We start from the raw sequence: 114,347 nt of genomic DNA on the forward strand, positions 1-114,347 counted from the left end.
GCTCACCGTTCGCGTCTGCTGTTGCCTCTTCCTTTGCCGCTTCTTCTTTCTTGGCCGGCTTGGGCATCAGCTTGTCACGCACCGCCGCTTCGATCTCATTGGCGATCTCAAGGTTCTCTTCCAAAAACTTGCAGGCATTGGCCTTGCCCTGGCCGATCTTGTCGCCCTTGTAGGCGTACCAGGCGCCGGACTTGTCCACGAAGCCTTCCTTCACACCCATATCGAGCACTTCGGCCATGTGGTAGATGCCCTTGCCGTACATGATCTGGAACTCGGCCTGCTTGAACGGCGGAGATACCTTGTTCTTGACCACTTTCACTCGGGTTTCGTTGCCCACCACTTCATCGCCATCTTTAACAGCACCGATGCGGCGAATGTCCAGGCGAACGGATGAGTAGAATTTCAGGGCGTTGCCGCCGGTGGTGGTTTCGGGGCTGCCGAACATCACACCAATTTTCATGCGGATCTGGTTGATAAAGATCAGCAGGCAGTTGGCATGCTTGACGTTACCCGTCAGCTTACGCAGCGCCTGGGACATCAGGCGGGCCTGGAGACCAACATGGCTGTCCCCCATCTCACCTTCAATTTCGGCCTTGGGCGTCAGCGCTGCCACGGAGTCCACGATGATGACGTCAACAGCGTTGGAGCGTACCAGCATGTCAGAGATTTCCAGCGCCTGCTCACCGGTGTCCGGCTGGGATACCAGGAGTTCATCCACGTTCACGCCCAGTTTTTCGGCATAGACCGGGTCCAGGGCATGCTCCGCATCCACAAACGCACAGGTTTTTCCAGCCTTCTGGGCCTCGGCAATCACCTGCAGGGTCAGCGTGGTTTTACCAGAGCTTTCCGGGCCGTAGATCTCACAGATACGACCATAAGGCAGACCGCCTATTCCCAGCGCCACATCCAGGCCCAGGGAACCGGTGGATACCGCAGGGATCGCTTCCCTGGGCTGGTCGCCCATCTTCATGACAGCGCCCTTGCCGAACTGGCGTTCGATCTGGCTCAGTGCTGCGCCCAGTGCTTTCTTGCGGTTGTCTTCCATCGTTGCAAACCCTCTGTCGCCAATGCCGTTATCGGGACGGGAGCCCGGCGGCCAAAATCATGGACTGCGGAACCCGGAAAACCAGACTCCTGTATATTTGAACAGTATTAAAACACAACACGAAGGCAAGACCAACCCCTCCGTTTCAGGCCTTTTCCAGAAAGCCCCTAACTCCCTGTAACACATAAAGAACCGCCTGGCGCCGAACCTGATCACGGTCGCCCTGGAACTGCTCAACCACCGCTTCGGTGTCAGCCGGAGAGCGCCCCCAGGCAAACCACACCGTGCCTACCGGCTTGTCGTCACTGCCGCCACCAGGGCCCGCCACGCCACTGATCGCAACAGCCACATCCGCACCCGTGGCCGCCAGGGCACCAGCAACCATTTCCCGTACCACCGGTTCGCTAACTGCGCCGTGCTCCCCCAGCGACGGTTCAGTCACACCCAGCAAGCCCCTTTTTGCATCGTTGCTGTAGGTCACCAGTCCCGCCAGAACGTAGGAAGAAGAGCCCGCGCGGTCGGTCAGCACCTTGGCAACCCAGCCGCCAGTGCAACTTTCGGCAGTGGCTATCGTAAGCTCGCGTTGCATTAATACGTCAGCCAATTGCGTGCCGGCTTCCGCCAATGCCTCGTCAGTCAGTGGCATAATGATCTCCTTCGTTTCATCATGGCGGTTATTTTCTTACAATCCCTGCCTTCACATAAAGCCAATGGATCCGGAACCGTTCATGTCAGCAGCCCAGACCGATCTGTCCCACCACACCCCGATGATGAGGCAATACCTCAAGATCAAGGGTGAACACCCCAATGAACTGGTGTTCTACCGCATGGGGGACTTTTACGAGCTGTTCTACGAGGATGCCAAGAAAGCTGCCGAGCTGATGGATATCACCCTGACAGCCCGGGGGCAGTCGGGGGGCAGCCCGATTCCCATGGCGGGCATTCCTTACCATTCCGCTGAAGGCTACATTGCACGTCTGGTTCGTGCTGGTCAATCCATCGCCATTTGCGAGCAGATTGGCGACCCGGCGACCAGCAAGGGGCCGGTAGAGCGCAAGGTGGTTCGCATTGTGACGCCGGGCACGCTGAGCGACGATGCGTTCCTTGAGGACCGCCGGGATAACCTTCTGGTCGCCATCTACAGCCACCGGGAGCAGTTTGGTTTTGCCTCCCTCGACATCTCCAGCGGACGGTTTACCGTGTCTGAACTGGACGATCTCGAGGGCCTGCAAGGGGAGCTCCAGCGCCTGCGCCCAGCGGAGATCCTGATCAGTGAGGACTTTCCTTATCAGGACGTACTGGACGGCTATACCGGTATCCGTCGCCAGGGCCCATGGCTGTTTGAGTCCGACACCGCCCGCCGCGTGATTACCCAGCAACTGCAGGTCCGCGACCTGACCGGTTTTGGCTGCGAAGACCTCACGCTGGCCATCTGTGCCGCCGGATGCCTGCTGCAGTACGCCAAAGAAACCCAGCGCACCGCCCTGCCCCACATTCGCAAACTCAGCCGTGAACGGCGCGAGGAAGCGGTAATCCTGGACGCCACCAGCCGCCGTAACCTGGAAATCGACACTAACCTCATGGGCGGCACCCAGCACACCCTGGCCTGGGTGATGGACCGGACGGCGACCGCCATGGGTGGGCGCCAGCTAAGACGATGGCTTAACCGGCCCTTACGGGACATTACCGTGGTGGAACAACGCCAGCAGGCGGTTTCAGCACTTCTGGACGGCTTTCACTATGAGCCGGTTCATGACCTGTTGAAAAGCATCGGTGATATCGAGCGGATTTTGGCCCGCGTGGCGCTGCGTTCAGCGCGCCCAAGGGATCTGGCACGGCTGCGGGATGCTTTTCTAAGCCTGCCGGATTTACAGAACGCACTGACACCGGTCAATTCCCACCACGTCGTCAGACTCGCCACAACGATCAGCGAGTACCCCGAACTATCGGACCTGCTGGAACGAGCCATCATCGACAACCCGCCGGTGGTCATCCGGGATGGTGGTGTTATCCGCGAAGGCTTTGACGAAGAGCTCGACGAGCTGCGTAACATCAGCGAGAACGCAGGCCAGTTCCTCCTGGACGTTGAGACTCGTGAGCGCGAGCGTACCGGGATCAGCACGCTGAAAGTGGGTTATAACCGGGTACACGGCTACTACATCGAAATTACCCGCGCCCAGTCCGGGCAGGCGCCAGTGGATTACATCCGCCGCCAGACCCTGAAAAACGCCGAACGCTTTATCACCCCGGAACTGAAAGAATTCGAAGACAAGGCCCTTAGCGCCAAGAGCCGCTCGCTGGCACGGGAGAAAGCCCTGTACGACGAGGTGCTGGAAACTGTCGCCGCCGAACTCGCGCCCCTGCAGGACGCGGCTCAGGCCCTGGCGGAGCTGGATGTGCTCAGCAACTTTGCCGAGCGGGCCACCAGCCTTCGCTTCAATGCCCCGGAATTCAGTGACACGCCCGGCTTCGATATCGAAGAAGGCCGCCACCCGGTGGTGGAACAACTGCTGAGCGATCCCTACGTGCCCAATGATCTGCTGATGGACCAGCAACGGCGCATGCTGGTGATCACCGGCCCCAACATGGGCGGTAAGTCCACCTACATGCGCCAGGCAGCACTGATTGCCCTGCTGGCTTACACCGGCAGCTATGTGCCCGCCAACCGCGTGGTCATCGGGCCACTGGATCGTATTTTCACCCGCATGGGGTCGTCAGACGACATCGCCGGCGGCCGCTCAACCTTTATGGTGGAAATGACTGAGACCGCCAATATCCTTCACAACGCCACGGAATACAGCCTGGTGCTGATGGACGAGGTTGGGCGCGGCACCAGCACCTTCGACGGCCTGTCCCTGGCGTGGGCGACAGCGGAACACCTGGCCAAACACATTCGCTGCTACACCCTGTTTGCCACTCACTATTTCGAGCTCACGCAACTGGCCGACGATCTTGAGCACGCCGTTAATGTTCACCTGACAGCCACCGAGCACGACGACACCATCGTGTTCCTGCACAACGTTCATGACGGCCCGGCGAGCCAGAGCTATGGTTTGCAGGTGGCGAAGCTGGCTGGCGTGCCCCAGGACGTGATTCGCAATGCCAAGGAGCAGTTGTCCCACCTTGAAGGCGGTGCGGCACCAGCCAGGCCGGCAGCCGATCATACCGCCGTGGCGCCGGCTGAACCTGAAAAACAGCCACGCACCGCCCGCGTTAGCGAGCCGGTTATGCAGGCAGACATGTTCGCCAGCCTGGAGCCCAGCAAAGTGGAAGAATGCCTGGCCGACCTGGACGTGGACGGACTGACTCCGCGGGATGCCCTTAACCGACTGTACGAATTGAAAGAACTGCTGGGGAAATAGCGGAACTCAGCGGCAGAATTGATCTGTGTAATAACGATAGTGCGCCTCAGCGCTTGCGACAGGGCAGGCCGCTCAATACAATATCGCGCAATTATTATTACACTGATGAGATTGACTACTGGACCAGGAAACTGACTATGACGTTTGTCGTTACTGATAACTGCATCAAGTGCAAATACACGGACTGCGTGGAAGTATGCCCGGTTGACTGCTTCTACGAAGGCCCGAACTTTCTGGTAATCGATCCGGACGAATGCATCGATTGCGCCCTGTGTGAGCCGGAGTGCCCCGCTGAGGCCATTTTCTCGGAAGACGAGCTGCCGGCGGATCAGGTCCAGTTTGTGGAGCTCAACGCCGACCTGGCAGGCAAGTGGCCCAACATCACCGAAAAGAAAGACCCGCTGCCAGAAGCCGAAGAGTGGGACGGCAAGCCGGACAAGCTGCAGTACCTCGAAAAGTAATAGCTGCGTTCAGCGTATTACCATCAAAAAGGGGAGCCTCGGCTCCCCTTTTTCATACATCACCACTTCACTGCGTCGCCAGTTTTGCCCCGATAGCGACGAAGAAGCCACCAGTCAGCGCGTTCAGCATGCGCTTTACGCCCTGCCCCACGCCAAGCCTTCTTGATTTGACCACCACCAACGCCAGCCCACATTGCCAGGCCATCGCCAGCACAAAGTGAACCGCCGCAAGGAACAGCGATTGCTGGAATGCATTCCCGGCGGGATCGATAAACTGAGGAAGCAACGCCATATAGAACAGCGCCGTTTTCGGATTCAGCACGTTGGACAGCAGGCCTTCTCGAAACGCCACCCAGATTGATACCGGTTTCATCAATGGCGGTTCGGCGCTCGATATCGAGGATTCATCGGCGTTTGCGGGGCCCCGGGCCATGGCCTGACGCAACGAACTCAGCCCCAGCCAGATCAGGTAGCAGGCACCTGCCCATTTGACCGCGGTAAACGCCCAGGCCGTCTCTACCAGCAGCACCGAAATACCCAGAGCGGACAGGGTGGCGTGAATAAACAACCCACAGCAGATGCCCACGCTGGTGACACAGCCATCCCGCAAACCATGTTTCAATCCACCGCGCCCGGCGTTCCGCATCACCAGCAGGGTGTCCACCCCTGGCGTGACAGTCAGTAGCGAGATGGCCACCAGATAGGCCCAGAACAGCTCCGTTGGTACCAGCATTGCCAAACATCCCACGCGAACGCAGGAGTGCTCAGCTCTCCTGCTGCAGAAGTTTTTTCGCCGCGGCCGACTTATAGAATGGCGCAAGACGACGACGGGTCAGGGCCTCAAGATACCCCTCCTCCCGCAGCACGTCTATCACAGGAAGTGCGTAGGCATCCACCTCCGCCATGACTACATCGCGATCGACCCCAACGGCAGCCAACAGCTCAATTACCGGCTTGTCGCCATACAGGGTAAACAGGTGCTCCACCACGGCCCTGGCACACCCCTCAAAATAGGCCGTCTGTCGGAACTGCAGCCAGAACTCATACCCCAGAACCACAAACTCCTGGAGCTGTATGTCTCCAAGCCCCTCGTGCAACTCTTCGATGGTGCGGTCTTCCAGTGACACCCATACGGCCATCACGCTGTCGCGCAGCTCCTCGTCGCTCAGCGCCTTGTTCAGGAACTGTTCACTCCGGCTGATCAACCCCGGCAGGCTGTCGGACAACCAGGCCTTGAAACGGCGCTCAAAGGTCTCGTCCAGGCCCGGAACCGCCCTGTTGGCCATGCGCTTGCCAAACTTCATCATCGAACCGACACCAGGAACACTCTTGGTAATCAGGTTGTCCTCATAGAGGTAGTTCACCACGCCCTGATACACCACGTTTGAAACCAGCTCCTGATAGACCGGGTGAGCCATGATCTCGCTGATCACCCGCTCACGCTGCTGACGTAGTTCAAGGGCCTCTTCGAGGAACCCGGTGGCCTGCTCTCGGGTGATAATATCCCGTAACCGGGACGTGCGCTGGACCGGCGCGTTCAATACCTCCGTAGCCATTTCGGCCGCCAGTTCCGGGATACCGGCATCCAGTTCCATGTTGATCACAATGCGCTGGATCACGCCCATAACCTGTTCCGCCGAGGTCAGCCGGTTCAGGGTGATGGCCCCGGCGTAGTCAAACAGTTCATCCACTTCGGTTTCGAGAAAGCGCCGCAACTTGGCCCCTTTCAGGGAAGCCAGTTCGTGTTTTACGTGTTGCTCGAGCAACGCATTGGCGAGATCCGTTTTACCTTTGGTCATAATCGGGGTCCGGTGCTGTCTGGAAGTGGGCTTCTGAATTGAGAACGATATGAGGCTAACACGAAGCCCGACCGGCTGCGTTTGCCGAAGATACAGCCTTTGGTGTGCGAGTGAGCCAAGAAACGGGAGGTGGTGCCTGGGCGCCCGATAGTCCCGGCTACTGGAAATCGCTGAATTCGTGGGGTTCTGCGGCAAGCGCCAGGCACAGGCTGCCGGGGCCGATGTAGATGCTGCTGGTAATGCCCATCTGGGAGAGCAACAGCTCAACACCGTTTTTCTCACAGGCGTCACGCAGGCGATTCAATCCTGGAAGGTCCTCGATTTCAGTCCAGGTCAGGCCGCAGGAAAGGCTGACATAGGGCGTCAACAGTCCTGCCTCGACCCTCGCGGTGGCATAGTTCATCACTTTTTCCACTGCCACGTCGAAACTCCGGGTTTTGGCAACCGGTTGTCCTTCAGCGCCCTGACCAAAAATGACCGGGGTGATGTTCAGTGCCTTGCCGAGAAACGCCACCAGTGCCGACACGCTCTTGTCTCCACGCCGACGGGCCCGTTCGCGGATATAGTGCAAATCCCGGGGAATCACGCAGGTGTAGATTCTGTCGGTGAACGTGTCGACTTCATTGCGTAAGGCGTTTTTCGAAAGCTTCTGCTCAATCAGGCGAAGGGTGTGAGCCGCCAGCAGCCCCTGGCCGGCAAAGATCTGTTTGCTGTCGATCACCCGCATGGAGAATTTGCCCTCCCGCCCGGCGGCGTGGCGGGCCTCATGATAGTGCCCCATCACACTGTTCATGGCTTCCGTGGCATTCTGGAAAATCAGGCTGCGAGACCGGGTGACCGTTTCGCAGATGGCAACGTCAAATTCCGTGACAATTTTTTCCATGAACAGGTCGTGGATCTGTTCGGCGGAGAAGGCGTGCGTTTCGGCGTGGTGGCCCTTCTGTAATAGGCCGCTCTGGTAGAATTCCTGGGTCCTGACCGGGTCGTGCTCGTCGATGTAGGTCTGGCCATCAATAACGGCCGTGACCGGCAGAACAAACAGATCGTGCTTGCGACTGAACTCATAGGGCAGATCGCAGGCGGAATCAACGATAAGACCAACGCGCATGGGGCCTCCAGCTATGGGAAGCTATTCCAGCCGGTTGCTTCCCTTTATTGTCATTGTTTTTGGCAGGCCCAGTCTTACACAAAGCGGTCAATATTTCAGCACCCTGCTAGCGAGCGGATGGCTTCAGTTCAAGTTCATTGAGGTTTTTCTCGATCAGTTCACGGTTATCCTGTTGCCACGGATGAAACCCCTTGCGGAAATAGGCCAGGAAGTCCGGCATGCACTTGCGCAACACCCCCGGTTTACCCCATAGAAAGTTAATACCACCGATCCACGTGCCGAGGCTCCACAACTTGCCGTCGGTTTTCAACAGACTGCAGGTGTTCAGGAAGGTGTACTTGAAGAAATTCCAGGTCACAAACAGGAATACAATCCGGCGAAGACGCTCATTGCCAACGCAGTGTCGATAGACGTCGAAAGCCACCGATTTGTGCTCAGTTTCCTCGATGGCGTGCCAGCGCCACAGCTTTTCCATGTCCGGTGTGGCCCCTTCCATCCATTCCGGGTGACGGAGAATGGCATTCGCCAGCACCGCGGTATAATGCTCGGCGCCGCAGGTTCCGGCCAGTTGGCGACTGGGCGGCAGGTTGCCTACCCACGCCATATGCCTGCGGAATCGCTCATCAATGGCATCGATGTTGTACCCACGAGCCTTCAACGCTTCGTTGTAGTGCTTGTGCTCCCGGCTATGCAGCGCCTCCTGGCCAATAAACCCGCGAATCTCTTCCTTAAGCTTGGAATCGTCCACCTTGTCCCGGTAGAGCCGAACCGCATTGATAAACTGCTGCTCGCCATCGGGGAACTGGAGCGAAAGCGCATTGAAGAACGCCGTGCGGAAGGTGTCATTGCCGTGCCACAGGGTTTTGAGGTCGTCGGCAATATCGAAGTGCATGTGTCGGGGTGCAACCGAAACGCCTTCGGGCGTGGAGCTGATGGTCATGACTGCCTCCGGGTTATTGTGATTATGAAGCGGCATTCACCGTACAGCGGCAACGTCGCGTACGAAAATTGATCAGAAACTTCAGTTTAAACCCGAATTCAACACGGAAGGAAGGCGACAACTACAAAAAAGCGACAAGTTGTCACTATATGACAACTTGTCAAACAAAAAAGGAGGCATGGCCAAGCCGATGCCTCCAAGGACACATAAGGGTAAAGTGCGTTCAAGCAGATCAGACGCTGCTGGCTTAATGTTCTTCAGTTGCCTTAACACCCGGCGCTTCCGGGTCGGCGGTAAATCCAAGCAGCTTGGTGCGCTCGATAAGAAAATACAGCACGGCACCGGTGGCCAGTCCCCAACCCGCTCCATAGACTGCCAGAACCACCCCCATGGTACCGGCGATACCACGTTCAGTGTTGTTCTCCAATTGCTCAAGCCCCACCATTAGGCAGATGTAGCCAGTCAGAAGCAGAGTCAACGACAAGGCAATCGGCAATACTGGCTGGAAGAAGCTCACCAACGGCAACACAAACAAGGCAATGAAACCAGTAACCCAGAACGTACCACCACCGCTGTAGATGGAATCCATGGCGTTACGGCCATATTTATAACGCTCAGCCATGGTAGCGGTAACCGCCGTCCAGATAGGGCCGGCAAGACCGGGGTATGGCGCAAAGAAAGCGTGCCCACCGTTGCGGATAGCCGTCACGAGATGTACACGATCAATGCTGTTATCAATCTCCTCATCCTTTCGCAGGTGATCCACCCGGTTCATCAACGACTGCCCAACTACGATGTCACCAAAGGCAATGACATAGGCGATCACCGCTGTCGGAATGGCGTACATGAACACTTCGGCATCGGGAAACCCGACAGCAAACGGCAGATAGTTCCACAGCTCGTCAAACGCCGGCTTGGTAATGCCCCACTCCACGTCTGGAACGGCATACTCACCAGTGGCAAAACCCACCAGGATGGCGACGACCATTCCCGGGACCATTCCGTAGTTCGCAATCTTGCGGGCAATGTTGCTGGTGTCGACGAACCCTTTGAAAGATACCGAAAACATCAGATACAGACAGACCAGACCGCCCACAATCAGGGAAATGGGGGTTTCAGCCAGTCGTCCACCTGCTTCGATTTCGCCCATCAATGCGGCAATACCGGCACCAATAATAATGCCGCCCTTCATGGAACGGGGAATCAGCTCCACCAGCTTGCTCCCCAAGCGGGTAACCCCCAGCACCAGGAAAATAATGAACACCAGGAACTGTAGCGCAAACAACGCTTTAATTGCCTCCGGACCCGGCTCGTAGTCACCCAGGAAGAGAAGCACCACAGGGATGCCCGGCGTGATCCAGCCCGGTATCAGTGGAACACCGAGTAACGCTGGCAACATGAAACCGATGCCGCAAATCACCACGTAGGCAAGCGCAACGTCGTAGGGCACACCGAGGTACTTCTCCAGAAGCGGAATCATCGCAAGGCTGACCACGAACATGATCAGCGCCTGCACCATTTCGGCAAACTCCCAACGGTAGTGAACAAACGGCAGTCGAATCTTGAATGGACCAGCCGGCCAATATGGCTGCTCTTCCCCATTTTTACGGTGGTAAACTTGCATAAAAAGTCTCCTGGTGCGGAATCATCCGCACCTCATGTTGTTTTTGTGTTAACGGTTTCCAAACCCGGTCGCCGGGCTATAACACCACCAGATCAATCCAGTTCTTTTGCCTGGTCTCGCAGCACGAATTTCTGGATCTTGCCGGTTGAGGTTTTTGGCAGGTCACTAAATACGATCGTCTTGGGCACCTTGAAGCGAGCCAATCGTTCACGGCAGAAGTCGATCAGATCCTCCTCGCTCACTTCGCTGGCTTCCGGCTTCAAGGTGATAAACGCACAAGGGGTCTCGCCCCATTTGGCGTCTGGACGCGCAACCACCGCTGCCTCCAATACCGACGGATGGCGATACAGAGCGTCTTCCACCTCAATGGTAGAAATATTTTCGCCCCCCGAAATGATGATGTCCTTCAGACGATCCTTGATCTCCATATAACCGTCCTCGTGCCACACAGCCAGATCGCCGGTGTGGAACCAACCGCCGCGAAAGGCTTCCTCAGTGGCCTTGGGGTTTTTCAGATAGCCCTTCATTACGGTGTTACCGCGCAGGAATATCTCGCCAATGGTTTTACCGTCTTTAGGTACTGGCTCCATGGTGCTTGGCTCGCCCACCATCGTGCCTGCCAGCGTCTGATAACGAACGCCCTGACGTGCTTTGATCGTGGCCCGTTCATCCAGCGTTTTCTCATCCCACTCGGATTTCCACGCACACACTGTCACTGGGCCGTATACCTCGGTGAGACCATATACATGGGTAATCGCAATCCCCATTTCCTCAATGGCACCGATAACCTGTGCAGGAGGGGCTGCACCGGCTGTCATCGCCTTCACCTCGTGATCAATTCCGGCTTTTGCAGACTCTGGCACATTCAACAGAGCGTTGAGCACAATTGGCGCACCGCACATGTGAGTCACCTGATGATCGCGAATCAGCTGGAGGATTTTCTCCGGGTCCACCCGCCGTAGACACACATGGGTGCCTGCCATCGCCGTGACGGTCCAGGGGAAACACCAGCCGTTGCAGTGGAACATGGGAAGCGTCCACAGGTAGACGGGGTGCTGGCCCATTGACCACACGGCCTGATTGCCAAGACTGTTCAGATAAGCGCCACGATGGTGGTAAACCACACCTTTCGGGTTCCCGGTGGTACCTGATGTATAGTTCAGTGAAATTGCATCCCATTCGTTTTCAGGCAGGTTCCACTGGAACTCCGGGTCGCCTTCCTGAAGGAACGCTTCGTAATCCAGATCGCTCACCTGGATACCCTCACCGTATTCGGGATCGTCAATGTCAATGACCAATGGCTTTGAGTCCAGACGACTGATTGCATCGCGAACCACACTACCGAACTCCCGATCGGCCACCACCACTTTGGCTTCAGCGTGCTCAAGCATAAAAGCAATGGCCTCAGCATCCAGTCGCACGTTAAGAGTGTTGAGCACAGCCCCAATCATCGGAACGCCAAAGTGACATTCCACCATCGCCGGAATATTGGGCAGTATCGCCGCCACCGTGTCGCCACGACCGATGCCCCTGCTGGAAAGCGCAGAGGCCAGTCGGCGACACCGTTCATAGGTCTGTCCCCAGGTATAGCGAATGGCTCCGTGTATGACTGCCGGATAGTCCGGGTAGACACTGGCGGTACGCTCAATAAAGTCGATGGGGGAAAGGACAGAGTGATTGGCGCTGACTGGCTCGAGGCCCTGATCAAAAATTGATGTCATTGTATGGTCCTGTAAGCGTCATTATTCTTATGGTGCATTAAAGAAGTCTACCAAAAGGGCTACAATATCTGGTATAGAGATACTATTTTATAGCAACACTACTAGAAATTACACCAATGTATTATAGTGTATTTACTATATTAAAATGAAAAATAACCAAGGAAGCACTATCACAACCTTCCAGCTGCCAAGTTCCGACCCTGAAGCAGGGCTTATACTCGATTCCGACGGCCAGCTGCTAGGCTTGAATCAGGCAGCGAAAGATCTGTGTGCGGAGACCGGAACCGACAACCCGATCAGACTGCTACCAGTCAATTTCTCAGCTCTGATCAATGCCTGCCTTACCCAGGGGCGCGCTATTGAAGGCGTGGAGAGTCGTCTGCATTCGGCCACCCTGTCGTGGACGTTCATTCCCGACCAGGACTCTCGCCAGATTCTGGCACGGGGACGGGATGTCACAGACAACATTCGGAAACTGGACGAGGCAACCCGATCCAGCCGGCTTTACCGATTGATTACCGAAAACACTACAGACCTTATTTCCCGGCATGCACCGGATGGCAGGTTCATTGATGCCACGCCGGCATCCTGGAGGCTGCTGGGGTACTGGCCTGAGGAACTTAGGGGCAAACCTCTTGAAGAGGTATTCCGAAGCAATGCCTTCAGCGCCGAAATGGAGGAAGCCCGTAACCGGCTTCGGGACGAAGGCTACGCCACCATGACCATAGAGATCACCCACCGGGACGGCAGCAAGCGATGGTTTGAAATCGCCAGCCGGGCGATCAGGGAAACCTACACCGGAGCAGTGATCGAGGCCGTCAGCGTCTCACGAGACATTACCGCAAGGGTAAAGTCGGAAGAAAACAACCGCCGACTGGCCGAAGAACTCGCCCACACTGCCCGCTTGGCGACACTGGGCGAACTGGCATCCAGTATCGCCCACGAGATGAACCAGCCACTGGCGTCGATCGTTAACTTTGCCAGTGCAAGCCAGCGTTATCTGAAACTGGCCCTGGAGTACCCGGAGAACCTCGAGCGGGTGGACGATGGTCTGCAGCGAATCACTCATCACGCCAACCGCGCCTCGGAAGTCATCAAGCGACTGCGGGCCTTTCTACGTAAGGGGCAGCAACGCACAGCGCCGGTTAACATCAATGACGCGGTAACCAACGTCAAGCGACTATGCCAATGGGATGCAGACAAACATAATGTTGTCATCCAGGAGAACCTAACGCCGCTCAACCCCGTACTCACTGCCGACCCGGTCTTACTCGAGCAGGTGTTGATCAACCTGATTCGCAACGGTATCGACGCCAATACCGAAGCCCGGCAGGATAACAACGCCCCATCTCACATTAAGATTGAAACCTGCATAACACCGGCGCAGGAGACCCTGATCAAGGTGACTGACCACGGAACGGGCCTTGACGAGGAAGGCCTGCGACACATGTTCACGCCCTTCTATACCAGCAAACCTCAAGGACTTGGCCTTGGACTTTCCATGAGCCGCTCCATTATTGAGGGATATGGCGGCTTTCTGGACGCACAACCAGCCGACGGTGGCGGCCTGACACTGATATGCCGCTTCCCTCCTCCCCACTGCAAAAAGAATGAATCCGGCAACCCTAGGGAGACAGACCAGGATGAGTGATTCAGCCCATACCGTTTATGTTGTAGACGATGATGCCGGCATGCTGGAGTCCACCCAGTGGCTGCTGGAGTCCGTTGGCCTACACGTGCAGCCTTATGCAGATGGCCGGCAATTTCTGAACGCCGTTAATCCGGAGCATACCGGCTGCGTGGTCCTCGACATACGGATGCCTGGCCTCGGCGGCCTGAACGTTCAGGAAGAGCTTCAAAAACGGGGCTCGCAACTTCCCATCATCTTTCTCTCTGGACACGCGGATGTGCCCATCGTGGTCCGCGCCTTCAAATCCGGGGCTTTTGATTTCATCGAGAAGCCATTCAACGAACAACTTCTTCTGGATAGCGTCCAGCAGGCCCTTCAGGAACATCAGAAAACCAATAGTCAACAACGTGGAGACCAGCACACTGACACGCTTGTCGCTTCTCTCACACGGCGGGAACGGGATGTATTCATGCCATTGGCACAAGGATACACCAGCAGGGAAATAGCGGAGCAACTGGGCATCGGCGTGAAGACAATTGACTTGTACAGGGCGCGCGTAATGAAACGGCTAGGTGTGGAGCGCGTGCCGGATGTTACGGGCATTGCGGTTGCCATCGGCCTGCTGGATCCGATGAGCCTGCGGAAAAAATAGGCCCGAGTCAGGCCCGGGACTCAGCCGCCACAGCCGTTACGATGGCACCGAGGCGCGCAATGGCCTGCTCAACCCGCTCACTCCAGGGATTGGCACCATTCAATCGCAGGCAGTTTTCGTACTTGTCGGTGGTGGAGAACATCAGGCCCGGAGCCACGTTGATATTCTCCTCCCGCGCCCGGCGAAACACCTCTGTACCGGACACTGTGCCCGGAAGCTGAACCCACAGCACGAAACCGCCCTGGGGACGGCTGACAGCCGTACCTTCCGGGAAGGAGCGTCCTACTGCCGCACGCATACGGTCCGTTGCCTCGCGGTAACGCTGCCGGGCTGAACGCAGGTATCGGTCGTAACCGCCCTGCTCCAGGAAATGCGCTACGGCAATCTGGGGCACACTCGCCGTACCCAGATTACTGAAATACTTCTGCTGCCGTGCTTCGGCGAGGTATTTTCCCGGCATCATCCATCCCAGCCGTAAACCCGGAGAAATGGTCTTGGAGAAGGAGTTGCAATAGATAACATTGCCGGTGCGATCAAAGACCTTTGCCGGTCTGGGTCGATTCATGCCGTAATAGAGATCGCCGTAGATGTCGTCCTCAATCAAAGGAACGCCCACCGCTTCCAGCATCCTTACCATCTGCTGCTTGCGAAGATCAGACATCGTCGCGCCCATGGGATTGCTGTGATTGGGGACCACCACGCATGCCTTCACCGGCCACTGTTCCAGCGCCAGCTCCAATCCCTCCAGGCTCAGCCCTTCCGAAGGATGCGTCGGCACTTCAATGACCCGGAGCCCAACCACGTCCAGCGCCTGGAGGATGCCCGGGAACGATGGTGACTCGACAACCACGATATCCCCAGGCGAAGTGACCGCCTGCAGGGCAAGAATAATGGCTTCCTGGGCGCCGTTGGTGGCAAGAATGTCGTCGGGCGTGGTAATAATCCCCAACGCGGCCATTCGCTGGGCCACCTGACGGCGATACTCGATCTTGCCGGGAAAGGCATAGTCTAATGTTTCCAGCCCACGCCGCGCAGCCCAGAGGGTGGCATGCTGGATCTGCCGCACGGGCAAAAAATCGGGATGTGGCACAGCAGCGGCCAGAGGCACCATGCGCTTCTCTTCGTCAGCACAAAGATCAAGCGCCATGTCACGGGCACTCACCGGCACCGGCTTGGCTTTGTGCTTCTGCATCACCGGTTCTGGTGTATCCCGCCTGGGCAGATGCACAAAATAGCCGCTGCGCTCTCGCGCTTCGAGGTAGCCTCGGGCCTCCAGCGTCTGGTGTGCTTGAAGCACCGTTGACACGCTCACGCCAAACTGGCGACTGAGCGCCCGAACACCAGGCAACCGCTCACCTTCGCGATAAACCCCATCACGAATCAATGCGTGTAACTGGTCTGCTACCTGATTATAGAGAATGCCCATCGCTTCATCCTGCCAGATCAATCCAGAATGGCTGCAGTACAGATCGAACAGATTCTCACCAGTACAGATGTCACATAGAAAGGCCTGTACCGGTCCAAAATCACAATATCTGAATCTGTTATGGTTGTCTGCATAAACGGAGAATGGTGACTCTGGCTATCATCCATCGAATCTCGCGAAAGGAAAGGGAATGAAAACACTACCGATATATCAGGTCGACGCCTTCGCCAGTCAGGTTTTTAGCGGCAATCCCGCGGCCGTCATGCCGCTTGAAGAGTGGCTGCCGGACGACGCCATGCAGAAACTGGCACTGGAAAATAACCTCTCGGAAACAGCCTTTCTGGTGCCCTTACCCAAGGAAGCGGACGAAGACTTCCACATACGCTGGTTCACCCCAGGCATTGAAGTGCCGCTATGCGGTCACGCCACCCTCGCCAGCGCCTGGGTCCTATTCAACAAGCTCGACTGGAAAAAGGGGCAAATCCGATTCCAGTCCAAAAGCGGGCCCCTGGGAGTGAAACAGACCGACGACGGCTGGCTGGAGCTGGATTTCCCCAATCTGGGCTTTGAGGAACGCCCGACACCCAGCCTGATTCTGGAAGCCCTGGAAGGCTGCCCGAACACTTCGTTCTTTGTCCCCAAAGACACCAATTACCTCATCGTCCTCGGAGACGAAGCGGCAGTAAAAACTGCGCAGCCGGACATCCGCAAGCTCAAGGAACTTGGTAATCTGGGCGTCATCATCACTGCGCCTGGCAATGACTGCGACTTCGTCAGCCGTTACTTCGCCCCCGGCGGCGGCATTGATGAAGACCCGGTCACCGGCTCAATCCACAGTATTCTGGTGCCCTATTGGGCCGAAAAACTCGGCAAGAATCATCTGTTGGCACACCAGGTGTCTGCAAGGGGCGGCGTTCTGCGATGTGAACTGAAGGGCGACCGCGTCGCCATTGGGGGCCAGGCGGCGTTTTATATGGAAGGTTCCGTGCAACTGCCCTAACGTCTCCGCAAAAATGTATACTGCGCCCAACTAATACATGCGGGGCGGTACAAGCACAGATGTTTGGCAAGGCGCGGGTTGAGAGCTGTCAGGGATCGTCAAAAACAGGGATGTTTTTGTCGAGCGTACAGGGACGCATTCACCGCGTATCCCTGACCGCCCTCAACCCGTGCCGGAACTCCGTAGGCCTGCAGCGGGACAACATCAGATGAACACGGCGAGCTACGACGTCATCATCATAGGCGCCGGCGCCGCAGGCCTGATGTGCGCTCTAACTGCAGGCTACCGCGGCCGTAGCGTGCTGGTGATCGACCACGCCAACAAACCCGGCAAGAAGATCCTTATGTCCGGCGGTGGCCGTTGCAACTTCACCAACCTCAACAGCACGCCGGCGAACTTCCTCTCGGACAATCCCCACTACTGCATCTCCGCCCTGAAACGCTACACCCCCCAGCATTTCCTGGATCTGGTGGAACGCCACGGCATCGAGCACGAGGAGAAGGCCGCCGGGCAGCTATTCTGCAAGGACAGCAGCAAGGAAATACTCAATATGCTGCTCACCGAATGCGAATGGGCTGGCGCGGAAGTGCGGCTCAAGACAAGCGTTAAAACAATCAGCGGTGTCGATCACGGCTATCAGCTACAAACCAGCAGCGGTACCCTGACCTGCGAATCCCTGGTCATCGCCTGCGGTGGGCTGTCCATCCCCACCATGGGCGCAACCGGCTTTGGCTACGATATTGCGAAACAGTTCGGGCTTGCCGTACTGCCCACCCGGGCAGGGTTGGTGCCCTTCACCCTGCACCCGGAGCTGAAGGAACAGTTGGCGCCCCTATCCGGCGTCAGTTGCCCTGTGGATGTGCATTGCAACAACGAACATTTCCGCGAACCGATGCTGGTCACCCACCGCGGGCTCAGTGGCCCTTCGATGCTGCAGATTTCCAGCTTCTGGCACCCCGGCGACAGCCTGAGCGTCAACATGCTGCCCGCCACCAACGTAGAACAGGACCTGCACGACCTACGGAAATCAAAACCGCAATCCACGGTGGCCCAGTACCTTGCGCAACACCTGCCCAAACGCTTCGCCCAGGCCCTGAACGACGTTCACGGCTGGGCCGGCCCACTGCAGGGCTATAAGAACAGCGACATAGAACAGGTGGCCCGCGCCCTGGATCAATGGACCATCAAACCTGCCGGCACCGAAGGCTATCGAACGGCCGAAGTAACCCTGGGTGGCGTGGATACCCGCCAGCTGTCATCAAAAACCATGGCGGTAATGGACAGACCAGACCTGTATTTTATTGGCGAAGTGGTGGATGTGACGGGCCATCTTGGTGGGCATAATTTTCAATGGGCCTGGGCGTCGGGCGTGGCAGCAGGGAGCGCTGCCTGACACCCCGGGCAAAGCCCAGACTAAAGGTACTTCTCGATAGGCAACCACGACAAGAACCCGGACTTCGCCCGGCGCCACCAATGGACGGTCGGCTCACTGCCATATACCGCCTCACCGCTGCGCCACTGGAGATCTCCGTCCTCGTCCAGAGCCACCTCCCAGCTATTGCCGGGCGCCATGGTCAGCCGTACATCCTCCGCCACACGCTCTGCCAGGTCGGCACTGTGGATAATCAATACGGTTTCACCGTTGAGGTAGATGGAGCGGAGGTTAACGTTGAAGGACCCCACCACCAGGGTGCTGCGATCAAAAACCACTGATTTGGAGTGCAGGCTGACCTCGCCCGTGGCGCAGAAGGCGTCGTCACTCAGCCATTGCCGGCAGGCCTCGGCATCGGGCTTGAGTTCGTAGATGTCTATGCCCTGCTCCAGCATGTAGGGACGCCAGCGGGCATAACCGGCATGGTTGGTGACCAGATCATTGGAAGCCAGTGAGTTGGTCAGCGCGGCAACCTCCAGTTGCGGGCGCTCGCTGGCCCCCAGGGCCTGCAACTGTTCCCTGGCAAGAATGAGGTAGGCGGACTCGATCAGGATTTCCCGGGTGGCTGTCTGCGCCAGGCGTTGCAACGCCAGTGCGCTGCGTTTGGGTGTCTCGGATGGCGCGTCCATATGTTCAGGGGGAGGGTCAAACACCAGTTCCCCCTGAGCAATCGTCATTCGGCTGAACACGCTGGTCAGTTCAGACCTGCCCTGTTCCGCCCCGGTGGGGGCAGAGATGGGAAGTCGGGGTTGTGCGATGGCCTGCTGCCGAAGCCCCTCCAGCGTCTCGGCCAACTCCGCGCCAGTAGGCATGGATGTGTATAGATCGGATGCGGGGTAAGCCCAGGGGCTGCTCCAGTACGCCTGGAAATTATCCGCCATACCCTCAACCACCGGCCCCAGGGCAAGGACATCGCGATCCCTGAAATAGCGGCTCTCATCGAAGCCGAAATATTCATCACCAATGTTGCGACCACCGACAATGCCCGCAGTCCCGTCCACCACAAATGTCTTGTTGTGCATTCGGCGGTTTATTCGCTGGAAATCCATCAGGAACGATACCCATCGGCCCCAGCCACTGCGGTTTCTGGCTGGGTTGAAGATGCGAATATGAATATTCGGGTGGGTATCCAGGGAAGCAAACAATTCGCCGATCCCCTCGGCGTTAAAGTCATCCAGCAGCAGCCGGACCTGAACACCACGGTCCGCTGCGAGTAACAGCCGGCCGGCCAGGTGCAGTCCGGAGTCATCACGATTCCAGATGTAGTACTGGGCATCAATACGGTGTTCAGCCGCCTCAATCATAGCGGCTCGGTACAGGAAGGCGTCCTGACCAGAATCCAGCAGGTAATAACCGGATTGACCGTTCGCATCAGCCAGCCGTTGCCGGGACTGGCTGGAAAGGAAACTGTCGTCAGTCAGCACGGCGGTTTCGGCTCCGGAATGAGTGGCCGGCGGTAAACTGCCGGCACAGCCTGTCAGCAACACTAGCAGCACTAGCAGCACTAGCAGCCCTGACAGAGAGTAGCGTGCCGACATCAGCCCGGCAACAGAGCGCCGCTGGTTCAGCATTAGCGCAGGATCACCAGCGGCTTTTTCGCGGTTTTCAGCATGGTGGTTGTGGTGCTTCCCACCAGGAACTGCCGAATTCGTGAATGACCATAGGCACCCATTACCAGGATGTCGATGTCGTGTTCTTCCTGGTAGGCGTGAAGGGTTGGCTCTACATCCCCGCCACGGATCGCGATGGTGATGTCGGAGCCAAGGTCACCCAGCATCTTCTCTGCTTTCTTGAGCTGTTCCCAGCGGTCATTGGTGTCCGCTCCAATCATCACCAGATGAATCGGCATGCTTTTCAGTACCGGGCTACCCGCCAGAAGTTCCACGCCCTTGAACGCCGTGGCGCTGCCGTCAAAAGCCAGCATGGCGCTCTTTGGCTGCTCGTACTCGTCCGGAACCAGAAGAATCGGGCGGTGGACACTACGAATCACCGTTTCCAGTTGGCTGCCCACATGTACGTCACGGTCTGAACTGCTCTCACCGTGCAGCCCCATGACCAGCAGACGGGTCTGGTTTTCCAGGGCCAGCAGGGATTCCGTCAGATCCCCATGGCGCTGGCGCTTGATCACGTCGTCAATGCCCTGTTCCTTCACCCGGTGTTCAGCCTCATCGAGCATGTGATGGCCGTGTTCCAGGGCCAGCTTGGAACGCTTGCGGTCAAGCTCGGCAAGCTCATCCATCAGCTGTTCACGGCTTCCCAAGCCGATGCTGCCAGCCAGGTCCGGCTCTGTTGGATAGCGTTCCTCATCGAGGACGTGCAGCAGAGTCATCGGGGTTTCCATGTGCTTGCTGGCCCAGGCAGCGTAATCACACACCGCCGGTGCAGCCCGGGAGCCGTCGATACAGGCAACTACTCGTAGCATTTCAACCTCGCCTTGGTGATCCTTGTGGTTGTTATTCTGACCGGTTACGTCGTTGAATTCCTTGGCTTGTGTCATATCAGTGCGCCATCAACTGGTCAACGGCGTCGGGTTTATCGTGCACTCCAAAGCGGTCAACAATGGTGGCACTGGCTTCATTCAGGCCGATGATCTCCACCTCCGCACCTTCGCGACGGAACTTGATAACGGCCTTGTCCAGAGCGCCCACTGCCGTAATGTCCCAGAAGTGCGCCCGGGTCAGGTCAATCACCACATTATCCACTGCTTCCTTGAAATCAAAGGATTCCGTGAATTTTTCCGAGGAACTGAAGAACACCTGTCCGACAACGTTGTAGGTGCGGGTGTCAGTCGCTTCGTCAAAGTCGGACGTCACCAGCATGTAATGGCCCACCTTGTTGGCGAAGAACAGGGCCGCCAGAAGCACGCCTGCCAGCACGCCGAAGGCCAGGTTGTGCGTGGCGACGACGACAATAACGGTCACCACCATCACAATGTTGGTGGACAGGGGATGCTCTTTCAGGTTCTTGATCGACGCCCAACTGAAGGTACCGATGGACACCATGATCATCACGGCTACGAGGGCCGCCATTGGAATCTGTACCAGCCACTGGTCCAGCACCAGCACGAGAACCAGCAGGAATACACCCGCTGTCAGCGTGGAAAGCCGGGTTCGGCCGCCGGATTTGATGTTGATAATGGACTGGCCAATCATCGCGCAACCAGCCATGCCACCCAGCAGGCCAGAGCCAATATTGGCAACGCCCTGCCCTTTGCACTCCCGGTTACGGTCACTGGTTGTGTCCGTGAGGTCGTCCACAATGGTGGCGGTCATCATGGATTCCAGAAGGCCAACAATGGCCAGACCGACGGAGTAAGGCAGGATGATCATCAGGGTTTCAAGGTTCAGCGGCACGTCTGGCCACAGGAAAATCGGAAGCGTATCCGGCAGTTGCCCCATATCACCGACCGTGCGGATATCGATGTTGTAGACCATCGCGACGATGGTCAGCGAGACAATACAGATCAACGGCGATGGCAGTATGCGGCCGACGACCGGCACCAGTGGAAACAGGTAAATGATACCCAGTCCGGCAGCGGTCATCGCATAAACGTGCCAGGTGACATTAGTCAGTTCTGGCAACTGCGCCATAAAGATCAGGATAGCCAGCGCGTTCACAAACCCGGTCACCACGGAACGGGACACAAAGCGCATCAGGCCGCCGAGTTTCAGATAGCCAGCGCCGATCTGCAGCAACCCGGTCAGCAGCGTAGCTGCAAGCAGATACTCCAGGCCGTGCTCCTTTACAAGAGTCACCATCAACAGCGCCATAGCGCCTGTCGCGGCGGAGATCATACCGGGGCGGCCACCGACGAAGGCAATCACCACAGCAATACAGAACGAGGCATACAGACCCACTTTCGGGTCCACACCGGCGATAATGGAAAAAGCGATGGCTTCGGGAATCAACGCCAGCGCCACCACAATGCCGGCAAGCAAATCGCCGCGTATATTGGAAAGCCAGTCGGCCTTAAGCTTGTTCACCATATCGTTGGTATCCAGTCAGAGAGGACAAATTCGGGACGTAAAAACCGGTTGTAGTCCTCATGATGTGACTACCGGAGTTCAATCAGGACGTAAACCTGGGAGCACAGGACGCTAGGGCGGAGTGATCGTCGTAACTGTCGTGGGGACGTTCATTAAGGTACGTTCATAAGCTGCGAATTAAAGGCGGCGAAGCATACCAGAACGGTGCTGGAAAAGTAACCGGCGGGCCCGGAGACCGGGCCCTGTTTACGCCACCGGTCCGGACAGGCCGTTGCTGGCGAGGTGAAAGGCAATGATCGCCATCATGGAACCAATGGCGCCATCAATGAACCGCCAGGACATAGGGCTCGACAACCAGGGGGAAAGCGCCGCCCCGCCGAACGCCAGCAGGCAGAACCACATGACAGACGCACTGCTGGCGCCGGCCACAAACACCAGCGGGCTGGCCTGTTGCGCGCCGATGGCAGGGATCAGCAACAAGGTATCCAGATACACCTGGGGATTCAGCAGCGTTACCGCCAGGGTGGTCAACACCACGGTCCGCAGGCTCGAAACATCCGCTTTCCTGGCATCCAGGGCATCACGTCCTTTCGCAGCACGAGCGAAGGCCAGCAACGCCAGCCAGCTGAGGAACGCCACACCCAACCAGCGCATCACGTCCAGCGCTTCAGGCACGGCCATCAACGCGGCGTTAACGCCGAACATGCCTGCCGTGAACAGCAAGATATCCGCCGTCATGCAAATGCCGGCGCAATACCAGTGATGTTCCCGGCGAATCGCCTGCCCCAGGATGTAGGCGTTTTGAGCGCCAATCGCAATGATGATGCCGCCGCACACCAGCAGCCCTGTCAGATAACTTGTCAGCATATTTCCCTCCGAATTTGCTGGAAGCTTAAGGGGTAAGGGCTATACTTAAAAATCATAAACCTTATATCCCATGAATATTTCTTATGTTGGATTACAAGCTTCTGCAGGCACTTGCCGCGGTGATCGAGAACGGTGGGTTTGAGCGTGCCGGGGAGAACCTCGGGCTTACGCAATCCGCCGTATCACAACGCATCAAGTCACTTGAAGTACGCCTGGGCCAGCCGGTTCTGGTCCGGCACCCGGAACTGCAGGCAACGCCGGCCGGAAACAAGCTGCTGAACCACTTCCAGCAGGTACAGCTTCTGGAAAGGGACCTGCGCAAAACCATCCCCGCCCTTGCCGAGGACACCACCCGCCTGCGTATCGCTATCAACGCCGACAGCCTGGCCACCTGGTGGGCCGCTGTGGTTGGGGAGTTCTGCAGCCGGGAGGGTTTATTGCTCGATCTGGTGATTGAGGACCAGGACGTAGGCCTGAAGCGAATGCGCGATGGCGATGTAGCCGCCTGTCTGTGCAGCAGCAGCCAGCCCATTGCTGGCGGGCGTTGCGTGGCACTGGGGGAAATGACCTACATGCCGCTGGCGACCCCACAGTATGTTCGCCAGTTTTTTCCGGATGGCATCACACCAGAAGCTTTCGCCACCTCTCCGGCTATTGTATTTGGCCCCAACGACCAGCTACAGCACCGATTCATGGCCGGCTGTGGCTACCACGGCCGTTTCCCCTACCATTTGTGCCCCTCCTCCGAAGGTTTCGTCCAGCTTGCCAGGGCCGGCATGGGCTACGGCATGATTCCGCAAATCCAGGCCAGTCATTGGCTGGACAATGGGGGCCTGGTCAACCTTGCACCGGGTCATGAGCTGAAAGTGCCACTCTACTGGCACTTCTGGCGACACAGCGGGGAGTTGCTACAGCGTTTAACCACCACGCTTGAGGGTGCCATCACCCACCATTACCGCGCACGGCGAAACGTCAGGTTGTAACGGCAGGCGCCCGTCAGCGAATGCTGTGCCTGCTTGAGCGTTAGCACACCATGGTAGCGGAGCCTCGCCGGGCCGCCCCAGACCACAACATCACCATGCTCAAGGGGCACTCGCTGTGGCCGGTCACTGCGCCGGGCGCCTCCGAACTGAAACATCGCCGGCGTGCCCAGGGACACAGAAACGATCGGCTGACCGAAGTCGTCCTCGTCTTTGTCCTGGTGGAGCCCCATTTTGGCGCCAGGTGCATAGCGGTTCACCAGGCAGGCGTCCGGTTCGAACCCCGAGTAGCCCCCCGCGCTTGCTGCCTTCACCGCCAGGGACCGAAACACGGCCGGCATCAACGGCCAGGGTTCCCCCGAAAGCGGATCGGTTCGCTGATACCGGTAGCCCTGCGCATCCGTCACCCAGCCCCAGTCTCCGCAACAAGTCATCGCCACCGACATGGTGTGGCCACCGGGTGTCTGCATTTGCCGAAACTGAGCCTGTTCCGCCACGCCTGAAATCGCTTCCAGCAATCCGCTGGCCTCGGCCCGGGCAAAACGGCGAAGGACAACTGCCCCGTCGCAGAGCGGCTCAACCCAAGGCTCTGATGAAGATGACTCGAACAAATCCATGGTCATTACGCATTCACCGTATGATCAGGAAAACCGGGAGTTTAACGTCTACCCTTAGGGCAGTGCAGTCCCATGCTCTTCGCTACGCCAGACCACCGTTTAAGGATGAACCATGCGTCGGAACCGCCAGACAGCACAGGTATCGCTTGCCTTTCTGATTGCCTCTACAATCACCCTCGGCATGCTGGCACTCACCATTGTACTGGTCGGGCAAAGCTTTCGCGGCATGGAAAGTGCCAAGATAACCGCCGCCAGTGCCACGGCCCGCCAGCTTGCCGTCAGTGTGGATGACCGTATCCGCACCATCACTGGCCCGCCGTCAACCGCCCTCGCGGTCCTCAGCCATGACCCTTTGGCCGTCGCCGATACATTGCAACAACGCCTGGTCAGGCTGCCGGTTATCGCCGACATTCTAGATAGCAGCGACATCGTCAGTGCCGTTTACGCTGGCTATGACAACGGCGATTTTTTCCTGCTACGCAAGATACGCAGCTCCGGTGCCATGCAGTTTCCTGACGCACCCACCAATGCGCAATACCTGCTCCAGTCCATCACCAGGGCCGAGGATGGAAGGCCGCAACCCATGTGGCACTTCTACGATGCCAACCGCACCCTTCTTGAGCGCCGCACACCATCCGACTACCGCTTTGATCCCAGAGATCGTGGCTGGTACGAGCTCGCTAATGCCTCCGGTACGACGGAACTGACCGCGCCCTATGTTTTCTTTACCACGGGTGAAACCGGTTTGACCCTTTCCCGGCGGCAAGCCATTGCGAAGGGCATGGACAGCAACACCGTGTTTGGCATCGACGTAACTGTCACCGACCTGAGCACGCAGCTAGCCGAACTGCGGCAGACGCCCGGCACCCGCATTGCCATCGTCAATGCCGAGGGTTCCCCCCTGGCCTACACAGGGCCTGATACCACCAACAGCGGGACAACATCCACCACAGCAAAGCCACAGGGGCTGAGTGACGGAGCCATCAACGCCGTCCTGGAACGCGATGGCATGCAAGCCACGAGTGAATTGGTAAACCGCTTTACCACCGAAAACCGCGACTGGTACGGCATGACCGAGCCCCTTGATTCCCTGAATCAGGAGAATCTGAAAATTGCCGTGGCCATTCCCGCCGACGAACTATTGGCCGATGTCTGGGCGGCCCTGACCCGTCAGACTATCCTTGCAAGTGCCATTGCACTTTTATTGCTGATCATCGGCTGGTTCCTGGGCCGTCGTGTGGGCAGGCCGCTGGAATTACTGACACGCCGGGTGGGGGCACTCTCCCGTTTTCGTTTCGATACGCCCATTTCCGTTGATTCCCATATTCGCGAAGCGCGTCAACTCAGCGTCGCCCTGGACGATATGGCCAGTACGATCCGCAGCTTCCAAAGTATTGCCACCGCACTCAATCGGGGCCAGGACCTGGATAGTCTTTTGCAGGATATCCTCCAACAGATCGTGCACATTCTCGGACAGACCCGGGGCGCCATCTACCTGATGAGCCGCCAAAACAGCGAGCTCTCGCTAGCCGTGGACTGTGGCATACACCCGCCGGAGACCATCACCGGCGTCAACGCCAAGGACGACGACAACGACGTGATAAGGGCGCTCCGTAACGCCCTTTCCGGCCATCCGGTATTCGCCATTCTCAGAAACCGGCGCAAACAGTTGATTGGGGCCCTCGTTATCGAAATGGAGCATGGTGAGCACACCCACCTTAGCGACGACCTGATCGTATTCGTCGATGAGATCGCCGGCTCCGCCGCCGTTGCGATCGAAACCCGTGAACTGATTGAAAGCCAGCAGGCGTTGCTTGAGGGCATCATTCGCCTGGTTGCCAACGCCATTGATGCCAAGTCACCGTATACGGGTGGCCACTGCGACCGCGTACCAAAACTCGCCCAGATGATGGTCGATGAAGCTATCCAGAGCCCCGCAGAACCCTTTGCCAACTTCACCATGAACGACGACGAGCGCTACGAGTTCCACCTGGCAGCGTGGCTTCACGACTGTGGAAAGATCACCAGCCCCGAGCATGTGGTGGACAAGGCCGTCAAACTGGAAACGATCTACAACCGCATCCATGAGATTCGCACCCGCTTTGAAGTTCTGCATCGGGATGCGGAGATTCGGTGCCTGAAAAGGCAACTGGCTGGCGAGAGTTCTCAGCAGGCGGAAACCGACCGGGATCGGGAACAGGAAGAGCTGCAGGAAGCCTTTCGCGCAGTCGCCAACGCCAACACTGGTGGCGAATTCATGTCGGAGGACGACATAGAGCACATCCGACAGATCGGCCAACGCACCTGGGTGCGTCATTTCAGTGACAGGCTGGGATTGTCCGGCGACGAAAAGCAGGTTTTGACTGGCACACCGGAGCAGACGCCACCTGCTACAGAACCTCTGCTGGCAGACAAACCCGGCCACCTTCGTCCCTGGGGTGCGCACAAACCGCCCGTCACCAAAGACGACCCACGGAACCGGTGGGGATTCGACATGACACTTCCAGAACATGCCGTTAATCAGGGTGAGCTCCACAACCTGACCGTGGCAAAAGGAACCCTGACCCCCGAGGAACGCTTCCGGATCAACGACCACATCGTACAGACCATCTGCATGCTGGACGCCCTGCCCCTACCTGACAGACTTGCGAACGTGCCCCACCTGGCAGGCACCCACCATGAACGCATGGATGGACAAGGTTACCCCTGCCGGCTGAACGCAGACGACATGGGCATTCCCGAGCGGATCATGGCGGTGGCGGATATTTTCGAGGCGCTGACCGCCGTGGACCGCCCCTACAAGGAGGGCAAGACACTGACCGAATCCCTGACCATCATGCAGAGAATGGTGAATGACGGACACATCGACCGGGCGGTGTTCCAGTTGTTCGTCCAGACAGGTATCTACCGCCGATACGCAGAGCAACACCTGCGTCCGGAACAAATCGACGCCGTGAATGAAGAACGCTTTCTGACATGAACATTCCTCCATCGCGACGGGTTATTTTCGAATTCTTCGCCGAAACCCGTATACTTTGCGCAGTTTTAAACACTTGAAAAGGACACTGACATGTTCGGCCTGTTTATCGGCGGTTTGATCGGCTACCTGTTTGGCCGCTTTCCCGGCCTTCTGATTGGCGCTGTGGCAGGCGTACTGTTGACCCGATACATCAAGAGCCGTCTGTGGCAAAAACTGCGCAATGTGCAGACGGACTTCCTGGAATCCGTGTTTGCGGTGATGGGCGCCCTGTGTAAAGCCGATGGCGTTGTCACTCGCGATGAGATCCAGGTGGCGGAACGCCTGTTCGATCGGTTTCGTCTCTCCGGCGAACACCGGGAGCGCGCCAAGGCTGCCTTCAACCGTGGCAAGGCCAATGACTTCGACCTGGATGCGGAACTGCAACACTTCCTGCGGGTGAGTGGCCGCCAGCCCGCATTACTGCAGATGTTCCTTCAGGTACAGGTGTCTGCCGTTGCCGCCGATGGTGTGGTCCACCCGGCCGAACATGAGATGCTGGTGCGTATTGCCCGGGGGCTGGGACTGCCCGAGGCCCAGGTAGACCAGTTGGAAGCCATGTTGAGGGGCGCTCACGCCGGCCAGGCAGGTGCGTCTGGCCAACCATCGTCCGCCAGCCAGATCGACGATGCCTATAAGGTTCTCGGGGTGTCGCCCTCCGCCAGCGACGCCGAGATCAAGAAAGCCTACCGCAAACTGATGAGCGAGAATCATCCGGACAAACTGGCTGGGCGCGGCCTGCCGGAAAGCATGCGGGAAATGGCAGAAGAGCGCACCCGTGAGATCAGCCACGCCTACGACGTAATAAAGGACGCCCGCAACTAACGAAAGGCCCGGCGAGGGCCTTTACTTACATCCCCTCTACTTGTCGTGCGCCGCGATGCAATTTCCTGATATGACATATCGTCACGTTTAGGTTTTATATACAGTGGATACAGTCCCGAAAACAACACGGAGTATCTGCTTTGACCGCCCAACATCCGTTGCAACCCCACCCGCAATCAATGCACACGTTCAGTGACGATCTGCTGGGCCGGCACGACGCCACCGGGCTGGCCGAACTGATTCACAACGGCGACGTATCAGCCGGCGAAGTCCTCCAGGCTACCCTGGCCCGGGCGCGAATAGCCAAACCCTTTATCCATGGCCTGGTTACCCCCATTCCGGACGACGGTGCCGGCATGATCGCAAATAAAACTCCGGCTGCAAAAACGGTGCCTGGCATCTTTGCGGGCGTTCCCACGGTGATCAAAGACAACACCGAGGTGAAGGGATTCCCCACCTCCCATGGCACTGCGGCCATCCATTCCCACCCGGCCGACGAAACCAGCCCTTTCGCCCGTCAGTTGCTGGCCCAGGGCCTGGTGTGTTTTGGCAAAAGCACCCTGCCTGAGTTCGGCTTCAATGCAACCACCGAACCCGCCCATGACACCCCAAGCCGCAACCCCTGGCACCTTCAATATTCCACCGGTGCTTCATCAGGAGGTTCCGCGGCGCTGGTTGCCGCAGGTGTCATCCCCATCGCACACGCCAACGATGGCGGTGGCTCCATCCGCATTCCAGCCGCCTGTTGTGGGCTGGTGGGGTTGAAACCTACCCGGGGACGGCTGATCGACAACGATGCGGCTAAAACACTCCCCATCAATATCGTCAGTGATGGTGTGGTAACGCGCACGGTCAGGGATACCGCCAACTTCTATCACGGAGCGGAACGCTTTTTCCGAAACCCGAAACTCCCGGCCATAGGAAAGGTAGAGCGCCCCGCCACACGCTCACTCCGTATTGGCCTGGTGACCGACTCCATCAACGGTCACGCCACCGACAGTCAGACCCGCGCAGCCGTTGAAAATACAGCACAACTACTCGAAAAGCTTGGCCACAAGGTGGAACCGGTAGGAGTTCCCGTTGCCTCATCTTTCCCTGATGATTTTGCGCTCTATTGGGGAATGCTGGCCTTTGGTGTGCGCGCAAATGGCAAGCGGTTGATTCACCCTAGTTTTGACAAGTCACAGCTGGACGGGCTAACCCTTGGGCTGGACAAAGCCTTCCGGAGGCAGTTCTACAAATTACCGGCGGCACTCTGGCGCCTGCACCGGTCGTATCAGGACTACGCTCGCACCATGGCCAGTTACGATGCCATTCTCACTCCGGTACTGGGTCACACCACGCCCGAAATCGGCTACCTGAGCCCCACGGTCGACTTTGATACCCTGTTCGACCGCCTGACCCAATACGTCAGCTTTACGCCACTGGCCAACGCCACCGGCGCACCCGCCATTTCGCTGCCAGCCAGCCTCACTGAGCAGGGTCTGCCGGTTTCTATTCAGCTGATGGGTAAGCACGGGGGTGAGCAGACACTGCTGGAACTGGCGTTTTTGCTGGAGGAGACGATGAACTGGCCCAGGATAGACAGCCAGCCCATCAGGTCATGACAGGTTCCGCTCCCTGAACGGAGGGGGGCTCGCAGACGACGACCTGATTCCGCCCACGCCCCTTGGCCTCGTAGAGGGCCCCATCGGCCCAACTGAAGATGTCTTTGGTGGCATCCGCCTGGCTGGGACAGACGGCACACAAACCAATACTCACCGTCAGGTGCAAGACTTCATCCGACACCCGGAACCCGGTTTCCTCAATCCGGCTCCGGATTTTCTCGGCCACTCTCAGCGCCCCCTCTTTCGGGGTATCCGGCAACAGAACCACAAACTCTTCGCCGCCGTAGCGGGCAGCCAAATCCTGTGGGCGCGTGACATAGTCGCGGATACAGTTGGCCACCATCTGCAGGCAATCGTCGCCGACCAGATGACCATGTGTGTCGTTGAACTTCTTGAAATGATCGATATCCAGAAGCAGCAGTGACAATGGCTGACTAAATCGATACGCCTTCACCACCGCCGAGCTGAAGGTACGGTCAAAGTGACCACGGTTCTTGAGCCCGGTGAGCGCGTCGGTGGCACTGAGTTCGCGCAACTGATCGTTGAGCGACTCGAGGTCCCGGGTGCGCTCCTGTACTCTCTGTTCAAGTAACGTATTGGCTTCCTGTTGAATACGAAGGGACTTTTCCTGAGCCATCCTGGCTTTGCGTTCTTCAAGCAACAGGCGCTGCTGGGCCTCGAAAGCACGCTTCTTTTCCCTGTTGAGCCGGTCTGACAGCGCCATCGATAACAGAATGACGCCCATGGCGGAGCCCACCTGGGTTGCGTTCTCCGTCAGCAGGTTGCGTGGCAACACGGTGAACTTGCTCAGCGCCAGGACAATCCCTCCGAAAAGCATAAACACCCAGGCCAACGCGTAGTACCTCGCTGCGGGGTCCTTTTTCAGCCAGCGCACAATGCTGAGCACCAGCATGGTCGTGCAGCCCAGGAAAGCAAGCAGAATGGTCGGCAGGATCAAGAGTCGATACGGAACCAGCAATCCCGCCGTTGCCATCACACCAGCCATAACGACAATCCCCACCGTCAGTCTGTTGAGAAACGGGTGGTTGGCTGACGTCACATTGAGAAAGTGAAGGCTAAAGGTGCCGCCAAACAGCACGACCAGATTGAGGAACACGGTGATCGCCTGGTCATTCCACCAGGTAGCCTCCGGCCAGAGATACTGGAAAGCAACGCCATGCAGGCTCGCCAGGAACAGGGGCATGGCCGAAATGTACCCCACATAATGCAGGAAGCTCCGCTCGCCAACCGCCATATACACAAACAAGTTGTAGAGGATCATCACCAGCACAATGCCGTAGTAAATGCCCTCGAACAGGCTGCGGGCCTGCTCGGCCACGTAGAAAGCATCCTGATCCCAAAGGGTCAGGGGCACCTGCATGGAACTGGTGGTGTCCACTCGAAGATAGATGGAGAGCTCGTCGTCACGTGAAAGGGAGAGCGGGACAAGAAAATTGCGGTGGTAGATTGGGCGCTGGTAGAACGGCTGCTTATCACCCAATAACTGTCGTTTTACAAGCTCGCCATCTTCGAGCAGATAGACCTCGATATGGTCCAACACCGGATACCCGATTTCCAGGAACAGGGGAGCCGTGGCGGCCCCTGGGTTGCGAACATTTACCCGGAACCAGTAAACCTTATCACCGTATCCCAGGCTAACGCTGTCTTTTCCGTTTGACTGCCACTCCCTTTCGGGAAGCTGTCTCACGGAATCCAGGGGAACGGCGCCGGCGGGTTCCTGCCAATACTCCACATACCTGAGAAGCTCCAACCGCTTGGCATAACTGTCCCAAACCGCCGGCTCCGCTGAAACCAGAGCAGGCAGCGCAAACAGCATAATGGCGAACAGAATCTGCGTCAGACCCTTTTGCAAAGATATTCCCAGTTCAAGAGAGACAATAAATTTGTTGTTTTTTCGCTACCAGCATAAACCAGAAACCGGCATTTCGCCGCAGGCGCCTTTAAAATGACTCAATCAGACAATAAAGCCTAACTAACTGCGGTACTTCCGAACGCTGGTGACGACCCATGTCCTACTCTTATGACTTCAAAGTGGACAGTATCGGGGCCGGGTGCCAGTATGAGAAAGTCGAAAAATGAAAAATGCTGGCGCAAAGCGACCAAACGCCGCTCCTTGTCGTACACCTACTATCGTCCTCGAAACTGACAGCCAGAGACTATGCACGATACGGACACCTTCGTGACCTTTCACAAGGCACTGACGGAACTCAGCCACAGTCCGGCGTTTATCGACAAGAAGCGCCCGCAAAAACTCGCAGACCTGACGGCGCTCTGCGCGAGGCTGCTCAACGTTGACCGGGTCAGTGTCTGGCAGTTTCCGGAGGAACGTGACCGCATTGAGTCCGAGTGGCTTCATACTACGGACGCTGCCACCGGTGACAAATCCAGCCTGTACCAGTCCGGCAACCCGGAGTACTTCTCGGCCTTGGAAACCGAACGCGTGCTGTCTGTCCGGGACGCCCAGAACGATCCCCGCACCCGGGCATTCGCGCCGGGCTACCTTATACCCTTGAAGATCCTATCGATGCTTGATGCACCGGTATTTGATGGTGCCCGGCTCAGTGGCGTCATTTGCCTGGAATCAACCCATCAACGGGACTGGACCCTGCCGGAAATATCCTTCGTTATCGCTATTGCCGATACCATCAGCCTGATCAATACCCACGAAGCCTGGCTCCACTCACAACGCGCACTTGAATACGTTACCCGTTACGACTCACTGACCGGGCTATCAAACATCGAATCCCTGCGAGACCGTATCGGCCATCTCGCCGACAAAATAGAACGACGAGGGCTTGGTAGCCTGGCGCTGATATGGATTGACGTGGACCGCCTGAAATCCATCAACGATGGGCTTGGGCCTCAGGTGGGTGACAACGTTATTGCCGAAGTCGGCCGCCGCCTGAAAAAGCTCTCTGTTCCAGGCAAGGATCTACTGGCCAGGATTGGAGGCGATGAGTACGCCCTCATGGTGCGCAACCACACCATGCGGGACTCTCTGGAACTGACCGCCTCGCGTATAAGGCAGGAAATCAACAGGCCCATCCGCCTCACTGGCCACTCCATCACCGTTGGCGCAAGCCTGGGCATCTGCCACTTGCCCGGAGACTGTCAAACCACCGAAGAGCTGTTGCGTGGCGCCGAAGCCGCCATGTACAACGCCAAGCAGCGGGGCCGGGACCAGGCGTGCTTCTTTGATTCGAGCATCCAGGTAACGGCCCGTTCGCGATTCGTTCTGGAAAACGAGTTGCGGGCAGCCATCAGCAACCACACCCTGGAGGTGTTCTATCAACCCATCATGAGCGCCGCCGGGATGAAACTGGAGTCGCTGGAAGCCCTGGTACGCTGGCAACACCCGCAACGGGGTTGGCTGTCACCCATTGAATTTCTGGGGATAGCCAGAAGCGGTGGCCTGATGTATGCGTTGGGGGAGTGCGTGCTTCGCCGCGTATGCGAACACTGGCAACAGGCCCACAACCAGGGCATTACGCTGCCAGAGATTTCCGTCAACCTGGCGGCAGAGCAGGTATCGATACCGGAACTGCCCAGCCTGATCAGGGAAACCTGCCATGAATATGGCGTGCCGGTCAGCGCGTTGCATTTCGAGGTAACCGAGGATTCCATTCAAGGGGATTTCAACTCACTGAACAGTATTCTGGAAGAGCTGGTCGCCGACGGTGCAAGCCTGTCCATAGACGACTTCGGAACCGGCTATTCTTCACTGTCCCGCCTCAAGAGTCTGCCCTTCTCGCGGATCAAGATTGACCGTTCCTTCATCAGCCAACTGCCAGACGACGAGGACGACTGCGCCATTACCCTCTCGATCATTGGCCTGGCGCGAGGGCTTGGGCTCTCAGTCGTCGCTGAGGGCGTCGAAACCGAAGCCCATGAACAATGGCTTTTCCAGCGGGGCTGTGATTACCTGCAGGGTTATCGATACAGCAGGCCTCTGCCCTTTGAAGCTCTGTTGGAACAGTATTTCACTCCCTTCTAAATCACCAGTTGCTGTTCCTGATCGATAATATGAAACTTTTGTGACACCCGCCGTATCCTAGTGCATATAACAAAGAATCACGCTTTACTACGCCTGAACGAAAGCTCTAGCTAGAAACAGGCCCCCTACGTTATGAATTGGTATTCCCGAAGCATTCTCAATCGTGTGCTGAGCGTTGTCATTGCCGCAAACTTGGTCGTCATACTGGTTGCCGGCTACTACTTCAACTACTCCCTCCAGGCTAAGAACGACTATCACCGGCTGGCCAGCCAACAAATGGTCAGGGCACTGGAGGCGCAGGACATCCTCAGTGATTTCAAGACCCAGGTCCAGGAATGGAAAAACGTATTGATTCGCGGCTCGGATGCCGGTCAGCGTAAAAAGTACTGGACCCAGTTCCAGGAACAGGAAGCCCTCATCCAGAAAAAGCTGGATAGTCTTATCCCAAGGCTGGAAGATGATCAGGCCCGCGCACTGATGAGTCAGTTCCAGCGCTCCCACCAGAAGATGGGTGAAGCTTACCGGACCGGGTTCGCCGACTTTGTGGCATCAGGCTACCAGCACGGCGAAGGCGATCGGGCCGTCAGCGGCATCGATCGGGAACCATCAAGGCTGATTGAAGAAGCTTCCGCACTCATTCGTAAACAGGGTGTGGCCGAGGCCGCGGCCCTGAACGACTCCGTCACCACGAGCACCTGGCGCGTCGGTGGCCTGATGCTACTCGCAGTGTTTCTGGGAACGATCGCTTGCGTCATTGTCCTGGTTCGTTCCGTCGTCCGACCGACGCAAACACTGATTGGCCAAATGCACAAACTGGGGGAAGGTGACCTGTCTGATCCCGCGACTCTAATCCGTCAGGATGAATTGGGTCGACTGGCTGATAGCGCCCGCAAGCTACACGGCTTTCTCTCAGAAACCGGCGAATTGATGGAAGAAAATGCTCGCGAACTCGAACTCACGGGCTCAATGATCCGGGACAATGCCGGCAAAGTCTCATCCCAATCCGAACTTGCCCATCAACGGATTGACCAGATCGCAACGGCCATGAACGAGATGTCGGCAACCGCTCAGGATGTCGCACAACACGCCGCGGCAGTTGCGAACCAAGTGCAGGAAACATCCGGCCAGACGGGCGAAGCTGACAAGCAGATCCACGCCGCAGTGGACAGCATGAATCGACTCGCTGACCAGATTCAGACCTCGTCGCGAACCGTCAATCAGCTCACTTCCGACGGCAAGAAGGTTGGCGACGTAATGAAAGTCATCCGCGAAATCGCGGACCAGACCAACCTGCTGGCACTAAACGCCGCCATAGAGGCAGCCCGCGCTGGAGAGGCGGGCCGAGGGTTCGCCGTAGTCGCGGACGAAGTCAGGAATCTGGCAGCCAAGACCCAGGAAGCCACCGTGGAGATCGACCGAATCATCGACACCATAGCCACCGGGTCCAGAGACGCCTCTGAATATATGCAGGCAAGCGAGATTGTCACTCAGGAGAGCGGGCAGTCGGTGGAGGCGGTCAGGCAGACATTGGGCGAGATCAATCGCCGCATGGGCAGCGTGAATGACGCAACCACTCAAGTGGCAACGGCAGCCGAAGAGCAAACCAGCGTCAGCGAGGAAATTAATCGTAACGTGACCGAAGTTGCAGAGATATCCGAAACGATGAACCGCGCTGCGGAGGAAAACCTCACCATGGTTCCAAAGCTTGAAAGCATGGCGAAGGCGGCACGGGACTTATCAAGCCGCATTCGACGCTAATCTCCCTCCACCCGGCCCACCCGGCCAACGCGGTTTGTAAACCACACCGCTATCGGTTTACAAACCCACGTACCCGTTGGCCGGTCTTGTCACCCAAAACCAGCAGCGCCGGGGTCAGCAACAGCGTGAGCACCGTTGCAAACGCCAACCCGCCGGCAATAGCACTGGATAGCTGGGTCCACCACTGCGTGGACGGAGCACCGATGCCCAAAGACGGGGTCAGGAGATCCACATTTACCCCGAGCACCATTGGCATCAGCCCGAGTATGGTGGTGATGGCCGTCAGCAATACCGGTCGCAGGCGCAGGCATCCGGTCTCCAATGCGGCCTCGAATGCCGCCATACCGCTTTTTCGCATCTGGTTGTAGGTGTCGATCAGAATGATGTTGTTGTTCACCACGATGCCCGCCAGGGCAATGATGCCCATGCCCACCATTACGATTCCGAACGACTGCCCGTTAAGCAGCAGGCCAAGCAATACGCCCGCTGTGGAAAGCACAATGGCCGATAGAATGAGCATGGTCTGGTAGAGCGAATTGAACTGGGTCACCAGGATCAACAGCATCAGGGCAATCGCGACCAGAAACGCCGATGCCAGGAAATTCGAGGCTTGTTCCTGGTCCTCATTCTCGCCGGCAAATCGGACGGAAACACCCTCGGGCGTTTCAGGCATTTGCTGCTGCAACTCCATCAGCAGTTCGTCCGCACGGCGACCCGGCTCTATCTCGGACTTGATCGTAATGGTGCGCTGTCCGTCAACACGGGTAATGCTGCCAGTCTTGTCTCCGGGAGCCAGCTCAACAAACTCTGAGAGCGGCACCTGCCCGCGGCTGGTGTTAATCGTCTGGCGCTGGAACTGGTCCAGCTCCCGCCAATTATTAGGCACTCTCACGGCGATATCGACTTCGTCCCGCACGTCCTCAGGCCGATAGGTAGCAAGCACCAGGCCGTTGGTAATCAGTCGCACCGCACTGCCCACACTGAGCACGTCTGAGCCAAATCGGGCAGCGGCTGAGCGGTCGACGTTCAGGCGCCATTCGATGCCCGGAAGGCTGCGGTCGTCTTCGACATCCACAAAGCCATCGATGCCAGACATCCGTTCCCGGATAAGAGCCACGTGCCGCTCCAGTTGGTCGCTATTCATACTGCTGACCATAAGTTCAATGGGCTTGCCGTCCGCTGGACCGCCTTCCTGCTTACGAAACTCCAGTTCAATGCCGGGAATGTCCGCAGTGAGTGAACGGAAATCTTCCAGTATCTGTGTCGCTGGCCGGCGCTCAAACCAGTCCGTGAACTGAAACTGCAGCACACCGATGACGTCCGGCGCCATCTGGTTTCCGGGACTGACCATTGAGCGAGCATAGAGGGCTTTCACCTCCGGCATTCCCTGTAAACGTTGCTCGACCTGTCGAACGATGGCATCGCGCTCCTGCACAGACAGATCGCCTCTGGCCCTGACATGTACCTGCGCTGAATCCGGCTCCACGCTTGGGAAAAATTCAACACCATGGTTGAACTTGCCATAAGCCGCATAGATGACCACAACGACGCCAAGCACTCCAAGAAGTGTAAAACCGGGCTTTGCCAACAATCGCCCGAGAACGCCACGATAGACGTCCGTCATGCGGCCACTGATTGCTGACTGGGGAAGGCGTTTTCCGCCACTGATGCTGCCAAGGACCGGCAAAAATACGAGAGCCATGGCCAACGAGGCGGTCAGACAGATGATAACGGTGGTGGGCAAAAAGCTCATGAACTCGCCGACCACGCCCGGCCAGAACAACAGGGGGATGAATACCGCCAGCGTGGTGGCGGTTGACGCGATGATGGGCCAGGCCATGCGGCTGGCCGCCTCGCCCCATGCAGACTTTACGTTCTGGCCCTCGGAGAGGTTCCTGTCGGCAAGCTCCGATACCACGATGGCCCCATCCACCAGCATGCCAGCCACCAGTATGAGGCTAAACAGAACCACAATATTAAGGGTAAAACCCATTCCCCAGATCACCAGGATACCGGTCAGGAACGCACCGGGAATGGTAAGCCCCACCAAAAGCGCAGAACGGGGACCCATGGCGGCAATGATCAGGACGATCACCAGCACGATGGCCGTCAGCACATTGTTGAGCAGATCACTAAGGATGTCCCGGACTTCACCAGACTGGTCCATGATGTAGCGAACCTCGAGCTCGTCTGGCAGTTGCGGCCCGGCACGTTCAATCAGCGCCTTCACCTTTTCCACGGTTTCGATGATGTTGGCACCGGTCCTCTTGGAGATTTCCAGCACCAGCGCCGGCTCACCGTTGATCCTGGCGAACCCTCGCGGGTCTTTGAAGGTTCGCTGAAGCATAGCCACGTCGCCAAAGGTCACTACGGTGTCGCCGCCTACCTTGACCGGCATGGCCATAACATCCTCCACGGATTCAATAACGCCCGGAACCTTCATGGTCATGCGACCGGCACCGGTATCCAGGCTTCCGGCAGCAACCAATTGATTGTTGCGAGTGACCAACGTCGCCAACTGATCAAAGTCGACGCCATAGCTTTCAAGCACCTGGGGATCGACAACGATCTCCAGGAGGTCTTCCCTGTCACCACCAATGTCCACTTCCAGCACTTCCGGAATGCCTTCGATGGCATCCTGCAAACGCCGGGCAATAGTGACCAGCTCGCGTTCGGAAAGAGGCCCGGAGAGGCCAACCGACATGACCGGAAACAGCGCCACGTTAATTTCATTGACCCTTGGTTCGTCAGCTTCCTGAGGCAGCTTGCTGCGGGCGGTATCAACCTTTTCCCTCACATCCTGAAGCGCGATGTCCGGATCAAACCCGGCGTCGAATTCCAGCATCACCGAGGCGTGACCCTCGGAAGCCGTACCACGCATTTCCTTGACGCCCTCGAGGGAACGCAATTCCTGCTCCATGGGCCGGATAAGCAAGCGCTCACCGTCTTCCGGGCTGATTCCCTCCAGTGTCATTGACACATAGATCATGGGAATGGTGATGTCCGGGTTCGCTTCTTTGGGGATGGTCTGAAAAGCCGCAACACCACCCAGGATCAGGAAAGCCAGTGTCAGCAGTGTGGTCCGGCTGCGGTCGAGAGCGGCGAAAATCAAGGTTCGCATATCGGTTAGCCCCGGTCCGAATCACGATCAACCGGGCGTACCTGCTGCCCGATGGATACAAAACCCGCGCCCCGGGTAATCAACCGAATTTCATCCGGCAGGCCAGTGACCCAGGCGCCATCCGTGGTGACGTTCAGGAGTTTGACCGTGGTAAACACCACTTCGTTATTGTCGCCCACATAGCGAACACCGGGCCGGCCATCATCCCCAAGACTGAGATAGGCCGGCGAAATGAACATCGCCTCCACTTCCGGCAGCGCAATGCGCAGCGTGGCACTACCGCCGGCAACCCGCTTACGTTCCGGGTTGTCTATGGACACCTCCACCGGGAAGCTACGGGTGTCCGGGTCTGCGGCACTGGCCACGAAATTCACCACGCCTTCCAGGCTGTCGCCATCCAACGTGCGAATGGTTACGGCCTGCCCTTCTTCGACGGCGCTCACTGACTGCTGCGGGATTTGCCCCGTCGCTTTCAGCCGATCAACGCGCACCAGCTCCAACAGTGGTGACCCGACCTGGACCAGATCACCAAGGTCGACATCCCGTCGATTCACCGTTCCATCAAAAGGCGCTCGTGGCTCCAGGTTGTCAACAGCAAGACGTGCCTGAGTGAGCTCAGCTCCCGCCGCAGACAGATCACTTTGCAGGGTCAACACTTCGGATTCGGAGGTGAGATTCCGGGATCGGAGCTTCTGGGCAGCCGATAAATCGGCTTCCAATTTGCGAATGCGCGACTGCCATTGTTCTACCGAGGTACGTCGCCCATCCTCGGAGAGTCGAAGCAGGACATCCCCCGCCTCAACCTGGTCACCCTGCTCCACCATCAGCTCTTCTACCGTGCCGGCTACCCGAGCGCCAACTGACACGGTTCGCCAGGGCTCCAACTGCCCCTGCAGCATTAACCCGGGCTCGTAAAGCCTTGTACGCAACACATCCACCTGGACGGAGGGCGCGCTGACCGACTCCTCAGGTGTGTCCTCTGGCGCCTCGTCCCGCGCTTCCTTGACGTCACCGGTTGCCATCCATACCACCAATAAAGCCAGTACCAGAAAGGACAATCCGATAGATCCCAGTTTTGCTTTGGTCATTGATCGCTCGCAGTTAAATTCGGGTGATGTCGGTTTACAGTCCAGGCAGTCGTTTTAGAAACTGTCAGAAAACGGTTGCATCCGGTTGTTTTCGTGGGGTAGATTCTACACATAAACTTCTCTCAGATTCAGAGCAGATACTGATTTTATGAATCTCAACGCAGTGGTTGTCCTTGTGAAGCTAGTCCTGGTGGTCGTGGTACCGTCCGGGGGCTTCTGCGTGGACAAGCGGGTGAGATAGAAACAGACTCGACAAACACACGAAAGCCCCCGGCACCGAAAGGTCCCGGGGGCTTTTTTTTGCATCAGGAAAAAGGAATAACAACCATGAACGGCGCACAGCACATTCTTGACGCGTTCCACCGCCACAGCATCAGCACGGTTTTCGGGTATCCGGGCGGCTGCATCATGCCGCTATACGATGCGCTGGTGGACGATGTCGGTGTGGAACACGTGCTGTGCCGCCACGAACAGGCCTGCGCCCTGGCCGCCGACGGTTACGCCCGCGCAAGCGGTAAGCTCGGTGTATGTATTGCCACCTCAGGCCCCGGCGCCACCAACCTGATCACCGGCGTTGCCAACGCTCACCGGGACTCCATCCCCATGCTGGTCATCACCGGCCAGGTGCCCTCGGGATTGATCGGTACCGACGCCTTCCAGGAAACCGACGTATTGGGCATGACGCTGGGCATCGTTAAACACAGCTATCTGGTTGACGACGCAGACAGCCTGCCCGCGATCATGGAAGAGGCGATGGAACTGGCTCAAAGTGGGCGGCCGGGGCCGGTGTGGATTGATATACCCAAGGACCTGCTGCTGGCTGATGTCAGCGATGCTCCCTTCCCCCGGTCCGAGCCACGGGAGATCAGCTTCCCAGACCTGGCCGAAGCGCTCACGATGCTGCGGGCGGCCCGCAAACCCATACTCTACAGCGGTGGTGGCATCAGCCTGGCACACGCTGAAGATCGCTTTCGCACGTTTGCTGAATCCGCCGCTCTGCCAGCGGTGGTAACGCTCAAAGGTATCGGCAACCCGGGAAAACACAACCCTTACAACCTGGGCATGCTGGGCATGCACGGCTCCCGGGCGGCCAATAAAGCCGTGGATGAATGCGACCTGTTGCTGGTTATCGGTGCCCGCCTGGATGACCGCGCCACCGGCAGCCTGGATGGCTTCGCCCCCAATGCAAAGATGATTCACATTGACGCCGACGCCGCCGAGATCAACAAACTGCGCCCGACCGAGCTGGCTATTCGGGGGGACCTGAATGACATTCTCGAAACACTGACCAACGCCTTACAGGACAAGCCGCTGGACATTGGCGACTGGCAGAAACAGTGCCGAACCTGGTACACCACCGGCGGCTTCCATGCCGCCGACAACGAAGAACCTTTGGCGCCGATCACCGGCCCGGCCTTTGTTCGCCAGCTCTCCCGAATTGCCCCGGATGATACCGTTATCGCCTGTGACGTCGGCCAGCACCAGATGTGGGTAGCCCAGCACTACGACTTTGACCACCCTCGCCACCACCTCACCAGTGGCGGCCTGGGCACCATGGGCTTTGGCCTGCCCGCTGCCATCGGTGCCCAGTTTTCCGACCGCAATAGTACGGTGATCAACGTGACGGGCGATGGCTCGTTCATGATGAACGCCCAGGAACTGGCCACTATCCGCCGCTATAACCTGCCGGTAAAACTGATCGTCATGGACAACCAGTGCCTGGGCATGGTGCGCCAGCAACAGGAACTGTTCTACGGCAATCGTGAAAGCCAGATCAACCTGGACGACAACCCGGACTTCGTCGCCATGGCCCGCGCCTTCGACATCCCGGCGTTGCACATCAGCCGCACTGACCAGATCCGCCGTGGCATCGAAACCATCCTGGCCTACAACGGCCCGATGCTGCTGCATGTGGCCATCAGCCGTGAGGAGAACGTCTGGCCCATCGTCAAACCCGGCGCCAGCAACCGCGAAATGATCGACGAAACCCGACGCACCAACAAAAAGGAACACGTTGCATGAAACCGCAAAGCCAGTCCTCAACACCGAGCTATAAGATCAACTGCCGCATGTCGCAGGAAGCGGCCGCCCTGGAGCGCCTTTGCCAGGTGGTCCGTATTCGCGGTTTCCGGATTGCAACAATGGCGGTGGAATCCGCCGGGGAGCATTTCGATATCACCCTGACCCTGGAGGGAACCCGGCCGATTGCCATGCTCCAGTCGCAATTGGAGAAGTTGCATACAGTGGCGGAGGTTGCCCTTGGTCAGGTTTCGGGGGTTCGGGTTCAGACTGCCTGACGCTTTGGGAGTTGCTTTTTCTTTCGTAGCCTGATGGTTTTGGGGGCGGGCTTGCGGGGTGGCATCTGTATTTTTCTTGAAAAAGAACTCGCTTCGCTCGGACATCTTTTTCTGGCGAAAAATCCAGATACCACCCCGCGCCGAGCTGACCACGGAGGGTTCGCGAAGGCCTTCTCGACCTGGATATTCCTGAGCTGCACGTCGATAGGGGGTTGGGGGTATTTTTTCTGGCAAGGAAAAAGATGTCTGAGCAAAGCGAGTTCTTTTTCCAGAAGAAAAAATACCCCCATCCCCCGTATCCGCCCGCCCCCCCTCAGGCTACAAAAGAATGTGAGTAAGCCCCCCACAGTCCACCATCGGATCATCGCAGTTCACGATGATATCCGCCCGGTTAAGAACGTAGCTCTTGCCGGTGATGGTATTCTCAACCACCTGATGTTCCCCTTCCTGGCGCACGCCTGTGAACTCACCGATAAACCCGGTTTCACGCAGGGAGACGGTTTCCAGGCGGTCGCCCGGGCTGATTTTGCCCTCGTAGTTCATTAACGCAAGCCGTGCTGAAGTACCCGTGCCGGTGGTGCTGCGGCAGATAACGCCGGGATGCACATAGGTGGCCGACCGGGAGCGATACGAATGATCCGACAATTGTTCAACCGGCCCCATGAAATGGAGGAAGGGCAAGGGCCCGACATCACCCAGCGTGTAGTGGGAGAAACCGCGCTCAGCCTGGATAGCCTCTACTATATGATAGGCGCATTCGCTGAGTTTGCGTTCTTCATCCAGGGTCAGGGAAAACCCAAGGCTCGTCGCGTCCACCAGGGCGTAGAAACCACCACTGTAGGCCACGCTGTAGGATACGTCACCGATCGAGGGCACGTGGATGCTGGCCTGGTAGGTGTCGATGTAACTGGGCAGCCCGCCGCAGGTAATGGCTTCTACAACACCGTCCCGAACAAGGGCGTCAATGTGGACCAGGCCCGCTGGCGCTTCCAGAGCGAAACTCTGCCACCCTTCCCGCTTGGCGACAATGCCACTCTCCAGAACGGCCGTGGCGGTACAGATGGTGTTGGAACCGGAGTAAATCGGATATCCCATCACTTCCATGATGATATAACCGGCGACTGCCTCGGGGTCTGTGGGCGGCACCAGCAGGTCCACGGACATTTCCGGGATGCCGTAGGGCTCTTCCAGTAGTAGAGTGCGAAGGCCATCTGCCTTGTCCCGCAGGTATTCCATCTGGGCGCGCACGGTGTCCCCCGGAAGCGGGCAGATCCCGCCAGTTACTATCCGGCTCACATCCCCGCCGGCGTGGGTGTCCATCAGTTGCAGTTTGAGTTCGGGACGCATTAGGACTTCTCCAGGGCAAACGGGGCGCCATGCTCGGCCCATTGGGCATCCGGGACGATTACGATTTTGCCCAGGTAGTTGCTGTTGCGGTTGACGAAGTAGCGTTCGGCTTCGTGCAACTCTGACAGTCTGAAAGCGGCGTGCAGCACCGGCTTCAGTTGGCCGCTGCGAATCCAGGCCACCAGTTGTTCGGCTTCCTCCCGGGTGCCGTGTGACACGCCGAACACCTGCACCTGATACAGGTAAATCCGTGTCCACATGATTTCACTGACGTTTCCGGCGCTGGCGCCAGCGATGCTGAGCCTTGGGTAATCATTGCGGCTGTTCATGTCGAAGATCATGGTGTCGATAAACTGATCGGTCATCTCGCCACCGGCCAGGTCCATCACGGCGTCTATCGGCCGCCCCCCAGTGACGGACCGCACCTGATCCGTGAAGTTGTCCATGTCGGAACGGTCCAGCACGGCTTCGGCGCCCAGCTTGAGCAGAGGGTCGGCCTTATCACGCTGGCTCAGCGCATAGGGAATCGCCCCCATGATGCGGCAAAGCTGGATAAGGGCGGTGCCAACACCACCACTGGCACCGGTCACAAGGATGTGCTCGCCCGCTTTTACCCGTGCGGATGTGAGCATGTGCAAGGCGGTCTGATAGGAGCACATGCCCATAGCGGCAAGTTCGGCATCGGCCAGGCCGGCATTCTCGACATGGTGAAACTGGTCGGAAGGCACAGCAATATATTCCGCGAACCCACCATCGGCGCCGTGGCCGTAGTAGTCCGGGGTCAGGTTGATATCCCGGCGCTCGTCCGCGTAGAGGTTAAAGTCCAGCAGGCCTCGTTGGCCGATCCGCGTATCCTCAACACCCTGCCCCACGGCGACGATACGCCCAACAACGTCCGCGCCTTGAACTCTTGGGAACGTCAGCGTGGCTGAGCCTCCCATCTGGAAGGAGGTTACGTCGCCTTTATCCTTGGTGGGGTAAAGACCCTCCCGGGCTTTGCGGTCGGTGTTGTTCTTGGCGGTGGCGGTGACCTGGACGAGCACCTCTCCCGCACCAGGGGTGGGGATGGGCACGTCTTCGGTGTATTCCAGTTTCTCGACGCCACCGTGGCCGGTGAGCAGCATGGCTTTCATGGTCTTCTGGATCATGGGCGTTCTGCTCCTGCTTTGCTGGATATCAGGTCAGGATAGGCCAGATTCCCAGCAGTGTCAGGGCCCCCTGGCCGCTTTTACCGGGCAATAACCTTGTAAATCGGCCGCAGTTTCGGGATTTGTTTGAGGACCACCTGAATGATGGTCATCAGGGGGACCGCCAGCAACACGCCAACCGGGCCCCACAACCAGCCCCAGAAGAAGATGGACACGAAGATGACGACGGGATTGATCGCCATGCGGAAACCGTGGATCCAGGGCTCTATGAAAAACCCGACGGTAGAGGTAAGAGCCAAATAGCCGAGCGGGGCAATGGCCATCATCCAGAGCGTGTCGAGGCTGGTGGCGGACACGACTGCCAGCAGGATGATGGTCAGAATGACACCAAGGTACGGGATGAATCTGGCCAAGCCGGCAACGAGCCCCCAGACGGCTGGGTCCGGAAGACCCACTGCCCAGCAGATGAGCCCGGTGGTGATGCCAACCAGCAGGTTACTGAGACTGAGTACCGCCAGATACTGGGCGATCTGTTGCTGGGAATCGCGGGCAATCTGGAGCACGTTGCGGCGCTGTCGCTTCGGGAGTTGTCGCACAAAGTTGAGGATGATGCGGTCACCACCCACGAGCAGGAAATAGGTCAGGGCCAGCGCAAGTGCGAGGCCGGCTGCACCGTTGCGCGCCTTGGTTAATAGCTGGTTGCGCCACGAGTCGGTTTTAAGCACGACAGTGTTGGTTGTGGTCTTCTCGTCTTTGGATAGTTCGTCCATCGACTCTTCCACTTTCTTTGCCGATTCGTTGACCTTATCAATCTGGCTTTTTATGCCGCTCTCACCCATGAGCAGTCGAGAGATACCCTGTGGTGCCTGCTGTGCCCACTCCAGCGCAGGCGTTGCAACGGCTGCCCCAACACCCGCCAGACCAGCGATCACCACGATCATCAATACCAGAGAGCTCAACACCCTTGGAATCCCGGCTTTGTCATAGGCTTTTTTGACAAGGGGAAACAGCAAAAGGCTGGTCAGGACCGCCAGGACAATTGGCAGGACAATCTGGTGGGCGACGTAGAGGGTATAGAGTATCCCGAGCGCAAAGATGCCATTCAGTGGTGTCGCGAGATCTGAGCGTGCGGGTTGTTCGTTATCGTTGTTCATGCGGGTCCATGCACCTTGTCGGGCTGTATTGGGGGTATGATAACTGATGCACCACGAGGCTCAGTGTACCTGTCGCTCGGCTGTCATTCAGCCCTTTTGGGCCAACGCTCGGTCATTGCCACCACGTCACTTTTGTTGTAACACATAACCGGATACCCTGATGAAAACCGTCTCTGAAGAGTTCATACATGGCGAACTACAAGATTGAAATTGACGAAACCTTTGATGTGCCGCGCAACCGTGTGTTTGCACTGTTTGCGGATCATGAGCGCTTCGGGAAGCTGTTGGGAGCACCAGTGAAGCGCATTCGCGACAGCGACCAGGCCGACCCCAACGGCCTTGGGTCCATCCGCAAGATCGGCATCGGCCCCATCGGCCTTGAAGAGACCGTCATTACCTTCGAGCCGGGGTTGCTTATTGAGTACACCATTTCCAGCATGAGCCCCATCCGCAACCATATCGGTCGCATCCGCTTCGACGATGCCGCCAATGGCAGGACTCGCGTCCAGTACACCATTTCCTTTGACGACATCGTGCCGTTCACCGGCAAACTGGTCAGCTCCGCTCTTGATCAGGGGATCCGTAAGGGCATCCGCAGGGTGCCCAAGTTGGCGTAAGCAACTGAAGAACTCGTTGCTGGGCGGGGGTATTGTGGCAGGTTGATAATGATCAATCTTCGGTTGCGGCACGCTCCCGCCAGTGGCGGGCCAGTTGCGGATCTGCCCTGGTACCAATGCCCGCTTCATAGGCCTTTGCCACTTCGGACATGCTCAGCTTGTCGCCAGCCTCCGCTGCCCTCAGATACCACTCGAAAGCCTTCGAATCGCTCTGTGCCGTGCCTTGCCCGGCTGCGTGCATATTGCCCAGGTTATACATACCCTGCCGACTCCCCGCTTCGGCAAGCGCCTGGTAACGTTCGAACGCCAGATCGTACTGGCCCATCTTGTAGACGGCATAGGCCTCCAGGACCTGGATCATCTCCCGAGCCACGCCCATCTGCTGATCCGGCTCGGCACTGTTTGCCACTGTCGGAGCTCCGGTGAACAGCAGCAAACTCACGGCTGCAATGAGCGATGTTCGAACGGACCTCATGGCAATCTCCGCGTTCGGTGATAATGGCGATGTTCCGACCGTAACACGAACACATTCTGCGGTACCTGACCGGAAAGTTCTGAAACCCTGGCACTTTGGTACCATGGAAGAGCCGTCGACAACCTCGATAAATAAGGCTGTCACCGGCCTGTGTAGTCGAGTAAAATCCGCACTTTTGAAAATGAAATTGAGGCAGCGTAATGGGCAGAGCCTATCAAAACCGCAAAGACTCCATGGCCAAAACGGCCGCCGCCAAAACCAAGGTCTACAGTAAGTACGGCCGCGAAATCTATGTGTGCGCCAAGTCCGGCGGCCCGGACCCGGATGCAAACCTCAGCCTGCGTGGCCTGATCGACCGTGCCAAGAAAGATCAGGTGCCCGCGCACGTCATTGAGAAGGCCATCGAGAAAGCCCGGGGTGGCGCTGGTGAGGATTTCTCCCCTGCTCGCTATGAAGGATTCGGCCCCGGCAACTGCATGGCCATCGTGGATTGCCTGACCGACAACCCCAACCGTACCTTCGGCGACGTACGCCTGGCGTTTACCAAGACCAAATGCAAGATCGGCACCCAGGGCAGCGTCAGCCATATGTTCGATCACTGCGCCATTCTCGGCTTCAAGGGCGACGACGAGGAAGCGGCTCTGGAAGCACTGATGATGGCGGATGTGGATGTCACTGACATTGAGCACGAAGAGGGTATGATTACTGTGTTCGCGCCCCACACCGAATACGCCAAGGCGCGACAGGCACTGCAGGAAGCGTTTGAAGGCCTGGAGTTTGACGTAGACGAGATCCAGTTCCTGCCCCAGACCACCACCACTGTCGAAGGCGACGACATTGAGCTGTTCGAGAAGTTTATGGACATGCTGAACGACCTCGATGACGTCCAGAATGTTTACCACAACGCAGTCATCGCAGACTGACGGGAGCAACACCTTGGCCAGGGTCGTCATACTCAAAACAGGTAATACCTACCCGTCCCTTCTGGAGTCGTTCGGGGATTTCGATAACTGGTTTTTGGCCGGGCTGGATCCGGAGCTCGACCTTCACGTAGTCGATGTTACGGTTGACGACCTACCGGGCAAACCCGGGAATTGGGACGGGATCGTGGTGACGGGATCACCGGCCATGGTCAGCGACCGGGCGCCCTGGAGTGAGTGCACTGCCGCGTGGCTGGCTGAGGCAGTGACGGAAGAGGTGCCAGTTCTGGGGGTCTGCTATGGCCATCAGCTGCTGGCCCACGCTCTGGGTGGTGAAGCGGGTTATCATCCACGTGGCCGGGAAACCGGCACCCATCAGGTAGAGTTGCTGGACGCTGCGATGGATGACCCTCTGTTTAAGGGGTTGCCCCAAACATTTCCGGCGCAATTGACGCATCGGCAATCCGTACTCAGGTTGCCGGAGAATGCCGTTCTCCTGGGCCGAAACGAGTTCGAACCGCACCAGGCCTTTCGTGTGGGCCGCTGCGCCTGGGGTATCCAGTTCCACCCGGAATTCTCAGCAGAGGTGATGCGGGCCTACCTCAAGGTGCAGGCACCCGATCTGGAAAAGGAAGGGCTCGATGCCAAGGCTCTGATTGAGAATGTGATCGACGCGCCCAACGCCACGTCCCTGCTCGGTCGGTTCTCCCGACTCGTGCTCAACGGCCTGCCAGTGGACCACTAATCCAGTATGTAGGCGGTTTTCTCCAGCGCATTTTCCTCTTCGTCAATGAAGCGGAATTCGTTCCAGCCAATGCGAACCAGGTCGTTACTGTTCAGGCGCTGGCGTCGGTCAATCCGCAGTTCGTTCACAAACGTTCCGTTGGTGCTGTTCTGGTCGGTGATGTAATAGTCCACCGTACCCTCCAGATAGGCATTGGGCACCGCCTCGATCAGCGCATGATGGCCACTGACCGAAATCTCGTCGATGCGAATATCGTTATCGCCACGCCTGCCGACATGAATCTCCGGCTGCTCCAGCTCAAAAGTGGTCACCACAACGTTGTCCACCAGTTGGGAAAGTGACGCCATACAGGCCTCCTCCATTAATTAAGAATCAACAGTACAACGGACACATTGTCGGCCGCCTCGTTATCCAGGCTCGCATCCACCAGCGCCCGGACCTTATCGTCGGGTGTTTCGCACGTAGACATCAGCGACAGCCATTGGTCCTCCGGCAAAGCCCCCGTAAGGCCATCGGAACAGAGCAGTAAGGAATCTCCAGCTGCCATCCGCACGCGGCGGAAGCTGGCAATGGCCGTTGAGGCGCCAAGCGCCCGTGTCAGCACATTACGAAAAGGCACATGGGGCACGTCATCAGGGCGGATGCTGCCGTCATCCAGCATGTTCTGTACCACGGTGTCATCCCGGGTCTGGCATGCCAGCTCTCGCCCTTGAACGAGATAGCAGCGGGAATCCCCCAGGTGGGCAAGGTGAGCCTCACCGTCAATCACCCACGCCATCACCAGCGTGGTCCCCATTTTTGCCAGGTCTGCATCGGCAGCCCTTTGATCGGCAATTCGCTCACTGGCCAGGTTGATCGCAAACTGTATGGCGTCGTCCGGCTCCTCCGGCACACCTTCATCCGGCGACAACCAGGGCACCAGCACTTCCATCACCGTGTCTACGGCTATACGGCTGGCCACTTCCCCGCCGTGGTAACCGCCCATGCCATCGGCAACCACAAGCAGCACCTGCCGGTTATCCTCGCTGACCCGCCAGTCAATAGCGTCCTGGTTGGCTGTACGCAACGCCCCTACATCCGTTATGCCAGCCACCTGGGGATTCATCACGATGCTTCCTCCCTTGCCTCACGGCTCGCCTGTCTTCGCAACGCTTCCGCCATGGTGGCGGCACTCAGGAAGCGCTTGTCAGGCTCCCGTTGTATGGCTTTATTAATCAGACGGACAACACCGTTGGGGAGTTCCGGGTTGAACTCGCGGACACTCCGTGGGCGCTTGTTCAGAATCTGGTAGGTCAGGTTGGCCAGGGTATCACCCTGATAGGGTGTTTCCCCGCACACCAGTTTGTACAGCGTGATTCCCAGGCTGTAGGTATCGGTGGCGCCAGTCACTTTCTGGCCCTTGAGCTGCTCAGGGGACATATACAGTGGGCTGCCCATGACACTGCCGGTGCGAGTCCGGGAGTCGTCGGAGATCTTGGCTATGCCAAAATCGGTAATCTTGATCTCACCGTTGTCCGGGTTGAAGATGATGTTACCCGGTTTGATATCGCGATGAATGATCTTCTGGCGATGCGCGTAATCGAGGGCATCCGCCACCCGGGCGACGATATCCAGCACCTTCGCCAACGGCAGTAACCGCCCCGGCTTGCCAAATTCACTAAGCGGCCTGCCCTTGGCATAATCCATGGCGATAAACGCAAGGTCGGCCTCTTCCCCGACATCATACACGGTGACAATTGCCGGATGGCTGAGGCGGCCCGCCGCCTCGGCTTCCCGAAAGAAGCGTGATTTCAGGTCCCGCAGCTCGTTGTCCTCAAACGCCTGGTAACTGAGCGTCTTGATAGCCACGGTACGGGCAATCTTGGGGTCCTTGCCGAGATAGACCACGCCCATGGCGCCCCGCCCTATCTCGCGCTCGATCTCGTAGCGGCCCAGGGTGGGCCGGCTGACACTTTGCTCGGGCATGACCAGGGTTCGGGTACTGTCAAAGCCACCGGGAGAAACAACGGTTGCCTCGGTGGTCAGGCTCCCGAGTGCCGCCAGGCGTTTTTCCACGTCCCGATACTTTCGCTTCTGCTGAAGAATCTGCTGGTAGGTGGCTGACGCGCGGTCATACTGCCGCTTGCGCTCCTGCTGAATGGCGATGTCGTATTGCAATGCCAAGGTATCTTCGGTGGGCGGGCATTCAGCCAGCACCTCCAGCGCCTCTTCGGGCTGTCCCTGTTGCAGCAGCAGACGACCAAGCCGCGTGCGGGCTACGCGGACATTCTCCGACAAGGCGACGATATCCCGCCTCGGTTGCAGCCAGAACAGCATGATGACATAGCCGACCATCAGCAGGGTCACCACTTCACCCAATGGCAGCCAGGCGCTCTGATAGAACATGAACGCTGCTTGCAGAACCACCAGTGCCCCGGCAATCAGTAACAGCACCGGCAGCGCGACCGCTCCACCCATTCTGGGAACTGCAAGTACCAGGATGAGTGTCGACACCATCAACCCGGCACGAATCGCCAGCGCCGACCACTCTGGCTCGACGAGCCCCCGGGCCTGCAGCGCTATTGCGAAGGCGTCCGGTGTCATATCCACAACCCGAACAGCATCCCCAATACCCTCAGGGTTGCCAAGAGCGCTGAACAGCACCCGATCCAACCAGCCCAGCAGTGGCAGCGCGTCACCCACAAACACACAAGCCAACGCCAGCACAACAATGAGCAGGCGCAGACTGAACAGACGGGAACCAATAAAAGCCAGTGAATTCACAGGAATCGTTATCGTAAATGATTGATCCAGCAAGTTTAGAAAGTGAACGCCGGCAGCGATAGTTCCAGAAGAACGTTTTTTGTAAGTGTTTGTTTACCTGGGACCACGATCACGTCGCGACCATTATTAACCCAGGATGACAAGGGTGTAAGGACGGCACAGGTTCCGGTGCAGTATAGTTTCGTCTTTGGACCTTTTCCGTCAGGAAGTACGACGATGACAGTGAAGTTACTGATCGGCCTGGTTATTCTGACCATCACAACAACCGGTTTTTACCACACATTGAAGCCCCTGCCGCCGGGGATAGGTTACGAGGGCACAGTCCATCCTCTGACGAATGCCAGGCTTCTCACCGACAGGACCCTGCATTTCGGCAACGAGGAACCGCGGCTGGACCAGGAAATTTTCGACGAGGCCCTCAACATGATTTCGGCGGCTCGCCGTTTTGTTCTGGTGGATATGTTCCTCTTCAACGGCACCCGCGAGGAAGGCAGCCGTCAGCGGCCATTGGCAAGGGAGTTGACTGACGCCCTGCTCAAGCAACGCAAGGCGAATCCGGATGTGCGTATTGTCGTTATTTCCGATCCCATAAACACCGTATACGGTGGTACGGTCTCGCCCTACTTCCAGCAACTAAGGCAAGCAGGCATTCCGGTAATAGAAACCAGGTTGGAGCGCCTTCGTGACAGCAACCCCACCTGGTCCGGCCTGTGGCGCTTCTGTTGTCAGTGGATGGGCAACTCCGCGACCGGGGGCTGGCTGCCGAACGCACTCGGTGAGCAGCCGGTCACCCTGCGCAGTTACCTGGCCCTCCCCAACTTCAAGGCCAACCACCGCAAGGTTCTGATCACCGACAACGCAGAGGGCTTTAACGCCCTGGTGACCTCTGCCAACCCCCACGATGGCAGTAGCCGGCACAGCAACATCGGCCTGCGATTCGGAGGGCCAGCCGTGGCCGATTTGCTGCTCAGTGAGCGTGCCGTTCTGGCGATGTCCGGTGCAGACACCGAGGTGGTGGACGAAATGATCAGCAGCCTGCCTCAAGCCGCAGCCGGCATCGCTTCGCTCGATACCATCCAGGTCGTCACAGAATCGGCCATAAGGACAACCGCGAGAGACATCATTGGCACCGCAAAGGCAGGCGACAGGCTGGATCTGGCCATGTTCTATCTGTCGCACCGAACGTTACTGGAAGAACTGAAAGAAGCCCACGAACGCGGTGTCGAAGTGCGGATACTGTTAGACGCCAACAACGATGCTTTTGGCATGGAAAAAAGCGGCATACCCAACCGGCAGTCGGCCATGGAGCTTAATGGCGCCGGCATTACCGTACGTTGGTGCAACACCGAAGGTGAGCAGTGCCACAGTAAATTACTGATCAGGCGCGACAGCCACGGCAACGCTCAACTGCTGCTCGGCTCGGCCAACTTCACCCGCCGCAACCTTGACGACCTGAACCTTGAAACCAGCGTACTCGTGCGCTCCAACGTGCACTCAGAGATCGTGCGCAAAGCGGCCGGCTTCTTCGATGAGCAATGGAACCACGGCCCGGGCGAAACACCGGTAATGAGCCTGCCTTACAATGCCTGGGCCGATGAATCCCGGATACGGTATTGGCAATACAGGCTGATGGAGGCAACGGGACTGTCCACATTTTAAGTTTCCGTCACCATTAGGAACCTGGGACGCCGAAAACGCGTGCTACTATTAGGTCAGCTTGAATGTCGGATGTAGCCGTCGGCTACATCGCAGGCAGCAACCGGAAAGACCGCTTCTTGAACGAAAATAACAGGAGAGTGTAATGCAAACCCTGAGAAACCATCTGCGGTACGTATCGTTTGTCATGGCCATCATGATGGCTTTCGGCTCCGTTTGGGCATCGTCCGCCTCGGCGGGCATGGTTGGAACCGGTGAACTGCTGACCGAGCAACGCACGGATCTGGACCGCCAGTCACTGCTCAACATGCTTGAGCGGGATGAGGTAAAGGAGAAACTGGCGGAAATGGGCGTTAGTCAGGAGCAGGTTGAACAGCGCATACAGAACCTGACGCCGGAGGAGTTGTCGTCGTTTGAGCAACAGTTGGCGGAGGCTCCCGTTGGCGAGGGCGTTGTCGGGATCATCGTTCTGTTCCTGCTGGTGTTCATCATCACCGACATGCTGTGCGCCACCAATATCTTCCCGTTCATCAACTGCATCCGGTAGCGCAATAGCTCCGTGATCCGTCCTACCCAGTTGCACCTGCTGCGAGTCGTTGTCAGTCTCTTACTGGCAACGATTCTGGCGGGCTGCGCCAGCCGCCCCCAATGGCCCGATACCCCTGCCCTGAACACGGCCGGTGTTGACCAGCGGAAAGTGCTGGACCATGTTCCCTTCCACGCTCAGGAACTGTACCAGTGCGGCCCGGCGTCCCTGGCCATGATGCTCAACAGCCAGGGCCTGAACACCAACCCCGCCGTACTGAAGGAGTTGGTATACCTGCCTGCCCGCCAGGGCAGCCTGAAAGTTGAAATGGTGTCCGCCGCCCGATCCCATGGCTTACTGGTCTACCCGCTGGACGGTTCGCTCAAGAGCCTGTTGGAGGAGATAGCCTCTGGCCACCCGGTGCTGGTGATGCAGAATCTGCGATTCGATTGGTGGCCACAATGGCATTTTGCCGTGGCGATTGGTTACGACGCCAGCGACCGCTCCATCATCCTTCACACCGGCACCCAGGAGCGGCACGAGCAGGCACTGGAAGTGTTCATGGCCACATGGGACCGCGCAGACAATTGGGCCGCGGTCATCCTGCCGCCCGACCGACTACCTGCAACGGCGCAGCCCCTGCGCTATCTGACATCCGCCAACGACCTGGAAACCACCGGCAGGACCATCGCTGCCACTGAAGCCTATCGAACGGCCGAACAGGCCTGGCCAGACCAGCCGGCTGCCATCATGGGGCAGGGAAACATTGCCTGGCAACAGGGCCAGGTGGACCTGGCCGCGCAACATTTCCTGAGACTGACCGCCAAATTCCCGAACCTGGCCGCAGGCTGGAACAACCTGGCCCACGCACTGGCCACCCAAGGCTGTGCCACGGCATCAAGGACCGCAGCGAGCTGTGCCAGCGCCATCGATCCAGAGCGTTTCGACGGCAATGTCCAGAACGACAGCGACAGACCCCGTCCCGTCGAGTGCCCTGCACTGGACTGCCCTACCCCGATTCACTGAATCTTCTGGAACAGCGCGACGTCCTTGGCCGGAACCTCCAGGCGCCACCCATACCTCCGGGCCAACCAGGCCATAGTGAACTCCCGATAAAACACAACGTGGGTTGGGTCCCGCCGGTAATGCCAGTTGGCAAATAACTGGTCGTCTGTCTGGAAGCAGGTCATCACACCCAACCAGCCACCCGGTTTCAGCAGCCTGTCCAGCCGACGGAACGTATCCGCCGGGCGATGAAGGTGTTCCACCACCTCCGTGCAGGATACGAAATCATACTGGCGGTCCAGAACAGACGTTTCCGGATGAAAGAAGGGATCATAGAGCGACATGTCCATGCCCGCTTCCCGCAGTATCCCGGCCAGCGCCGGGCCGGGGCCACAGCCAAAGTCCAGGCCGCGTGCACCCGCTTCCAGCCTTTCGAGTAACGGCCTGGTCATCTTCGAAAGAAAGCGGCGATAGCCCTCATCTTCCGGATGATTGTCGTGAAGGTTGTAGATATCCCTTTCCCGGCGCTCGTCCAGCCAGCAAGACGAGTCCATGACTGTGGCCTCACAGGTTTCACAACGATAATACGGTATGCCTTTGATGGTCTGGAACGGCACCAGTGAGCGTGTTTCACACACCGGACAGGGCACTTTCAATGGGCGATCTCCTGCAAAATCTAACGAATGTTTCATTGTCATTTCCGGCCATCACACCAGAACCGTGACCGGTGAGCAAAATCGACCCGAGCAACCCTGCCTATACTGGGCCAAGACAGAGTAAACAACTGTGCGCTGAACGCGACAGTTCCAGTTCAATAAGGCTACCTCTCATGGAACGAACGGTGGAAACGTCCAGCCCGATGGCGCTCGAAGTGCCGCTGATCTCGGCACGCTACGCCCGACAGTTTATTCGGTTTATGGAGCGCAAGGGCGTTCGGCGCCACGCCATCCTTGGAGATACCGACATTTCCAGCGATATGCTGGACGATCCCGATGCGAGTCTTTCCATGGGGCAGGTCCGGCAACTGCTGGGCAAGGCGGAGTGGCTGATGGGCGACGAGAGGGCGGCCTTCCAGTTCGGCCAGCAACTGGACCTCCCGGCCCACGGATTACTTGGCTTCGCCGTGCTCGGCCAGGAAAACCCCCGGCGACTGATCAGCATGATTGTACAGTACTTGCGCGTGGGCCTGCCGCTGATGGACATGGACCTCAGTTCAACTGGATCCACTTTCAGGATACAACTGATCGACAATTGGGGCCTTGGCGACTTACGCCCCTGCCTCACCAAAATATATATGGGCAGCATCCATCGAATTTCATCCCAGGTGTGCAATCACTTCTGTTTTGAGTTCGATTTCGACTCGTCCCTGGAACCCGAGCAGTGGCGCAGCATTGCTGCCGACTGCGAATTTCGCTTCAACGCTCCGGCGAGCCAGGTCACCATGCCTTTGTCCGGCCGACCTGTTCGCAACGACGATACCGGCCTGGAATTCATCCTGGCCAACGCCCGCTCACGAGAGCGGGAACCGTCAGAACAGGCCGATGAAACCGTCATGCAGGTGCGGGAGATGATCATGAGCCAACCGGGCCGCCCCTGCACCATGGACAATCTTGCACGTCGGCTCGACATGAGTCCCCGCACCCTGCGACAGCACCTGTCGACCGCAGGCACCTCATTCAGAGTGCTCAGAAACGAGATACGTCAGAACTTTGCCACTCTGTACCTCACCGATACAGTCATCCCACTCGATTCCATTGCTGAGAAGCTGGGGTTCAGCGACCAGGCCGGTTTTACCAAAGCCTACCGCTCCTGGACGGGCCAGACGCCCGGTGATGTCCGCCGGCAGGCCCGCGACCGTAAATAGCTCTCATCCTCAAAGTGCTCTCGCTCCTGATAGCCCGCACTGAATGATTTTCGGGATTTGAAGGGCGTCACGAAATTGGAATTTCCCCGGCTCTCTCTCCGCTTTGAACAAAAACCTTGCCGGCCTTAGCAATGACCCGAACCGCTCGGCGACGGCCTAATGGCACTGCGTGGAGATAGTAACCTCCGCGCAGTCATAAAGGGACACATTGCAAGACCGATACAGCAGTCCTCATCGGTGATTTCTGCATACCCACACAACAAAGATTGAAACCCTAGAGGACGAACTCATGAAACTCAGGAATCCCAACAAAAGCGTCCGCACGCTCGGTACTGCGATAGCAGCCGCGGCGCTTATGACCGGTGGTGGCAATGCCTTTGCCGAACCGGTGTCACTGGAACTGGAATTCACCTGCCCGTTCCCGTTGATTGGCGAACAGCCCATTCGAGCGCAAATCAGTGCCGATGTACCCACCCAGGCAACCGTGGGGCAACCCACACCAGAGTTCACGGTGGATGCCCTGACAACGGTGAATGAAGATTCCAGGCTGGGCCTCAAGCTGGTGGGTTCCGCCACCATTGAAGGCACCGCCACCAATGAAACCATTGTTGTCACGCCGAGCCGTGAGATTGACCTGACGGTACCGCTGACCATTCCCCAGTCGCCCATTCCCGATGAAACCGGCGAATTTACCGTTCCGGCTCAGGGCACTTCCCCGGCCATCACCTTCACCGAGGATGATGTTGGCGAGGCGGTCATTAGCATCGGTGGCCTTACACTCGACATGATCGCCCGTGTTGAGAACGGCGATATTGCGCCTGCGCCCATCGGCGAATTTACCTCCGAGTGTGTTCAGAACGCCGGCCAGGACAACATTCTGCAGACCGTGCAGGTGGTTCCCGACGAGCAGTTTGAACCCCGTATCGCGGTCAGCCCGGAAAACATCGACTTCGGCAACGTGCAGGCCGGCACCACCGCGGAAGAGGTGGTTACCATTTCCAACACCGGCCAGGCAGAACTTGGCATTAACAACATCAGCCTTGGTGGTGCGGACGCAGCAGCGTTCACCCAGACCAACAGCTGTACCACTGTTGCTGCCGGCGAAAGCTGCGACGTCAACGTCACCTATATCCCCGATGGCGAAGGTGACCAGAGCGCTACTCTGAGCATTGAATCCGGCGACGCCGAGAACCCTGTGGTGGACGTACCGCTGACAGGTACCAGCGTGCTCGCGCCCGTTCCGGAAATCAGCGTTACGCCTGCTGACGTCAGCTTTGGCTCGGTGATGCTCGGTGAAACTGCCACCGCACAGGTCACCATTGCCAACGAAGGCAACGCATCGCTGATGATCAACGCCATTGAGATCGCCGGTACCAACAGCAGCGATTTCACCCAAACCAACGACTGCACAACCGTGGCACAGGATGGAAGCTGTACCGTTGAAATCAGCTTCATGCCGTCTGCCGCCGGTGGACGCAGTGCGACGCTCAACATTGCCTCTGACGACCCTGAAACCCCGGACGTCTCCGTGGCCCTGAGTGGTCAGGGTAACGATGGCAGCGACGACGTGCTCGAGGTGCTTCTGGATCTGGAAGGACAGACCGACATCAACGCTTCCGGAAGCTCTCTGCCTCTCTCAGGCAGCATTGCAACGCAACTGGAGCTGGCAACCGGTATGTTCGAAGCAGATCTTGCGCTTGACCCCACCCAAGGACAATTCAAGATCCCGCTGCTGTTCAAGAGCTTGACGGCCAACGCGAAAGTGACGTTCGAACAGGCTGACATGACAACGGGCACGCTGATAGACGGCAACCTGACGGCCAACTCCTCGCTGTATGTGGAAGTACCGAAGGTAACCGTACGCCTGTTCGGCCTGGAAATTCCGGTAGGTGGTGGCAAGGATTGCCGCACGGCGGATCCGGTCAACATCGAGCTGGCTTCGGTAGAAGGCACCAACTTCTCGCTGTCCGAGGGCGGCGATGTGACTGGCAACTACACACTGCCTCCCCTGCAGAACTGCGGTCCGCTGACCGACGTTCTCAACCAGTTCCTCGCCGGTCCGGACAATGGCATTGATCTGACATTGACCCCGAACCTCTGAGGGAAGTAAGGGAGGCCCCCAGAGGCCTCCCGGTTTGCCGGTAGCCGCACTTTCGGGTGCCGGCAAACCACCATAACAACACCAGGAAGGATGATAACAATGAAAAGCCTGAAGCAATCAGCGTTAGTGTTAGCCATCGCGGGCCTACCCCTGAGCGGGTATGCCGAACTCAAACCACTGCACGACGCCGACATGGGCCAGATTACCGGCCAGGCCGGCGTTACCATTGAACTCGAAACCCAGGTCACCATGGACGAGTTCACCTACACCGATGAAGGCACGCTGGGCATCAGCGACATCTTCATTGGCGGTGCGGATCGCATCGACATGTTCGAGGAATTCACCTCCGGGCGCGATGCCATTTTCGGCACCAGCAGTACGGATCTGATCGACAACATCAAAATTGAACTGGATGTCGCCGACGATGGCGATGCCATTATCAACGTATTCCCCATCACCGCACGGCCCGTGGACTTCGCCGTACGTACCGGCGCCTGGGAACTGCGGGGCAACGGCGGCGAGAGCACGTTGTTGGCGGACAACTTCTCTGCGGAGGGTCTTATACTCCAGGCCCAGGCAACCGTGGATACCGACACGGACACCCTCAACCTGACCACCCGGTTCGCCATCGATGAGCTGGAACTGGATGTGCCCTTCATGGCAGTGGGGATTCGTGACATGCGGATTACCGGCGCTGGTTACGATCCGGACAACCCTTCACTTCTGCCACTGTTCACACTGGTGGACATGGACATCTACAAGGATGCAAATGCGGCGGGTACCGACAGCCTGGCGATCGACATCAACACCTTTGAAGCCGATATGTCCATCGGCCAGGTGCTGGTGGGAGGCACCTCCATTGGTTCGGTGGGATTGGATGATCTTGCTATCCGCAACACCTCCATGCGGGTGTACGGGCACTGACACCCGGCATCGCTCTCCGGGCGCAAGCCCGGGGAGCCCCCAATCTCCGACCGGTCGCTACAACGCGCCAAAGAGCACCACCATCACGACCGCCAGGAACAGCAGAAACCAGGTGGCGTAACGGTTGGCCCGATCCTCTCCATGGGCAGACGCACTCTCCGGGGCATTTGCCGATTCGTATTCAGCGACCAGGGTACGAGCCAGGACGTAATCTTCATCCTCGACATGGACATTGGTAAATCCCGCGGCACCTATCTCGCCCATGGCCCCTTGCAGGTAATGACCGCCAACATGACACTCGATGCCTCTGGACTGCAGGAGGCCGGCGACGATATGGGCTTCGGCCAGATCTCGGGCGCGATACGCTATTTGCATTGGCAGGCTCCGGTCACTTCCAGGAATGTCTTAATTGAACCCTAGCCTGCTTCACGACATTCGTCGATTCTCGCGGGTTATTTTGGCAGTCGACCGGTCCTCTCCAGCCGTTCACCCACCCAGCGGTGATAAAGCTTTGCGAGTGCCGGGCGAATCACCGGTAAGCCAATCAGCCATGCCAGTGGCTTCAGCAACCACACCCGCAACATCAGCAAAATGTAGGCATCCAGTTCCCGATGAATGTTGCCCCGGCCATCTTCAACATGCAGTTCCTGAAGTGCTGCAACCGGGTCAATACCCAGCTGTTTCAACTCTTCGTCACGACCGGTGATATCAACCCACTCGACAGCGTCACCGGTTCGGCCCGCCAGCCGTTCATAAAATTTGCGATCCCTCACACAGCTTGGACAGGCGCCATCATAAAATACCCGAAGCCGATCTTCTGATGCGGTCATAGCCCTCTCCATTTGTTGCATCGCATTCACTTGATTACACGATAAAACAATGATTACTGTTATCAAAACAAACAGAAAATCGCCGCAAGGGACCAGGTGTAGCGACTATGACCATAGCCAGCCGTATCAACGCGCTTTACCAAACCGAGTCACGCCGGGTGCAGGCCACGCTCATTCGCCTGCTTGGCGACTTTGACTTGGCCGAGGAGTCCATGCAGGAGGCCTTCGCCGCTGCGGTGAAACAGTGGCCTGAACAGGGCATTCCTGACAATCCTGCGGCTTGGCTGATCAAAACCGGCCATCGACGCGGCATTGACCACATTCGCCGGCGACAGACCGCCCGGGATAACCTTTCCCGCGTCGCCGAGGACGAGCCCTACACCCCAGAGCCGGACACCGACCACATTGATGACGACCTGCTGCGGCTGATTTTCACCTGTTGCCACCCAAGCCTTGCCATCGAGGCCCAACTGGCACTGACGTTGCGCGAGATATGCAGCCTTACCACCGAACAGGTCGCCAGCGCCCTGCTGCAGAAACCCACCACCACAGCGCAACGAATTGTCCGCGCCAAGCGCAAGATACGTGAAGCGAATATTCCCTACGAAGTTCCGGAACGAAAGGAGCTCCCTCAGCGCCTGCAGAGCGTCCTGAAGGTCGTCTACCTGATCTTCAACGAGGGTTATTCCTCCAGCGAAGGCAACACCGTCGTCAACATCAGCCTCGCTGGCGAGGCCATTCGCCTGGCCAAACTACTGGCCGAACTGTTGCCGGATGGGGAAGTCTTCGGCCTGTTGGCGCTGTTGCTCCTGCACGATTCACGGCAGCATGCGCGCCAGGACGCGAATGGCGAACTGATAACCCTGGAGGACCAGAACCGTACCCTCTGGGACCAGGAGCAGATTCGCTCCGGACTGGCCTGGCTCGCCCGAGCCCTGGAACTGACACCAGCGGCACCCTATACCCTTCAGGCTTCCATCGCCGCCGCCCACGCCAAGGCCGCCACCGCTTCGGATACCGACTGGGCCCGTATCGCCAGGCTATATCAGGCTCTCTATCAACGTCAGCCATCCCCGGTCATTGCCCTGAACCACGCCGTGGCGGTGGCCATGCGAGACACACCGGAGGAAGGCCTGAAGCTGCTCGACCAGTTGGCCGGCCACAAAGCCATCCAGAGTTACTACCTCTATCACGCCGCACGCGCCGATCTCTTTCGCCGTTCAGGCGACCTCGCAGGCGCCCGCACTGCTTATCAGAGAGCATTGACCCTCACGCAACAGGGGCCGGAACAACGCTACCTGAGCCGACGGCTGACGGCTCTCGACAGCGCGTGATAAAAAATTTTCCCGGGCTGTCGATTCAGCCACCTTCCGTACGACATACAGATAACCACACGCAAAAAGGGAGATTCACATGAAGTACGTGGCTCTGGTGTACTACCAGGAAAGCATCATCAACAACATGACGGAACAGGAGTGGCACGACCTCAACCAGGAGTGTATTGCCGGCGTGGAGAAGCTCACCAGTCAGGGCAAGTTTGTAACCGGCCAACCTCTGCAGCCCATCGACACGGCTACAACGGTGAGAGTCAGGGACGACGAGGTGCTGATCTCAGACGGCCCGTTTGCCGAAACCAAGGAACAACTGGCGGGCTTCTACCTGCTGGATGCCAACGACCTGAACGAGGCTCTGCAACTCGCGAGCCGTATCCCCCCTGCGCGCTTTGGCAGCATTGAAGTCAGGCCCGCGCGCGAACTTCCTCCCAAGGACTGATACCAGGAGATTCAACATGACGTATGTCGACGGATTTGTAGCGGCGGTCCCCACCGCCAACAAAGAGCAATACATCAAACACGCCAGCGATGCGGCCGTGGTGTTCAAGGATCACGGCGCCCTCAAACTGGTGGAATGCTGGGGTGACGATGTGCCCGACGGCGAGGTCACATCGTTCCCCATGGCGGTGAAGTGCAAGCCCGATGAGACGGTGGTGTTTTCCTGGATACTCTGGCCCTCACGCGAGGCCCGGAACAGGGGCATGCCAAAAGTGATGGAAGACCCCCGTATCCAGGCGGATGTAAATCCCATGCCCTTCGATGGGAAACGCCTCATTTATGGCGGATTTGAAACGGTTGTGGACGAGTAGTCTACCCCAGCCGTTTCAACGCGTTCTCGATGGGCGACACCACCAAGCCAGGTTCGACAGCAGCTTAAAACCTGAAGTAAACTTGAGGTCAACAAGTCCAGCGATTGGAGTTGGCTATGGTGAGCATAGAAAACGGAGAAATTAAAACCGCTCTGAGCGTCGGCGAGGTTGCTGAGCGCAGTGGAGTCGCAGTCTCAGCCATACACTTCTATGAGAAGAAAGGACTGATCGACAGCTGGCGCAATGCCGGAAACCAGCGACGTTTCCATCGGGGCGTGTTGCGTCGGATCGCCGTTATCAAAGTAGCGCAACGGCTTGGCATTCCGTTGTCGGAGATCGGCGAAACCCTGGCAACCCTGCCAACCGACCGCACCGTGACATCCCAAGACTGGCAGCGGCTCTCCGAGCAATGGAAGTCCGATCTGAATCACCGCATAGAGTTACTGGTCGGACTTCGGGATCAACTCACAAGCTGCATCGGCTGCGGCTGCCTGTCCATCGACGCCTGCCGGCTACGCAATCCCTGGGACGAGCTTGGCGATGAAGGCCCCGGCGCGAGATTGCTCGATAGCGACGCTCCCGAGAAATAGACGTTATCAAGGCTGCTTTCCGCTCTCTGTAGCAGGTTTTTCCGATTCATGTCCCACACAGCACTCCTCCTTGAGAAACCCGGTCAGTGCTTCCAGTAGTTCGAAATTTGGCAAGCAGGTAATAACACGGCTGTGCTTCACCTGCTTGATAAGACCCGCGTTGGCCATGCGCGACAGATGGTGAGAAAGAGTTGACCCGGGAATTCCAAGCTGGCGCTGCACATCGCCGACGGACGCGCCGTCGTGGCCCGCCTTCACCAGATACCTGAAAATCGACAGCCTGTGAGTATTTCCAAGCTCTGCGAGACACATAGCCGCTTCTTCATTTGTCATAGCCATCACTCTTAATTCGATAATTCTAGAAACTTACTTGACAGCAAAGCCAAGCGCAATTTAGATTTATATTTCCATATATCTAGAAATATAGAGGTTACCATGTCACAGGAAATGCAAGACACCCTGGGGATGTTCGCTTTTCTCGCCCTGGAATTATCAGCCCTGTTCCTATTGATCAGCTATCTCGTTGGAGTGCTGCAACGTTATGTGCCGCAAGAGAAGATCGCAGCCGCGCTCAGCGCCCGGCGCGGCAAAAGCTATTTGTATGCCGCTCTGCTGGGAGCGATCACCCCCTTCTGCAGCTGTTCCACAATTCCCTTACTGAAAGGGCTTATCCGTGCCCGTGCCGGGTTTGGGCCGATGATGGTTTTCCTCTTCGCGTCCCCCTTATTGAATCCGGTCATCGTGGTGCTGCTGTCCGTCACGTTTGGCCTGAAGCTAACCGGTATTTTCGTTACCTTCGGCCTGCTGGTCTCCGTTATTGCCGGATGGGTACTGCAACGCCTGGGATTCGAGCGATATCTGCTCAACGTCGATACCGTTAAGGGTGGTTGCTCAGCGGCATCCGGCAACGCCGGGTCCACGAATACGGAACCCTCCTGTTCCGGCGGCAGCTCCGGGGCAAGCAGTTCCATTACATACAGCAGCCAGGGGTACGCTATTCCCGTCGTGTCCTACTACGAATCACTTCTCGGGGATATCCGTGCCGGGAAATTCAACGGTTTATGGAACGAAACCTGGTCGGATTTCAGAAAGGTGCTGCCATACCTGATAGTGGGTATCGCGGTCGGAAGTGTTATCTACGGTTTTGTTCCAGCAGACCTGCTCGCTGCGTATACAGGCGACGACAACCCCTTTGCCATACCGATTGCAGCGGTTATTGGCGCGCCCCTCTACATCCGTGCCGAGGCGGTCATCCCATTGGCAGCGGCCCTATTGGGTAAAGGTGTCAGCGCTGGCGCGGTGATGGCTTTGATCATTGGCAGTGCAGGCGCCAGCCTGACAGAACTGATCCTGTTGAAGTCTCTGTTCCGCTGGCCGCTCGTGGCTGTCTTCCTGGCGGTGGTAATAGGCATGGCAATCAGTGCCGGCTATGCAACCTTTTTGCTGTACTGAACACGCCCGATACTTACAACGGGACCTTCCCCCGCAAGGCCTTGGTTTTCCCCTTGCGGGTCTTTTTGTCCACGCGCCGTCGCTGTGATCCCTTGGTGGGGCGCGTGGGTCGGCGGGCTTTCTGCTGCTTTACCGCGTCCTGAATCAAGGCTTTCAGGCGTTCAAGGGCGTCTTCCTTGTTCAGCTCCAGGGTGCGAAATTTCTGCGCCTTGATGACAATCACACCTTCCTTGCTAATGCGCTGATCGGACAGTCGCATCAACCGCTCTTTATAGAACGGTGGCAAACTGGAGTTGAGGACGTCGAAGCGCAGGTGAACGGCGGAGGCTACCTTGTTGACGTTTTGGCCACCGGCGCCCTGGGCCCGGATCTGGGTAAGCTCGATCTCCCAGTCCCCCAGTTCCACCGCATTGGAAATTTTCAGCATGACAGGCCCGTTTTCTCGATAGATTCACGCAGGCTGGCATCCAGCTCATCAACGTCCAGGCTTTGCTCGCTAATGACTTCGAGACGGGACAGTTCTCGTGGTTCGCACTCAGATACCGACAGCGCGCCGTCCGCCATATTGATCGTCCGCCAGCCATCACTGGTTTGAGCCACAGCCTTGAACCGGACAAAACGGCTATCGAGCGATAATGCCAGCAGAGCGGTTTCTGAAAAGACCGTGTCTGGATGGACACGCCAGCCCACGCTGAAATGCCCCTGCCCACGGTTGCTGACCCGCTGCCACGGTTCGTCCTGGATATCGGGAACCGGCGAGGCTTCCGAAGAGGCATGGTGATGATGCGCGTGGGGCGTACTGACCTCGGAGAGCGCGGTCTCCCCGTCGAGCCAGGCGGATTCCAACCGGCCTTTCCGGGTGTGGAAAACAGCCGTCTTTTCCGGCTGCAGCTCGGCCACCCAATGATCAAACCGGTCAACCTGCTCCGGTGTGCAAAGGTCAGTTTTATTGGCGATCACAATATCAGCTGCCGCAACCTGATCCTGAAACTGTACGTTTTCCAGAACCTTTTGCTCCTCAAGCCTTCTCGGGTCGACCAGGCAAAGCACGGGGCCCAGTTGAAGCACATCCTGATAATGCTCTCCCGTCAGGGTTTCAATAATCTGGGAGGGATGCCCAAGGCCCGTGGGTTCAATCAGCAACCGGTCTGGGCGGGCTTTATGAATCAACTGGTTGAGTCCGATTTGCATCGGTAACCCGGCCACGCAACACATGCAGCCTCCTGGCACTTCCCGCACGAAAGCACCTTCGGTTTCCAGCAAGGCGCCATCAATGCCCACTTCGCCAAACTCATTCACCAGAACCGCCCACACCTCCCCTTCCGGCTTTTTTTTCAGCAGGTCCAGTATGGCGGTGGTCTTTCCCACGCCCAGAAAGCCGAGCACCAGATTGGTGGGTATTGGTGAAGTCATAGATCGCCCGTGTCGTTCATTGAAAAGGTCGGCAGAACATAGTGTTATAACATAACACTGTAGTATTCCCCTAATACCCGCTGCGATTCGCCCGCTGATACTGTATTCAGGCTACCACCAACAAGCACAAGGAGACGGGTATGAACGGTAAAAAAATACTGATGATCACAGGTGATTTCACCGAGGACTACGAAACCATGGTGCCCTTTCAGGCACTTCAGGCCGTTGGCCACACGGTGCATGCGGTCTGCCCTGACAAAAAGTCAGGAGACACCGTGGCCACGGCCATCCACGACTTCGAAGGCGACCAGACCTACACCGAAAAGCCGGGCCATCGTTTCGCCCTGAACGCCGATTTCGCCGGACTCAACCCCGCGGATTATGACGCGCTTGTCGTACCCGGTGGTCGCGCCCCGGAATACCTACGCCTGAACGACGACGTCAAGAAACTGGTCCGCCACTTCTTTGAAACCGAAAAACCGGTGGCGGCCATTTGTCACGGCGCACAACTGCTGGCCGCGGCCGGTGTGCTCGAAGGCCGCGAATGCTCTGCCTACCCGGCGTGCCAACCGGAAGTGGAGCTGGCGGGAGGCCGCTTCGCCGCCATCGACGTTGACGCCGCGGTCACCGATGGTAATCTGGTGACAGCACCGGCATGGCCAGCGCATCCGCAGTGGCTGGCACAGTTTTTCAAACTGCTGGACAAGTGACGGAAACGGGGCTGCCAATGCAGCCCCGGATTCACGAGGACCACACCATGTGTAAACTCTTCGTCCACGCGGATTCCGAACTCTGGATCAGCCGCACCCATTCCCTGCGCATCGACGGCATGGTCACCAGTATTCGCATGGAGAACGCGTTCTGGAACGCACTCACAGAAATCGCCGCCCGGGACGGCATGAACCTGCCCCAGATGATCACCAGGCTTTATCACGAATCCATCGATGCCGGGCATGACCTGGGCAACTTCACCTCCTTTCTGCGGGTCTGTGCCATGCGATACGTCGCCCTGCAACTCAGCGGCGATATTCCCCGCGACACCCAGATACCCATCGCCTCCCTGGATGCCGACAAGATCCTCGCCAGGAACATGGACCAGAAGCCCCCCAGCGAAGCCACGCACTAAATCCGCGAATATGAGGGGTCTTTTACCAATTTCAGGTAAGATGCCCCCATACACGCCGGTCGACATCCGATGACCCGCCAGGCCCAACCAGCCGACCGAAAGGATCTATGAAGATACCCAAACGATTGCAGCCCCTTGTCGATGACGGCATGGTGGACGAAGTGCTCTACCAGTTGATGAGCGGCAAGGAGGCCCAGGTGTTCGTAGTGCGCTGCGGTGACAGTGTTCGCTGCGCCAAGGTGTACAAGGAGGCTCAGAAACGTAGCTTCAAACAGGCCGTTCAATACCAGGAAGGCCGTAAGGTTCGTAACAGCCGTCGCGCCCGCGCCATGGGCAAGAAAACCCGCTACGGGCAAAAGGAACAGGAAGACGCTTGGCTGAACGCCGAGGTGGACGCCCTTTATCGTTTGGCAGGCGCTGGCGTGCGAGTACCGGAACCGTTTGGGTTCGTGGATGGCGTGCTGCTGATGGAGATGATTGCCGACGAAGACGGCAAAGCAGCGCCACGGCTGGACGATGTCACACTCACGCCGGAGCAGGCCCGGGATTATCACAGCAAAGTCATTGCTGACGTGGTGCGCATGCTCAGCGCCGGCCTGATCCATGGCGACCTGTCAGAGTTCAATGTACTGGTCGATGCCACTGGCCCGGTCATCATCGACCTGCCGCAGGCGGTTAATGCTTCTGGCAACAACAGCGCGGAAAGAATGCTGGAACGGGACGTGGACAACATGCGCCGTTATTTTGGCCGCTTCGCCCCTGAACTGTTGAACACGGATTATGGCAAGGAAATCTGGGCGCTCTATGAGTCCGGCGACCTGCACCCCGACAGCCGGCTGACCGGGTGTTTCGAGCACGACACGGAAAGCGCGGATGTGGACGAGCTGATGGCGGTTATTGATGCCGCGAAAGAGGAAGAGCGCGAACGCCTGGAACGCCTGAGGGATGCCGAGGCCGGCGACGACTAACCGGCCTTCCCCACGAACCGGGCTGCCATACGGTCTGACAACATCAGGTGGGCTAGCGCCGGGTACGGCAGGTAGTGACTAAGCAGGAACAGTACTCCCGAGGAATCCAGCCCGGCAGACAGGCCCACATAGGCACCCCAGGCCACGAACAGTGCGCCGAGAAAGCCGCCATAGGCCCACAGCACGCGCCCGCGCTCTTCACTGGTCGGCACCCGTTTCAATACCCGGGCCACCGACCAGCCGATGTAGGCCGCAATCAATGCTGCGATCACCACGGAAACCACCACCCCTGTCAACCCGAACAGGAAGCGCGCCAGATAGTTGGTGAGAAAAAACAGAACAACGGCGCTGACGGCGACAATAGTTACCCGCGAACGCTTCAGATCTTCCATACACAGAATCCCGGTCGGTTACATCACAAGGTCTGCACTGTTTTAACATTCCGGGCGCGCAGAAGCGACTTTGCTTCCTGAATCTGTTGTGTGCTTTCTGCATGAATGGCCAATACGTAATGGCCCTTGCGCAATGCTGACTGTGCCTTCATCAGATAAGGTGTATGGTCCGGGCGGATTGTTATGCCCCCTGCGAGCAATAGCCCGAGCATCAAACCAAGCGCGGTGAGCGCAGACGCTGAAACCACCGTATTCTGCGAAATAAAGCCAATGCCAAGGGCATTCAGTATCACATAGACGACAAAACCCGACACGGCACCGCCGACACTTAGGCCCACATGGGAACGCACAAGCGTCTGCCAGATACCCTGGTCTTCAGGTTCAAGTTCTTTTCCCTGGCGCCGGTCCGCGGGGCTCAACACGGATACCTGATCATTGGTCAGGCTGGTCTCGTTGCACAATGCTTTTGCCGTTCCATTGGCATCTGACTCTGTCTCGAAAACGGCAGCCACTTTGTGGCTTTCGTGCTCACCGGTCAAACTCATTGAGGGTTTCATGACAATACCTCCTGAGTCTTTCAGCGAATGGATGGGGCGTTTGCTGTGGAGCATCGCCCCTCTATCCACAAACATACAACACACATACCTGTATTTCGAATGACCATCCAGCAATAAGGCCCTCGGAGGGCCCGCTCTACCAGGCCAGCCAGATCACGTGGCGTGCGCCCTTGCCCGGTCGCAAAGCCCTGACCGTAACCGGCTCTACGGAGAAGCCCGCGCGGCGCAGCCTTTCGGTGAATGCATGCTCCGGGCCGGCGGACCAATAGGCCAGTACGCCGTCGGGGCTAAGGGACTTCTGGGCAGCTGCAATACCGTCCGGGGAGTAAATCCAGTTATTCTCCTTGCGGGTGAGCCCTTCCGGGCCGTTGTCCACATCCAGCAGGATGGCATCCCAGTTGCCATCGCCTTCTCTCAGCAACTCCGCCACATCGCCCACATGAACACTGGCACGAGCATCGTTCAGTGGATACCCGGCGGCAGCGCCCAGCGGTCCCCGGTTCCAGTCCTCGACCTCGGGTACGAGCTCCGCCACGGTTACCCTGGCATCCTCTGCCAGAGCCGACAACGCCGCAGCCAACGTGAACCCCATGCCCAGCCCACCAATCAATACCCGGGGCCCAGCCACGCCGCCGATACGCTCGCAGGCGAGCGTGGCCAGCGCGTCCTCCGAGCCATGCAGGCGGCTGTTCATCAGCTCACCGGTGGTACCGGCAATCTTGATAGAGAACTCATCATTGCGTTGCAGCAGTCGCAACCGGGTCCCGTTACCGGGAATCGTCGCTGTACCGATTTCCTGGAATCGGCCCATCTATTTTTTAACCCACTGGCCATCCTTCAGGATGTACTGCCCCGATGGTGTTCTTTCCAGTGCTTTCTGGCCAGCCACCGTTTCCACCTGGGTGACAGGAATATCGTGTTTCTCCGCAATGCGGGCGTATTCATCCCGACGTGCCTGGTTGATGGCGTCGACAATTCCCTGGGCGTTTCCGCTTGCCTTGACCACGTCCAGATAACCCGTTGGGGTTTCTCCTACCAGCCCTTGCTGTTTGGCGGTATCCAGCTGGTTTTTGGCCTCTTGCAGCCCCATGGCCGCGGCAGGTAGTGCCAGGCAAAGCACGAGGAAAAACGCACCGAGTTTGGAAAACCGTTTCATGAGTGACTCCCTGGATTCAGAATTGACCATCAGAACAACCCCTTCTCGCCGAAGAGTTCATCCACCTCTTCATCCACCTTCACGTAGATTTCATGCTGGATCTTGACGTTCAGGTTCACGGTGATGGGCTCCTTGGGCGCCTCCATTCTGACCGTAGGCGTGCAGGCTGCCATACCCAGGGTCAGTGCCAGCAGCACCAGCGTGTAACCACCTTTTCCGGACAAACCGCCCGGCCCAAATGCGACCATATTCCTTACTCCTGATTGTTTCCCGCCCCGGTGGATTGACGTTGCGCGTCCCGCTCCCGTATCAGGTTGCGCACTTTTTCTGTCACGGCTTCATTGACCCGGCCACTCAGTTGCAGGCTGGTCAGCAACGCTGGAATGTCCTCTTCCAGATTGATATTCAGGACAATGGGATGACCATCTCGTACTTCAGGGCTGCTGCCTTCCAACCGCAATCCCAGCATAAGGGTACCATCCTGAGCGTAGTCTATCGTGCTGTTGAGAACCGAGTAGTGAAAGTTTTCCATGGCCTGAACCACCAGTGCCATCGCCTGGTTACCCTGGGCCATCCCCTTCAATCGATCGGCTGGCAGTTTTAGCGTGCCGCCAGGGGCCACCGCCTGGACCTGCCCGGCATCAATGCTCACACCCTCCGGACCAACCCGGACCGGAATGGCGCCCTGAAGCAAACCACTGCCCGCCAACCCCTCGGCGGGGTATACCTGCATCAGTTTCGCCAGCTCAATGCCGCTGAGTTCAAGGGAAATCCGCAGCGGCATGTCAGCGAGTTGCCATTCTCCGGGTGTGACCCGAACCTCACCACCCAGAAGTTCGGAAGAGGCCTGGTCCAGAACCAGGGTACCGTTGGCAATCTGATCCCGCGGCGAGCGATAGAGGCCGGCGACCCGGGCATCGCGCAAGGCGATGCCAGGATTGAGGGCATCCAATACCAGGTCGGAGGTCCGAACATTTACGTGGTCATTGTCCAGGTTCAGATTCACCCTGCCGTCGAGACCGGTCCAGGCCGTCCGGTCGTACAATCCATCAAGATTATCGAAAACAAGATCTCCCTGAACGCGGAAGCCCTGGGATGGGAAGCGCGCACTCAGGGCCGTCTCGACGCGGCCGTCACTCACCTCGAGCGCCGCTGGCCACGCGGTGAACGTATCCGCCAGCGCGCGACCGCCACTTGCTCCGGCAGCGTTCATGCTCACCTCAAGCGCCGGTATCCCTTCGAACGGATAGTTCATGTCCATGTCAGCATCGACGCCGGCGTCCGACGAAAGCCTGCCGTCGATCTTCAATTCGCTGAGGGTGCCGTCCAGCTGCCCATCGAATCGCCAGGGCTGGGGAAGCAACTGGGGGTGGTGAATGGTGGCGACGGTCGCCTCAAACGGCCCCTCGACCGCAAGACGCTCCAATGCCATGAGGGCAAGCTGATACTCCCCGACCAGAGTCACACCGGCCAGGTTGACCCACAGGCCATCCAACCGGGAATCCTTGCCCGGCGCGGCAATATCGTCGAACTCGACGCGGCTTTGTTCACCGAGGGTCAGTGTTGCAGACCGCTCGCTGGCTGTACCGCTGACCGTCAGGTTTATCCGGCCCTCACCTATGGTCCAGCCAGCAAGGCCCCGTTCAGCCAGACGCCCTTCGATCTTCATGGCGTTGGTGGTGAGTAGCCGTTCACCGGGTTCCAGGGGCCTTGAGATTGTCAGATCGCCCTCGGCATGGACACCTTGCGGCAGAGTCAGTGCCAGTTGTTCGATCACAATGGCCTCGGGCATGGGGCCATACCAGTGCCAGCGCCAGGCCAGCGACAGTTGCTTCCCCACCAGGTGATAGCGCTGCCCTTCCCGGCTCTGGGTCGCAGACAATCGGTCCAGCCGCAGGCCCGCCAGCGAGACGTCACCCCATCGCCATTCAAGGTTGCTGATGCCGTTGGCCTTCCGCCAGGTCTCCCACGCCACAAGGGCGTACAGGCCTCCCGCCATCGACAACATGACAATCAGGCTCAGAAGCAGTAGCAGGCATCGGCGTAATGTCATGAAAGCAGCCATCAATGGGTCAGTGTCCGCGCCAGTTCACCGTGTACAGGTCGTGGCGGCGATCCTTGAGGTTCTTCACGGTGCCGCTGTTGCGGGCGGTAAGCAGTGTTTCCGGCCGTAGATCGGCAAAGGCGACGGTCTCCACATTCGGCGTGGTATCCGCGGCGATGCCATCACGGGCAAAGGGAAAATCACAGGGTGTCAGGATGCAACTCTGGCCGTACTGCAACTCCATGTTGGGCACTTTGGGCAGGTTGCCGACATTGCCGGACATGACCACGAACAGCTGGTTTTCCACCGCACGGGCCTGACAACAGTACCGTACCCTCAGATAACTCTGGCGCTCATCGGTACAGAATGGCACGAACAGGATCTGGATGCCCTGGTCCACCAGATGACGCGTCAGCTCGGGAAACTCCGCATCGTAGCAAACCAGGACACCAATGGGGCCGCAATCGGTTTCAATGGCAGTGACACGGCTGCCACCGGTGATATTCCACCAATAGGCTTCGTTCGGCGTGGGGTGAATCTTGGGCTGCGAGAACACCTGTCCGTCTCTCAGGAAGACATAGGCAACATTGCGAACCCGGCCGTCCTCTTCCTTGACCGGCGTGGAGCCACCGATAATGTTGATGTTGTGCCTCAGGGCCAGATCCCGCATCAGGTTGCGGAAAGGTTCGGCATATTCCGTCACCGCTTCGATGGCTTCCGCCGGGGTCCCTTCACGGCTTTCAATGGACAGCAATTGCAGCGTGAACAACTCCGGGAACACTACGAAATCACCTTTGTAGGTGGACACCACATCCACAAAGTACCGGACGATGTCGCTGAATTCTTCAAACGATGCCACCCGGCGCTGCTGGTACTGGACCGTGCCGATCCGAACGGTGTCGGGCATTCGCCGGCCGTATCGCTTGCGCTTGCCGTTGTCGCCGTTGCGGGCCACCTTGGGATTCCGCCAGGTCAGGTGGATACCGTAACCCAGGGAAGCGTGGTCAGCATCCAGGTAGTGCGGAATAATGCCGTGGATTTCAAAACCGTTGTGTAATTGGAACGACAGTACCGGGTCCCGCTGCTTTTTCGATTTCACCGCCTCCACGTACTCTTCCACCGATTCAAACTTCTTCAGGCGTTTGGCCAGTGTCGGTAACCTGCCCGCGAACACAACGCCCTGCAATTCCAGCGCCTGGCAGAGCGTTTTACGTTCGTTGTACAGGCGCTCACCAATCCGGTAGCCACGGCAGTCGGGGTCTACACACACCTCCATGCCGTACAGCCACTCCCCTTCCGGGTCGTGGCGCGATGCATAACCATTACCGGTAATTTCTGTCCAGTCATGGGGCGCCAATGCAACGTCTTCACCAATACGAAACGTGGCGCAATACCCCACCACGCGGTCACCCAGCATGGCGACAAACTGGCCCTCAGGAAAGGTGTTGATCTGCCCTGTCAGGGGGCCAGCGGTGTAGCCATACATCCCTGTGCCCGCGTACACCCGGCGGCTCAGGGCGATGATTCCCGGTATATCGCCAAGGGTGGCGTTTCTTACGTACAGGCGCTGTGTCTTGTCTGAAAAGGGAGGACTCATGGAAACCTCGGAAGCTGGAAGCCTAAAGGCATAGTTCGCGAAATGTCCTCGAGCCGTCAAGTGGCCTCTGCAGAAAACAAATCGAAGCAAACTTTAACCTGACAAACCGGCGCCAGGCCTTTTAGAGTAGGCCCATGTAAAACGATTAGAGGCTTTCCCATGAATCGGCGCCCAGTGCTTCCGATGCTCGCAATCCTGATGGCCGTCGGCCTCGCAGGCTGCGCCAGTAACCAGAACCTGCCTCCAACGAATGGCACCACCTGGCAGCCCCCTCACAACGCCACACCCGAGGATGCGGCGACAGCAGATCGGTTATGGCAGGTATTCGAGCGTTACGAAGGCACGCCCTATCGCTACGGTGGCACCTCAGCCAATGGCTTCGATTGCTCTGGCTTCATCGCCACTGCCTTCGATGAAGCCCTCGGCCGTCAGTTACCCCGTACAACCTCACAGATGCTGGCATCCGGTGACGTGGTCGGGCGTGACCAGCTGCGTGCTGGCGACCTGGTGTTTTTCCGTATCAAAGGCAAGGACCAGCATGCTGGCATCTACATGGGTGGTGACAGCTTCATTCATTCCTCGACCTCCATCGGCGTTACCCGCTCGTCCCTCAACGGATACTACTGGCGGGATCGTTTCAGCCAGGCTAGACGGTTTGACTAGCCAGCCAGTAACAACACCACGCCCAGCAGATAGAGAACCATGATAACCACGCTTTCTGTACCAATCTGACCGATACCGTGGCGCTCACGGCGGATTAATCCCATCATCAGCACGCCGGACATCAAGAGGGTGAGCGCCGCCCAGAATACGGAATCCTCCGGCATGGCATGGTAGATCGACCCGTCCCGGTAGGCGATATCGGAGGCTGCAGTAAACAGCGTGTCGAACGCGTTGCCGCCAATGATACCGCTTACAGCCAAGGTCAGAGCACCTCGGCGAACTGCGGCTATGGACGTCACCAACTCGGGTATTGACGTACTGATCGCCGTCAACATCACGCCAACAATGGTCTGGCTCAGGTTAGCCCTGTCTGCAATCACCGTTGCCGCCGGCTCCAGCATCCAGCCTGCAATTCCGAGCACCAGCATCAGCGCCAGAAATTCGATCCAAAGCCGCAGCAGCGGCGGCATGGCTGTAACGTCGTCAGGCTCGTCTTGCCGCGTGTCCCTGGTTATTGAGGGCCGCCACATGGGCGATTCCGATGCGTCCCGCACCAGGTAAATTCCGTAGATGTAGGCGCCCAGAAGAACCGGTGTGACCGGATGAACACCGAAGAACGTCACGTCCGGCAGGTGGGGCGCGAACAGGATCAACGCCAGAAGGCAAATCAGCAAGCCGTTCTGCATCATGTTCGGCACAGACGCAGCCGCATGCTCAAGATTGGCGCGACGATAAACCATATCCGCCACCGCAAGGAAAAACGTCTGGACAGCAATGCCACCCAAAGCGTTGCTCACGGCCAGTTCCGCGTTGCCGTGCCACGCTGCAGTCACCGACAGCACCGACCCACCCAGGGATGTCGATGCCCCCAGAAGCACCGCGCCCGCAGCGGCCTCTCCTATTCCAGTGCGGTCAGCGAGTTGGTCCACAACCCGTGTGATACGCGTGCCGGCCAGCGCGATAATGGCGGCACACACGAAAAACACGAGACTACCCTGAAGAAGGGTCCAGCTTCCGGGAGACGATAGCTCCACGTTAAAAATCTCCTTGGAAAAGAGAGAATGGCACCTATCTGCGCGAGCGAGGCGGAAACCACCACCAGGTAGCGACGACCACAAGCCCGAATACCGTATAGGCGGCAATGAATACCCAGGCAGGCGCATCGTAATAGAGAATCTGCTGCAGCCAATGCTCGATAAAGCTGCCGGTATAGCCATCAATACCGGCCTTTGACCGCAGCCATATTTCCAGTGTGGTCAACGGGCAGACAATGCCAAGCCAGGCCTCTGCAACCACGATGGCAATCGCACCCAGGTGAGCCAGCCGGAACCACAAATTGTTCACCCAGCGCCAACCCAGGCCGTTGCCCGCCAGCACCAGAACCAACCCGAACAGAACGAAGGCCACCACCAGCAGATGAATGGTCAGGACGGTATCGGCGAGAATCTGATAAACGTTGCCCATGACGACTGTCTACTCTATCAAATTGCCAGGTCCCCATGATCCCGCCAGACAACATCGGTTGGCAAACGTGGACTCGCGCACGGAATGCACGATAATATCTGTAGCAAATATCTACAATCTTCTGTGGTTATGTCGGCGCCCCAAGCGCGCCCGCGATAAACGGAATTACAAACGCTATGGACCCAGCACCCGGAAATCATCTCCAAGCCGTCAAAATAGAACTTAACCGCCTTGAGACCTACCGGCGGCGCACCTATCTTGGCGTTTTGGCCCTGACCGTGGCTATCATGATGCTCAGTTGGGCCTTCCGGGAACAGGGCGACCCGTTCATTACCATCGCCTACCCTGTTTTTTCTGTCATTCTCACCATTCTTGGCTTCGCATTCTGGCGCCGATCCTTGCAGCTCAGAACCATGGAAATCACCCTCGTTGCCGTGGTCGGTACGATGATACTCAGCCGCCTCGCATGGCATTTTGCGGTTGGCGACCCGCTCGGCGAACACCTTCTTTTGCTCACGGGCGGGCACTACTGGGCAGTGGGTATCATGATCGTTGGCGGTTTTATTGCGCTTGGTTTTCGGGGCGGCATGGTGACAGGTGTCGCGACCTTGCTGTTTTCGGGCGCGCTGACCACTCAGGAAGTCTCTCAATGCTTCCTGGCAGCAGGCGATCACTGTCAAAACTGGGTATACCTGCTGCGCATCCATCTGTTCCTCACCGTTCTGTTGGTGCTTACCAGCGCCGGAACGCTGCTGCGTGAACGCTCCTGGAGTGCCTTTGCGCGAGCCGAGACCCTGCACCATTGGGCGAACACAGATCCGCTATGCGGCCTGGCAAACCGCCGGGGTGCTGACCGTTTCCTGTCTGCCGAAGCCGCCCAGGCAGACCGATACCAGCGCCCTCTGACCATCATTCTGATTGATATTGACGAATTCAAGAGCATCAACGATGACTACGGCCACGAAGTTGGTGATGCGGTGATTCGCGAATTTGCCGCTATCCTTTCCAAAACCGTTCGTGAAGTGGACCTCGCCGCTCGCTGGGGCGGAGACGAATTCCTCGTCGCCACACCGGGCGTGGACCTTCGCAGCGCCCGCCACGCCGCACAACGCTGCCGCCGCGCCATTGAAAGGGCACCCATCGCGGGTGTCTCCGTGACTGCCACCGTCGGTATTGCCGAGTACCTGCCTGGACAGGGCATCGAGGATGCCATCAGCCGGGCCGACGCCATGCTATACCGCGCCAAGGCCGCTGGCCGAAACCGGGTGATTACGGAGGCCTGCGAACTGGCCTGAACGCTACGCGAGCATCCCTGCCGTTTTTGGACGACTTGATGTCGTATTGGATTTACCACCCGTGACCGATCCGGGCCACATTGAATCAAGGCCGCGCACGCGGCTGCCATTGTGGGTAAAGGGGGATCGAGATGGCACAACTACCGAAACGTGCAAAAGTCGTCATCATTGGCCAGGGCGGTATCGTTGGCTCATCGGTCGCCCACCACCTGATCGAACAGGGCTGGGATGACATCGTCGGGCTGGAAAAATCCGCCATTCCCTCGGACATCGGCTCTACCTCCCATGCCTCGGACTTCTGTTTCACTACCTCCCACGACAAGCTGAACATCTATACCACCAAGTACAGCCAGGCGTTCTATGAGAAACGCGGCAACTATGTGAAATGCGGTGGCATGGAAGTGGCCCGCGTTGATGACGACGAGCGCATGGACGAACTGCGCCGCAAGGTCGGTTCCGGCAAGGCGTTCGGCACCAACGTCAGCATGATTTCACCGCAACAGGCGAAAGAACTGTTTCCCCTGCTGAACGAAGACTGTATCCAGGGTGCCATGTGGGACCCGGACGCCGGATTGGTGGTGCCCCGCTCCCAGAGTGTCGCGGGCGATCTGGTTGAAGAGGCGATCGCTACCGGAAAATTGCAGGCCTTTGCCTACACACCGGCCATCCGCATCGACGTACAGGATGGCCAGGTACGGGGCGTTGAAACCCACAAGGGCTATATCGAAACCGAGTACGTGGTGCTGTCCATGGGCATTTGGGGGCCCCTGATGGCCAATACCGCGAACTCGCCCCTGCCACTGATGCCACTGGAACACCCGCTGCTGTTCTTCGGCCCCTATGAGGAATTGGCCGGCACCGGTAAGCAGATTGTCTATCCCTTGTTCCGCGACCAGGGCAACTCCGCCTACGTGCGGGATACTGGCGACCCTACCACCACTGAGGGTGGCCGCATTGAGTGGGGCTATTACGAAGCGGAAGATCCTCGACTGGTCTACCCCGGGGCCATTTCCGAGCCCGGCGAGGCACGGATGTCGCCATCCATGAGAGACCTGACGCTGGATCAGGTCATGGATGCCTATGAGAAAGCCATCGAAATGACGCCGATCCTCGGCGAACTGGGCTGGGAGGAAAAGCACTCCTTCAACGGCCTGCTGTCGGTCACACCCGACGGCGGATCACTGATGGGGGAATCCCCGGAAGTGCGCAACCTCTGGTTCTGTGAAGCGGTCTGGGTCAAGGACGGCCCCGGTGCAGGCAAAATCCTGGCGGACTGGATGACCCATGGCTCTCCGGAAATGGACCCCCACAGCATCGACATCGCCCGCCACTATCCGCTACAGAAAACCCCGGACTACGTGTACAACCGCTGCTACGAAACCGCCAAGAAAATCTACACCCCGGCGGTGCATCCCCGCGAGCCCTACATGACCGGTCGCAGGATGCGAACCAGCCCCTTCTATCTGCGGGAAGTCGAGCTGGGTGCCTACTTCATGGAAGCCGCCGGCTGGGAGCGGGCTCACGGCTACGCCGCCAACGAGTCCACTTTGCTGGCGAAATACCGCGACCGCATTCCAGTACGGGAACATGAATGGGACGCCCGGCATTTCTGGGAAGTGTCCAACGCCGAGCAACTGGAAATGAGCGAATCGGTGGGCATGATCAACCTTTCCCACTTCGCTATTTTCGACATCTCCGGTGACGACGCCGAAACTCTGCTGGAGTACCTGTCCGTCGCCAAGGTGGGCGGCACCATCTCTCATGGCAAGGGTGTTTATACTCACTTTCTGGATGCCCGTGGCGGCATCCGCTCAGACCTGACCATCATCCGGCGGGGCGACAACGATTATCGGGTGGTCTGCGGCGGCGACACTGGCCATCGGGACCATTGCTGGATCAAACGCATCGCACGGGAAAAAGGCCTGAACAATATCCGCCTGCAGGACCGCACCGATGAGCTGGCCACCCTGGGGCTTTGGGGGCCGAAGGCGCGGGAAACGCTGGCACAGTTCGTCACCAACCCTGACGAGCTGTCGGCAGAGAATTTCCCATTTGCCACCGCCCGGGAACTGAATGTCCAGGGCGTGCCGGTGTGGGCGTTCCGGATATCCTATGTGGGCGAACAGGGCTGGGAGCTCTACTTCCCGTTCAGCTATGGCCTGCGAATCTGGGATCTGCTGTACGACGCTGGCGTTACGCCGGTTGGCATCGAAACCTACGCCAACACGCGCCGTCTGGAGAAGAGCCTGCGGCTGCAGAACGTAGACCTCGAAACGGAGTACAACCTTTACGAAGCCGGACTCCAGCGACCCAAGGTCAAGGAGGCAGACTTCCACGGCAAGGCCGCCTACCTGGAACAACGTAGCTGGTCGCAACAGGCCGCGTACCTGTGCACCATGACCATGACGGAACATCGGGATGCCAACGGGGTATTGCGCTACCCGGTTGGCCAGTGGCCGATCCTCGACCCGCAAACCGGAGAAGTGCTGGTGGACAGTCACGGCCGCCGCTCCTGCAACACCAGCGTGGTGTGGGGGCCGTCAGTGGGCAAGATCATCCTGCTGGGGTACATTCCCGTGGAGTATGCTCAGGAGGGCCGGGAACTGACCCTGGAATACTTCCAGGAGCACTACCCCATCCGTATCGAAGCCGTCGGCTACCGGGCGCTGTTTGATCCGGACAACGAGCGGGTCAAGTCCTGAACGCTGTCGTTCAGCCAACACTGGCGGTCAGCACTCGATGATGTTGACCGCCAGCCCGCCTCTTGAAGTTTCCTTGTACTTGTCCAGCATATCGCGACCGGTTTCCCGCATGGTGTGCAGCACCTTGTCGAGGGACACAAAATGCTTGCCGTCTCCTCGCAAAGCCATAATGGCTGCGTCGATGGCTTTCACCGATGCCATGGCATTACGCTCGATACAGGGAATTTGCACCAACCCACCAATGGGGTCACAGGTCATCCCCAAATGGTGCTCCATACCAATCTCGGCCGCGTTCTCAACCTGTTCTGGTGAGCCGCCTGTCGCTGCAGCCAGGCCGGCAGCAGCCATCGCACAGGCCGATCCCACTTCGCCCTGACAACCCACTTCCGCCCCTGAAATGGACGCGTTTTCTTTGAACAGAACGCCAATTGCCGCCGCTGTCAGCATAAAGCGGACAACGCCGTCTTCATCCGCCTGGGGGCAGAACTCCCAGTAGTAGTGCAGCACCGCAGGAATAATGCCGGCGGCGCCGTTGGTCGGTGCAGTCACAATCCGACCGCCGGCCGCGTTCTCTTCATTGACGGCGAGGGCATAGAGATTCACCCAGTCGAGCGCGCTCAACGACGGCGATATCAGGTCCACTCGCGTTTTATCCATCAGCGAGCGATACAGCGACGCAGCCCTGCGCCGAACCTTGAGGCCTCCGGGCAACTCCCCTTCATGGCGGATACCGTTTTGCACACACTCACGCATCACCCGCCAGAGCTCGAGAATGCCCGCTCGAATGTCATCGGCTGTACGCCAGGCCTGCTCATTGGCCAACATTATGTCGGCGATGGTGAGCTCGTGTTCCTGGCAAAGGGCCAACAGGGTTTTCCCGCTGTTGAAGGGATAAGGCAAGGGCGTGTCGTCTGCGCGGATTTCCAGGCTGCCATCGGCGTTCGCCGCCACCACAAAACCACCGCCGACCGAGTAATAGGTATGCTCACACAGGCACTGCCCGTGCTCGTCAAATGCCTGACAGACCATGCCGTTGGGGTGTTCTGGCAGGGCTTTCCGTCGGTAATACACGATATCGGTACTCTCGCGGAAACGAATCTGATGTTGACCAGCGAGGCTGAGTGTTCCTGTGCTTCGAATACGCTCAAGCCGCCCCGGCATTTGCTCCGGATCAATCCGGGCCGGTTGCTCGCCTTCCAGCCCCATCATCACAGCCGGTCCAGTACCATGCCCCTTGCCGGTAGCACCTAAAGAGCCATACAGGGATACCTTCAGTCGATGCACGGAAGCCAGCAGACATTCATCGTCCAGGCCACCTGCAAACCGGCGCGCGGCCTCCATGGGCCCGACGGTATGGGAACTGGACGGGCCAATGCCTGCCTTGAACAGCTCAAACAGACTGACAGCCACTTTTCAGCCTCCTACCTTGGGGTGTGTTTCAAGGATAGCGCCTTCAACGATCCGCCGCCTGCTTGCTGACGACATTCGAACGATGGTTTACGACAGCTCTGATCAACCAGAATAGTGGCATAAACGTCGCTTCTGGATCATTCCGCAAACTCCCGTGTCGGTTGTGGACCATTCGCTACCGGGCCGCCAGCATAGAATGAGATCACATTGGAACTGATCACTTATTGCACTATCAGAAGGCAACAACTAGTGTTCAGGTTGAGGTAATACAATTGGTGTGACAGCCAGACATTGCCGCGACAGGCCCAGGCGGGGCAAGGGGGTTTACCATGACCGCTGACACAGGCTCACACACAGACAGGCCCGCCCAAGAGCCCTATCGGGTCGGCTTCCTGCTGATCGATAATTTCACCCTGATTGCCCTCGCCACGGCCGTTGAGCCACTGCGCATGGCCAACCAATTGGCCGGTACTGAACTCTATTCCTGGAAGCTGCTTACCGCCGAAGGCGAACCTGCCCGTGCCAGCGATGGCATTACCATGCTGCCCGACGGGTCGATCCAGGAAGAGCACCGGTTTGACCTGGTGATCGTGGTGGCCGGTATTGATGTTACCCGGAGTTTTTCCCGCAAAGAGGTCGTCTGGTTGAAGCAGATGGCGCGTCGCCACGTCCTCCTTGGGGCGGTCTGCACTGGCCCCTATGTCCTGGCCAGCGCAGGCCTTCTCGACGGTCATGCCTGTAGCGCCCATTGGGAATGCCTGGAGGCCATGCAGGAGGGTTTCCCACGGGTACAGACCAACAACCGCCTGTTCACCGTCGAGCGGGAACGCATGACCTGTACCGGTGGTACCGTCCCCATGCACATGATGCTCAGCTTTCTAGCAAGGCGTCACGGCCAGGAGCTCAGTAATGCAATATCCCACATGTTTGTGTGCGACCGGGTGCGCGAGGAAAGTGAACAGCAACCGATGCCCATGCACCCGCGACTGGCGTGCGCCCAACCCAAACTGGCGGAGGCGGCCCAGTTGATGGAGGCCAATATCGAAGAGCCCATCGAACTGAAGGAGCTGGCAACACTGGCCGGCATTTCGCGGCGGCAACTGGAACGGTTGTTCCTCAAGCACACGGGCTGCACGCCTTCGCGCTATTACCTGCGGGTGCGCCTTAACCGGGCACGCCGATTGCTCAAGCAGACATCCTGCTCGATTGTGGAAATCGCCTCCATGTGTGGGTTCGTGTCCGCCACCCACTTCAGCCGATGCTATCGCAAGACCATGGGGCGAGCGCCCAAACACGAGCGAATGGAAATTTATTCCCAGGGCTCTTCCAGCGCGGTTTTTACCGATTCCATGGCCAGCCTGCCGTCTTCCTCTCTGCAGGCATTGAGGCGCGCCCGGTCTGAGCCGACCTATGGCATTTTCGAGAACACCGGGTCAGGTTAACCCCACCACCAGGCCGTTTTCATCCAGAGCAATGTCCAGTGCCGCGGGATGGCGTGGCAAACCGGGCATGGTCATGATGTCACCACACACCGCCACCACAAAGCCGGCGCCAGCTGCCAGGCGCACTTCCCTTACCGGAAGCATATGGCCGGACGGCGCTCCCTTCACCGACGAGTCCGCCGAAAAGCTGTACTGAGTCTTGGCAATACATACTGGCAGGTGGCCAAACCCCAGGCTTTCGTATTCCTCCAGCTGCCGCTTCGCCACCGTGGTGAATTCCACGCTACCGGCGTGGTAGATACGCGTGGCGATAGTGCGGATTTTATCCGCCAGCGGCAGGCCGTCTTCATAGAGAAAGTTCACCTCAGGTGTGCCTTCGTCCATCTGATCAAGCACCGCCTGGGCCAGTTCGGTGGCACCCTCACCACCCATGGCCCAGTGGTCGGCAGGCACAGCTCGCACACCCAGCGACTCACTGATGGACTGCACCAGCGACATTTCCTCCTCGGTATCGTCTGGGAAACGGTTGATGCACACCACTGGCGTCAGTCCGAACTGCTGCAGATTACGAACGTGTCGCTCCAGGTTGGCGGCACCGGCCCTCAAAGCAGCAAGGTCGGGAACGGAGAGCTGGCTGCGAGGGACCCCACCCTGCATCTTGAGTGCTCTAATGGTACAGACAACCACGGCGGCGTCTGGCCGCAAGCCTGTTTGCCGGCACTTGATATCTATGAACTTTTCCGCCCCCAGGTCGGCGCCAAATCCCGCCTCGGTGACGACCACATCGTTCAGTGCCAGAGCCGCACGGGTGGCGGTCACGGAGTTGCAGCCATGGGCGATATTGGCAAACGGCCCACCGTGGATAAACACCGGGTTGTGCTCCAAACTCTGGACCAGATTAGGCTGCAGCGCTTCTTTCAGAAGCACGGTTAACGACCCTTCCACACCCAGGTCACGAACGGTCACCGGAGTCATATCAGAGCGCCTGCCGATAATGATATTGCCCAGCCGCTGCTTGAGGTCCGCCCGACCGTCCGCCAGGCACAGGATCGCCATGATCTCGGAGGACACCGTAATATCGAACCCGGTTTCCCGGGGCACGCCATGGGCCGCACCACCAAGTCCGCACACCATGTTGCGCAGGGATCGGTCGGTAAGATCCATCACCCTCCGCCAGCTCACATAACGAGGGTCCAGGCCAGTTTCATTACCCCAGTGAATGTGGTTGTCGATCAACGACGCCAGCAGATTATGGGCCGTGGTGATGGCGTGGAAGTCACCGTTGAAATGCAGATTGATGTCTTCCATCGGAATCACCTGCGCGCGGCCACCGCCGGCTGCGCCCCCTTTCATGCCGAAACAGGGGCCCAGGGAGGGCTCCCGCAGGCACACGGACGAACGCACGCCCAGGCGATTGAAACCGTCGTTCAATCCCACACTGGTGGTGGTCTTGCCCTCCCCCGCTGGCGTGGGCGTTATGGCGGTCACCAGTACCAGCTTGCCCCGGGGCGCACTATCTGAGGTATCCACATAGGCCATATCCAGTTTGGCCTTGTAGTGGCCGAACGGCACCAGACTCTCCCCTGGCAGACCGAAACGCTGCTGGGCCAGCAGCAGAATAGACTGAGGCTGGACCGAGCGAGCGATCTCAATGTCAGGAGTGCCCGGCGGCGGAAAGTCAGCTTCCGGTGGTGTTGCGGGTGTCAGCTTACTGTACTGAAGACTCATGGAACTGACCTCTCTGGTCCTCAATGGACCCACTGTGTTCTTGAATCCATTGCGCCGATTGGCGCAGGCCACCGAATGGGAAAAGATGAATGCCCCGTAGCAAAGTATCCGGGTTGTCCAGGCAATACTGGACAAGCGCGCGCACCATTCCGTCCGGCGACCACGCACGCAACAGTTTGGCGCTGCCAGGGCGTCGCAGCATCAGGCGGGCCGATGCTCCCACTCCGCATTGAGCCGCATAGGCAATGAGCGTTTTCACCCGTGTCGGGCCGGCCATGCCAATGTATACCGGCACCTCTTCCAGGATGCTGCCGAGGCTTTGCAGCCAGTCGATGACCACGTTGGCGTCAAAGGTGAACTGGGTGACCACCCAGAGCCGCGTGGACGTCGTGCGCGCGTATTCGCGTTTGATACCAAGGGCCTGGATGAGTGTTGCCCGGTCCGCCATGGGATGCCCGTCCGGATGGGCTGCCACACCGATACCATGGAATTGGAACTGGGCCAGCAAGCCAGATTCCAGAACGGCCAGGGTATCTGGAAAAGGGCCGGCGATCGCATCGCTGTCGCCGGCAATCAGCAGTAAACGGTCAACGCCGCTTTCATTCAGTTGCGAGAGCCAGTCCCGAAGTTGCCCGCGGCTCTCGGCCATACGTGCGGGTACGTGAGGAATCGGCTGCATGCCAACGCTCAGCAGATGTCGGCATGCCCGCAGGGTATCGCTGAACTGGCCTTTTGGCAGAAAAGGCACGTAGACACAGGTGCCCCGCGGCAGCAAATCCGGCAAATGCTCCTGTGCCAGTATCTGGCGGGGTGTTGCCTCAATGGACGCCCAACGTACCAGGGCCTGCATCCGTGCGGTGGCTTCCGCGTCATGGGCACTGAACGGCTGTTTATCACTCACCAGTTTCATGAATCACGCACCCCATTGATACCTGCTTGCATCGGGCAGGCGACGGCCACCGCCGTCTGCCCCACTGCATTGCTAGTCCGCGAAGTCGATTCCCTTCGCCCGTGCCCTCTCGCGGGCGTTGGGGTTCACCGAAGGCCGGAACGGAACTTCCACCACTTCCGCCTCGACAGCCGTTGAGCCATCCGTAGCGGCGTATTCCACCGGCAGGTGGACCGTCAGGCGGGTGCCAACAGCACGCAGGTCAAACGGCACATAGGCCAAGCCAATATTGGTTTCCAGCTCGGGCGAATACCAGGGCGAGGTAACATAGCCCTCTGGCTCGCCGCCTTCTGGTCCGCTGACCAGCCAGAAGTCGTTGGCATAGTCGGTTACCTGGCCACCGCCAAAACGGATACCCACCATGATGTGACTGAAAGGCGGTCGGCCAGCGTCCAGTTGCTCGCGGACTTTCTCGAGCTTCTGCTTACCGATGTAATCCGCGTCCTTGTTGCGAGGCACCTGATACGCCAGGTTGCACTGGAATGGCAGGGTTTCCTGATCCACATCCTGGCCCCAGGAAAGGATACCGGCAGCAATTCGGCGGTGATGCGCCGGCGCAATCACTCTCAGATTGTGGGCCTCACCGGCGGCAAGCACGGTGTACCAGAGGTCTTCGGCGTATTTGGTGGCTTCCTTGAGGTAAATCTCGTAACCCTTCTCACCGGTAAAACCGGTTTGGGAGATAATCACGTCATGACCGGCCACCTGGCCCTCCATCAAGCCATAGTACGGAATCTCCTTCACGCGCTCACCGAACAGGTCAGCCATGAGCGCCTCAGATTTGGGACCCTGGATCTGCACCGGTGCTACATCGATTTCCGCGATGGTGACGTTGAAGCCCATCCCGATGTTGACGCCCCGCAACCAGAATTCCAGGTCGCTATCGGAAAGGGAGAACCAGAACTCGTCCTCGGCAACACGAAGCAGAACCGGGTCATTGAGAATGCCGCCCTCTTCATTGCACAAGATGACGTACTTGCCACGCATAGGTTTTATCTTGGTGGCATCTCGAGTAATCACATAGTTCACGAAGCGTTCCGCGTCCGGCCCCTTTACCTGAATCTGGCGCTCTACGGCGACATTCCACATGGTGACGTCATGTATCAGCGACTCGTATTCCACCATGGCGCCGCCATCTTCCGGACGGACATAGCCCCGGGGGTGATACATACGGTTGTAAACGGTCGCCCGCCAGCATCCAGCTTCGTACGCCAGGTGCCAGTATGGCGACTTGCGTACACGGGTGGAGATCAACATCTCCACCGGCGTGGGGCCGGACTGGCGCAGGTTAATGGGAACCCGACGGTCGGACTGGTCAACACTGTCAGGCTGGCGGGCGGCGCCCGCCCGTTGCTGCGGATAATCCAGAAGTGCTTGCTCAAATTTAACGGCCATTGCTATCTCCCCCTACCGGGTTGTCGATAGCTCTAATGTGACCCTGTTTTCAGTTATCAGGTTGAACCAATACGACACTGGCACAACCAAAAACGTCAACACCACCGTGATGAATCCTGGAAGCCGCGCCAAAGTGCCAAGCATGAGATGGGGCTACAGCAACCGACAAAGCCTGCTATATTGGTCAAACCTGTCCGTGCAGATCAAGGAGTCGACGTTGACACTGACCACCCCCGCCCTTCTGTTTCCCGCCATTTCACTGTTGCTGCTGGCCTACACCAATCGCTTTCTTGTTCTAGCGCAATTGATACGCCAGCTTAAGCAAATGGATACGGAAGAAGACCATGCCCTTATCGCCCGCCAGATCAGCATGCTGCGCAAACGCATTTTGCTGACTAAACGGATGCAGGCTTACGGTGTACTCAGCTTTTTTGTCTGCACCATGTCCATGTTTGTTCTGTTTGTGGGAGCTCAGCTTGCAGGGGCCATCGCGTTCGGCATCAGCCTGATATTACTGTCGGTCTCATTGTTGTATTCGCTGTACGAAATCGTGATTTCGACCAACGCCATCAACGTTGAGCTTGAAAACTTCGAAGCCAGGAAACGAGCCGGGGAGTAACACGCAAACGTTCAGGAAACCGGATCCGGTCTTCCTTTTTTCATCCGGTACATGGCGCTGTCTGCGTAGCGAATCAGTGCTTCATGGTTGTCCCCGTGTTCGGGATAGACAGCCACACCAATACTTGGAATCAATGTCAGGGATGCCATCGGCAACTCGTAGGGTTCACTGAGAGTTGCCCGCAATTTTTCAGCAACACTGTCCGCGTCACTTGGCTGTTCAATTCCATCAAGCAGCACGATGAACTCATCGCCACCCAGCCGACCAACCGTATCTGCGGCCCGAACCCCCTGCACCAATCGGCGAGCCATTTCCTGCAAGACCTGATCTCCGACGGCGTGTCCGTAGGTATCGTTGACCTGCTTGAAGTCATCCAGATCGAGGTACAGTATCGCCAGAAAGCCGACTTCCCTGGCTGCACGCGCAAGCGCTGTCTGAATCCGGTCCAGGACCAGGCTACGGTTCGGCAATTCCGTCAGCTGGTCGTACCTGGCCATATGCTCCAATTGCGCTTGCATTTGCTTACGCTCCACCGCGGCGGCAACCTGTATGCCGACAAACTCCAACAGCTCTCTGTCTTCGTCCGTGTAACACGCACTCTTTGATTGCCTTTGTACGGCAATCGCGCCGAACACACCCTGGGATGATTTCAGAGGCACACCCAGCCAGTGGTGACGTACCTCAACGTGCGAGGTATCGATCGCCTGAGGCGAAAAAGCCACGCTGCTTCCGGGCGTCAGCAACAGAGCCCTGGCGGAACGGATGACCTGTTCACAGAGAGAACCGATATCCTGAGAGAAACCGGGGGTTCCCGTCTCATGACGGTCGGCATTATAGGGAAAGTACAACTCACCGCCCTGCGTATCCACGAGCGCCACCATAAAAGCAGGCGCTGACATCAGGCCTTCCACAACCTGGTGAATTCGCCGGAACATGGCAGGCAGGCTATCCGAACTGTTCGCTGCGTCCGATATGGCATACATGGCGGCCTGCATAGCCTCGGCCCGCTTGCGCTGGGTCACGTCACGGGCGACCGCCACGCGGATCTGTTCCTTTTCAGACCAACGGGCAGACCACATGATATGGGCTGTTGAGCCATCCTTGCGGATGTAACGGTTCTCAAAGTACGGCTTCAGCTCTCCCCGCAGGATTTCTTTGACAGCCTGGCGCGTTTTCTCAAGGTCCTCCGGATGAACAAAATCCAGGATTCGCCGTCCAATCATTTCCTCCGGCAGATAACCAAATACCCGCTCACTGGCTGCGCTGACGTAGCGAACGTAGCCATCGCGATCTACAACGCAGAGTGCGTCCAGCAGCAGGTCGATAAAGCTTTCCGGCGGAATGGTGGGGCCCATGGCCTATCGGGTGCCCCAGATCCGGGCTACAGCACTATCGCTGCCCAGCAGTCCTACCACGAAACAGACGAGACTGATCACGAAAAACAGCACAATAGGTAACAAAGCGCTGAAGGTTTCCGCGAAGATTGAAAAGAAAAGCGACACCCCGGACAGAACCAGGAACAGGAAACCGACCACCAGCAGTATTTTACGATGCGACTGACGATAACCCTCGACGCTTCCACCTTTCTCGAAAAAACAGAGAATGGGCCAGAACAGCTTTCGAAAAATGTCTTTCACTGCACGCCACCTCACCTGTTTTTGGGGCTGACAATGGCCAGTGTCACCGTTGCCTTGGAGACAAGCCTCATGTCGCCGGCCTTGCCACAGTACACCTCAGACTCTACCACGGTTAACGTGGAGCCTGCCTTGAGCACAGTGGCGACACACTCGATATGTGTCCCGCTGGCTGACCGCAGCAGCTTCAGCGAGAAATCCGATGTCAGGACCATCTGCCCGGATTTAACAGCGGAGGCACCGGCAGCACCGGCCGTATGATCCGCCACCGTAGCCTGCACCCCGAAGTGCACGAAACCGTCCTGCTGCAGATGCCGTTCCGCCAGTACCAGACGGGAGCGACATTCACCGGTTTTGATAGACACCAGTTCCAGACCAATATCTGCAACAAACGGTGCCGATGAAAAAATCCGTTCCACTTCGTTATTGTTAAGCGTGTCCACGTTGTCTCCGGAACTGTGGTTGGCAATCCAGCGGTTTATGCCTCAAAAGTATGCACTGCAAGCTCGCTACGAACCGCTTCAGGGATGGGGACCGACTTTTGAGTCTCGTAGTCGAAATGAATCAGCACGGTAACGCCACGCGCAACCAAAACACCATTTTGCCAAGCTTCCTGGATTACCTCGAAGGAAGAGTTGCCGACTTTGCCAATTCCGGACCGCACCTTAACAGGCGTGGCCCAGTAACACTGGGCTTTGAGATCAATTTCCATGCGGGCGAGAATCAGTGGCCAGCCTTTCGGCTCCAGGGAAGGATGGAATATACGGAACACCGGTGTTCTCGCCTGCTCAAACCAGACCGGGTAAACCGTGTTATTGATATGGCCAAGTGCGTCGGTGTCGCTGAATCTTGGTTCGGTTTCGTAGTGGAACATTTGACTCCCCTTACATCGTGTTAGCGGCAAAGTCTCTCGGGATTTCCGGCGAGGGGAAACCGTTCAATGATCTGATAGACAGACCCATGAGCCCCCTGTGTGCTTTCAAACAACGCGATCCCGCCCACCGAAAAGGTCCCTATAGGTTGTCGTTCCTGAGACTCAAGCAATTCGGCGACTGACCCACGCTGCCTCTTGAAACGAGCCAACGTGATATGTGGGCAGAACGGGCGTTTTTCCTGCTCAAACCCAGGCATGCACAGACTCTGGTTAAGCACCTCGTGAAGCTCAGCCAGTTTATCCGCTGGCTGAACTCCGGCCCACAGATTTTTTGGAAAGTCCGGTCGGCCGAAGCAGCCCAGGCCGCAAACGGTGAGATCAAATTGTCCAACTGGCAGGTTTCGGGCAGCATCACATACATCTGGCAACCGCTGCCTGGCCACACTACCGAGAAATACCAGCGTAAGATGCAACTGATCCGGTCGCTGCCAGCGCGCCCCTGCAACCGGTTGCTGAATTGACACCAGACGCTGCTTCACCGAATCGGGGATTTCCAACCCGAAGAACAGACGATGTGTTTCTGGTTTATCCAACCCGCACCCCAAACCATTCCGGAAACCGACGCAGACAGTACAGCGCAATCATGTCGTAAACACCATGCCAGACCATTACCAGCAGCAGGCTGTCCGTCAGTGCATACGCTACTCCCAACACCACTCCCAACCCGGTCGCCAATAGAAAGTAGGTGAACGAAAGATAATGCACCATGCCAAACAGCACCGACGCAGCGACTATCGCAACCGCATCGTGGGTGTGTTGGGCCAGCCAACCCTGGATCGCCCCGCGGAACAGCAATTCTTCACCGACTCCTGCGAAGACTGCCAAGGCTACCAGCACCGACCAGGAATACTCGCAGGCGAAACGATGCAACTGCTCCAGTTGGGATTCCAGAGAGTCACGAAGCCGGCCCGGAAGCCAGGTCAGCATCATGATCACGACGTACGTTGCCACACTGCCGGCCACTCCCCATAGAACGACCGAGCCAAAGCTCAAACCATCGTACTGAACCGGTATACCGAACAGAAAAATCGCCAGCAGCCCCACCACACCAATGCCGGCCTGGAATCCCAATGCGGCCGTGGATGGGATCTGCGGGCGTTTTCGAGCCATGGCCACTCATCTACCTCGCTTGCCAGGCGGCATAACTACCCACTCAGGGTCCTCGAATTCGCCAAGCGGCGTAATTTCGCAAAATGGCGCGGCGCTGCGGATGATTCGGGCCACTTCCGGGTTATGCTGCCCTTCCATGGCATCCCGCTGCTCTTTGCTGTCCCAACTGGCGATGGCAATCAGCACATTCGGGTCACCAATTTTCCGGTGCAGCTCTGTTCCGCGCGCGCCCGGCGCCTGCTGGATGATCTCGCTGGCACGAACCCAGGCATCGGCGTATTCCTCTGCCGTGTGCCCTTCTCGTATGCGAACCTCGAAGATGTATTTCATGAGTTCACCCTCGTTCCAAACGGCAATTTCCCAAATAACGGGCCTCTGACTCTCAGAGTAATTGTTTTGATTTTGGATCGCATCGGTAAATGCCTACAAATAAACTTGGCAATTCCGGGGACATAGGAGTAAAGTTCGTTTCGTAGGAAAGATTTAGCACAGCATTTCACGAATAAGACGCATCTCTGTTGTTTTGGTAGTTGTCCGTCCTGTTTTTGATTCCGCGCGTTTTTTGTTTCCGCACAACGCTGATCAGTCATCGTTCAAGATGGTCTGGCGGCACATTAAATTATCGATTTCAGGATTATGATTATGTCGACTACTACCGGTACTGTTAAGTTTTTCAACGAAGCAAAAGGCTTTGGTTTCATCACTCGTGAAAGCGGCCCTGACGTATTCGTTCACTACAGCGCTATTCAAGGCGGCGGATTCAAGACCCTGGCAGAAGGCCAGCAGGTTGAGTTCACCGTAACTGACGGCCAGAAAGGCCCTCAGGCAGAGAACGTTGTTGCTGTTTAAATAACAGTCAGCACGTTTGAAAAAGGCAGCTTCGGCTGCCTTTTTTTATTGCCCCTTCATAATTTCGTCATTGACCTGTCACCTACCTGACACTGTTTTGTCACCCTCAAGGATTACCGTTGCATTGTAACTCGCAATAAAGCGAGCTTATGTATTGCAAAAGGTGATTCCATGCCGTCTGTGCATTCCCCCGATATGATGCTCCGCATCGAGGACATGGGAGTAACATACCCCGGCAACGTCCTGGCGCTGCGACCTACCACCGTCGAGTTCCACAAAGGTGAGTTTACGGTACTACTCGGCCTTTCGGGCGCGGGCAAATCGACCCTTCTGCGTTCACTCAATCATCTGGTGCAACCCACCACCGGCACGGTGATCTCGGCTGAGTTCGGCACCCTGAAGACCAGCAGGACGGTCCGCCGGCACCGATGTAGAACTGCCATGGTCTTTCAGCACCACCAACTCATCGAACGACATACCGCGCTCCAGAATGTACTCACAGGCCGGCTTGCCTACCACAGTACGTGGCGCAGCCTGTTTCCCCTACCGAGGGCGGAACTGGAGTACGCCTTGCGTTGCCTGGAGCGTGTTGGTCTTGGTGAAAAGGCCCTTGCGCGGGTGGATCAACTGTCTGGCGGCCAACAACAACGGGTGGGTATCGCCCGCGCCCTGGCGCAACAGCCGTCCATGATCCTCGCGGATGAGCCTGTCGCCAGTCTGGACCCCGCAACGTCCGAACGGGTACTCACACTCTTGCGCGATATCTGCCGGGAGGACGGTATCACCGCCGTAATGTCACTGCACCAGCTGGAGTACGCCCGGCGGTTTGCCGATCGCATCATCGGCCTGGCAAACGCCCGGATCGTATTCGATGCGGAACCGGCAAAGCTGGAGCAACACCATCTTGATGAGATCTACCACAGCGCGAGCGTTGCAGTTTCCGACCCCGGCAAGACCGCCGCGCAGCCCTCCCACCCTCAACCATCGAACCATCCCACCAAGCAACTGGAGATCGCCCAATGAAACCGTTATTCAACCTCGTGTTAGTGCTCTGCCTGATGATGGGAATGAACATGCAGGCCTCCGCAGCAGACCCCAACCCGGATCTGCTGAAGGTCGCCCTGCTCCCCGATGAAAATGCCTCTGAACTGATCAAGCGCAACCAGCCTCTGAAAGACTACCTGGAAAGCACCCTCGGGAAAGAAGTGGAACTGATCGTCACAACGGACTATTCGTCCATGATCGAAGCCATGCGCTTCGGCCGTATCGACCTTGGCTATTTCGGCCCACTGTCCTACGTGATGGCGAAGAGTAAAAGCGACATCGAGCCTTTCGCCGCCATGATTGTAGACGGCAAACCCACGTACCGTTCCATCCTCATCGCCAATGCGGACTCGGGCGTGAAGTCCTATGACGATATCAAGGGCAAGAAAATGGCCTATGGCGATCGCGCCTCCACCTCAAGCCACCTCATCCCCAAAACGGTGCTGCTTGAATCTGCCGGACTGGAAGCAGACAGGGACTATGAAGCCCACTTCGTCGGCAGCCACGATTCCGTTGCGGTGAACGTGGCCAACGGCAACGCTGAGGCCGGCGGCCTGTCGGAAGTCATCTTCCAGCATGTCATGGACCGCGGCCTGATTGATCGCGATAACGTCCGGATTCTTGGCTACAGCGGCGAGTTCCCACAGTATCCGTGGGCCATGCGGTCAAACCTGAACCCGGACCTCAAGGCAAAGATACGCGACGCCTTCATCAGCATTAATGACAAAGAAATCCTGAACAACCTTAAGGCCGAGGGGTTTGCCGCTATCGAGGATTCCGACTACGACGTGATCCGCAAGATGGGCGGCCTGCTCAACCTTGATTTCGCGAAGATGTAAGAGGCTTTATGACTCACACGACGACGGAACCGGCGGCCCTGTCGCCGGCTCCGTCGGCTTCCGTGCTGGACGAACACGCACGGGGCTGGCGGAGCAAGCTTTGGCAGGCAGGCCTGGTACTGGCGGTGGTCTTTTTCGCCAGCTGGTACGTGAACCTGCTCGACTTCCGCACCCTTGCTAACGGCGTCCCCGCGATCGCCACCCTGTTGCGAGAGTCACTACCACCTGATTTCACCAATGTGATGGACTGGATGTCGCCCCTGCTGGACACACTGGCGATGAGCATCGCCGGCACCGCGATTGCGGTTTCGGCCTCTGTGCCCCTGGCTTTTCTGGCGGCCCGAAACACCACGCCCCACCCTGCTGTGTTTCACCTGACCCGCACCCTGCTGAACGGCCTGCGTTCCGTACCGGAACTCATCATGGGCATTATTTTCGTCGCGGCCGTGGGTTTTGGCGCACTGCCAGGGGTACTGGCCCTTGGCCTGCATTCAATCGGTATGGTCGGCAAGTTCTTCGCAGAAGCCATAGAGCATGTGGATGAAGCCCCCGTTGAGGCCGCTGATGCCTCCGGAGCTACGCGTTTGCAAGTACTCTGGCACGCGGTTCTGCCGCAGGTGCTACCACAGTTTGCCGATGTGTCTATCTATCGCTGGGAATACAACTTTCGCGCCTCCACCGTCATGGGCATGGTCGGTGCCGGCGGTATCGGCTTCGAGCTCATGGGGTCGTTGCGCATCATGCAGTATCAGGAAGTCAGTGCCATCCTCATTGTCATACTGCTGATGGTAACGATGGTGGACAGCCTGAGCGGCCACCTCCGTAAGACATTCAAATAAGGACAGCGAATGAAACCAAGAGTTGTCATCACTCACCGGGTCCACGACAGTATACTTGCCAGCCTGGAGCCCCACTGCGAGCTGATCACTAACCAGTCTGCCGTCACCCTGCCACCGGATTCGGTGAGAGCTCGCGCGGCTACGGCCGATGCCATGATGGCGTTTATGCCAGATCGCGTTAGCGAGGAATTTCTGGTGGCCTGCCCCGACCTGAAAGTGATCGGCGCTGCCCTGAAGGGATTCGATAACTTTGACGTGGACGCCTGCACCCGTCACGGAGTCTGGCTGACCTTCGTGCCCGATTTGCTGACCGTGCCCACCGCCGAACTCACCGTTGGATTAACCATAGGCCTGATTCGCCAGATCCGGCCAGCAGACCAGTTCGTCCGTTCCGGAGAATTCCAGGGCTGGCAGCCTCAATTCTATGGCCTCGGCATTGAAGGCTCGACCATTGGTATTGTGGGCATGGGAGCCATCGGCAAAGCCGTGGCTACACGGCTCCAGGGCTGGGGCGCACGAATACTGTACTCACAACCGGAAAGCCTACCGGCTGCCGAAGAAGACGCCCTGGGCCTTTCCAGATCAGAGCTTGATGACCTGCTGGCCGAATCCGACATCGTCATACTGGCCCTGGCGCTTAATGAACATACCCTGCACACGCTCAACGCTGACCGCCTGCGCCAGATGAAACGCGGTAGTTTTCTAATCAATCCCTGCCGGGGTTCCGTCGTGGACGAGGCAGCCGTTCTGCAATCGCTGACGTACGGACATCTGGGTGGCTACGCGGCGGACGTGTTTGAAATGGAAGACTGGGCCAGACCGGACCGCCCGCAGCGGATTGATCCGGCACTGCTGGCCCACCCGAACACCCTGTTCACCGCACACACGGGCTCGGCCGTCAGGGACGTGAGATTTGCCATCGAACAGCGGGCAGCCGACAACATCCTTCAGGCGCTCAGAGGCCATCAGCCCCAGGACGCGGTCAACTCACCGCTCGAACCCAAGGGAACAGTATGCTGAACCTGGTCTGGCTCAAGAGTTTTATCACCCTCGTTCAGCACCGCAGTTTCCAGGCCGCCGCCAATCACCTCGGCATCGCCCAGCCCACCCTATCCCAGCACATTCAGAAACTGGAGGAGCAGCTGGACGTATTATTGATCCAACGCGGCAAGTCCGGTTGCGAACCCACCAGGGCGGCCCAGGCGCTGATGCCGTTCGCCCTAAGCATGTTACGCCTGGACCAACGCGCGCGGGAGGCGGTCACGGGAACAAGTCTGCGGGTAGGTGCCAGCTCCAACATCGGTATCTACATGCTGCAGCCTCACGTTCGCTCCTTCATGGACCGGAAGACCTCTCCGCACGTGGATCTGGTGATCGACAATAACCCCGCCATCGCACGACAGCTCACCAGCGGCGAATTGGATATCGCAGTCATGGAGTGGTGGCACCCCAAGCCCGGCTTCCAGGCCCGTGACTGGAAACAGGAGCCAGTGGTGTTGATTGTGCCGCCTGGCCACCCCTGTGCCGATATGACGCAGATCAACCGGGAAGCCCTGGCAGGAATGACGCTGCTGGGCGGCGAGCCAGGGACCGGCACTGGCCGTTTATTGGCTAATTTCTTTGGCGACGACGGGCCTTTTCCGGAGGTATCGATGCAACTGGGCAGTACCGAAGCTGTAAAGCAGGCGGTCAAGGCGGGGGTGGGTATTTCGCTGGTGTTGGCGGCTTCGGTCACTGACGAAGTGCGAGCAGGCACCCTGCGAGCCATCCCCGTCAGCGATCCCGGGCTTGCCAAGGAACTGGTGGTTATCTGCCCCGAGACGATTGCCCGGCATCCACCGGTCTCCAGCTTTGTCAGCCACCTATGCCACTGAGCGAGGCCCCCTGGCAAGTTATTACCAGGGCAGTTCCTCACCATTGCTGTGCCAGAAGGAGCCCGTGTTTTCCAGGTTAAGGCCCTCGATTCTCGCCGCCAAGCCCTTTGCTGACTCCTCGGGCGTAATCAGTCCGCCGAAATTCACCATACGGGTTTGCACATAACCGGGATGGAGCTGGGCCACCGCAATGCCCTTTGGCTTAAGGTCCATCGCCAGGGACTTGCCAAAGGCGTTCAGCGCCGCCTTGGACGCACGATAGCCATAGCGGCCGCCAGAGTCGTTGTCCGCGATGGAGCCCATCCGGCTGGTGATGTTGGCAATCTTACCGCCGTAAGGTATCTGGGACACCAGCGCTTCCGCCACCCTCAATGGCGCGTAAGCGTTGATTTCCATCTGGGTACGAATGGAATCGAAATCAATGCTGCCCAGTTTTTCATCCTGCAGCAGGCCGGCATTATTGATCAGCAGGTCGATCGACTGGCCCTTCACGCCGTCAATCAATGACTGAAGTCCACTTGCCGTGGTGACGTCAACAGATTCAATGACTCGAGTCGCCACCTCCTTGAGCTCGGGAGACGCTTCCCGACATACGCCAATCACGTCACAGCCTTCACCTGCATAGTGACGGGCCAACTCAAGCCCGATGCCGCGATTGGCCCCGGTAATCACAACGGTTCTTTGTTCAGGCATGACAGCCTCCTGTTATTGGGATAAAGGTCCGTTATACGGACTCACCACTGCAGTGTTCAACCCTCAAGTTGAGAGAAAAATCGCCGGGCACTGTCGTTAGCGGGAAAGATCATCTCGACCCGTAGCTCCGCCTGATAGTTGACTCTCGCGGGCAGCCCTTCCACTATTTGGGAAAACAATAAGGCAAAGCCCGTGACGCAGAGTTCTTTCAAGGTCGTTATATTTGGCGCTGGCAGTATCGGCTGTTACCTCGGAGGCAGGCTGCTTTCTTCCGGTGTGAACGTGGTCATGGTGGGCCGAAAGACCATGCAGGAGCGCCTTCGAACCTCCCCACTGACGGTCACTGACTATGAAGGGTTTCGCTTCCACAGCCAGTTGGCCGAGCATCAGTATGTGACCTCTGCCGAGGCGGCAGGCAACGCCGATCTTGTGCTGGTAACGGTCAAATCCGCCGCCACCTCCGAAGCCGGCAAACAGCTCGCGCCCTGGGTGAGCAAGGGCATACCGGTGGTCAGCCTGCAAAACGGAATCTCCAACGCAGAGCACCTCCAGGCCGCTATGCCCAACGCCAACGTATTGGCCGGGATGGTTCCATTCAACGTGCTGCAACAGGAGCCGGGGCATTTCCATCAAGGCACTCAGGGCCACCTGATGGCCGACCGGCACCCGTCACTGCAACCGGCCCTGCCCTGGTTTGAGCATGCCGGGCTCCCCCTGGAACTGCGGCGCGATATCGAATCGGTGATGTGGTCCAAGCTGTTACTCAATCTGAATAACCCGGTCAACGCCCTTTCTGGCGTTCCGCTGCTGGAAGAGCTCTCGCAAAGGGACTATCGCCGCTGCCTGGCAATGGCTCAGAGAGAGACGCTAGAGCTCCTTAAATCGGCAGGCATACCCACGGTAAAACTCACAGGCCTGCCTACCAAACTGATTCCTTCCGTGATGTCACTACCAGATTGGCTGTTTACCCGACTAGCCAAACGGATGCTCACCATCGATCCTGTTGCACGTTCCTCCATGTGGGAAGACCTCCAGGCCGGGCGCCCAACCGAAATTGACTGGATCAATGGCGAAGTGGTGAAACTGGCGGAAAAGCTGGGTACGGACGCACCGGTCAACCGCAAACTCGTGCGACTGATGCATCAACGGGAGGAAACGGAAAAAACCTGGGGTGCTTCTGAATTGCTGAATGAGCTCACCGATCACTCCAGACCATAACCTGCCGGTCAAAAGCGAACACATCGTTTCGAGAGGCCAGTCACACTCCAGCTCATCCCGCCGAAAAAGACAAAAAAACAGCCACTTCCGACCTGTTGCGCTGATCACAATTTGTGCAAGTTGCGAATGAATGGTGCCTCGCCAGGCACCATTCATCCCCAACAACGGAGACACAATAATGAACAAGATCCGACACTGTGACGAAAGAGACACCTCCTCCAAAGGCCATTCCCTGTTTCGACTCCTGGCGGTCACTGCGATGGCCATGGCTATGACAGGCTGCGGCCAGCTGGGACAACTGCTCAGCAATCCCCAGGTCTCTGATGCGGACAACGACCAGGTGATATTCCTGGGCGACTCAATCTTCGCCCTGTCCGGCAAGATCCAGGACGAACTGGAAGCCAAAGCCGGGGAAACCTTCCGCCGCTACACGGTCTCCGGCGCCGAACTCACCGGTGGGTTCCTCGCGCCCTCTGTTGTCGAGCAGTTCGCCACCGCACAGGAGGACAATCCCGACATCCGCACCATGGTTGGTAATGGCGGCGGTAACGACATCCTTATTCCGGCGATTGCCCTTGACCCATACAACTGCAAAACCCAGTGGTATCAGTTCGGCCGCCTCAGCAGCAAGTGCAAGGATCTGATCGATGATCTGTATGTGGACGGCGTGAACTATCTGAACGAATTGTCCGATGCGGGCGTGGAGAACGGCGTGCTGGTGGGTTACTACTACACCAAGAACGGCCTTTTCCGTCTTAAAAGCATGAAACAGGCGGTCGACTACGGCAACAAAATCCTCGCCAGGGCCTGCGAATATTCCACTCTCGACTGTACCTTCGTGGACCCAAGACAGGTGGTGACGGAGAGCGACATCATCTTCGATGGCATACACCCGGCCGATAGTGGCTCCCAAAAGATCGCAGAGTTGATCTGGCCGAAACTCCAGCCTTTGCTGTAACTCAACCAGGGGGCCGTCAACGACGTTGAAAGGCTCCCTGACAACCGGTGAACAGGAAAATACTTTGTGAAAACATCCCTTTGGCTTGCAGGGCTGGCCGTGGTGATTCTGGGCACGGCCGGCTTTATCCTTAGCCTGTCGACGACGCCCGTACAGCCTTTGACGTCCGAGACCTCGTCCACTCCGGTGCTGCCCGGCCAACCAGCTACATCACCGCCGGCCCAATCCCAGGGGCCATCAGCCCTGAGCAATGAAGACCTTGCAAAGCTCTCCGCGTACGAGCAATGGCTGGAAGACAACCGGCTGCTGTTGCAGGGCATGCCCATGCTCGAACGCCAGACAGCGCTCTGGGAAAAACGGGAGGCACTGTTCGGTGACGAGGCCAGCCGTATATGGGGCGAGCGGGAGTCTCCCATGCATGCGAATCAGGACGCCTTTCAGGCGGAACTGCAGCGACTGGACCAAGCCCACGAAATCACCCCGGAAGAAACCGCGCACCAGCTTAAAACCTCCGTAGAACAACTTTACAACAACGATATGGCCCGACGGCTTATTGGCCCGGACGTGATGGCTCGCACCCTGTTCAGCCTCGACGCTGTTCAGAGCCACCTCCACACCTTATCGGCAGACGCTCGCCAGGAACGCATCAACAGTCTGCGCCGCCAGATGGGCTATCCGGAAGAAGCCATCAGCCGCCTTTCAAAGCAGGACCAGCAACGCAACGAACGCTGGCAAAATGGCAAAGCCTACATGGCCGAACGAAACCAACTTGCCCGGCGCTATTCCGGAGATCAACTGGATAAAGCGCTGGACGATTTGCGTGCAGAACACTTCGGGCGCTCTGCCAAAACCATTGCCCTTGAGGAACGGGACGGATTCTTCCGGTTTGAGCGAGAGCGGCGATTTGGGGTTAACTGAAATCCGCAATCACAATCGGTGAACGTTTCGTGACGGATCATAACGAGTCGGCTTCTCAGCCACTTTTCCATTCAACGATGCTTTGAAGAAATCCAGAACTTTCGCGTTCTTTAACGGCGACTCCTCAAAGTAGGCGTGGGAATCCCCGACATGAGGCTGGCTGGTAACGTCGATATAGGTCGCCACCCTGGAATCCAGCCGGCGCAGGTAATGGCCAAGCCGGGCTTTCTGCTGTTCGCCCATTTTCAGGCGTGAGGCCTTTAGTGCTCCGTCGTTTTCGTTGATGGTGATATAGAGACGATTGCGGTAGGGAATTCGGTCCACCCACTCGGCGTGGTTCTCATTATTGGTGTCCGCGGCCACCATCACAACGTTATCGAACAACAGCCGATCTCCGCTGTACACCGAACTCCCGAGCAAATGCTTGTAGAGATAGTTCCCCATGCTGTGCAACATCAGATTCACAGTGAACGGGCAGTGCTTCTCGACTTCCTTCGCAAAGTAGCGGTCCCACGCGGCGGCGTTGTCTGCAAACCGGGCTTCCGCACGCGCCTCCAGATCCATCACGTACTGCGCATGAAAGTCGCTCACCAGGGCTTCCAGCTTCTCCAGCACGCGATTGAATGCCCCTACCGAGGCGAGGGCGTCCCGCTTGTCGCTCTTGTAGCTGAGCACGCCGTGCAACCCTCCACCATTGGCGGGCCAACTGAACACAATGACTTCAACGCCGAAGTTCTGCTCCAGCCTTTCGGCACGATCAAGCACATCAGTCATATCGTTGTTGTAACCATGAACAAACAACAGCAGGTTTCTTCCGTTCGGGCGCGCACCAGCGCCGTGGCCGGATCTCTCGATCAGTTTGCGGGCCACGTAGGCGCTCGCCGGGTAGGTATTGTCGGGATTAAGATCGACACTCTTCGCCATTTGCGGTGTGATCTGGTCAGGCAGGATATCAATATGCCAGCGGTTTCGCCGGCGGGATGCCTCCGCCAGCCGCAACTCGTTGGGGCCTTCAATGGGTTTACTGCCAAAGGCCTCACTCTCTGTGTGTTTGCTTTCATCGACGGTTCTATTGGTTACGATATACATGGAGCAGATTCCTTTATGCTTCCATGCCACGGAACGACTTGGTGGCCACTACTGATAGGAAGTAACGAAAAGTTCCCTGACGGCCGCCCTACAACCCCCTATGATGAACGGCATCAGAATTCAATCGCACGGTGGGAATGTTGCTACCCAACACCTAATTAATTAGCAAACTGAACTAAAATGTCAAATCACCACACGGCCCCGGAATCTTGCCCATGCTGATCTACACTCTCTGCGCGATTTCCGTGATTGCCGCCTCGGTTTTCTATCTGTTTTTCTACCGCAACTGGCGTCGCGAGAGACAGCTTCAAACTCCCTTTCCGGAGAACTGGCGCGCGACGCTCGAGTCCCAGGTGCCCCTATTCCCCGGGTTGCCGGCCAAGCTGAAACGACAACTGGAACAGCATGTACAGTTGTTCCTGGCGGAGAAATCCTTTTACGGCTGCGATGGGTTCGAGGTGGACGACACCGTACGCCTGACCATCGCGGGACATGCCTGCCTGCTCATCATGAACCGCAGCTATTCCGACTTCGACGACATCCGCAGTATCCTGGTCTATCCGGATGCCTATCGTGTCAGGGATATTGAGCATGATGGCCTGGTGGTGAGCGAGAGTAACGAGATTCGCGCCGGCGAAGCCTCAAGTTATGGACAGGTGGTTCTGGCCTGGACACAGTGCGAGGAAGGTGCCGTCAATCCTGCTGGGCACCACAACGTCATTCTTCACGAATTCGCCCACCAGCTGGACTATCTGGACGGCACTGCGGACGGCGCTCCGCCACTTAGCGGCGAACAGGCAAGACATTGGCAGGAAACGATGACTCAGGCCTATGAACACTTGAGACAGTCGCTTCAACATCACCAGAAGCCCTGGCTGGACCCATACGGCGCCACCGAACCCGCCGAGTTTTTTGCAGTGCTGACGGAAGCCTTTTACCAACAACCGGAGCACCTGAAAGCGGAACAGCCGGAAGTCTACGAAGCGCTGCAACGGTTTTACCGATTAGACACGGAGGCAATATCCCATGGAGAACGGCGATAAGACAAAGCGTGAGGAGTCGGGAGCAGACAACAACTCCCAGAACAGTCAGGCGCTGATTGACGCCATCAACATGCGCAGCATGTCGCTTATCACACTCACAAGTATCGCAACCCTTTATTTTATTGACTGGGCCCAGGCGGTTCTTTTGCCACTGGTGGTGGCGGTGTTAATCAGCTACGCCCTCGAACCCCTTGTCGCCACAATCAATCGGTTGAGAGTACCCCGCCCCCTGGCGGCGGCTGTGGTGTTGATTCTGCTTATCGGTATCATTGCCGGAGCCAGTATTCCCCTGAAGCAGGAAGCCATGGCTATGCTGGACAAGATACCGGTGGCCATCGAACAGTTTCAGCAGAATGAAGCCAGCCGCCCCAAGGACGGGGAAAGCATGATGGAAAAAGCGCAATCCGCCGCAAAGAAAATTGAAGCCACCGCCAGCCCCGATCAGGGCAACGAAGACGCCTCCCGATCGGGTGCAACGCCCGTGCGCGTGGTGGACGAACCCCTCGAGATCAAAGATTACGTACTTCAGGGTTCCCCGGCAGCGCTGGTGCTGATTTCCCAGTGCTTCTCGGCGTTGTTGCTGGTGTATTTCGTGCTCGCCATTGGCTCGCTGTACAGACGCAAGATCGTCAAAATATCCGGGCCATCCTTCGCACGAATGCGTAAAGCCGCCCGAATCATGAACGAGTTCCATCGCAGCGTACGACAGTTCCTGTTTGTGATGTTTGTAGGTGCCGTATTTGTGGGCGTGCTGACCTGGCTGGCGTTTTTGGCACTGGGCGTTGAACAGGCCGGCTTTTGGGGTGTTTTGGCAGGCGTCGCCAGTGCCGTGCCGTACCTGGGTCCGTTCCTGGTGCTTATGGGTACAGGTGTGGCCGCCTTTATCCAGTTTGGCGAATTGGAGATGTCGATCATTGTTGCCGGCACGTCGCTGGCCATCACCAGCGTTCAGGGCTATCTGCTGACGCCCTGGCTCACCAGCCATATCTCCAGCCTCAACGCGGTTGCCATCTTTATCGGCCTGCTGTTCTGGGGCTGGCTCTGGGGACCCGTAGGCCTCGTGGTTGCCACTCCAATCCTGATGATCGTCAAGTCATTGTGCGACCATGTCGTTAATTTACGCCCGGTCGGTGAACTGCTAGGAAAATAGACGCCCCATTCACTCATTCATCGCTTAATAACAACAAAGGAGACACACGATGTTCGACAGTGAAATCCCCCTGATGGATATGTTGTTCCGACTTTTGGCCGCGGCTGGGCTGGCCCTGTTACTGGGGCTGGAAAGGGAATTGAGAGGCAAAGCCGCAGGCCTGCGCTCCCACATGCTAGTGTCATTGGGGGCCTCGGCCTTCATTATGATGGGGATTCATATCCTGTTCGCCACTGCCGAAGGCGACCCCTCGGCACGAATCGATCCCACGCGGATCGTTGAGGGCGTCATCGGCGGCATCGGTTTTCTGGGTGCTGGCAGCATTATTCAGAGCCGTGGCAGTATTCAGGGTATTACCACTGGTGCATCCATCTGGACAGCGGGCGCAGTTGGCGTTGCGTGCGGCATCGGCAACCTCGCCCTGGCCGGCATGGTCACGGCGCTGGCGCTGATCATCATGGTGGTTCTTGGCCGGTTCGAGCACGAAGTCATTAACGATAATTAGGTCATTAACGATAATTAGGCCATTGACGATCACTGATCCGGCCAAAACCGGAGGTCAGAACGCAGCTGTCGACAGCCCGGCCACCCACTGGATCATTGGCGAGGGATAAACACCCAGCACCAGGATCAACACGGCCACGACCAGCAGCGTCAGCCCACCAATGCGGTTACCCCAGTCGTTGGTGGCGTCCATCCGGCGCATGCCGGGTTCCGGCAGGTACAGGGTCACCATCACTCTCAGGTAGTAGAACAGGCCAATGGCACTGCCTGCGACGATACCGCCCACCAGCCACCAGCGGTTTTCAGCAACCCCCAGTGCCAATACATAGAACTTGCCGATAAACCCCGCCGTGAGCGGGATGCCAGCCAGGGACAGGAAGCTCACGGTCATCACGGCTGCCAGCCATGGACGGCGCCAGAACAGCCCACGGTAATAGTGCAGTCCGGCGGCATCTTCACCACTGAATGGGCTGGACAGCTGGGTAACCACGCCGAAGGCTGCCAGTGTGGTGACAAGGTAGGTCACCAGATAAACCCCCACGGTTTCTACTGCCAGTGCCCCACCTGCAACGATAGCCACCATCAGGTAGCCAAAATGGGCAATGGAGGAATAGCCAAGCAGTCGCTTCAGGTTGGATTGGAACAACGCCAACAGGTTGCCCCACAACATGGTGATCAGGGCCAGCAGTGTTATCAGCGTGTTCAACCAGTCGCTGTTAAACACCGGCGCAACGGTCACCAGACGCAGTAACAGCACGAACACCGCCAACTTGCTGACCGTGGCGAGGAAAATGGTGGCCGGCGCAGGCCCACCCTGGTATACGTCCGGCGTCCAGAGATGAAAGGGAACAATGGAGAGCTTGAAACCAAGCCCCACCAGCATCAACACAGCCCCAGCCAGCGTCCACGCATCGGAGGTGTTTGCCAGCCCCGTCGCCAGGCCCGCCAGGTCGAGATGCCCGGTACGGGCATAGATCAACGCCATGCCAAACAACAGGAACGCCGTCGCGGCCGCAGACAGAACCAGGTACTTGATGCCGGCTTCCAGAGACCGTTCTGCCCGAAAGCTATAGGCCAACATGCCGTAGAGGGGCATCGACAGCAGCTCCAGGCTGATGAACAGGGTCGCCAGATGGTCGCTGGCCACCAGCCCCAGTGCCCCGGTCACCGCACACAAGAGCAACAGGTAAAACTCTTCCTTGGGGCCGATGTAACCGGTGAGGTAATGATGACTCAGGGCGACCGTGACCAGCGCACACAGGAGCACCAGCACGCTGCCCATTAACGCCAGCCCATCCATAGTCATCAGTGGCGGCGATGACAATGCTGTGGAGGCCACAGGCACGCAGGCCAGAGCCAATACCAGCCCAACGGCCGAAACCAACGCCGTGGCACCATGGTGCCGCTGCCAGGCTACGCCAAGCATGACGATCACCGCGGTGGCACCAACGACGATCAGTGGTATGAGTGCAACCAGATTTGCCAGGGTCAGCATCAGTTCACCTCCCCTGCGCGGCTGGCCAGTTCTGCCCCGGCTTGCTCAAACAGCTCGGCAGCCGGGCCCGCTATCGGGGCGGTAATGTCGAGTATTGGCTGAGGATAGAGCCCCACCATCACCGTCAGCACAAGCAGCACCAACATCATGCCGTATTCTCTCGCGTCCGGCCCTCTCAGGGCGCCCTGGCGGTATTCCGGGCCATAATGCACCCGCTGCATCAGCAGCAGGGAGTATATCGCCGCCAGCACCAGCCCCAAGCTGGCAATCACCACCACGACCGGCGCGCTGGGGAAGGTGCCAAACAGCACCATGAATTCACCCACGAAATTGGCGGTGGCAGGCATACCCAGGGAGGCGGCAACGAAACACAGGGTAAAACCGGGCAGCACCGGGATTCGACCCCATAAGCCGCCCATGATCCGCATGTCACGGGTGTGAATGCGCTCATACAGTTGGCCGCTGAGAATAAACAGCCCGGCACTGGAGAAGGCATGGGCCACCATGAGGATGATCGCACCCTGAATCGCCAGTTCCGAGCCTGAATACAAGGCAATCAGCACGAAGCCCATGTGGGAGATACTGGTATAGGCGATCAGGCGCTTGATGTCCTGCTGTCCACACGCCAGTACAGCACCATAGATAATGCCCACCAGCCCGAGTGTCATGGCGACAGGCGCAAACGCCTGGGACTCTTCCGGGAACAGCGGCAGCGCAAACCGCAGGATGCCGTAGGCGGCGGTTTTCAACAGGATACCGGCCAGATCGACACTGCCGGCGGTCGGCGCCTGGGCATGGGCATCCGGAAGCCAGCCATGGAATGGGACCACCGGCAGCTTCACGGCAAAGGCCACAAAGAAGCCCAGCATCAGCCACGGCGCCAGCGCCTCCGGGACCTCGGTATCCAGCAAGGTGTCGTAGCTGAAGGACAGTTCGCCGGTGTTGGCGTAATGCACGAACACCAGTGAGAGTATCGCCACCAGCATGAGCAGGCCACTGGCCTGGGTGTAGATGAAGAATCGGGTAGCGGCTCGAATCCGGGTCTGCCCCGCCGAGCCGCTGTGCCCCCAGAGCGCAATCAGGAAGTACATCGGCACCAGCATCATTTCCCAGAACAGGAAGAACAGGAACAGGTCCAGCGCCAGGAATACGCCCACAACACCACCGAGGATGAACAGCAGGTTCAGGTGGAAAAAGCCCACACGGTGGTCAATCTCGTGCCAGGAACAGAGCACGGCCAATGCACCGAGGAACCCGGTCAACGCCACCAGGATCAGCGACAGGCCGTCCATCGCCAGATGAATCTCAATACCAAAACGCGGGATCCAGGACGTTCTCCATTCCAGCAGCCAATGCCTGGTGACCTCACCCGGCAACGCAAAATCACCGGTTACCCAGAGCACCAGGCTGATAACCAGTACAAACAACATGGTGGCCAGCGCTATCCAGCGAGGCGCCCTGTCGCCCCAACGGTCCGCCTGCCAGCACAGCAGCCCACCCACAAACGGGATCAGGATCAACCACACCAGGATCATGCTAGCCCTCCCGGCAACACCGCCAGAGCCAGCAGAATGATTGTGGCGCCCAACACCATGACCAGGGCGTAGCTGCGCACGCGACCGTTCTGGCTTTTCACCAGCCCGGCGTTAAGCGCACGCGCCAATAGCGCTGGCAGATTCATCACCAGGTTCACCAGATCCACCCTCAGAACCTTCACCATCCACTGCCAAGGCTGCACCAGCACCCGGTCAAACAGGGCGTCAAAACCCCACGCATGGTGCCAGAGTGTCCACAGGCGGGCGCCTATGCCCTGCCCGACCTGTTTTGCAAGCCAGTCACGCCGCCAAAGGAACAGCCATGCTGCCAACAGCAAACCCGCAATAGCGGCACCCATGGCAAGTACCTGCAGCAGGGTATGGCCGGTTTCCGCTGCTTCTCCGGGTGCGTCCGGGAAGAGTCCGCCAAGGCCCGGATAGAGCCAGGCGCCGATAAAGGTGGACAGCACCGCCAGCACCATCAACGGCAGGTGATGAGTCAGTGGGTTGGTGCCGGGTTCCGGATGGCGGGCGTGGTCGCTTCCGGGCTCGCCATGGAAGGTGCCGAGGATCAGCCGAACCGTATAGATGCCGGTCAACACCGCACCCAGCAATCCAACAATCAGCAGTCCGGTCTGGTCAGCCGCCATTGCCTGCCACAGGATTTCGTCCTTGCTGAAAAAGCCAGCCGACACCAGTGGCAATGCCACCAGCGCCGCACCGCCCACGAGGAAGCCACCATAAGCCACGGGCAGCTTGCGCCAAAGCCCGCCAAGCCGCCGCATGTCCTGTTCGTGGTGGCAACTGATGATCACTGCCCCGGCTGACAGGAACAGCAGTGCCTTGAAGAAGGCGTGGGTCACCAGATGGAAGATCGCGGCATCGAACGCGCCTACCCCCAACGCCACGAACATGTAGCCAATCTGGCTCATGGTGGAGTAGGCCAGCACGCGCTTGATATCGGTCTGGGCCAGAGCCGCAAAAGCCGCCAGCAGCAGAGACACTGCCCCGATCACGCCGACCAGCAGGAGCACATCCGGGGCCAGCAGGAACAGGCCATTGAGCCGGGCAATCAGGTACACGCCCGCCGTAACCATGGTCGCCGCGTGGATCAGCGCAGACACCGGCGTGGGGCCAGCCATGGCGTCGGGCAACCAGGTATGCAGTGGCACCTGAGCCGACTTGCCGAGGGCACCAACAAGTACCAGTAACGTCGCCAGGTTGGCGGTGGTACTGCCTTCCTGCCACTGCTGCGGAGCCAGGGCCAGCAATTGTTGGATATCGAGTGTGCCCAGTTCCATGAAGATCAGGAACAGCCCCAGCGCCAGAAACACGTCGCCAATGCGTGTCACCACGAACGCCTTGAAAGCCGCCCAGCCATTGGCGCTGCCCCGGTAGTAATAGCCGATCAGGCCATAGCTGCAGAAACCGACACCCTCCCAGCCGAGGAACAACAACAGCAGGTTGTCTCCCAGCACCAGCAGCATCATGCTGAACACAAACAGGTTCATCCAGGCGTAGAAGCGGGTAATGCCTTCCTCACCGGTCATGTACCAGGCGGCGAACAGATGAATCAGGAAACCCACACCGGTAATCACTGACATCATCACCAGCGCCAGGCCATCCACTGCCAGGCCGATGGTGGGCTGGAAATCCCCGACGGCAATCCAGGTCCAAAGGGTTATCCCTTCACTGCCGCCTGAGTGAGCCATTGTCGCCCAGGCCGTGGCCAGCGCCGCCAGCCCCACACTACCGACGCCCACGACGGAACTGGCCAACGCGCCCATGCGTCCGCCGCTGAACGCCAGGATCAGTGTGCCCGCCAGAGGCAACAGAAACGAAAGAATCACTGCCATCGCCATCATCCACGCATCCTGCTAACGGCATCCAGATTCAGGGAGCGGAACCGCTGGTAAAGCTGGATCATCAGCGCCAGCCCAACACTGGCTTCCGCCGCCGCCAGTGTAATGACCAGCAGGAACATGGCCTGGCCGTCCGGCTGGTTCCAGGCCGTGGCCCCCACCACGAACGCCAGCGCCGCCGAGTTGAGCATGACTTCCAGGCTCATCAGCACAAACAACATGCTGCGACGCAGCATCAGCCCCAGCAACCCCAGGCTGAACAGAATGGCGGCCAGGATCAGCCCATGCTCCATGGGAACTCCCGTCATGAGTTGCCTCCCTGGTTGCGGTTGTCCAATGTCGTCTGCTTTCGCAAAGGATTTGATCGCCGGCCCACATGGGACGCTGTCACCAGGGCCGCCAGCAGGAGAATGGCGGCCAGCTCCACCACCATCAACCAGGGCCCGAACAGGGTCAGGGCCACGGCTCGTGCGGTCAGCAGCTCACCATCGATCATCTGCTCCATGCCACCCTGACCGATCAGGGCCGCCAGGGCACCCAGAAGCAGCAACGTTAGCAACGACGGCCCTGCCCAATGGCGAGGATTCCGCCAGGACGGTTCCCGCTCTGCATCCGACCGCAGGTTCAGCATCATCACCACGAACACAAACAACACCATGATCGCCCCGGCATACACGATGATTTCCAGGGCACCGGCAAACGGTGCTCCCAGAGCGAAGAACACCAGTGCCACGGCGATCAGCGACACGATCAGATACACCACCGCATGAACCGGGCTGGTGCCGGTGATCACGCCAATGGTCGCCAGCACCGCCACCAGTCCGCTGACATAGAAGGCCAGCTCCATCAGATTGCCTCCTCCGGCTTACGGTCGCTATTGCGGTGACTATCAGGGTAACAACGTGCGCACATCCTCCGGCGCCTCCTCGTTCTGGGCCTGCCCCTTGTCCTTACCACCGATGGCCATGCCCGCTACCTTGTAGAAGTGGTAGTCATGGTCTTTACCGGGACCATTGATCAGCAGATCCTCTTTCTCGTACACCAGTTGCTGGCGATCATACTCGCCCATCTCGAAGTCCGGCGTCAGCTGGATGGCCGACGTCGGGCAGGCTTCCTCGCACATGCCACAAAAGATGCAGCGGGAGAAGTTGATGCGGAAGAACTCCGGGTACCAGCGGCCGTCTTCCTGCTCCCCCTTCTGCAGCGAGATGCAATCCACCGGGCAGGCCACCGCACACAGGTTACAAGCCACGCAACGCTCTTCGCCGTCCGGATCGCGGGTCAGCACAATGCGGCCGCGGTAGCGCGGTGGCAGATAGACCTGTTGTTCCGGGTAGTTCACTGTCTCCCGCTTGCGAAAACTGTGCATGAACACCATGCCCAGGGTGCGCAATTGCGACCAGGTGGCCGGCAACAGCCAGAGCATGTGTTTGATGATCGGGACCTTTTCTCTTTCCATAAGTCCTCCCTTATTCAGCCACCAGGAGCATCACCGCCCCCGTCGCCAGTAAGTTGATTAGTGTTAGCGGTAAGCACACCTTCCAGCCAAAACTCATCACCCGGTCATAGCGGGGCCGGGGCAACGATGCCCGCAGCAGGATAAACAGCATCAGGAAGAAGCCGGTCTTGAGCGCGAACCACAGGATTGGTGGCAGCCACGGGCCGTGCCAGCCGCCAAAGAACAGCGTGACGATCAGCGCCGACACCAGCACCATGCCGACGTATTCGCCGATGAAAAACAGGCCGAATTTCATGCCGGAGTATTCAATGTGGTACCCGTCGGCCAGTTCCTGTTCCGCTTCCGGCTGGTCGAACGGGTGGCGGTGCGTGACGGCTATACCGGCGATCAGGAAGGTGGCAAAACCGAAGAACTGGGGAATGATGAACCAGAAACCTTCCTGGGCGTTGACAATGTCCCGCAGTTTGAACGACCCGGCCAGGGCCACTACCCCCATCAGCGACAGCCCCATGAACACTTCGTAGGACAGCGTCTGGGCCGTGGCGCGCATGGCGCCCAGCAGCGCGTATTTGTTGCCGCTGGACCAGCCCCCGAGCAACACCGCGTATACGTTGACCCCAGCCATGGCCAGGAAAAACAGCAGGCCAATGTGCATGTCCGCCACGCCCCAACCGGGGGTGATCGGGATAATGACAAACGACAGCAGCAATGAGGCAAAGGCAATCACCGGCGCCAGGACGAACAGCGGCCGGTCGGCGAATGGCGGTATCCAGTCCTCCTTGAAGAAGATCTTGATCATGTCCGCCACCAATTGCAGCGTGCCAAACGGCCCGACCCGATTGGGCCCGTAACGGTCCTGCCAGAGCCCCAGCAGGCGACGCTCCACTACCGTGAGCACTGCACCCAGCAGCACAGCACCCAGCAGGATCACCAGGGCCTGGAACATCCCCCAAGCAATGGCAGCCAGTTGCGGAGTCCACCAGGTCATGGTTCACCTCCGACGGAGTTATCCAGTGCGACTGGCTCTCCCGGAAGCAGTCCGGCAAACAGCCCGGCCGGAAGACCGATCCAGCCTTTGGGCCAGCCATCCTTCTGAACCACCAATAGCGTTTCCCCAAAGAGGGTCACCGTGTCACCGCCCCGGATCGACAAGTGTTCAGCGTCATCCATGCTCAGGGTGACACTGGGCGTTTGCGTACGCTCCTGAATGGGCACGGCCAATGAGGACGTCTCTTCGCCACCAAACAGCCGCGGCAGAATCAGGGCCCGTAAAGCTGGCGAGCGTTCTCCACTTTCGACGCTTTCGACGCCCTCGGCACGTTGAGGCGGTCGGCTGTAATGGCCCTGCCCCGGGACCGGACACATCAAACGCACGCCGGGGTCACCGCCGCGCAAATGCCCGCCTACTTCGTCGGTAAACTTGTTCCAGGCCTGAGGCGAGTTCCAGCCGGGCGCCCAGGCAAAGGGCACCTGCTGCCGGGGTTCGTGATAACCGCTGTAGCCCTCCATGGAATAGGCAAACGCGGAATCCGGGTCCTGCGGCACCCGTGGTTCGCTGACGCTCTGGTTCGCCCGCATGGAGGTACGGCCACTGTACCGGTGGGGCTCCCGCGCCAGCTGCAGGCCATCAATGCGGTAGTGTGAGGCGGGAGCGGCTTCCTCCATACCGCCCAGCTCTGGATGAGCCTCGACACACGCCGCAATGACGGTATCCAGGGTGATATCACCGGCCTTCTCGCCTTGCAGGTTCACCGCCAGTGCGTGCAACCAGCGCCAGCTTTCATGAATACGGCTTTCCGGCCGCATGTAACTTGGGTCATATACCTGGAAGAAGCGTTGTGCCCGGCCCTCCAGGTTAACCAGCGTACCGTCCGCCTCCGCGAAACTGGCCGCGGACAGCAGGAAGTTGGCGCGCTCGGCCGTTGCCGTGCGTTGATGATCAAGCACCACGCAGATCTCTGCCGGCGCCAGCGCTGCATCCACCGTTTTCCGGGGCACTCGTTGGTACAGGTCGTTTTCCAGCACCACCACGGCATCCGCGTGGCCATTGGTCAGTTCCTCCAGCGCCCAGTCCAGTGGTTGGCCGCCCATCAGGGACAAGCCCGTGCTGTTGGCCTCGCGCCGTATCAGTGCCAGCCCGCCCCGTTTGGCACGCCGGGACAATGCTCGGGCCACATTACCGGCCGCTTCCAGTACCGGTTCGGAGGCCAGCGATCCACCACTCACCACCAAAGGGCGCTCCGCCGCCATTAAAGCAGTGGCAATGGTTTCAGCAGCCTCAGCCATGGCCTCAGAAAGCCCTTCCACTGGCGGGGCTGCCGGGTCGATCCGATGGGCCACCGCAAAGCCAAGGTTGGCAATCTCATCGGGACTCATGGCATAGCGAGCCGCAGCCACATCATCGAGGTCTGTAGCGGTGGGCCAGGCGATAAACAGCGGGTGGTAACGATCCTGCGCCAGGGTTTTGAGGGCTTCAGCATTCCAGGCGGGCACACCAATGGTCTCGCCCAGTGCCTCACGACGCGACAGCGCGGCCTGACGAAGGCTCAAGCCCAGACGACCGGCGCTCTGGACCGGGTCTTCGCCCAGAACCAACACGGCGTCGTGATCTTCCATCTCGCGGGGCGTGGGCGTTGGCAGGCCGGTATGGCGTTGCAGATGATTCATCAGGTCAAGGCAGGCCTGTTCCCGCGACTCAATGCCGGTGGAAAAGTTTTCCACGCCGACCAATGCCTGCAACTGGTGATTACTCTCCAGGCTGGCCCGTGGCGAGCCGATGCCGATCACCCGGCGGGAATGGCGCAGAGCGTCGCTGATACGGGCCAGAGCGGTGTCCACTTCGAGGCTGACCGGATCACTGCCTGACGATTCCCGACATTCCGGCAGTCGCGGCCGATCTGCCCGGTTGACGTAACCGTAGCCGAACCGGCCCCGGTCACAGAGGAAATACCCGTTCACCTCACCGTGGTAGCGATTTTCAATACGGCGCAACTCTCCGTACCGCTCCCCCGGGCTGATGTTGCAACCCATTGAACACTGGTGGCAGATGCCGGGCGCAAACTGCAGATCCCACTTGCGGGTGTAACGTTCGGAATGGCTCTGATCCGTGAACACGCCGGTGGGGCATACTTCCGTAAGATTGCCGGCGAAGGGGCTTTCCAGAATGCCTTCTTCGTAGCGACCGAAATAGACATTATCCTTGGCACCAAAGGCCCCCAGGTCGGTACCACCAGCGTAGTCGTTGTAAAAACGCACACAGCGGTAACAGGTAATGCACCGGTTCATCTCATGGGCAATGAACGGCCCCAGATACTGGTTCCGGCGCGTGCGCTTGCGGAACCGGTAACGGCGGCGATCATGGCCGGTCATCACCGTCATGTCCTGCAGGTGACAATGCCCGCCCTCCTCGCACACCGGGCAGTCGTGGGGATGGTTGATCATCAGCCACTCCACCACACTGGCGCGGAAGGCTTTGGCTTCCTCATCGTCGATATCAATGCGGGTCTGATCCGCGGCTGGCGTCATGCAGGACATCACCACCATGCCCTTGTCGTCGTCCTTGTCCTTATACTGTTTGACCGCGCACTGGCGGCAGGCACCCACACTGCCCATGGCCGGGTGCCAGCAAAAATAGGGAATATCCAGGCCGAGGGACAGACACGCCTGGAGCAGGTTGTGGGCTCCATTGACCGTATAGCGTTGTCCATCCACGTGAATCGTCGCCATGTTGCCTGCCTATCCTT

At 58.2% G+C, this 114,347-nt stretch carries 108 protein-coding genes (1 of these 108 running past the window's edge); 48 read left to right on the forward strand and 60 right to left on the reverse strand.

What is annotated here, in order from left to right; genetic code table 11:
* Both recA and JJO78_RS05290 read right to left on the reverse strand, forming a co-directional pair.
* Positions 1-1,045, reverse strand: the 5' portion of a protein-coding gene (recA, locus tag JJO78_RS05285; RefSeq protein WP_036204567.1) for a recombinase RecA. Its footprint begins 8 nt before the window's first position; the window shows 1,045 of its 1,053 coding nt (coding positions 1-1,045); its start codon is at positions 1,043-1,045; its stop codon lies beyond the left edge, outside the window.
* A gap of 145 nt (positions 1,046-1,190) precedes the next feature.
* Positions 1,191-1,691, reverse strand: a complete 501-nt coding sequence (locus JJO78_RS05290) for a CinA family protein (RefSeq protein WP_036204565.1) — start codon at positions 1,689-1,691, stop codon at positions 1,191-1,193.
* 82 nt (positions 1,692-1,773) lie between these two features.
* On the opposite strand from JJO78_RS05290, the gene mutS reads away from it, so the two are divergent.
* A complete protein-coding gene (gene mutS, locus JJO78_RS05295) occupies positions 1,774-4,407 on the forward strand; it encodes a DNA mismatch repair protein MutS (RefSeq protein ID WP_075195839.1) in 2,634 nt (877 codons plus the stop codon).
* A 137-nt stretch (positions 4,408-4,544) separates the two neighbouring features.
* Positions 4,545-4,868, forward strand: a complete 324-nt coding sequence (gene fdxA, locus JJO78_RS05300) for a ferredoxin FdxA (protein WP_007151871.1) — start codon at positions 4,545-4,547, stop codon at positions 4,866-4,868.
* 67 nt (positions 4,869-4,935) lie between these two features.
* On the opposite strand, the gene JJO78_RS05305 is transcribed toward fdxA, so the two are convergent.
* The 6 genes from JJO78_RS05305 to JJO78_RS05330 all read right to left on the reverse strand — a co-directional run bounded on the left by JJO78_RS05305 (position 4,936) and on the right by JJO78_RS05330 (position 12,060).
* On the reverse strand, positions 4,936-5,601 hold the full coding sequence (locus JJO78_RS05305; protein ID WP_036204562.1) for a LysE family translocator: 666 nt from the start codon (positions 5,599-5,601) through the stop codon (positions 4,936-4,938).
* Positions 5,602-5,632: 31 nt separating this feature from the next.
* A complete protein-coding gene (locus tag JJO78_RS05310) occupies positions 5,633-6,667 on the reverse strand; it encodes a hypothetical protein (RefSeq protein WP_036204560.1) in 1,035 nt (344 codons plus the stop codon).
* Between the two features lie 157 nt (positions 6,668-6,824).
* On the reverse strand, positions 6,825-7,775 hold the full coding sequence (locus tag JJO78_RS05315) for a DegV family protein (protein ID WP_036204559.1): 951 nt from the start codon (positions 7,773-7,775) through the stop codon (positions 6,825-6,827).
* Positions 7,776-7,881: 106 nt separating this feature from the next.
* A complete protein-coding gene (locus JJO78_RS05320) occupies positions 7,882-8,715 on the reverse strand; it encodes a metal-dependent hydrolase (RefSeq protein ID WP_273623057.1) in 834 nt (277 codons plus the stop codon).
* Between the two features lie 247 nt (positions 8,716-8,962).
* The gene (locus JJO78_RS05325; RefSeq protein ID WP_041334715.1) at positions 8,963-10,339 is read right to left on the reverse strand and encodes a solute carrier family 23 protein; all 1,377 of its coding nucleotides are present in this window, start codon (positions 10,337-10,339) and stop codon (positions 8,963-8,965) included.
* 92 nt (positions 10,340-10,431) lie between these two features.
* Positions 10,432-12,060 (reverse strand): acyl-CoA synthetase, encoded by a 1,629-nt coding sequence (locus JJO78_RS05330; protein ID WP_041334713.1) that lies wholly within the window; start codon positions 12,058-12,060, stop codon positions 10,432-10,434.
* A gap of 145 nt (positions 12,061-12,205) precedes the next feature.
* Between JJO78_RS05330 and JJO78_RS05335 the strand changes: the two genes are divergently transcribed.
* Positions 12,206-13,711 (forward strand): sensor histidine kinase, encoded by a 1,506-nt coding sequence (locus tag JJO78_RS05335; RefSeq protein WP_036204553.1) that lies wholly within the window; start codon positions 12,206-12,208, stop codon positions 13,709-13,711.
* The gene (locus JJO78_RS05340; RefSeq protein WP_075195841.1) at positions 13,704-14,342 is read left to right on the forward strand and encodes a response regulator transcription factor; all 639 of its coding nucleotides are present in this window, start codon (positions 13,704-13,706) and stop codon (positions 14,340-14,342) included. The genes JJO78_RS05335 and JJO78_RS05340 overlap by 8 nt, the downstream gene beginning before the upstream one ends.
* Positions 14,343-14,349: 7 nt before the next feature.
* Here the strand turns inward: JJO78_RS05340 and JJO78_RS05345 are convergent, their stop codons facing one another.
* A complete protein-coding gene (locus JJO78_RS05345) occupies positions 14,350-15,768 on the reverse strand; it encodes an aminotransferase-like domain-containing protein (RefSeq protein WP_075195842.1) in 1,419 nt (472 codons plus the stop codon).
* Positions 15,769-15,958: 190 nt separating this feature from the next.
* Here JJO78_RS05345 and JJO78_RS05350 point away from each other — a divergent pair, with 190 nt between their 5' ends.
* Entirely contained in the window at positions 15,959-16,768 is an 810-nt protein-coding gene (locus JJO78_RS05350) for a PhzF family phenazine biosynthesis protein (protein ID WP_273623059.1), read from the forward strand.
* Between the two features lie 208 nt (positions 16,769-16,976).
* Positions 16,977-18,161: an NAD(P)/FAD-dependent oxidoreductase gene (locus tag JJO78_RS05355; protein WP_075195844.1), complete on the forward strand. Its 1,185-nt coding sequence runs from the start codon at positions 16,977-16,979 to the stop codon at positions 18,159-18,161.
* Positions 18,162-18,181: 20 nt separating this feature from the next.
* Here the strand turns inward: JJO78_RS05355 and JJO78_RS05360 are convergent, their stop codons facing one another.
* The 4 genes from JJO78_RS05360 to JJO78_RS05375 all read right to left on the reverse strand — a co-directional run bounded on the left by JJO78_RS05360 (position 18,182) and on the right by JJO78_RS05375 (position 23,053).
* Positions 18,182-19,771, reverse strand: a complete 1,590-nt coding sequence (locus JJO78_RS05360; protein WP_226909901.1) for a phospholipase D family protein — start codon at positions 19,769-19,771, stop codon at positions 18,182-18,184.
* Positions 19,771-20,697: a universal stress protein gene (locus JJO78_RS05365; RefSeq protein ID WP_075195845.1), complete on the reverse strand. Its 927-nt coding sequence runs from the start codon at positions 20,695-20,697 to the stop codon at positions 19,771-19,773. The genes JJO78_RS05360 and JJO78_RS05365 overlap by 1 nt, the downstream gene beginning before the upstream one ends.
* 1 nt (position 20,698) lies before the next feature.
* Complete coding sequence (locus JJO78_RS05370) at positions 20,699-22,186, reverse strand: SulP family inorganic anion transporter (RefSeq protein ID WP_036204539.1); 1,488 nt, start codon at positions 22,184-22,186, stop codon at positions 20,699-20,701.
* A gap of 246 nt (positions 22,187-22,432) precedes the next feature.
* Positions 22,433-23,053: a LysE/ArgO family amino acid transporter gene (locus tag JJO78_RS05375; RefSeq protein ID WP_007151886.1), complete on the reverse strand. Its 621-nt coding sequence runs from the start codon at positions 23,051-23,053 to the stop codon at positions 22,433-22,435.
* A gap of 83 nt (positions 23,054-23,136) precedes the next feature.
* Between JJO78_RS05375 and JJO78_RS05380 the strand changes: the two genes are divergently transcribed.
* On the forward strand, positions 23,137-24,036 hold the full coding sequence (locus tag JJO78_RS05380; RefSeq protein WP_075195846.1) for a LysR family transcriptional regulator ArgP: 900 nt from the start codon (positions 23,137-23,139) through the stop codon (positions 24,034-24,036).
* Here JJO78_RS05380 and alkB read toward each other — a convergent pair.
* A complete protein-coding gene (gene alkB / locus JJO78_RS05385; protein ID WP_075195847.1) occupies positions 24,006-24,656 on the reverse strand; it encodes a DNA oxidative demethylase AlkB in 651 nt (216 codons plus the stop codon). The genes JJO78_RS05380 and alkB overlap by 31 nt on opposite strands.
* 106 nt (positions 24,657-24,762) lie before the next feature.
* Here alkB and JJO78_RS05390 point away from each other — a divergent pair, with 106 nt between their 5' ends.
* The 3 genes from JJO78_RS05390 (at position 24,763) to JJO78_RS05400 (ending at position 30,098) form a co-directional block, all read left to right on the forward strand.
* A complete protein-coding gene (locus tag JJO78_RS05390) occupies positions 24,763-27,630 on the forward strand; it encodes an HD domain-containing phosphohydrolase (RefSeq protein ID WP_075195848.1) in 2,868 nt (955 codons plus the stop codon).
* Between the two features lie 90 nt (positions 27,631-27,720).
* The gene (djlA, locus tag JJO78_RS05395; RefSeq protein ID WP_036204533.1) at positions 27,721-28,491 is read left to right on the forward strand and encodes a co-chaperone DjlA; all 771 of its coding nucleotides are present in this window, start codon (positions 27,721-27,723) and stop codon (positions 28,489-28,491) included.
* Positions 28,492-28,631: 140 nt separating this feature from the next.
* Positions 28,632-30,098, forward strand: a complete 1,467-nt coding sequence (locus JJO78_RS05400; RefSeq protein ID WP_337251846.1) for an amidase — start codon at positions 28,632-28,634, stop codon at positions 30,096-30,098.
* Here the strand turns inward: JJO78_RS05400 and JJO78_RS05405 are convergent.
* Positions 30,088-31,971, reverse strand: a complete 1,884-nt coding sequence (locus JJO78_RS05405) for a sensor domain-containing diguanylate cyclase (protein ID WP_226909902.1) — start codon at positions 31,969-31,971, stop codon at positions 30,088-30,090. The genes JJO78_RS05400 and JJO78_RS05405 overlap by 11 nt on opposite strands.
* A gap of 306 nt (positions 31,972-32,277) precedes the next feature.
* On the opposite strand from JJO78_RS05405, the gene JJO78_RS05410 reads away from it, so the two are divergent.
* Positions 32,278-34,113: a putative bifunctional diguanylate cyclase/phosphodiesterase gene (locus tag JJO78_RS05410; protein WP_075195850.1), complete on the forward strand. Its 1,836-nt coding sequence runs from the start codon at positions 32,278-32,280 to the stop codon at positions 34,111-34,113.
* 132 nt (positions 34,114-34,245) lie between these two features.
* Positions 34,246-35,871, forward strand: coding sequence for a methyl-accepting chemotaxis protein (locus JJO78_RS05415; protein ID WP_075195851.1), 1,626 nt, complete (start codon positions 34,246-34,248; stop codon positions 35,869-35,871).
* 49 nt (positions 35,872-35,920) lie between these two features.
* On the opposite strand, the gene JJO78_RS05420 is transcribed toward JJO78_RS05415, so the two are convergent.
* The gene (locus JJO78_RS05420; RefSeq protein ID WP_151981846.1) at positions 35,921-38,992 is read right to left on the reverse strand and encodes an efflux RND transporter permease subunit; all 3,072 of its coding nucleotides are present in this window, start codon (positions 38,990-38,992) and stop codon (positions 35,921-35,923) included.
* A gap of 5 nt (positions 38,993-38,997) precedes the next feature.
* A complete protein-coding gene (locus JJO78_RS05425) occupies positions 38,998-40,080 on the reverse strand; it encodes an efflux RND transporter periplasmic adaptor subunit (protein WP_075195853.1) in 1,083 nt (360 codons plus the stop codon).
* Between the two features lie 327 nt (positions 40,081-40,407).
* On the opposite strand from JJO78_RS05425, the gene ilvG reads away from it, so the two are divergent.
* Positions 40,408-42,102, forward strand: a complete 1,695-nt coding sequence (gene ilvG, locus JJO78_RS05430; protein WP_041334682.1) for an acetolactate synthase 2 catalytic subunit — start codon at positions 40,408-40,410, stop codon at positions 42,100-42,102.
* Entirely contained in the window at positions 42,099-42,377 is a 279-nt protein-coding gene (locus JJO78_RS05435) for an ACT domain-containing protein (protein WP_127400822.1), read from the forward strand. Before ilvG ends, JJO78_RS05435 begins: the two co-directional genes overlap by 4 nt.
* Before the next feature lie 318 nt (positions 42,378-42,695).
* Here JJO78_RS05435 and JJO78_RS05440 read toward each other — a convergent pair whose 3' ends face one another.
* The 3 genes from JJO78_RS05440 to JJO78_RS05450 all read right to left on the reverse strand — a co-directional run bounded on the left by JJO78_RS05440 (position 42,696) and on the right by JJO78_RS05450 (position 46,026).
* Complete coding sequence (locus tag JJO78_RS05440) at positions 42,696-43,724, reverse strand: proline racemase family protein (RefSeq protein ID WP_127400821.1); 1,029 nt, start codon at positions 43,722-43,724, stop codon at positions 42,696-42,698.
* Positions 43,724-44,872, reverse strand: coding sequence for a zinc-binding dehydrogenase (locus JJO78_RS05445; protein WP_075195856.1), 1,149 nt, complete (start codon positions 44,870-44,872; stop codon positions 43,724-43,726). Before JJO78_RS05445 ends, JJO78_RS05440 begins: the two co-directional genes overlap by 1 nt.
* Positions 44,873-44,952: 80 nt before the next feature.
* A complete protein-coding gene (locus JJO78_RS05450) occupies positions 44,953-46,026 on the reverse strand; it encodes an AI-2E family transporter (protein ID WP_075195857.1) in 1,074 nt (357 codons plus the stop codon).
* Between the two features lie 188 nt (positions 46,027-46,214).
* Here JJO78_RS05450 and JJO78_RS05455 point away from each other — a divergent pair, with 188 nt between their 5' ends.
* On the forward strand, positions 46,215-46,643 hold the full coding sequence (locus JJO78_RS05455; protein ID WP_075195858.1) for an SRPBCC family protein: 429 nt from the start codon (positions 46,215-46,217) through the stop codon (positions 46,641-46,643).
* A 52-nt stretch (positions 46,644-46,695) separates the two neighbouring features.
* Here the strand turns inward: JJO78_RS05455 and JJO78_RS05460 are convergent, their stop codons facing one another.
* A complete protein-coding gene (locus JJO78_RS05460; RefSeq protein WP_036204511.1) occupies positions 46,696-47,118 on the reverse strand; it encodes a tetratricopeptide repeat protein in 423 nt (140 codons plus the stop codon).
* Positions 47,119-47,318: 200 nt separating this feature from the next.
* On the opposite strand from JJO78_RS05460, the gene JJO78_RS05465 reads away from it, so the two are divergent.
* Both JJO78_RS05465 and JJO78_RS05470 read left to right on the forward strand, forming a co-directional pair.
* Positions 47,319-48,041: a YebC/PmpR family DNA-binding transcriptional regulator gene (locus JJO78_RS05465; protein ID WP_036204509.1), complete on the forward strand. Its 723-nt coding sequence runs from the start codon at positions 47,319-47,321 to the stop codon at positions 48,039-48,041.
* Positions 48,042-48,054: 13 nt separating this feature from the next.
* Positions 48,055-48,783 (forward strand): glutamine amidotransferase, encoded by a 729-nt coding sequence (locus JJO78_RS05470; protein ID WP_226909880.1) that lies wholly within the window; start codon positions 48,055-48,057, stop codon positions 48,781-48,783.
* Here the strand turns inward: JJO78_RS05470 and JJO78_RS05475 are convergent.
* The 3 genes from JJO78_RS05475 to JJO78_RS05485 are packed head-to-tail and all read right to left on the reverse strand — an operon-like array spanning position 48,780 to position 51,546.
* Positions 48,780-49,130, reverse strand: coding sequence for an FHA domain-containing protein (locus tag JJO78_RS05475; protein WP_075195860.1), 351 nt, complete (start codon positions 49,128-49,130; stop codon positions 48,780-48,782). The genes JJO78_RS05470 and JJO78_RS05475 overlap by 4 nt on opposite strands.
* A gap of 14 nt (positions 49,131-49,144) precedes the next feature.
* Positions 49,145-49,888 carry a PP2C family protein-serine/threonine phosphatase gene (locus JJO78_RS05480; protein ID WP_075195861.1) on the reverse strand — a complete coding sequence of 248 codons (744 nt, stop codon included), beginning with the start codon at positions 49,886-49,888 and terminating at the stop codon, positions 49,145-49,147.
* Positions 49,888-51,546 (reverse strand): serine/threonine-protein kinase, encoded by a 1,659-nt coding sequence (locus JJO78_RS05485; RefSeq protein WP_036204500.1) that lies wholly within the window; start codon positions 51,544-51,546, stop codon positions 49,888-49,890. The genes JJO78_RS05480 and JJO78_RS05485 overlap by 1 nt, the downstream gene beginning before the upstream one ends.
* Positions 51,547-51,762: 216 nt before the next feature.
* Here JJO78_RS05485 and JJO78_RS05490 point away from each other — a divergent pair, with 216 nt between their 5' ends.
* From JJO78_RS05490 to JJO78_RS05500, 3 genes are all read left to right on the forward strand, one after another.
* Positions 51,763-53,205 carry a phospholipase D-like domain-containing protein gene (locus JJO78_RS05490; protein WP_075195862.1) on the forward strand — a complete coding sequence of 481 codons (1,443 nt, stop codon included), beginning with the start codon at positions 51,763-51,765 and terminating at the stop codon, positions 53,203-53,205.
* A gap of 142 nt (positions 53,206-53,347) precedes the next feature.
* The gene (locus JJO78_RS05495) at positions 53,348-53,749 is read left to right on the forward strand and encodes a PA2779 family protein (protein ID WP_075195863.1); all 402 of its coding nucleotides are present in this window, start codon (positions 53,348-53,350) and stop codon (positions 53,747-53,749) included.
* Positions 53,750-53,761: 12 nt separating this feature from the next.
* The gene (locus JJO78_RS05500) at positions 53,762-54,754 is read left to right on the forward strand and encodes a PA2778 family cysteine peptidase (RefSeq protein ID WP_075195864.1); all 993 of its coding nucleotides are present in this window, start codon (positions 53,762-53,764) and stop codon (positions 54,752-54,754) included.
* Here the strand turns inward: JJO78_RS05500 and JJO78_RS05505 are convergent.
* Positions 54,748-55,425 carry a class I SAM-dependent methyltransferase gene (locus JJO78_RS05505; RefSeq protein ID WP_075195865.1) on the reverse strand — a complete coding sequence of 226 codons (678 nt, stop codon included), beginning with the start codon at positions 55,423-55,425 and terminating at the stop codon, positions 54,748-54,750. The two genes, JJO78_RS05500 and JJO78_RS05505, sit on opposite strands and share 7 nt — an antisense overlap.
* Before the next feature lie 137 nt (positions 55,426-55,562).
* Between JJO78_RS05505 and JJO78_RS05510 the strand changes: the two genes are divergently transcribed.
* The 3 genes from JJO78_RS05510 (at position 55,563) to JJO78_RS05520 (ending at position 59,622) form a co-directional block, all read left to right on the forward strand.
* A complete protein-coding gene (locus tag JJO78_RS05510) occupies positions 55,563-56,597 on the forward strand; it encodes an AraC family transcriptional regulator (protein ID WP_174447640.1) in 1,035 nt (344 codons plus the stop codon).
* Positions 56,598-56,886: 289 nt separating this feature from the next.
* Positions 56,887-58,698: a choice-of-anchor D domain-containing protein gene (locus JJO78_RS05515; RefSeq protein WP_127400820.1), complete on the forward strand. Its 1,812-nt coding sequence runs from the start codon at positions 56,887-56,889 to the stop codon at positions 58,696-58,698.
* Between the two features lie 99 nt (positions 58,699-58,797).
* Complete coding sequence (locus JJO78_RS05520) at positions 58,798-59,622, forward strand: DUF6160 family protein (RefSeq protein WP_007151916.1); 825 nt, start codon at positions 58,798-58,800, stop codon at positions 59,620-59,622.
* A 57-nt stretch (positions 59,623-59,679) separates the two neighbouring features.
* Here JJO78_RS05520 and JJO78_RS05525 read toward each other — a convergent pair whose 3' ends face one another.
* Positions 59,680-59,997 carry a putative signal transducing protein gene (locus JJO78_RS05525; protein ID WP_036204490.1) on the reverse strand — a complete coding sequence of 106 codons (318 nt, stop codon included), beginning with the start codon at positions 59,995-59,997 and terminating at the stop codon, positions 59,680-59,682.
* A gap of 77 nt (positions 59,998-60,074) precedes the next feature.
* Positions 60,075-60,452, reverse strand: coding sequence for a thiol-disulfide oxidoreductase DCC family protein (locus JJO78_RS05530; protein ID WP_075195868.1), 378 nt, complete (start codon positions 60,450-60,452; stop codon positions 60,075-60,077).
* Between the two features lie 107 nt (positions 60,453-60,559).
* Here JJO78_RS05530 and JJO78_RS05535 point away from each other — a divergent pair, with 107 nt between their 5' ends.
* The 4 genes from JJO78_RS05535 to soxR all read left to right on the forward strand — a co-directional run bounded on the left by JJO78_RS05535 (position 60,560) and on the right by soxR (position 63,185).
* A complete protein-coding gene (locus tag JJO78_RS05535; protein WP_273623063.1) occupies positions 60,560-61,786 on the forward strand; it encodes an RNA polymerase sigma factor in 1,227 nt (408 codons plus the stop codon).
* A 79-nt stretch (positions 61,787-61,865) separates the two neighbouring features.
* Entirely contained in the window at positions 61,866-62,225 is a 360-nt protein-coding gene (locus JJO78_RS05540; RefSeq protein WP_007151921.1) for a YciI family protein, read from the forward strand.
* A gap of 16 nt (positions 62,226-62,241) precedes the next feature.
* Positions 62,242-62,595 (forward strand): DUF1428 domain-containing protein, encoded by a 354-nt coding sequence (locus JJO78_RS05545; RefSeq protein WP_036204482.1) that lies wholly within the window; start codon positions 62,242-62,244, stop codon positions 62,593-62,595.
* A gap of 116 nt (positions 62,596-62,711) precedes the next feature.
* The gene (soxR, locus tag JJO78_RS05550) at positions 62,712-63,185 is read left to right on the forward strand and encodes a redox-sensitive transcriptional activator SoxR (RefSeq protein ID WP_051946623.1); all 474 of its coding nucleotides are present in this window, start codon (positions 62,712-62,714) and stop codon (positions 63,183-63,185) included.
* Between the two features lie 6 nt (positions 63,186-63,191).
* Here soxR and JJO78_RS05555 read toward each other — a convergent pair whose 3' ends face one another.
* Positions 63,192-63,518 (reverse strand): ArsR/SmtB family transcription factor, encoded by a 327-nt coding sequence (locus JJO78_RS05555; protein ID WP_036204480.1) that lies wholly within the window; start codon positions 63,516-63,518, stop codon positions 63,192-63,194.
* 102 nt (positions 63,519-63,620) lie between these two features.
* Here JJO78_RS05555 and JJO78_RS05560 point away from each other — a divergent pair, with 102 nt between their 5' ends.
* Positions 63,621-64,637 (forward strand): permease, encoded by a 1,017-nt coding sequence (locus JJO78_RS05560; RefSeq protein ID WP_126810421.1) that lies wholly within the window; start codon positions 63,621-63,623, stop codon positions 64,635-64,637.
* Positions 64,638-64,650: 13 nt separating this feature from the next.
* Here JJO78_RS05560 and arfB read toward each other — a convergent pair whose 3' ends face one another.
* Entirely contained in the window at positions 64,651-65,064 is a 414-nt protein-coding gene (gene arfB / locus JJO78_RS05565; protein ID WP_075195873.1) for an alternative ribosome rescue aminoacyl-tRNA hydrolase ArfB, read from the reverse strand.
* Positions 65,058-66,050, reverse strand: coding sequence for a CobW family GTP-binding protein (locus JJO78_RS05570; RefSeq protein ID WP_127400818.1), 993 nt, complete (start codon positions 66,048-66,050; stop codon positions 65,058-65,060). Before JJO78_RS05570 ends, arfB begins: the two co-directional genes overlap by 7 nt.
* A gap of 140 nt (positions 66,051-66,190) precedes the next feature.
* Here JJO78_RS05570 and JJO78_RS05575 point away from each other — a divergent pair, with 140 nt between their 5' ends.
* From JJO78_RS05575 to JJO78_RS05585, 3 genes are all read left to right on the forward strand, one after another.
* On the forward strand, positions 66,191-66,760 hold the full coding sequence (locus JJO78_RS05575; RefSeq protein WP_041335849.1) for a DJ-1/PfpI family protein: 570 nt from the start codon (positions 66,191-66,193) through the stop codon (positions 66,758-66,760).
* 47 nt (positions 66,761-66,807) lie between these two features.
* Positions 66,808-67,176 carry a ribbon-helix-helix domain-containing protein gene (locus tag JJO78_RS05580; RefSeq protein WP_036205757.1) on the forward strand — a complete coding sequence of 123 codons (369 nt, stop codon included), beginning with the start codon at positions 66,808-66,810 and terminating at the stop codon, positions 67,174-67,176.
* A gap of 107 nt (positions 67,177-67,283) precedes the next feature.
* Entirely contained in the window at positions 67,284-68,144 is an 861-nt protein-coding gene (locus tag JJO78_RS05585) for a PA4780 family RIO1-like protein kinase (protein ID WP_036204471.1), read from the forward strand.
* On the opposite strand, the gene JJO78_RS05590 is transcribed toward JJO78_RS05585, so the two are convergent.
* The 7 genes from JJO78_RS05590 to JJO78_RS05620 all read right to left on the reverse strand — a co-directional run bounded on the left by JJO78_RS05590 (position 68,141) and on the right by JJO78_RS05620 (position 73,890).
* Positions 68,141-68,536, reverse strand: coding sequence for a hypothetical protein (locus JJO78_RS05590; protein ID WP_085681383.1), 396 nt, complete (start codon positions 68,534-68,536; stop codon positions 68,141-68,143). The two genes, JJO78_RS05585 and JJO78_RS05590, sit on opposite strands and share 4 nt — an antisense overlap.
* 23 nt (positions 68,537-68,559) lie before the next feature.
* A complete protein-coding gene (locus JJO78_RS05595; protein ID WP_041335843.1) occupies positions 68,560-69,093 on the reverse strand; it encodes a hypothetical protein in 534 nt (177 codons plus the stop codon).
* Positions 69,094-69,229: 136 nt separating this feature from the next.
* Positions 69,230-69,904, reverse strand: a complete 675-nt coding sequence (locus JJO78_RS05600; RefSeq protein ID WP_075195877.1) for a hypothetical protein — start codon at positions 69,902-69,904, stop codon at positions 69,230-69,232.
* A complete protein-coding gene (locus tag JJO78_RS05605) occupies positions 69,905-70,249 on the reverse strand; it encodes a YdbL family protein (RefSeq protein WP_091641902.1) in 345 nt (114 codons plus the stop codon). It lies immediately after the preceding gene.
* A gap of 29 nt (positions 70,250-70,278) precedes the next feature.
* Positions 70,279-70,497: a YnbE family lipoprotein gene (locus JJO78_RS05610; RefSeq protein ID WP_075195878.1), complete on the reverse strand. Its 219-nt coding sequence runs from the start codon at positions 70,495-70,497 to the stop codon at positions 70,279-70,281.
* 5 nt (positions 70,498-70,502) lie between these two features.
* Entirely contained in the window at positions 70,503-72,302 is a 1,800-nt protein-coding gene (locus JJO78_RS05615; protein ID WP_185906432.1) for a YdbH domain-containing protein, read from the reverse strand.
* A 19-nt stretch (positions 72,303-72,321) separates the two neighbouring features.
* Entirely contained in the window at positions 72,322-73,890 is a 1,569-nt protein-coding gene (locus JJO78_RS05620; protein WP_036204463.1) for a bifunctional GNAT family N-acetyltransferase/carbon-nitrogen hydrolase family protein, read from the reverse strand.
* Between the two features lie 159 nt (positions 73,891-74,049).
* Here JJO78_RS05620 and JJO78_RS05625 point away from each other — a divergent pair, with 159 nt between their 5' ends.
* On the forward strand, positions 74,050-74,553 hold the full coding sequence (locus JJO78_RS05625; protein ID WP_036204461.1) for a C40 family peptidase: 504 nt from the start codon (positions 74,050-74,052) through the stop codon (positions 74,551-74,553).
* On the opposite strand, the gene JJO78_RS05630 is transcribed toward JJO78_RS05625, so the two are convergent.
* A complete protein-coding gene (locus JJO78_RS05630) occupies positions 74,550-75,587 on the reverse strand; it encodes a sodium:calcium antiporter (RefSeq protein ID WP_036204460.1) in 1,038 nt (345 codons plus the stop codon). The two genes, JJO78_RS05625 and JJO78_RS05630, sit on opposite strands and share 4 nt — an antisense overlap.
* A gap of 34 nt (positions 75,588-75,621) precedes the next feature.
* Positions 75,622-76,017 carry a DUF2784 domain-containing protein gene (locus JJO78_RS05635; RefSeq protein WP_036204458.1) on the reverse strand — a complete coding sequence of 132 codons (396 nt, stop codon included), beginning with the start codon at positions 76,015-76,017 and terminating at the stop codon, positions 75,622-75,624.
* A 176-nt stretch (positions 76,018-76,193) separates the two neighbouring features.
* Between JJO78_RS05635 and JJO78_RS05640 the strand changes: the two genes are divergently transcribed.
* Positions 76,194-77,312, forward strand: coding sequence for a GGDEF domain-containing protein (locus JJO78_RS05640; RefSeq protein WP_051946617.1), 1,119 nt, complete (start codon positions 76,194-76,196; stop codon positions 77,310-77,312).
* Between the two features lie 131 nt (positions 77,313-77,443).
* On the forward strand, positions 77,444-80,014 hold the full coding sequence (locus tag JJO78_RS05645) for a GcvT family protein (RefSeq protein WP_127400816.1): 2,571 nt from the start codon (positions 77,444-77,446) through the stop codon (positions 80,012-80,014).
* Between the two features lie 27 nt (positions 80,015-80,041).
* Here JJO78_RS05645 and JJO78_RS05650 read toward each other — a convergent pair whose 3' ends face one another.
* Positions 80,042-81,424, reverse strand: a complete 1,383-nt coding sequence (locus tag JJO78_RS05650) for an L-serine ammonia-lyase (protein ID WP_127400815.1) — start codon at positions 81,422-81,424, stop codon at positions 80,042-80,044.
* 329 nt (positions 81,425-81,753) lie between these two features.
* Between JJO78_RS05650 and JJO78_RS05655 the strand changes: the two genes are divergently transcribed.
* Entirely contained in the window at positions 81,754-82,866 is a 1,113-nt protein-coding gene (locus tag JJO78_RS05655; protein WP_036204452.1) for a GlxA family transcriptional regulator, read from the forward strand.
* On the opposite strand, the gene JJO78_RS05660 is transcribed toward JJO78_RS05655, so the two are convergent.
* The 3 genes from JJO78_RS05660 to JJO78_RS05670 form a co-directional block, all read right to left on the reverse strand.
* Positions 82,858-84,594, reverse strand: a complete 1,737-nt coding sequence (locus tag JJO78_RS05660; protein WP_075195882.1) for a formate--tetrahydrofolate ligase — start codon at positions 84,592-84,594, stop codon at positions 82,858-82,860. The two genes, JJO78_RS05655 and JJO78_RS05660, sit on opposite strands and share 9 nt — an antisense overlap.
* Entirely contained in the window at positions 84,575-85,504 is a 930-nt protein-coding gene (locus JJO78_RS05665; RefSeq protein WP_075195883.1) for a methylenetetrahydrofolate reductase, read from the reverse strand. The genes JJO78_RS05660 and JJO78_RS05665 overlap by 20 nt, the downstream gene beginning before the upstream one ends.
* 72 nt (positions 85,505-85,576) lie before the next feature.
* The gene (locus tag JJO78_RS05670; protein WP_036204446.1) at positions 85,577-86,938 is read right to left on the reverse strand and encodes a glycine cleavage T C-terminal barrel domain-containing protein; all 1,362 of its coding nucleotides are present in this window, start codon (positions 86,936-86,938) and stop codon (positions 85,577-85,579) included.
* Positions 86,939-87,155: 217 nt separating this feature from the next.
* Between JJO78_RS05670 and JJO78_RS05675 the strand changes: the two genes are divergently transcribed.
* On the forward strand, positions 87,156-87,557 hold the full coding sequence (locus tag JJO78_RS05675) for a DUF2721 domain-containing protein (RefSeq protein ID WP_036205745.1): 402 nt from the start codon (positions 87,156-87,158) through the stop codon (positions 87,555-87,557).
* An 11-nt stretch (positions 87,558-87,568) separates the two neighbouring features.
* Here JJO78_RS05675 and JJO78_RS05680 read toward each other — a convergent pair whose 3' ends face one another.
* Genes JJO78_RS05680 through JJO78_RS05710 form a run of 7 tightly spaced genes read right to left on the reverse strand, consistent with a single transcriptional unit; the run spans position 87,569 to position 91,565 of the window.
* Positions 87,569-88,912, reverse strand: coding sequence for a diguanylate cyclase domain-containing protein (locus JJO78_RS05680; RefSeq protein ID WP_036204444.1), 1,344 nt, complete (start codon positions 88,910-88,912; stop codon positions 87,569-87,571).
* A gap of 3 nt (positions 88,913-88,915) precedes the next feature.
* On the reverse strand, positions 88,916-89,194 hold the full coding sequence (locus JJO78_RS05685) for a hypothetical protein (RefSeq protein ID WP_075195884.1): 279 nt from the start codon (positions 89,192-89,194) through the stop codon (positions 88,916-88,918).
* 11 nt (positions 89,195-89,205) lie between these two features.
* On the reverse strand, positions 89,206-89,634 hold the full coding sequence (locus JJO78_RS05690) for a PaaI family thioesterase (RefSeq protein WP_041335346.1): 429 nt from the start codon (positions 89,632-89,634) through the stop codon (positions 89,206-89,208).
* 35 nt (positions 89,635-89,669) lie between these two features.
* A complete protein-coding gene (locus JJO78_RS05695; RefSeq protein ID WP_036204438.1) occupies positions 89,670-90,065 on the reverse strand; it encodes an acyl-CoA thioesterase in 396 nt (131 codons plus the stop codon).
* A 20-nt stretch (positions 90,066-90,085) separates the two neighbouring features.
* Positions 90,086-90,658, reverse strand: a complete 573-nt coding sequence (gene thpR, locus JJO78_RS05700; protein ID WP_075195885.1) for an RNA 2',3'-cyclic phosphodiesterase — start codon at positions 90,656-90,658, stop codon at positions 90,086-90,088.
* Positions 90,651-91,235: a CPBP family intramembrane glutamic endopeptidase gene (locus tag JJO78_RS05705; protein ID WP_177190601.1), complete on the reverse strand. Its 585-nt coding sequence runs from the start codon at positions 91,233-91,235 to the stop codon at positions 90,651-90,653. The genes thpR and JJO78_RS05705 overlap by 8 nt, the downstream gene beginning before the upstream one ends.
* A gap of 6 nt (positions 91,236-91,241) precedes the next feature.
* Positions 91,242-91,565: an antibiotic biosynthesis monooxygenase family protein gene (locus JJO78_RS05710; protein ID WP_036204434.1), complete on the reverse strand. Its 324-nt coding sequence runs from the start codon at positions 91,563-91,565 to the stop codon at positions 91,242-91,244.
* Between the two features lie 312 nt (positions 91,566-91,877).
* Here JJO78_RS05710 and JJO78_RS05715 point away from each other — a divergent pair, with 312 nt between their 5' ends.
* From JJO78_RS05715 to JJO78_RS05740, 6 genes are all read left to right on the forward strand, one after another.
* Positions 91,878-92,084: a cold-shock protein gene (locus JJO78_RS05715; RefSeq protein ID WP_007151952.1), complete on the forward strand. Its 207-nt coding sequence runs from the start codon at positions 91,878-91,880 to the stop codon at positions 92,082-92,084.
* A 171-nt stretch (positions 92,085-92,255) separates the two neighbouring features.
* Complete coding sequence (gene phnC, locus JJO78_RS05720; RefSeq protein ID WP_075195886.1) at positions 92,256-93,107, forward strand: phosphonate ABC transporter ATP-binding protein; 852 nt, start codon at positions 92,256-92,258, stop codon at positions 93,105-93,107.
* Positions 93,104-93,967, forward strand: coding sequence for a phosphate/phosphite/phosphonate ABC transporter substrate-binding protein (phnD, locus tag JJO78_RS05725; RefSeq protein ID WP_036204430.1), 864 nt, complete (start codon positions 93,104-93,106; stop codon positions 93,965-93,967). Before phnC ends, phnD begins: the two co-directional genes overlap by 4 nt.
* Positions 93,968-93,975: 8 nt before the next feature.
* Positions 93,976-94,806 (forward strand): phosphonate ABC transporter, permease protein PhnE, encoded by an 831-nt coding sequence (gene phnE, locus JJO78_RS05730; protein WP_075195887.1) that lies wholly within the window; start codon positions 93,976-93,978, stop codon positions 94,804-94,806.
* 9 nt (positions 94,807-94,815) lie between these two features.
* Positions 94,816-95,826 carry a phosphonate dehydrogenase gene (locus tag JJO78_RS05735; protein ID WP_075195888.1) on the forward strand — a complete coding sequence of 337 codons (1,011 nt, stop codon included), beginning with the start codon at positions 94,816-94,818 and terminating at the stop codon, positions 95,824-95,826.
* On the forward strand, positions 95,820-96,680 hold the full coding sequence (locus JJO78_RS05740) for a LysR family transcriptional regulator (RefSeq protein ID WP_075195889.1): 861 nt from the start codon (positions 95,820-95,822) through the stop codon (positions 96,678-96,680). Before JJO78_RS05735 ends, JJO78_RS05740 begins: the two co-directional genes overlap by 7 nt.
* Before the next feature lie 21 nt (positions 96,681-96,701).
* Here the strand turns inward: JJO78_RS05740 and JJO78_RS05745 are convergent, their stop codons facing one another.
* Positions 96,702-97,373, reverse strand: a complete 672-nt coding sequence (locus JJO78_RS05745; RefSeq protein ID WP_075195890.1) for an SDR family oxidoreductase — start codon at positions 97,371-97,373, stop codon at positions 96,702-96,704.
* A 192-nt stretch (positions 97,374-97,565) separates the two neighbouring features.
* Here JJO78_RS05745 and JJO78_RS05750 point away from each other — a divergent pair, with 192 nt between their 5' ends.
* From JJO78_RS05750 to JJO78_RS05760, 3 genes are all read left to right on the forward strand, one after another.
* A complete protein-coding gene (locus tag JJO78_RS05750; protein ID WP_075195891.1) occupies positions 97,566-98,591 on the forward strand; it encodes a 2-dehydropantoate 2-reductase in 1,026 nt (341 codons plus the stop codon).
* 178 nt (positions 98,592-98,769) lie between these two features.
* Positions 98,770-99,549, forward strand: coding sequence for an SGNH/GDSL hydrolase family protein (locus tag JJO78_RS05755; RefSeq protein ID WP_036204420.1), 780 nt, complete (start codon positions 98,770-98,772; stop codon positions 99,547-99,549).
* A gap of 66 nt (positions 99,550-99,615) precedes the next feature.
* A complete protein-coding gene (locus JJO78_RS05760) occupies positions 99,616-100,467 on the forward strand; it encodes a lipase secretion chaperone (protein ID WP_075195892.1) in 852 nt (283 codons plus the stop codon).
* Positions 100,468-100,476: 9 nt separating this feature from the next.
* Here the strand turns inward: JJO78_RS05760 and JJO78_RS05765 are convergent, their stop codons facing one another.
* Positions 100,477-101,556 carry an alpha/beta hydrolase gene (locus JJO78_RS05765; RefSeq protein ID WP_036204418.1) on the reverse strand — a complete coding sequence of 360 codons (1,080 nt, stop codon included), beginning with the start codon at positions 101,554-101,556 and terminating at the stop codon, positions 100,477-100,479.
* A 215-nt stretch (positions 101,557-101,771) separates the two neighbouring features.
* Between JJO78_RS05765 and JJO78_RS05770 the strand changes: the two genes are divergently transcribed.
* The 3 genes from JJO78_RS05770 to JJO78_RS05780 are packed head-to-tail and all read left to right on the forward strand — an operon-like array spanning position 101,772 to position 104,254.
* Positions 101,772-102,599: a zinc-dependent peptidase gene (locus JJO78_RS05770; RefSeq protein ID WP_273623084.1), complete on the forward strand. Its 828-nt coding sequence runs from the start codon at positions 101,772-101,774 to the stop codon at positions 102,597-102,599.
* Complete coding sequence (locus tag JJO78_RS05775; protein WP_036204413.1) at positions 102,583-103,749, forward strand: AI-2E family transporter; 1,167 nt, start codon at positions 102,583-102,585, stop codon at positions 103,747-103,749. Before JJO78_RS05770 ends, JJO78_RS05775 begins: the two co-directional genes overlap by 17 nt.
* A 49-nt stretch (positions 103,750-103,798) precedes the next feature.
* Positions 103,799-104,254, forward strand: a complete 456-nt coding sequence (locus tag JJO78_RS05780; RefSeq protein ID WP_075195894.1) for an MgtC/SapB family protein — start codon at positions 103,799-103,801, stop codon at positions 104,252-104,254.
* A 54-nt stretch (positions 104,255-104,308) separates the two neighbouring features.
* Here JJO78_RS05780 and nuoN read toward each other — a convergent pair whose 3' ends face one another.
* The 8 genes from nuoN to nuoG are packed head-to-tail and all read right to left on the reverse strand — an operon-like array spanning position 104,309 to position 114,330.
* On the reverse strand, positions 104,309-105,748 hold the full coding sequence (nuoN, locus tag JJO78_RS05785; protein ID WP_075195895.1) for an NADH-quinone oxidoreductase subunit NuoN: 1,440 nt from the start codon (positions 105,746-105,748) through the stop codon (positions 104,309-104,311).
* Positions 105,748-107,283: an NADH-quinone oxidoreductase subunit M gene (gene nuoM / locus JJO78_RS05790; protein ID WP_075195896.1), complete on the reverse strand. Its 1,536-nt coding sequence runs from the start codon at positions 107,281-107,283 to the stop codon at positions 105,748-105,750. Before nuoM ends, nuoN begins: the two co-directional genes overlap by 1 nt.
* Positions 107,280-109,148: an NADH-quinone oxidoreductase subunit L gene (gene nuoL / locus JJO78_RS05795; protein ID WP_075195897.1), complete on the reverse strand. Its 1,869-nt coding sequence runs from the start codon at positions 109,146-109,148 to the stop codon at positions 107,280-107,282. The genes nuoM and nuoL overlap by 4 nt, the downstream gene beginning before the upstream one ends.
* Positions 109,145-109,453, reverse strand: coding sequence for an NADH-quinone oxidoreductase subunit NuoK (gene nuoK, locus JJO78_RS05800; protein WP_075195898.1), 309 nt, complete (start codon positions 109,451-109,453; stop codon positions 109,145-109,147). Before nuoK ends, nuoL begins: the two co-directional genes overlap by 4 nt.
* A complete protein-coding gene (nuoJ, locus tag JJO78_RS05805) occupies positions 109,450-109,992 on the reverse strand; it encodes an NADH-quinone oxidoreductase subunit J (RefSeq protein WP_075195899.1) in 543 nt (180 codons plus the stop codon). The genes nuoK and nuoJ overlap by 4 nt, the downstream gene beginning before the upstream one ends.
* A gap of 42 nt (positions 109,993-110,034) precedes the next feature.
* Positions 110,035-110,583, reverse strand: a complete 549-nt coding sequence (gene nuoI, locus JJO78_RS05810) for an NADH-quinone oxidoreductase subunit NuoI (protein WP_036205735.1) — start codon at positions 110,581-110,583, stop codon at positions 110,035-110,037.
* Positions 110,584-110,614: 31 nt separating this feature from the next.
* Positions 110,615-111,592: an NADH-quinone oxidoreductase subunit NuoH gene (nuoH, locus tag JJO78_RS05815; protein WP_075195900.1), complete on the reverse strand. Its 978-nt coding sequence runs from the start codon at positions 111,590-111,592 to the stop codon at positions 110,615-110,617.
* Positions 111,589-114,330, reverse strand: coding sequence for an NADH-quinone oxidoreductase subunit NuoG (nuoG, locus tag JJO78_RS05820; protein ID WP_075195901.1), 2,742 nt, complete (start codon positions 114,328-114,330; stop codon positions 111,589-111,591). Before nuoG ends, nuoH begins: the two co-directional genes overlap by 4 nt.
* Positions 114,331-114,347: the final 17 nt, after the last annotated feature.

The sequence above is a fragment of the Marinobacter sp. DS40M6 genome, from assembly GCF_028581595.1.
Classification (GTDB): domain Bacteria; phylum Pseudomonadota; class Gammaproteobacteria; order Pseudomonadales; family Oleiphilaceae; genus Marinobacter; species Marinobacter salarius.

What these genes read in the sequence shown, in the direction of transcription:
- JJO78_RS05350 (WP_273623059.1), top strand. Translation starts at nt 15,959, where the DNA reads ATGAAAACACTACCGATATATCAGGTCGACGCCTTCGCCAGTCAGGTT.
- arfB (WP_075195873.1), bottom strand. Translation starts at nt 65,064, where the DNA reads ATGCTGAAAATTTCCAATGCGGTGGAACTGGGGGACTGGGAGATCGAG.
- djlA (WP_036204533.1), top strand. Translation starts at nt 27,721, where the DNA reads ATGTTCGGCCTGTTTATCGGCGGTTTGATCGGCTACCTGTTTGGCCGC.
- JJO78_RS05305 (WP_036204562.1), bottom strand. Translation starts at nt 5,601, where the DNA reads ATGCTGGTACCAACGGAGCTGTTCTGGGCCTATCTGGTGGCCATCTCG.
- JJO78_RS05610 (WP_075195878.1), bottom strand. Translation starts at nt 70,497, where the DNA reads ATGGTCGCATTTGGGCCGGGCGGTTTGTCCGGAAAAGGTGGTTACACG.
- JJO78_RS05410 (WP_075195850.1), top strand. Translation starts at nt 32,278, where the DNA reads ATGCACGATACGGACACCTTCGTGACCTTTCACAAGGCACTGACGGAA.
- JJO78_RS05715 (WP_007151952.1), top strand. Translation starts at nt 91,878, where the DNA reads ATGTCGACTACTACCGGTACTGTTAAGTTTTTCAACGAAGCAAAAGGC.
- JJO78_RS05370 (WP_036204539.1), bottom strand. Translation starts at nt 22,186, where the DNA reads ATGGTGAACAAGCTTAAGGCCGACTGGCTTTCCAATATACGCGGCGAT.
- JJO78_RS05510 (WP_174447640.1), top strand. Translation starts at nt 55,563, where the DNA reads ATGGAACGAACGGTGGAAACGTCCAGCCCGATGGCGCTCGAAGTGCCG.
- JJO78_RS05345 (WP_075195842.1), bottom strand. Translation starts at nt 15,768, where the DNA reads ATGGGCATTCTCTATAATCAGGTAGCAGACCAGTTACACGCATTGATT.
- nuoL (WP_075195897.1), bottom strand. Translation starts at nt 109,148, where the DNA reads ATGATGGCGATGGCAGTGATTCTTTCGTTTCTGTTGCCTCTGGCGGGC.
- JJO78_RS05375 (WP_007151886.1), bottom strand. Translation starts at nt 23,053, where the DNA reads ATGCTGACAAGTTATCTGACAGGGCTGCTGGTGTGCGGCGGCATCATC.
- JJO78_RS05340 (WP_075195841.1), top strand. Translation starts at nt 13,704, where the DNA reads ATGAGTGATTCAGCCCATACCGTTTATGTTGTAGACGATGATGCCGGC.
- alkB (WP_075195847.1), bottom strand. Translation starts at nt 24,656, where the DNA reads ATGACCATGGATTTGTTCGAGTCATCTTCATCAGAGCCTTGGGTTGAG.
- JJO78_RS05640 (WP_051946617.1), top strand. Translation starts at nt 76,194, where the DNA reads ATGGACCCAGCACCCGGAAATCATCTCCAAGCCGTCAAAATAGAACTT.
- JJO78_RS05660 (WP_075195882.1), bottom strand. Translation starts at nt 84,594, where the DNA reads ATGAGTCTTCAGTACAGTAAGCTGACACCCGCAACACCACCGGAAGCT.
- JJO78_RS05705 (WP_177190601.1), bottom strand. Translation starts at nt 91,235, where the DNA reads ATGGCTCGAAAACGCCCGCAGATCCCATCCACGGCCGCATTGGGATTC.
- JJO78_RS05335 (WP_036204553.1), top strand. Translation starts at nt 12,206, where the DNA reads ATGAAAAATAACCAAGGAAGCACTATCACAACCTTCCAGCTGCCAAGT.
- nuoH (WP_075195900.1), bottom strand. Translation starts at nt 111,592, where the DNA reads ATGACCTGGTGGACTCCGCAACTGGCTGCCATTGCTTGGGGGATGTTC.
- JJO78_RS05415 (WP_075195851.1), top strand. Translation starts at nt 34,246, where the DNA reads ATGAATTGGTATTCCCGAAGCATTCTCAATCGTGTGCTGAGCGTTGTC.
- JJO78_RS05315 (WP_036204559.1), bottom strand. Translation starts at nt 7,775, where the DNA reads ATGCGCGTTGGTCTTATCGTTGATTCCGCCTGCGATCTGCCCTATGAG.
- fdxA (WP_007151871.1), top strand. Translation starts at nt 4,545, where the DNA reads ATGACGTTTGTCGTTACTGATAACTGCATCAAGTGCAAATACACGGAC.
- phnD (WP_036204430.1), top strand. Translation starts at nt 93,104, where the DNA reads ATGAAACCGTTATTCAACCTCGTGTTAGTGCTCTGCCTGATGATGGGA.
- JJO78_RS05360 (WP_226909901.1), bottom strand. Translation starts at nt 19,771, where the DNA reads ATGCTGAACCAGCGGCGCTCTGTTGCCGGGCTGATGTCGGCACGCTAC.
- JJO78_RS05520 (WP_007151916.1), top strand. Translation starts at nt 58,798, where the DNA reads ATGAAAAGCCTGAAGCAATCAGCGTTAGTGTTAGCCATCGCGGGCCTA.
- JJO78_RS05515 (WP_127400820.1), top strand. Translation starts at nt 56,887, where the DNA reads ATGAAACTCAGGAATCCCAACAAAAGCGTCCGCACGCTCGGTACTGCG.
- nuoN (WP_075195895.1), bottom strand. Translation starts at nt 105,748, where the DNA reads ATGCTGACCCTGGCAAATCTGGTTGCACTCATACCACTGATCGTCGTT.
- JJO78_RS05495 (WP_075195863.1), top strand. Translation starts at nt 53,348, where the DNA reads ATGCAAACCCTGAGAAACCATCTGCGGTACGTATCGTTTGTCATGGCC.
- JJO78_RS05445 (WP_075195856.1), bottom strand. Translation starts at nt 44,872, where the DNA reads ATGATCCAGAAGACCATGAAAGCCATGCTGCTCACCGGCCACGGTGGC.
- JJO78_RS05770 (WP_273623084.1), top strand. Translation starts at nt 101,772, where the DNA reads ATGCTGATCTACACTCTCTGCGCGATTTCCGTGATTGCCGCCTCGGTT.
- JJO78_RS05545 (WP_036204482.1), top strand. Translation starts at nt 62,242, where the DNA reads ATGACGTATGTCGACGGATTTGTAGCGGCGGTCCCCACCGCCAACAAA.
- JJO78_RS05585 (WP_036204471.1), top strand. Translation starts at nt 67,284, where the DNA reads ATGAAGATACCCAAACGATTGCAGCCCCTTGTCGATGACGGCATGGTG.
- JJO78_RS05320 (WP_273623057.1), bottom strand. Translation starts at nt 8,715, where the DNA reads ATGACCATCAGCTCCACGCCCGAAGGCGTTTCGGTTGCACCCCGACAC.
- JJO78_RS05645 (WP_127400816.1), top strand. Translation starts at nt 77,444, where the DNA reads ATGGCACAACTACCGAAACGTGCAAAAGTCGTCATCATTGGCCAGGGC.
- JJO78_RS05775 (WP_036204413.1), top strand. Translation starts at nt 102,583, where the DNA reads ATGGAGAACGGCGATAAGACAAAGCGTGAGGAGTCGGGAGCAGACAAC.
- JJO78_RS05560 (WP_126810421.1), top strand. Translation starts at nt 63,621, where the DNA reads ATGTCACAGGAAATGCAAGACACCCTGGGGATGTTCGCTTTTCTCGCC.
- JJO78_RS05605 (WP_091641902.1), bottom strand. Translation starts at nt 70,249, where the DNA reads ATGAAACGGTTTTCCAAACTCGGTGCGTTTTTCCTCGTGCTTTGCCTG.
- JJO78_RS05540 (WP_007151921.1), top strand. Translation starts at nt 61,866, where the DNA reads ATGAAGTACGTGGCTCTGGTGTACTACCAGGAAAGCATCATCAACAAC.
- JJO78_RS05765 (WP_036204418.1), bottom strand. Translation starts at nt 101,556, where the DNA reads ATGTATATCGTAACCAATAGAACCGTCGATGAAAGCAAACACACAGAG.
- phnC (WP_075195886.1), top strand. Translation starts at nt 92,256, where the DNA reads ATGCCGTCTGTGCATTCCCCCGATATGATGCTCCGCATCGAGGACATG.
- JJO78_RS05325 (WP_041334715.1), bottom strand. Translation starts at nt 10,339, where the DNA reads ATGCAAGTTTACCACCGTAAAAATGGGGAAGAGCAGCCATATTGGCCG.
- JJO78_RS05555 (WP_036204480.1), bottom strand. Translation starts at nt 63,518, where the DNA reads ATGACAAATGAAGAAGCGGCTATGTGTCTCGCAGAGCTTGGAAATACT.
- nuoJ (WP_075195899.1), bottom strand. Translation starts at nt 109,992, where the DNA reads ATGGAGCTGGCCTTCTATGTCAGCGGACTGGTGGCGGTGCTGGCGACC.
- JJO78_RS05580 (WP_036205757.1), top strand. Translation starts at nt 66,808, where the DNA reads ATGTGTAAACTCTTCGTCCACGCGGATTCCGAACTCTGGATCAGCCGC.
- JJO78_RS05570 (WP_127400818.1), bottom strand. Translation starts at nt 66,050, where the DNA reads ATGACTTCACCAATACCCACCAATCTGGTGCTCGGCTTTCTGGGCGTG.
- JJO78_RS05670 (WP_036204446.1), bottom strand. Translation starts at nt 86,938, where the DNA reads ATGGCCGTTAAATTTGAGCAAGCACTTCTGGATTATCCGCAGCAACGG.
- JJO78_RS05380 (WP_075195846.1), top strand. Translation starts at nt 23,137, where the DNA reads ATGTTGGATTACAAGCTTCTGCAGGCACTTGCCGCGGTGATCGAGAAC.
- JJO78_RS05490 (WP_075195862.1), top strand. Translation starts at nt 51,763, where the DNA reads ATGACAGTGAAGTTACTGATCGGCCTGGTTATTCTGACCATCACAACA.
- JJO78_RS05330 (WP_041334713.1), bottom strand. Translation starts at nt 12,060, where the DNA reads ATGACATCAATTTTTGATCAGGGCCTCGAGCCAGTCAGCGCCAATCAC.
- soxR (WP_051946623.1), top strand. Translation starts at nt 62,712, where the DNA reads ATGGTGAGCATAGAAAACGGAGAAATTAAAACCGCTCTGAGCGTCGGC.
- JJO78_RS05480 (WP_075195861.1), bottom strand. Translation starts at nt 49,888, where the DNA reads ATGAATCCCCAGGTGGCTGGCATAACGGATGTAGGGGCGTTGCGTACA.
- JJO78_RS05740 (WP_075195889.1), top strand. Translation starts at nt 95,820, where the DNA reads ATGCTGAACCTGGTCTGGCTCAAGAGTTTTATCACCCTCGTTCAGCAC.
- JJO78_RS05680 (WP_036204444.1), bottom strand. Translation starts at nt 88,912, where the DNA reads ATGGGCCCCACCATTCCGCCGGAAAGCTTTATCGACCTGCTGCTGGAC.
- JJO78_RS05625 (WP_036204461.1), top strand. Translation starts at nt 74,050, where the DNA reads ATGAATCGGCGCCCAGTGCTTCCGATGCTCGCAATCCTGATGGCCGTC.
- JJO78_RS05450 (WP_075195857.1), bottom strand. Translation starts at nt 46,026, where the DNA reads ATGAACAACGATAACGAACAACCCGCACGCTCAGATCTCGCGACACCA.
- phnE (WP_075195887.1), top strand. Translation starts at nt 93,976, where the DNA reads ATGACTCACACGACGACGGAACCGGCGGCCCTGTCGCCGGCTCCGTCG.
- JJO78_RS05635 (WP_036204458.1), bottom strand. Translation starts at nt 76,017, where the DNA reads ATGGGCAACGTTTATCAGATTCTCGCCGATACCGTCCTGACCATTCAT.
- JJO78_RS05425 (WP_075195853.1), bottom strand. Translation starts at nt 40,080, where the DNA reads ATGACCAAAGCAAAACTGGGATCTATCGGATTGTCCTTTCTGGTACTG.
- ilvG (WP_041334682.1), top strand. Translation starts at nt 40,408, where the DNA reads ATGAACGGCGCACAGCACATTCTTGACGCGTTCCACCGCCACAGCATC.
- JJO78_RS05575 (WP_041335849.1), top strand. Translation starts at nt 66,191, where the DNA reads ATGAACGGTAAAAAAATACTGATGATCACAGGTGATTTCACCGAGGAC.
- JJO78_RS05745 (WP_075195890.1), bottom strand. Translation starts at nt 97,373, where the DNA reads ATGCCTGAACAAAGAACCGTTGTGATTACCGGGGCCAATCGCGGCATC.
- JJO78_RS05390 (WP_075195848.1), top strand. Translation starts at nt 24,763, where the DNA reads ATGCGTCGGAACCGCCAGACAGCACAGGTATCGCTTGCCTTTCTGATT.
- JJO78_RS05735 (WP_075195888.1), top strand. Translation starts at nt 94,816, where the DNA reads ATGAAACCAAGAGTTGTCATCACTCACCGGGTCCACGACAGTATACTT.
- JJO78_RS05440 (WP_127400821.1), bottom strand. Translation starts at nt 43,724, where the DNA reads ATGCGTCCCGAACTCAAACTGCAACTGATGGACACCCACGCCGGCGGG.
- mutS (WP_075195839.1), top strand. Translation starts at nt 1,774, where the DNA reads ATGTCAGCAGCCCAGACCGATCTGTCCCACCACACCCCGATGATGAGG.
- JJO78_RS05365 (WP_075195845.1), bottom strand. Translation starts at nt 20,697, where the DNA reads ATGACACAAGCCAAGGAATTCAACGACGTAACCGGTCAGAATAACAAC.
- JJO78_RS05595 (WP_041335843.1), bottom strand. Translation starts at nt 69,093, where the DNA reads ATGAAACCCTCAATGAGTTTGACCGGTGAGCACGAAAGCCACAAAGTG.
- JJO78_RS05525 (WP_036204490.1), bottom strand. Translation starts at nt 59,997, where the DNA reads ATGCAAATAGCGTATCGCGCCCGAGATCTGGCCGAAGCCCATATCGTC.
- JJO78_RS05310 (WP_036204560.1), bottom strand. Translation starts at nt 6,667, where the DNA reads ATGACCAAAGGTAAAACGGATCTCGCCAATGCGTTGCTCGAGCAACAC.
- JJO78_RS05590 (WP_085681383.1), bottom strand. Translation starts at nt 68,536, where the DNA reads ATGGAAGATCTGAAGCGTTCGCGGGTAACTATTGTCGCCGTCAGCGCC.
- JJO78_RS05755 (WP_036204420.1), top strand. Translation starts at nt 98,770, where the DNA reads ATGAACAAGATCCGACACTGTGACGAAAGAGACACCTCCTCCAAAGGC.
- nuoG (WP_075195901.1), bottom strand. Translation starts at nt 114,330, where the DNA reads ATGGCGACGATTCACGTGGATGGACAACGCTATACGGTCAATGGAGCC.
- JJO78_RS05290 (WP_036204565.1), bottom strand. Translation starts at nt 1,691, where the DNA reads ATGCCACTGACTGACGAGGCATTGGCGGAAGCCGGCACGCAATTGGCT.
- JJO78_RS05460 (WP_036204511.1), bottom strand. Translation starts at nt 47,118, where the DNA reads ATGAGGTCCGTTCGAACATCGCTCATTGCAGCCGTGAGTTTGCTGCTG.
- JJO78_RS05600 (WP_075195877.1), bottom strand. Translation starts at nt 69,904, where the DNA reads ATGGGCCGATTCCAGGAAATCGGTACAGCGACGATTCCCGGTAACGGG.
- JJO78_RS05475 (WP_075195860.1), bottom strand. Translation starts at nt 49,130, where the DNA reads ATGGCGTCACTTTCCCAACTGGTGGACAACGTTGTGGTGACCACTTTT.
- JJO78_RS05530 (WP_075195868.1), bottom strand. Translation starts at nt 60,452, where the DNA reads ATGACCGCATCAGAAGATCGGCTTCGGGTATTTTATGATGGCGCCTGT.
- JJO78_RS05655 (WP_036204452.1), top strand. Translation starts at nt 81,754, where the DNA reads ATGACCGCTGACACAGGCTCACACACAGACAGGCCCGCCCAAGAGCCC.
- JJO78_RS05505 (WP_075195865.1), bottom strand. Translation starts at nt 55,425, where the DNA reads ATGAAACATTCGTTAGATTTTGCAGGAGATCGCCCATTGAAAGTGCCC.
- nuoK (WP_075195898.1), bottom strand. Translation starts at nt 109,453, where the DNA reads ATGACGGGAGTTCCCATGGAGCATGGGCTGATCCTGGCCGCCATTCTG.
- JJO78_RS05710 (WP_036204434.1), bottom strand. Translation starts at nt 91,565, where the DNA reads ATGAAATACATCTTCGAGGTTCGCATACGAGAAGGGCACACGGCAGAG.
- JJO78_RS05615 (WP_185906432.1), bottom strand. Translation starts at nt 72,302, where the DNA reads ATGACATTACGCCGATGCCTGCTACTGCTTCTGAGCCTGATTGTCATG.
- nuoM (WP_075195896.1), bottom strand. Translation starts at nt 107,283, where the DNA reads ATGATCCTGGTGTGGTTGATCCTGATCCCGTTTGTGGGTGGGCTGCTG.
- JJO78_RS05420 (WP_151981846.1), bottom strand. Translation starts at nt 38,992, where the DNA reads ATGCGAACCTTGATTTTCGCCGCTCTCGACCGCAGCCGGACCACACTG.
- JJO78_RS05665 (WP_075195883.1), bottom strand. Translation starts at nt 85,504, where the DNA reads ATGAAACTGGTGAGTGATAAACAGCCGTTCAGTGCCCATGACGCGGAA.
- JJO78_RS05695 (WP_036204438.1), bottom strand. Translation starts at nt 90,065, where the DNA reads ATGTTCCACTACGAAACCGAACCAAGATTCAGCGACACCGACGCACTT.
- JJO78_RS05535 (WP_273623063.1), top strand. Translation starts at nt 60,560, where the DNA reads ATGACCATAGCCAGCCGTATCAACGCGCTTTACCAAACCGAGTCACGC.
- JJO78_RS05455 (WP_075195858.1), top strand. Translation starts at nt 46,215, where the DNA reads ATGGCGAACTACAAGATTGAAATTGACGAAACCTTTGATGTGCCGCGC.
- JJO78_RS05355 (WP_075195844.1), top strand. Translation starts at nt 16,977, where the DNA reads ATGAACACGGCGAGCTACGACGTCATCATCATAGGCGCCGGCGCCGCA.
- JJO78_RS05780 (WP_075195894.1), top strand. Translation starts at nt 103,799, where the DNA reads ATGTTCGACAGTGAAATCCCCCTGATGGATATGTTGTTCCGACTTTTG.
- JJO78_RS05435 (WP_127400822.1), top strand. Translation starts at nt 42,099, where the DNA reads ATGAAACCGCAAAGCCAGTCCTCAACACCGAGCTATAAGATCAACTGC.
- JJO78_RS05620 (WP_036204463.1), bottom strand. Translation starts at nt 73,890, where the DNA reads ATGAGTCCTCCCTTTTCAGACAAGACACAGCGCCTGTACGTAAGAAAC.
- JJO78_RS05465 (WP_036204509.1), top strand. Translation starts at nt 47,319, where the DNA reads ATGGGCAGAGCCTATCAAAACCGCAAAGACTCCATGGCCAAAACGGCC.